The 115,343-nt window shown below is 42.0% G+C and carries 102 protein-coding genes, 1 tRNA gene, 1 other RNA gene, 3 pseudogenes and 1 other annotated feature (2 of these 108 cut by a window edge); of the genes and pseudogenes, 86 read left to right on the top strand and 21 right to left on the bottom strand.

The features are described 5' to 3' along the window. The 14 genes and pseudogenes from NQ550_RS10950 to NQ550_RS22855 all read left to right on the top strand — a co-directional run. Positions 1-532 carry the 3' portion of an adenosylcobinamide-GDP ribazoletransferase gene (locus NQ550_RS10950; protein WP_008703284.1) on the top strand. Its footprint begins 245 nt before the window's first position, so 532 of the gene's 777 nt are visible here — the last part of the coding sequence; its start codon lies off the left edge, out of view; it ends in the stop codon at positions 530-532. A gap of 10 nt (positions 533-542) precedes the next feature. Beyond that, positions 543-923: a bifunctional adenosylcobinamide kinase/adenosylcobinamide-phosphate guanylyltransferase gene (locus tag NQ550_RS10945; RefSeq protein ID WP_025578679.1), complete on the top strand. Its 381-nt coding sequence runs from the start codon at positions 543-545 to the stop codon at positions 921-923. Next, positions 916-1,515, top strand: a complete 600-nt coding sequence (locus tag NQ550_RS10940) for a histidine phosphatase family protein (RefSeq protein ID WP_022381051.1) — start codon at positions 916-918, stop codon at positions 1,513-1,515. Before NQ550_RS10945 ends, NQ550_RS10940 begins: the two co-directional genes overlap by 8 nt. Before the next feature lie 307 nt (positions 1,516-1,822). After that, positions 1,823-3,154, top strand: coding sequence for a putative aminohydrolase SsnA (ssnA, locus tag NQ550_RS10935; protein WP_008703281.1), 1,332 nt, complete (start codon positions 1,823-1,825; stop codon positions 3,152-3,154). A 113-nt stretch (positions 3,155-3,267) separates the two neighbouring features. Then, positions 3,268-6,267, top strand: coding sequence for a putative selenate reductase subunit YgfK (gene ygfK, locus NQ550_RS10930; protein ID WP_025578682.1), 3,000 nt, complete (start codon positions 3,268-3,270; stop codon positions 6,265-6,267). 258 nt (positions 6,268-6,525) lie between these two features. Then, a complete protein-coding gene (gene xdh, locus NQ550_RS10925) occupies positions 6,526-9,108 on the top strand; it encodes a selenium-dependent xanthine dehydrogenase (RefSeq protein WP_025578683.1) in 2,583 nt (860 codons plus the stop codon). A gap of 2 nt (positions 9,109-9,110) precedes the next feature. Then, on the top strand, positions 9,111-9,602 hold the full coding sequence (locus tag NQ550_RS10920; RefSeq protein WP_025578684.1) for a 4Fe-4S binding protein: 492 nt from the start codon (positions 9,111-9,113) through the stop codon (positions 9,600-9,602). Between the two features lie 338 nt (positions 9,603-9,940). Further along, positions 9,941-12,214, top strand: coding sequence for a xanthine dehydrogenase subunit XdhA (xdhA, locus tag NQ550_RS10915; RefSeq protein ID WP_025578686.1), 2,274 nt, complete (start codon positions 9,941-9,943; stop codon positions 12,212-12,214). A 15-nt stretch (positions 12,215-12,229) separates the two neighbouring features. After that, positions 12,230-13,114 carry a xanthine dehydrogenase subunit XdhB gene (gene xdhB / locus NQ550_RS10910; protein WP_025578688.1) on the top strand — a complete coding sequence of 295 codons (885 nt, stop codon included), beginning with the start codon at positions 12,230-12,232 and terminating at the stop codon, positions 13,112-13,114. Next, entirely contained in the window at positions 13,111-13,611 is a 501-nt protein-coding gene (xdhC, locus tag NQ550_RS10905) for a xanthine dehydrogenase subunit XdhC (RefSeq protein WP_025578689.1), read from the top strand. The genes xdhB and xdhC overlap by 4 nt, the downstream gene beginning before the upstream one ends. After that, positions 13,608-14,486, top strand: a complete 879-nt coding sequence (gene yqeB / locus NQ550_RS10900; protein WP_025578691.1) for a selenium-dependent molybdenum cofactor biosynthesis protein YqeB — start codon at positions 13,608-13,610, stop codon at positions 14,484-14,486. The genes xdhC and yqeB overlap by 4 nt, the downstream gene beginning before the upstream one ends. Continuing rightward, positions 14,446-15,162, top strand: a complete 717-nt coding sequence (gene yqeC, locus NQ550_RS10895) for a selenium cofactor biosynthesis protein YqeC (RefSeq protein ID WP_025578692.1) — start codon at positions 14,446-14,448, stop codon at positions 15,160-15,162. Before yqeB ends, yqeC begins: the two co-directional genes overlap by 41 nt. 6 nt (positions 15,163-15,168) lie before the next feature. Then, positions 15,169-15,855, top strand: coding sequence for a nucleotidyltransferase family protein (locus NQ550_RS10890; RefSeq protein ID WP_025578694.1), 687 nt, complete (start codon positions 15,169-15,171; stop codon positions 15,853-15,855). 246 nt (positions 15,856-16,101) lie between these two features. After that, positions 16,102-16,865 (top strand): annotated as a pseudogene (locus NQ550_RS22855) (IS5 family transposase). On the opposite strand, the gene NQ550_RS22850 reads toward NQ550_RS22855, so the two are convergent. Further along, positions 16,857-16,997 (bottom strand): DUF6783 domain-containing protein, encoded by a 141-nt coding sequence (locus NQ550_RS22850; RefSeq protein WP_416386337.1) that lies wholly within the window; start codon positions 16,995-16,997, stop codon positions 16,857-16,859. The pseudogene NQ550_RS22855 and the gene NQ550_RS22850 overlap by 9 nt on opposite strands. Here NQ550_RS22850 and NQ550_RS22845 point away from each other — a divergent pair. Further along, positions 16,930-17,205, top strand: a complete 276-nt coding sequence (locus NQ550_RS22845; protein WP_368221856.1) for a DUF6783 domain-containing protein — start codon at positions 16,930-16,932, stop codon at positions 17,203-17,205. The genes NQ550_RS22850 and NQ550_RS22845 overlap by 68 nt on opposite strands. Here the strand turns inward: NQ550_RS22845 and arcC are convergent. The 4 genes from arcC to dpaL form a co-directional block, all read right to left on the bottom strand. Further along, positions 17,141-18,085: a carbamate kinase gene (gene arcC, locus NQ550_RS10875; protein WP_008703267.1), complete on the bottom strand. Its 945-nt coding sequence runs from the start codon at positions 18,083-18,085 to the stop codon at positions 17,141-17,143. The genes NQ550_RS22845 and arcC overlap by 65 nt on opposite strands. 201 nt (positions 18,086-18,286) lie before the next feature. Beyond that, positions 18,287-19,480 carry a knotted carbamoyltransferase YgeW gene (ygeW, locus tag NQ550_RS10870; protein WP_008703264.1) on the bottom strand — a complete coding sequence of 398 codons (1,194 nt, stop codon included), beginning with the start codon at positions 19,478-19,480 and terminating at the stop codon, positions 18,287-18,289. A gap of 206 nt (positions 19,481-19,686) precedes the next feature. Further along, the gene (locus tag NQ550_RS10865; protein ID WP_025581111.1) at positions 19,687-20,997 is read right to left on the bottom strand and encodes a YgeY family selenium metabolism-linked hydrolase; all 1,311 of its coding nucleotides are present in this window, start codon (positions 20,995-20,997) and stop codon (positions 19,687-19,689) included. A 145-nt stretch (positions 20,998-21,142) separates the two neighbouring features. Beyond that, complete coding sequence (dpaL, locus tag NQ550_RS10860) at positions 21,143-22,372, bottom strand: diaminopropionate ammonia-lyase (RefSeq protein ID WP_025581113.1); 1,230 nt, start codon at positions 22,370-22,372, stop codon at positions 21,143-21,145. A gap of 258 nt (positions 22,373-22,630) precedes the next feature. Here dpaL and NQ550_RS10855 point away from each other — a divergent pair, with 258 nt between their 5' ends. Further along, positions 22,631-23,872, top strand: a complete 1,242-nt coding sequence (locus NQ550_RS10855) for a DUF1015 domain-containing protein (protein WP_022381423.1) — start codon at positions 22,631-22,633, stop codon at positions 23,870-23,872. Positions 23,873-24,108: 236 nt separating this feature from the next. Here the strand turns inward: NQ550_RS10855 and NQ550_RS10850 are convergent, their stop codons facing one another. Then, the gene (locus NQ550_RS10850; RefSeq protein WP_025581337.1) at positions 24,109-25,323 is read right to left on the bottom strand and encodes an IS110 family RNA-guided transposase; all 1,215 of its coding nucleotides are present in this window, start codon (positions 25,321-25,323) and stop codon (positions 24,109-24,111) included. A 285-nt stretch (positions 25,324-25,608) separates the two neighbouring features. On the opposite strand from NQ550_RS10850, the gene NQ550_RS10845 reads away from it, so the two are divergent. The 38 genes from NQ550_RS10845 (at position 25,609) to NQ550_RS10660 (ending at position 67,557) form a co-directional block, all read left to right on the top strand. Beyond that, positions 25,609-25,977: a hypothetical protein gene (locus tag NQ550_RS10845; protein WP_025579022.1), complete on the top strand. Its 369-nt coding sequence runs from the start codon at positions 25,609-25,611 to the stop codon at positions 25,975-25,977. A 164-nt stretch (positions 25,978-26,141) separates the two neighbouring features. Next, positions 26,142-26,215, top strand: a tRNA-Pro gene (locus NQ550_RS10840). An 88-nt stretch (positions 26,216-26,303) separates the two neighbouring features. Continuing rightward, positions 26,304-26,567, top strand: a binding site (T-box leader). Between the two features lie 94 nt (positions 26,568-26,661). Then, the gene (locus NQ550_RS10835; RefSeq protein WP_025579023.1) at positions 26,662-28,317 is read left to right on the top strand and encodes a 2-isopropylmalate synthase; all 1,656 of its coding nucleotides are present in this window, start codon (positions 26,662-26,664) and stop codon (positions 28,315-28,317) included. A gap of 405 nt (positions 28,318-28,722) precedes the next feature. After that, positions 28,723-30,978, top strand: a complete 2,256-nt coding sequence (pflB, locus tag NQ550_RS10830; protein WP_020993932.1) for a formate C-acetyltransferase — start codon at positions 28,723-28,725, stop codon at positions 30,976-30,978. Positions 30,979-30,981: 3 nt separating this feature from the next. After that, positions 30,982-31,737 (top strand): pyruvate formate-lyase-activating protein, encoded by a 756-nt coding sequence (gene pflA / locus NQ550_RS10825; RefSeq protein ID WP_243099998.1) that lies wholly within the window; start codon positions 30,982-30,984, stop codon positions 31,735-31,737. Positions 31,738-32,197: 460 nt separating this feature from the next. Beyond that, positions 32,198-34,711: a methyltransferase domain-containing protein gene (locus tag NQ550_RS10820; RefSeq protein WP_172730326.1), complete on the top strand. Its 2,514-nt coding sequence runs from the start codon at positions 32,198-32,200 to the stop codon at positions 34,709-34,711. A 5-nt stretch (positions 34,712-34,716) separates the two neighbouring features. Then, complete coding sequence (locus tag NQ550_RS10815) at positions 34,717-34,845, top strand: hypothetical protein (RefSeq protein ID WP_259840116.1); 129 nt, start codon at positions 34,717-34,719, stop codon at positions 34,843-34,845. A 60-nt stretch (positions 34,846-34,905) separates the two neighbouring features. Then, positions 34,906-35,742 carry a cell wall hydrolase gene (locus NQ550_RS10810; protein WP_029677001.1) on the top strand — a complete coding sequence of 279 codons (837 nt, stop codon included), beginning with the start codon at positions 34,906-34,908 and terminating at the stop codon, positions 35,740-35,742. Positions 35,743-36,177: 435 nt separating this feature from the next. Continuing rightward, positions 36,178-37,668 (top strand): threonine synthase, encoded by a 1,491-nt coding sequence (gene thrC / locus NQ550_RS10805; RefSeq protein ID WP_022381416.1) that lies wholly within the window; start codon positions 36,178-36,180, stop codon positions 37,666-37,668. A gap of 242 nt (positions 37,669-37,910) precedes the next feature. Next, positions 37,911-38,092: non-coding RNA, 6S RNA (gene ssrS / locus NQ550_RS10800), on the top strand. 78 nt (positions 38,093-38,170) lie between these two features. Further along, a complete protein-coding gene (locus NQ550_RS10795; protein ID WP_025579028.1) occupies positions 38,171-39,232 on the top strand; it encodes an aldose epimerase family protein in 1,062 nt (353 codons plus the stop codon). A gap of 231 nt (positions 39,233-39,463) precedes the next feature. Then, positions 39,464-40,360 (top strand): YihY/virulence factor BrkB family protein, encoded by an 897-nt coding sequence (locus NQ550_RS10790; protein WP_025579029.1) that lies wholly within the window; start codon positions 39,464-39,466, stop codon positions 40,358-40,360. 235 nt (positions 40,361-40,595) lie between these two features. Next, entirely contained in the window at positions 40,596-41,501 is a 906-nt protein-coding gene (locus NQ550_RS10785) for an undecaprenyl-diphosphate phosphatase (protein ID WP_081026415.1), read from the top strand. A 42-nt stretch (positions 41,502-41,543) separates the two neighbouring features. Beyond that, complete coding sequence (locus tag NQ550_RS10780) at positions 41,544-44,243, top strand: FtsK/SpoIIIE family DNA translocase (RefSeq protein WP_025579032.1); 2,700 nt, start codon at positions 41,544-41,546, stop codon at positions 44,241-44,243. Positions 44,244-44,256: 13 nt separating this feature from the next. After that, positions 44,257-45,348, top strand: a complete 1,092-nt coding sequence (locus NQ550_RS10775) for a chitobiase/beta-hexosaminidase C-terminal domain-containing protein (protein ID WP_025579034.1) — start codon at positions 44,257-44,259, stop codon at positions 45,346-45,348. Positions 45,349-45,398: 50 nt separating this feature from the next. Beyond that, positions 45,399-45,878 carry a 23S rRNA (pseudouridine(1915)-N(3))-methyltransferase RlmH gene (rlmH, locus tag NQ550_RS10770; protein WP_022381411.1) on the top strand — a complete coding sequence of 160 codons (480 nt, stop codon included), beginning with the start codon at positions 45,399-45,401 and terminating at the stop codon, positions 45,876-45,878. A gap of 38 nt (positions 45,879-45,916) precedes the next feature. After that, entirely contained in the window at positions 45,917-46,453 is a 537-nt protein-coding gene (locus tag NQ550_RS10765) for a DUF2284 domain-containing protein (protein ID WP_022381410.1), read from the top strand. Positions 46,454-46,526: 73 nt separating this feature from the next. Next, positions 46,527-46,811, top strand: a complete 285-nt coding sequence (locus NQ550_RS10760; RefSeq protein WP_020993926.1) for a YabP/YqfC family sporulation protein — start codon at positions 46,527-46,529, stop codon at positions 46,809-46,811. Further along, positions 46,805-47,989: a sporulation protein YqfD gene (locus NQ550_RS10755; protein WP_025579036.1), complete on the top strand. Its 1,185-nt coding sequence runs from the start codon at positions 46,805-46,807 to the stop codon at positions 47,987-47,989. Before NQ550_RS10760 ends, NQ550_RS10755 begins: the two co-directional genes overlap by 7 nt. 140 nt (positions 47,990-48,129) lie before the next feature. Then, positions 48,130-49,140: a PhoH family protein gene (locus tag NQ550_RS10750; protein ID WP_008703224.1), complete on the top strand. Its 1,011-nt coding sequence runs from the start codon at positions 48,130-48,132 to the stop codon at positions 49,138-49,140. Beyond that, positions 49,137-49,631 (top strand): rRNA maturation RNase YbeY, encoded by a 495-nt coding sequence (gene ybeY / locus NQ550_RS10745; RefSeq protein ID WP_025579037.1) that lies wholly within the window; start codon positions 49,137-49,139, stop codon positions 49,629-49,631. Before NQ550_RS10750 ends, ybeY begins: the two co-directional genes overlap by 4 nt. A gap of 103 nt (positions 49,632-49,734) precedes the next feature. After that, positions 49,735-50,592 carry a glutamate 5-kinase gene (gene proB / locus NQ550_RS10740; protein WP_022381406.1) on the top strand — a complete coding sequence of 286 codons (858 nt, stop codon included), beginning with the start codon at positions 49,735-49,737 and terminating at the stop codon, positions 50,590-50,592. Between the two features lie 93 nt (positions 50,593-50,685). Beyond that, positions 50,686-50,907 carry a DUF896 domain-containing protein gene (locus tag NQ550_RS10735; protein WP_008703220.1) on the top strand — a complete coding sequence of 74 codons (222 nt, stop codon included), beginning with the start codon at positions 50,686-50,688 and terminating at the stop codon, positions 50,905-50,907. Next, on the top strand, positions 50,885-51,442 hold the full coding sequence (locus tag NQ550_RS10730; RefSeq protein ID WP_008703219.1) for a 5-formyltetrahydrofolate cyclo-ligase: 558 nt from the start codon (positions 50,885-50,887) through the stop codon (positions 51,440-51,442). Before NQ550_RS10735 ends, NQ550_RS10730 begins: the two co-directional genes overlap by 23 nt. A gap of 14 nt (positions 51,443-51,456) precedes the next feature. Then, positions 51,457-52,707, top strand: a complete 1,251-nt coding sequence (locus tag NQ550_RS10725) for a glutamate-5-semialdehyde dehydrogenase (protein WP_022381405.1) — start codon at positions 51,457-51,459, stop codon at positions 52,705-52,707. A gap of 137 nt (positions 52,708-52,844) precedes the next feature. Then, positions 52,845-54,965 (top strand): LPXTG cell wall anchor domain-containing protein, encoded by a 2,121-nt coding sequence (locus NQ550_RS10720; protein ID WP_025579038.1) that lies wholly within the window; start codon positions 52,845-52,847, stop codon positions 54,963-54,965. A 151-nt stretch (positions 54,966-55,116) separates the two neighbouring features. Next, entirely contained in the window at positions 55,117-56,016 is a 900-nt protein-coding gene (locus NQ550_RS10715; RefSeq protein ID WP_008703215.1) for a M14 family zinc carboxypeptidase, read from the top strand. A gap of 143 nt (positions 56,017-56,159) precedes the next feature. Next, positions 56,160-57,560, top strand: coding sequence for a tRNA (N6-isopentenyl adenosine(37)-C2)-methylthiotransferase MiaB (miaB, locus tag NQ550_RS10710; RefSeq protein WP_022381402.1), 1,401 nt, complete (start codon positions 56,160-56,162; stop codon positions 57,558-57,560). 121 nt (positions 57,561-57,681) lie between these two features. Next, on the top strand, positions 57,682-59,001 hold the full coding sequence (locus NQ550_RS10705) for an MATE family efflux transporter (protein ID WP_044996468.1): 1,320 nt from the start codon (positions 57,682-57,684) through the stop codon (positions 58,999-59,001). A gap of 273 nt (positions 59,002-59,274) precedes the next feature. Continuing rightward, positions 59,275-59,592: a metal-sensing transcriptional repressor gene (locus NQ550_RS10700; protein WP_022381400.1), complete on the top strand. Its 318-nt coding sequence runs from the start codon at positions 59,275-59,277 to the stop codon at positions 59,590-59,592. Positions 59,593-59,711: 119 nt separating this feature from the next. Beyond that, positions 59,712-62,378, top strand: a complete 2,667-nt coding sequence (locus NQ550_RS10695; RefSeq protein ID WP_025579041.1) for a heavy metal translocating P-type ATPase — start codon at positions 59,712-59,714, stop codon at positions 62,376-62,378. Positions 62,379-62,398: 20 nt separating this feature from the next. Next, positions 62,399-63,454 carry a 16S rRNA (cytosine(1402)-N(4))-methyltransferase RsmH gene (gene rsmH / locus NQ550_RS10690; RefSeq protein WP_025579043.1) on the top strand — a complete coding sequence of 352 codons (1,056 nt, stop codon included), beginning with the start codon at positions 62,399-62,401 and terminating at the stop codon, positions 63,452-63,454. Positions 63,455-63,733: 279 nt separating this feature from the next. Continuing rightward, positions 63,734-64,366, top strand: a complete 633-nt coding sequence (locus tag NQ550_RS10685; protein ID WP_029677005.1) for an RNA polymerase sigma factor — start codon at positions 63,734-63,736, stop codon at positions 64,364-64,366. Continuing rightward, positions 64,353-64,721 (top strand): ABC transporter, encoded by a 369-nt coding sequence (locus NQ550_RS10680; RefSeq protein ID WP_025579047.1) that lies wholly within the window; start codon positions 64,353-64,355, stop codon positions 64,719-64,721. The genes NQ550_RS10685 and NQ550_RS10680 overlap by 14 nt, the downstream gene beginning before the upstream one ends. After that, the gene (locus NQ550_RS10675; protein ID WP_025579049.1) at positions 64,705-65,331 is read left to right on the top strand and encodes a hypothetical protein; all 627 of its coding nucleotides are present in this window, start codon (positions 64,705-64,707) and stop codon (positions 65,329-65,331) included. The genes NQ550_RS10680 and NQ550_RS10675 overlap by 17 nt, the downstream gene beginning before the upstream one ends. After that, complete coding sequence (locus NQ550_RS10670) at positions 65,328-65,942, top strand: PrsW family glutamic-type intramembrane protease (RefSeq protein WP_025579050.1); 615 nt, start codon at positions 65,328-65,330, stop codon at positions 65,940-65,942. Before NQ550_RS10675 ends, NQ550_RS10670 begins: the two co-directional genes overlap by 4 nt. 152 nt (positions 65,943-66,094) lie before the next feature. Then, on the top strand, positions 66,095-66,403 hold the full coding sequence (locus NQ550_RS10665) for a hypothetical protein (RefSeq protein WP_025579052.1): 309 nt from the start codon (positions 66,095-66,097) through the stop codon (positions 66,401-66,403). A 32-nt stretch (positions 66,404-66,435) separates the two neighbouring features. After that, the gene (locus tag NQ550_RS10660) at positions 66,436-67,557 is read left to right on the top strand and encodes a hypothetical protein (protein ID WP_259840091.1); all 1,122 of its coding nucleotides are present in this window, start codon (positions 66,436-66,438) and stop codon (positions 67,555-67,557) included. On the opposite strand, the pseudogene NQ550_RS10655 reads toward NQ550_RS10660, so the two are convergent. Then, positions 67,549-68,313: pseudogene (locus NQ550_RS10655) on the bottom strand (IS5 family transposase). The gene NQ550_RS10660 and the pseudogene NQ550_RS10655 overlap by 9 nt on opposite strands. A 399-nt stretch (positions 68,314-68,712) precedes the next feature. Between NQ550_RS10655 and NQ550_RS10650 the strand changes: the two are divergent. The 4 genes from NQ550_RS10650 (at position 68,713) to NQ550_RS10635 (ending at position 75,306) form a co-directional block, all read left to right on the top strand. Further along, positions 68,713-70,599, top strand: a complete 1,887-nt coding sequence (locus tag NQ550_RS10650) for a hypothetical protein (protein WP_259840089.1) — start codon at positions 68,713-68,715, stop codon at positions 70,597-70,599. A gap of 276 nt (positions 70,600-70,875) precedes the next feature. Further along, entirely contained in the window at positions 70,876-72,189 is a 1,314-nt protein-coding gene (locus tag NQ550_RS10645; protein WP_173702612.1) for an IS30 family transposase, read from the top strand. A gap of 291 nt (positions 72,190-72,480) precedes the next feature. Further along, the gene (locus NQ550_RS10640) at positions 72,481-73,809 is read left to right on the top strand and encodes a transposase (RefSeq protein WP_055154010.1); all 1,329 of its coding nucleotides are present in this window, start codon (positions 72,481-72,483) and stop codon (positions 73,807-73,809) included. A gap of 252 nt (positions 73,810-74,061) precedes the next feature. Next, positions 74,062-75,306 carry a serpin family protein gene (locus tag NQ550_RS10635; RefSeq protein WP_022379967.1) on the top strand — a complete coding sequence of 415 codons (1,245 nt, stop codon included), beginning with the start codon at positions 74,062-74,064 and terminating at the stop codon, positions 75,304-75,306. A 168-nt stretch (positions 75,307-75,474) separates the two neighbouring features. Here the strand turns inward: NQ550_RS10635 and NQ550_RS10630 are convergent. Next, positions 75,475-75,756: pseudogene (locus NQ550_RS10630) on the bottom strand (transposase); the annotation flags it as partial. A gap of 139 nt (positions 75,757-75,895) precedes the next feature. Between NQ550_RS10630 and mutS the strand changes: the two are divergent. The 27 genes from mutS to NQ550_RS10495 all read left to right on the top strand — a co-directional run bounded on the left by mutS (position 75,896) and on the right by NQ550_RS10495 (position 102,121). After that, positions 75,896-78,526, top strand: a complete 2,631-nt coding sequence (mutS, locus tag NQ550_RS10625) for a DNA mismatch repair protein MutS (RefSeq protein ID WP_029676924.1) — start codon at positions 75,896-75,898, stop codon at positions 78,524-78,526. 6 nt (positions 78,527-78,532) lie between these two features. Then, on the top strand, positions 78,533-80,584 hold the full coding sequence (mutL, locus tag NQ550_RS10620) for a DNA mismatch repair endonuclease MutL (RefSeq protein ID WP_025578402.1): 2,052 nt from the start codon (positions 78,533-78,535) through the stop codon (positions 80,582-80,584). Positions 80,585-80,604: 20 nt separating this feature from the next. Next, complete coding sequence (gene miaA / locus NQ550_RS10615) at positions 80,605-81,549, top strand: tRNA (adenosine(37)-N6)-dimethylallyltransferase MiaA (RefSeq protein WP_025578404.1); 945 nt, start codon at positions 80,605-80,607, stop codon at positions 81,547-81,549. 95 nt (positions 81,550-81,644) lie between these two features. Beyond that, positions 81,645-82,919 carry a methionine gamma-lyase family protein gene (locus tag NQ550_RS10610; protein ID WP_008703188.1) on the top strand — a complete coding sequence of 425 codons (1,275 nt, stop codon included), beginning with the start codon at positions 81,645-81,647 and terminating at the stop codon, positions 82,917-82,919. Further along, positions 82,916-84,106, top strand: a complete 1,191-nt coding sequence (locus tag NQ550_RS10605; protein ID WP_025578406.1) for a BaiN/RdsA family NAD(P)/FAD-dependent oxidoreductase — start codon at positions 82,916-82,918, stop codon at positions 84,104-84,106. Before NQ550_RS10610 ends, NQ550_RS10605 begins: the two co-directional genes overlap by 4 nt. Then, positions 84,103-85,698 carry an NAD(P)/FAD-dependent oxidoreductase gene (locus tag NQ550_RS10600; RefSeq protein ID WP_025578408.1) on the top strand — a complete coding sequence of 532 codons (1,596 nt, stop codon included), beginning with the start codon at positions 84,103-84,105 and terminating at the stop codon, positions 85,696-85,698. Before NQ550_RS10605 ends, NQ550_RS10600 begins: the two co-directional genes overlap by 4 nt. Before the next feature lie 134 nt (positions 85,699-85,832). Beyond that, positions 85,833-86,552 (top strand): RadC family protein, encoded by a 720-nt coding sequence (gene radC, locus NQ550_RS10595; protein ID WP_008703183.1) that lies wholly within the window; start codon positions 85,833-85,835, stop codon positions 86,550-86,552. Between the two features lie 22 nt (positions 86,553-86,574). Beyond that, positions 86,575-87,588, top strand: a complete 1,014-nt coding sequence (locus NQ550_RS10590) for a rod shape-determining protein (RefSeq protein ID WP_008703181.1) — start codon at positions 86,575-86,577, stop codon at positions 87,586-87,588. 17 nt (positions 87,589-87,605) lie between these two features. Further along, positions 87,606-88,517 carry a rod shape-determining protein MreC gene (gene mreC, locus NQ550_RS10585; RefSeq protein WP_020993912.1) on the top strand — a complete coding sequence of 304 codons (912 nt, stop codon included), beginning with the start codon at positions 87,606-87,608 and terminating at the stop codon, positions 88,515-88,517. After that, positions 88,507-89,037 carry a rod shape-determining protein MreD gene (mreD, locus tag NQ550_RS10580; RefSeq protein WP_008703177.1) on the top strand — a complete coding sequence of 177 codons (531 nt, stop codon included), beginning with the start codon at positions 88,507-88,509 and terminating at the stop codon, positions 89,035-89,037. The genes mreC and mreD overlap by 11 nt, the downstream gene beginning before the upstream one ends. Then, entirely contained in the window at positions 89,022-91,916 is a 2,895-nt protein-coding gene (locus NQ550_RS10575; protein WP_025578410.1) for a penicillin-binding transpeptidase domain-containing protein, read from the top strand. The genes mreD and NQ550_RS10575 overlap by 16 nt, the downstream gene beginning before the upstream one ends. A 60-nt stretch (positions 91,917-91,976) precedes the next feature. Continuing rightward, positions 91,977-92,765 carry a septum site-determining protein MinD gene (gene minD, locus NQ550_RS10570; RefSeq protein WP_008703173.1) on the top strand — a complete coding sequence of 263 codons (789 nt, stop codon included), beginning with the start codon at positions 91,977-91,979 and terminating at the stop codon, positions 92,763-92,765. Positions 92,766-92,790: 25 nt separating this feature from the next. Next, positions 92,791-93,078: a cell division topological specificity factor MinE gene (minE, locus tag NQ550_RS10565; protein ID WP_020993911.1), complete on the top strand. Its 288-nt coding sequence runs from the start codon at positions 92,791-92,793 to the stop codon at positions 93,076-93,078. After that, positions 93,072-94,232, top strand: coding sequence for an FtsW/RodA/SpoVE family cell cycle protein (locus NQ550_RS10560; RefSeq protein WP_025578412.1), 1,161 nt, complete (start codon positions 93,072-93,074; stop codon positions 94,230-94,232). Before minE ends, NQ550_RS10560 begins: the two co-directional genes overlap by 7 nt. Next, the gene (locus NQ550_RS10555) at positions 94,229-95,428 is read left to right on the top strand and encodes a D-alanyl-D-alanine carboxypeptidase family protein (RefSeq protein WP_025578414.1); all 1,200 of its coding nucleotides are present in this window, start codon (positions 94,229-94,231) and stop codon (positions 95,426-95,428) included. Before NQ550_RS10560 ends, NQ550_RS10555 begins: the two co-directional genes overlap by 4 nt. A gap of 176 nt (positions 95,429-95,604) precedes the next feature. Continuing rightward, a complete protein-coding gene (locus NQ550_RS10550) occupies positions 95,605-96,144 on the top strand; it encodes a hypothetical protein (protein WP_025578415.1) in 540 nt (179 codons plus the stop codon). 380 nt (positions 96,145-96,524) lie between these two features. Further along, entirely contained in the window at positions 96,525-96,938 is a 414-nt protein-coding gene (locus tag NQ550_RS10545; protein ID WP_029676927.1) for an HU family DNA-binding protein, read from the top strand. Continuing rightward, positions 96,938-97,135, top strand: a complete 198-nt coding sequence (locus tag NQ550_RS10540) for a hypothetical protein (protein WP_008703164.1) — start codon at positions 96,938-96,940, stop codon at positions 97,133-97,135. The genes NQ550_RS10545 and NQ550_RS10540 overlap by 1 nt, the downstream gene beginning before the upstream one ends. Before the next feature lie 614 nt (positions 97,136-97,749). Then, positions 97,750-98,019: a type II toxin-antitoxin system RelB/DinJ family antitoxin gene (locus tag NQ550_RS10535; RefSeq protein WP_008703163.1), complete on the top strand. Its 270-nt coding sequence runs from the start codon at positions 97,750-97,752 to the stop codon at positions 98,017-98,019. Continuing rightward, on the top strand, positions 98,016-98,291 hold the full coding sequence (locus tag NQ550_RS10530) for a type II toxin-antitoxin system YafQ family toxin (RefSeq protein WP_008703161.1): 276 nt from the start codon (positions 98,016-98,018) through the stop codon (positions 98,289-98,291). Before NQ550_RS10535 ends, NQ550_RS10530 begins: the two co-directional genes overlap by 4 nt. A 24-nt stretch (positions 98,292-98,315) precedes the next feature. Next, complete coding sequence (locus NQ550_RS10525; protein WP_025578417.1) at positions 98,316-98,600, top strand: DUF2442 domain-containing protein; 285 nt, start codon at positions 98,316-98,318, stop codon at positions 98,598-98,600. Positions 98,601-98,750: 150 nt separating this feature from the next. Then, on the top strand, positions 98,751-99,029 hold the full coding sequence (locus NQ550_RS10520; RefSeq protein WP_025578419.1) for a hypothetical protein: 279 nt from the start codon (positions 98,751-98,753) through the stop codon (positions 99,027-99,029). Between the two features lie 77 nt (positions 99,030-99,106). After that, on the top strand, positions 99,107-99,751 hold the full coding sequence (locus NQ550_RS10515; RefSeq protein ID WP_025578420.1) for a hypothetical protein: 645 nt from the start codon (positions 99,107-99,109) through the stop codon (positions 99,749-99,751). A 17-nt stretch (positions 99,752-99,768) separates the two neighbouring features. Beyond that, positions 99,769-100,266 carry a hypothetical protein gene (locus NQ550_RS10510; RefSeq protein WP_008703156.1) on the top strand — a complete coding sequence of 166 codons (498 nt, stop codon included), beginning with the start codon at positions 99,769-99,771 and terminating at the stop codon, positions 100,264-100,266. Beyond that, complete coding sequence (locus NQ550_RS10505; RefSeq protein WP_008703154.1) at positions 100,232-100,912, top strand: site-specific integrase; 681 nt, start codon at positions 100,232-100,234, stop codon at positions 100,910-100,912. The genes NQ550_RS10510 and NQ550_RS10505 overlap by 35 nt, the downstream gene beginning before the upstream one ends. Before the next feature lie 383 nt (positions 100,913-101,295). After that, positions 101,296-101,715, top strand: coding sequence for a hypothetical protein (locus tag NQ550_RS10500; RefSeq protein WP_008703153.1), 420 nt, complete (start codon positions 101,296-101,298; stop codon positions 101,713-101,715). A 148-nt stretch (positions 101,716-101,863) separates the two neighbouring features. Further along, on the top strand, positions 101,864-102,121 hold the full coding sequence (locus tag NQ550_RS10495) for a hypothetical protein (RefSeq protein WP_008703150.1): 258 nt from the start codon (positions 101,864-101,866) through the stop codon (positions 102,119-102,121). 165 nt (positions 102,122-102,286) lie between these two features. Here the strand turns inward: NQ550_RS10495 and NQ550_RS10490 are convergent, their stop codons facing one another. From NQ550_RS10490 to NQ550_RS10430, 13 genes are all read right to left on the bottom strand, one after another. Then, complete coding sequence (locus tag NQ550_RS10490; RefSeq protein WP_025578424.1) at positions 102,287-103,369, bottom strand: tyrosine-type recombinase/integrase; 1,083 nt, start codon at positions 103,367-103,369, stop codon at positions 102,287-102,289. 387 nt (positions 103,370-103,756) lie between these two features. Beyond that, on the bottom strand, positions 103,757-103,921 hold the full coding sequence (locus NQ550_RS22560; protein ID WP_242833570.1) for a DUF5052 family protein: 165 nt from the start codon (positions 103,919-103,921) through the stop codon (positions 103,757-103,759). A 31-nt stretch (positions 103,922-103,952) separates the two neighbouring features. After that, positions 103,953-104,378 carry an acyl-CoA thioesterase gene (locus NQ550_RS10480; protein WP_008703146.1) on the bottom strand — a complete coding sequence of 142 codons (426 nt, stop codon included), beginning with the start codon at positions 104,376-104,378 and terminating at the stop codon, positions 103,953-103,955. A gap of 99 nt (positions 104,379-104,477) precedes the next feature. Then, positions 104,478-106,031 (bottom strand): peptidoglycan DD-metalloendopeptidase family protein, encoded by a 1,554-nt coding sequence (locus NQ550_RS10475; protein ID WP_025578427.1) that lies wholly within the window; start codon positions 106,029-106,031, stop codon positions 104,478-104,480. 39 nt (positions 106,032-106,070) lie between these two features. After that, a complete protein-coding gene (locus NQ550_RS10470) occupies positions 106,071-107,528 on the bottom strand; it encodes an AI-2E family transporter (RefSeq protein ID WP_025578428.1) in 1,458 nt (485 codons plus the stop codon). Positions 107,529-107,773: 245 nt separating this feature from the next. Next, positions 107,774-108,412, bottom strand: a complete 639-nt coding sequence (locus NQ550_RS10465; protein ID WP_020993906.1) for a cytidylate kinase-like family protein — start codon at positions 108,410-108,412, stop codon at positions 107,774-107,776. A 66-nt stretch (positions 108,413-108,478) separates the two neighbouring features. Then, positions 108,479-109,393 (bottom strand): RluA family pseudouridine synthase, encoded by a 915-nt coding sequence (locus NQ550_RS10460; RefSeq protein WP_025578430.1) that lies wholly within the window; start codon positions 109,391-109,393, stop codon positions 108,479-108,481. 4 nt (positions 109,394-109,397) lie between these two features. Further along, positions 109,398-109,922 carry a signal peptidase II gene (gene lspA / locus NQ550_RS10455; RefSeq protein WP_025578432.1) on the bottom strand — a complete coding sequence of 175 codons (525 nt, stop codon included), beginning with the start codon at positions 109,920-109,922 and terminating at the stop codon, positions 109,398-109,400. Then, the gene (gene aroB / locus NQ550_RS10450) at positions 109,919-111,010 is read right to left on the bottom strand and encodes a 3-dehydroquinate synthase (RefSeq protein ID WP_025578434.1); all 1,092 of its coding nucleotides are present in this window, start codon (positions 111,008-111,010) and stop codon (positions 109,919-109,921) included. Before aroB ends, lspA begins: the two co-directional genes overlap by 4 nt. A 27-nt stretch (positions 111,011-111,037) precedes the next feature. Next, positions 111,038-111,790, bottom strand: a complete 753-nt coding sequence (locus tag NQ550_RS10445; protein ID WP_025578436.1) for a YlmH family RNA-binding protein — start codon at positions 111,788-111,790, stop codon at positions 111,038-111,040. Between the two features lie 6 nt (positions 111,791-111,796). Further along, the gene (locus NQ550_RS10440; RefSeq protein WP_008703136.1) at positions 111,797-112,456 is read right to left on the bottom strand and encodes a cell division protein SepF; all 660 of its coding nucleotides are present in this window, start codon (positions 112,454-112,456) and stop codon (positions 111,797-111,799) included. A gap of 19 nt (positions 112,457-112,475) precedes the next feature. Further along, positions 112,476-113,177, bottom strand: coding sequence for a YggS family pyridoxal phosphate-dependent enzyme (locus NQ550_RS10435; RefSeq protein WP_025578438.1), 702 nt, complete (start codon positions 113,175-113,177; stop codon positions 112,476-112,478). 15 nt (positions 113,178-113,192) lie between these two features. After that, the gene (locus tag NQ550_RS10430) at positions 113,193-114,644 is read right to left on the bottom strand and encodes a biotin/lipoyl attachment domain-containing protein (RefSeq protein ID WP_020993904.1); all 1,452 of its coding nucleotides are present in this window, start codon (positions 114,642-114,644) and stop codon (positions 113,193-113,195) included. 499 nt (positions 114,645-115,143) lie between these two features. Between NQ550_RS10430 and lexA the strand changes: the two genes are divergently transcribed. Continuing rightward, positions 115,144-115,343: the 5' portion of a transcriptional repressor LexA gene (gene lexA / locus NQ550_RS10425; RefSeq protein WP_008703132.1), read on the top strand. Its footprint extends 421 nt past the window's final position; only the first 200 of its 621 coding nucleotides appear in the window; its start codon is at positions 115,144-115,146; its stop codon lies off the right edge, out of view.

Here is a 115,343-nt window from a genome sequence, read left to right as displayed (position 1 = left end):
GGATGGTCTTTTGGATACTTCGGATGCCCTGAGTTCCTGGCAGGAGAGAAGCAGAAGGCTGGAGATTCTTAAGGATTCCCATGCAGGTGCTTTTGCCGTTATTACTGCGGCGGTATATTTCATTGCCTGGTACGGCGCGTACAGTCAGTTGTTTAACAGTGCAGAGAATATGAGGGCGATCGGAATTCTGAGCCTTGGATTTATGGTTTCCAGATGTCTGTCAGGAATCGGAGTTATTACCTTTCCGAAAGCAAAGGCAGACGGTACAGTTGCTGAGTTTTCCAGAAATTCTTCAGATGTGCTCTCGAGAAATGTGCTGATCGTCTATCTGGTGCTTCTGGCTGCGGGAATGATCTTGATCCGGCCTGTATGGGGAAGTCTGGCTTTTGTGGGAGCTTTGTTGATTTTCTGGTATTATCATCATATTGCGATGAAGTACTTTGGCGGGACAACCGGGGATATTTCGGGATTCTTTCTTTGTATCTGTGAAGTTGGGATGGCATTGATCCTGGCGGTGGTTTCTAATTTTTGAGGAGAAGAGTATGGAAATGATAATCGGCGGTGCATATCAGGGAAAGACTGAATATGCCAGGAAACAGTATCCACAGTTAAGGTGGAGTGACGGCGGTTCTGTCACAGAGGAGGAACTGATGAATGCTCAGGGTGTGATTGGTTTTCAGCAGTATATCCGCAGTGAACTGGAGAATGGAAAGGATGTGTCAGATCTTGCGGAAAAAATCATCTGTAAGAATCCGGATATTGTCCTTGTCTCTCAGGAAGTAGGGTACGGGGTTGTACCTGTGGATGCTTTTGACAGAAAATACAGAGAGGCTGTAGGGCGTGTATGTACGAAGCTGGCAGCATACAGCCATAAGGTGACGCGCGTGATCTGCGGGATTGGAACGGTGATCAAAGATGATTAAATTATGGCTGATCAGACATGGAAAAACAGAAGGGAATAAACTTTCCAGATATATCGGCACAACGGATGAGCCGTTATGTCAGGAGGGAACAGAGTTTCTGCATAAGATGGATTATCCAAAGGTTCAGGCGGTTTATGTAAGTCCTCTGAAACGCTGCGTGCAGACAGCAGAGATCCTTTTTCCGGGAGAGCCGGTACATATTATTGAAGAACTGGCAGAATGCGATTTCGGAGAATTTGAAAATAAGAACTATAAAGAGCTGGAAGGTAATCCGCACTATCAGGAATGGATTGACAGCAACGGTACTCTGCCTTTTCCGGGAGGAGAAAGCAGGGAAGGGTTTAAAAGCAGAAACCTGAGAGGATTTGACAGGGTTGTGTCCGGATGTATCCGCAGCCATGTGGCAGAGGCGGCACTTGTCATCCATGGCGGTACGATCATGAATATCATGGAAGAGTATGCAGATATACAGAAACCATTTTATGAGTGGCATGTGAGAAATGGCGGCGGCTATGAGGTGGAGCTGGATGAGAATCTCTGGAAGAATGGACGAAAACAGCTCAGGGTTAATTCTGCGATTATGGAAGGATAACTCTCCTATCTTACAAAAATTGTTGACAAACCTGAAAATTTGTCATAAAATCAGCTTCATCAGAAAACAGGAAAATCAAAAAAAGAACGAGGTTGTTCATTGTCATCAATGACTGCCCCGTTCTTTTTTTATCTGTTCACCGGAGATAGTATAAAGCCTAAAAAAAATTTGAAAAACCAAAAAGTTTTTGTAAATTCTACTTGCATTATCCGGAGAAGTATGTTACAGTATTAGTACATAATTCCTAAACAAAAGGTAAAAAGCAGTAGCGAATTGGTAGTTTTTAACAAGTAAAAGGAGGAACTATATGCTGGTAATTGGTAATGGAAGAATGATCACACAGGACGCATCCAACCCATTCCTGGAGAATGGTGCTGTAGCAATGGATGGTAACACCATAGTAATGGTGGGGGTAACTGAAGAGGTAAAGAAAGTTTATCCGGATGCTGAATTTGTTGATGCGAAGGGTGGGGTTATCATGCCGGCATTTATTAATGCCCATGAGCATATCTACAGCTCCTTTGCAAGAGGCTTAAGCATTAACGGATATAATCCTCAGGGATTTCTGGATATTCTGGATGGCTTATGGTGGACAGTTGACCGTCATCTGACACTGGAGCAGACAAAGCTTTCTGCATATGCTACATACATTGATTCTATCAAGAATGGTGTAACCACAGTGTTTGACCACCATGCAAGCTTTGGCCATATTACAGGTTCCCTCAATGCGATCGAGGAAGCTGCGAAGGATTTAGGTGTGCGTACCTGCCTCTGCTATGAGATTTCTGACCGTGACGGAATGGAGAAATCCAGAGAATCTGTAATGGAGAACGTGAATTTTATCAAGCATGCACTTGCAGACGACAGTGATATGATCGCCGGAATGATGGGTATGCATGCATCCTTTACAATCTCTGATGAGACAATGGCTCTCTGCAATGAACTGAAGCCGGAAGGTGTTGGATATCACATCCATGTAGCAGAAGGCATTTACGATCTCCATCAGTGTCTGAAAGAGCATGGCAAACGTATTGTTGACCGTCTTCATGACTGGAACATCCTTGGACCGAAGACTTTGCTCGGTCATTGTATCTATGTGAATGAACATGAGATGGATCTGATCAAAGATACAGATACCATGGTTGTACATAACCCGGAATCTAACATGGGTAATGCCTGTGGATGTCCTCCGACCATGAGAATGGTACAGAAGGGAATCCTCACAGGTCTTGGTACAGACGGATATACTCATGATATGATGGAATCCTGGAAGGTTGCAAATGTTTTACACAAACACAGCCTCTGCGACCCGAACGCAGCCTGGGGAGAAGTTCCACAGATGCTTTTTGAAGGAAATGCAAAGATTGCAAACAGATACTTTAAGAAACAGCTCGGTGTCCTGAAAGAGGGTGCGGCAGCAGACGTGATCGTGATCGATTATGATCCGCTGACACCAATGAATGAAAGCAACATTAACGGACATCTGATGTTCGGTGTAAACGGAAGCATGGTCCAGACTACTGTATGTAACGGTAAAGTCCTGATGAAAGACCGCGAAGTCCTTGTATGCGACGAGGCAAAAGTTATGGCAGACTGCCGTCAGGCTGCAAAAGAACTTGCAGATGATATTAATGGTTAATCTGTAAAGAATTGTAAAGAAGATAAGTTTTCTGCCTGGCAAAAATAAATGTAAACAAAATATAGAACGGATGGAGAGAAGCCATACCGTATGAAATAATGGAGGATCGGATTATGAGTGAAGTCATGACCTGTATGCCCTTTGAACAGTTAATGAACTGGGTATTAGAAGAAAAGAAAACAAAAGGAACAGTTTTCGGACAGCACAGAGCTTATGCAGCGGAAACTGACAGGAAGCTGAATATATTTGAGAGAAATCTGGAAACACCGATCGGACCTGCTGCAGGACCGCATACACAGTTAACACAGAATATTGTTGCTTCTTACTATGCAGGCGCACGTTTCTTTGAGCTGAAAACAGTTCAGAAGATGGACGGTGCAGAGCTTGCAGCCTGTATCAACAGACCATGTATCCTTGCAGATGATGAAGGATATAACTGTGAATGGTCTACAGAGCTTTATGTTCCTCAGGCAATGGGAGAATATATTAAAGCATGGTTTATCCTGCATGTGATCGCCAAAGAATTTGATCTGGGTGCACAGGACGGATTCCAGTTCAATATTTCCGTTGGATATGATCTTGCAGGGATCAAAGAGCCAAAGGTTAATACTTTCATTGACAGTATGATGGAAGCAAAAGATACAGAAATCTTTAAAGAATGTAAACAGTGGTTATTGGACAATGTAGATAAATTTGAAAAAGTTACAAAAGAGGATATTGAGGCGATTCCGTCTGATATCTGTAATTCCGCAACAATCTCTACTCTCCATGGATGTCCTCCAAACGAGATTGAGAGCATTGCAAATCATCTGTTTAAAGAGAAACACCTGAACACATTTATCAAATGTAACCCGACTCTTCTGGGATATGAATTTGCCAGAAAGACCATGGATGACATGGGATATGATTATATGGTATTCGGTGATTTCCATTTCAAAGATGACTTACAGTATGAAGATGCGATCCCGATGTTTAAGAGACTGCAGGCACTTGCAGATGAACTGAACCTTGCATTTGGTGTGAAGATCACCAATACATTCCCTGTAGATGTTACAAGAAATGAACTTCCAAGCGAAGAAATGTATATGTCCGGAAAATCTCTTTTCCCGTTATCTATTTCTCTTGCAGCCAGACTTTCCCGGGAATTTGACGGAAAACTCCGTATCGCTTATTCAGGCGGTGCTGATTACTATAATATCGACCGTATCGTCGGATGTGGTGTATGGCCTGTAACAGTGGCAACTACACTTCTGAAGCCGGGCGGATATCAGAGATTTACCCAGATGGCAGAGAAAGTAATGGCTGACGGTGTAAAAGAATGGAAAGGTATTGATGTAGCTGCACTTGAGCAGTTGGCCGAGGATGCGAAAAAAGATGCTCACCATGTAAAGAGCATCAAACCGCTTCCTAAGAGAAAAACAGATTCAGAGGTTCCGCTCCTTGACTGTTTCTTTGCTCCATGCGAAGAAGGATGTCCGATCCACCAGGATATCACAACCTATGTGAAGCTGGCAGGAGAAGGCGATTATGTACAGGCATTAAGAGTTATCCTTGAGAAAAATGCACTTCCATTTATCACAGGTACTCTCTGTGCGCACAACTGTATGTACAAATGTACACGTAACTTCTATGAAGAACCTGTAAATATCCGCAACACTAAGCTCATCGCAGCACAAAACGGATATGATACAGTGATCGGTGAGATCAAAGCAGGCACAGCAGACGGTAAGAAAGTAGCTGTTGTAGGTGCAGGTCCTGCAGGTATTGCTTCTGCATACTTCCTTGCAAGAGCAGGTGCTTCTGTAACAGTATTTGAGAAAGAAGAGAAAGCCGGCGGCGTGATCCGTTATGTGATCCCGGGATTCCGTATCTCTGATGATGCAATCGATAAAGATGTTTCCTTCATCCAGAAGATGGGTGTGGAGATCAAAACAGGTACAGAAGTGAAATCTGTACAGGAATTAAAAGCACAGGGTTATGACGCAGTGATCGTTGCAACAGGTGCAAATAAACCGGGTACTCTGAAGCTTGAAAAGGGTGAAACCATCAACGCTCTGAAATTCTTAAGAGATTTCAAAGCAACTGACGGTAAGGTTGCGCTGGGTAAAAACGTAGTTGTGATCGGTGGCGGTAACACTGCCATGGATACTGCAAGAGCTGCGAAACGTACAGAAGGTGTAGAACATGTTTACCTGGTATACAGAAGAACCAAACGCTATATGCCAGCAGCAGAAGATGAGTTACTAGAAGTACTGGAAGAGGGCGTAGAGTTCAAAGAACTTCTTTCTCCTGTATCTCTGGAAAACGGCAAACTGCTCTGTAAGAAGATGGAACTTGGCAGCATGGATGCTTCCGGACGTGCAGGTGTAACAGAAACGGGCGAAACAGAAGAAGTTTTGGCTGATACAGTGATTGTTGCAGTTGGCGAGAAAGTTCCGACTGAGTTCTATGAAGCAAATGGTATTGCGGTCAATGAGCGTGGAAAAGCCCGCATCAATGATAAGACAATGGAGACAAGTGCAGAAGGCGTTTACGTTGTCGGTGACGGTGCAAGGGGAGCTGCTACGATCGTAGAAGCGATCCGCGACGCACAGGTTGCTGCAAAAGCAATCCTTGGACATGATATTGTAAAAGGACAGCCTGTACCGGGAACAGAAAAAGACTGTTACTCCAAAAAAGCAATACTCAAAGAAAGCAAGGACGCTGCGAACGAAAGTGAGCGCTGTCTGACCTGTAATAAAGTCTGTGAGAATTGTGTAGATGTATGTCCAAACAGAGCAAACATCTCCATCAAAGTTCCGGGAATGGCAATGAATCAGGTGATCCATGTAGATTATATGTGTAACGAATGCGGCAACTGCAAGAGCTTCTGTCCATATGCAAGTGCACCGTACAAGGATAAATTCACATTATTTGCTTCTGAGGCAGATATGGCAGACAGCACAAATGATGGATTTGCAGTGATCAATCCGGAGACAAAAGAGTGCAAGGTTCGTCTCCTTGGTCGGATTTCCGACTGCAAGGCAGATGATGCAAATGATAAGTTGTACGAAGGTCTTCGCAGACTGATCTGTGCAGTGATCGATGATTACAGCTATCTGATCATGAAATAATAATCATAGTGACAACAGGAATCAAGAGCTGGAAAAAAATTTAATTTTGTAATATCAGATAACTTATAAAGAAATATTTAACGCTGTCCACAGCAAAAAAAGGCTGTGGACAGCGTTGCATATCAGGCTGAATCGCGGCCGCATGTTACTTTTGTAATAAATTCATGCGGTATCACAGGCAGATAAAAAACAGAAAGAGGTAAACTCTGGCTGACTGCCCTAATTGGCAGACGTGCGAAAAAGAAAGGAGAGTCCGATATGGCAGTATTTACAGTCAATGGACAAAAAGTCGAACCGACCGGAAATCAGAAACTACTGCGCTTTTTGAGGGATGAACTTCATCTGACTTCAGTGAAGGACGGCTGCAGTGAAGGAGCCTGCGGAGCCTGTACAGTTATAATTGACGGAAAAACATGCAAGGCATGTGTGCCGGACACAGATTTACTGGATGGCAGGACAGTGATCACAGTAGAAGGACTGACTGAATGGGAGAGGGAAGTCTATACCTACGCTTATGGAAAAGCAGGTGCTGTTCAGTGTGGATTCTGTATTCCGGGTATGGTAATGTGTACAAAGGCTCTTCTGGACGTGAACAAAGAGCCCACAGATGATGAGATTAAATATGCACTGCGCAATAACTATTGCCGCTGCACGGGCTATGTAAAAATTATGGATGCAGTAAGGCTGGCTGCGAAAGTTTTAAAGACGGGTGTGATCCCGGATGATCTGGATCCGGACTGGAATATAGGACACAGAGTATCCAGAGTGGATGTGGAGGAGAAAGTACTGGGAACCGGCAAATATCCGGATGATTTTTACTTTGACGGAATGCTGTATGGGGTGGCACTCAGAAGTAAATATCCACGTGCACGTGTACTTGAGATCGATACAGCAGCAGCAAAGGCACTTTTCGGGGTAGAAGCGGTATTAACAGCAGAGGACATTCCGGGAGAGAATAAGATCGGACATCTGAAACATGATCAGTATTCACTGATACCTGTAGGGGGTCTGACACATTATCTTGGAGATGCCATTGCCGTTATTGCTGCAAAAGACAGAGAAACAGCTGAGAAAGCTAAGAAACTGATCAAAGTAAAATATGAAGTGCTGCCTCATATTCGTACAATTGAGGAAGCAGCGGCAGAGGATGCACCGAAGGTATTTGATGAAGAAGAAAATAATATCTGTGCACATAAACATATCAGCAGAGGAAATGCAGATGAAGCAATCCGTAATTCCAAATATGTGATCAGTCATCATTTTGAAACCCCATGGACAGAACATGCATTTCTTGAGCCTGAGTGCGCAGTGGCTTTGTATGATGAGGACGGAGATATTTTCGTATATTCCACAGATCAGTCTGCACACCAGACATTACATGAGTGTTCCCTGTTACTTGGAACGGACAGAGTAAAGGTACAGAATGCACTTGTAGGCGGCGGATTCGGCGGAAAGGAAGATATGACAGTACAGCATCTGGCTGCGCTGCTCACTTATGCTACTAAGAAACCGGTGAAGATGAAACTGACCAGAGCAGAATCCCTGCTGGTTCATCCGAAGCGTCATCCGTTTTATATGGATATGACCATGGGCTGCGATGAGAACGGCAATATCATGGGGGTAAAAGCGAAAGTAGCATCAGATACAGGTGCATTTGCCTCACTTGGCGGTCCTGTGCTGGAACGTGCATGTACTCATGCGGCAGGTCCCTATCATTATGAGAATTTCGAGATTGAAGGAACTGCTTATTATACCAACAATCCGCCTGCCGGAGCGTTTCGCGGGTTTGGTGTAACCCAGACCTGTTTTGCAACAGAAACCCTGCTGAATATGATGGCAGACAAAGTAGGTATCACTCCATGGGAAATCCGTTACCGCAATGCGATCCGTCCCGGTGAGACGCTTCCGAATGGTCAGATCGTAGATAATTCCACAGGTCTTGTGGAGACACTGGAAGCTGTAAAGAAGAAGTATGATGCTGCTCTGGAAGAAGGAAAACCGGTGGGAATCGGCTGCGCCATGAAGAATGCCGGTGTCGGTGTCGGTATCCCGGATACAGGCCGCGTGAAACTCGTATTTGAGAAAGATAAAAAGCTGCACATCTATTCCGGTGCTTCCTGTATCGGCCAGGGACTTGGTACAGTCCTGACACAGATGGTAGTTACCAATACAGATCTGAAGCATGAAGATATTGTATATGAGAGAAGTAATACCTGGTTCGCACCGGATTCAGGTACAACTTCCGGCTCCAGACAGACTCTGGTAACAGGGGAAGCCTGCCGCAGAGCCTGCGATAAGGTTATGGAGGACCGCAATGCAGGTAAGACCATTGATGATGTGATCGGTAAAATTTATTATGGGGAATATCTTGCAAAGACAGATCCTCTTGGCGCAAATGTGCCGAATCCTGTTTCCCATGTAGCCTACGGCTATGCGACGCAGATGTGTATCCTGGATAAAAAAACAGGTAAGATTGAGGAAATGGTTGCTGCACATGATGTGGGCAAGGCAGTCAATCCACTGTCCTGCGAAGGTCAGATTGAGGGCGGCGTAGTGATGTCCATAGGATTTGCACTGAGAGAGCATTATCCGATTGATGAGAACTGTAAACCAATTGACAAGTATGGATCTCTTGGCCTGTTCCGCTCTCATGAGATTCCGAAAATCGATGCCATCGTTGTTGACAAACCGGGACTGAATGTAGCCTGTGGTGCCATTGGAATCGGTGAGATCACCTCTATCCCAACTGCACCTGCAATTGCAGATGCATATTTCAGATGGAATGGTGAAAGACAGTATAGTCTTCCTCTGACCGGAACACCATATGAAAGGAAGTGCTGAATATGGCAGTAAAGAAGAAATTTCCATATCGCGCGGCTGTAGTTGCATGTAATGGGGGGTGCAGATCAGCCGAAGGTGAGGCCGGCTGTGCAGATGGATGTATCGGATGTAAAGCCTGTATAGATAAATGTAAATTCGGAGCCATTTCCATCAATGAGTATGGTGTGGCGGAAGTGGATGAGGAGAAATGCATTGGCTGTGGTGCCTGCGCGAAAGTCTGCCCACAGAAAGTGATCCATGTTCATGAGTGTGCAAACTACATTGTGGTAAAATGTTCCAATAAGAAAAAAGGTGCAGAAGCAAAGAAACAGTGTGACGTCAGCTGTATCGGCTGCAGAATCTGCGAGAAGACCTGTACAGCCGGTGCGATAAAAGTAAAAGACAACTGTGCTGTGATCGAGGAATCCATATGTCTGAGCTGTGGTATGTGCGCAGTGAAATGCCCAAGACACGTTATCCATGACCTGTATGGAATATTGACAGAAATACGTTAAGTAAATCAGGTTACTGTTCACTTTGTTCTTAGTAATACATTACAAAGGATATTCTCAGTGAACAGTAACCCAATCAGACAACTTCGTTAATAGGAAAATAATACGTAAAAATTGAATAAAAGATTGCAATTTCATATCCAAATATGCTATACTCAAATCAGAAAACAGATAACAATTATGCAAATAAAAAGTAAATTCGCCTGATGTCAGAAAAAAGCGAAGGAAAGTAGCATGGTTCGGAGCCGGACATAAGTCCTGAGGGGAACAGACAGATACCTTGGGGTGTGTCCGGCTCCTTCTATATAATAACCAAAAATAAATACAGAGAAGGTGAAAACATGATTGGAAAGAGTGTTCCAAGAGTAGATGCCTATGACAAAGTTACAGGACGTGCAAAATTTACTGATGACCTGGTTCCTGCCAACTGTCTGGTGGCAAAAATCTATCACGCAAAGATCGGAAACGGTATCGTAAAATCAATCGATACCAGTAAAGCAGAGGCTCTGGACGGCGTAGTAAAAGTGATTACTTTTAAAGACGTACCGAATCATTGTTATCCTACGCCGGGACATCCCTGGTCTGTGGAGCTGGCACATCAGGATGTTGCAGACCGCAATATCCTTACCGGAAGAGTCCGTTATTACGGAGATGATATTGCTGCTGTAGTGGCAGAAGATGAAATCACAGCCCAGAGGGCATTGCGCCTGATCGAAGTTGAATATGAAGAATATCCGGTAGAAATCCATCCGCGTAAATCCATGTATGGAAGCAAACCGCCAATCCATTTTGATAAAAAGGACAATGTACTTGTCCGTTCCAATTACTTTATCGGAAATGTGGAAGAAGGGCTGAAGGAATCCGAAACAGTTATAAAACGCAGTTATAAAACCCCGATCGTGCAGCACTGCCACATTGAGAATCCGATTTCCTGTGCATACATGGAAAATGGCAGGATCATAGTTGTGACTTCCACTCAGATTCCGCATATTGTCCGGCGTGTGATCGGGCAGGCTCTTGGAATCCCATGGGGAAAGATCAGAGTCATTAAGCCATACATAGGTGGAGGATTCGGAAATAAGCAGGATGTGCTGTATGAACCGTTAAATGCGTTTCTTACCACGCAGGTTGGCGGCAGACCGGTCAAACTCGATATAACCAGAGAGGAAACTTTCTGCAACACCAGAACCCGTCATTCTATTGAATATGATCTGACGGCAGGTGTTGACAGTGAGGGGCATCTTCTTGCAAAGGATATGCTGGCTATTTCCAATCAGGGAGCATATGCCTCCCATGGACACGCCATAGCAGCTAATGGCCTGACTGCCTGGAGGCTGCAGTATGCATGTCCGAATATCAAAGGAGAGGCATATACTGTCTATACGAATACACCGGTAGGCGGAGCGATGCGTGGATACGGGATTCCGCAGGTATGTTTTGCAATTGAGTGCTTTATGGATGATATTGCAAAAGAGATCGGGATGGATCCTCTGGAGTTCAGAAAGAAAAATCTTATCAAAGGATATTATGAGGATGCTTACCTGAAGCCGATCGCAGCAAACACCAACGGGATTTTTGAATGTCTGGAAAAAGGTGCAGATTATATCCACTGGAAAGAAAAACGAAAAGAATATACAAAACAGACAGGTAATATCCGCAGAGGTGTCGGAATGTCACTTTTCTCCTATAAGACAGGTGTATGGCCGATTTCACTGGAAATTGCAGGTGCAAGAATGACTCTGAATCAAGATGGAAGTGTTGGCCTGATGCTGGGAGCTACTGAAATCGGTCAGGGTGCTGATACGGTATTTTCCCAGATGGCGGCTGAGATTTTAAATATGGATATCAGTGATGTTCATATCCAGACGGTCCAGGATACTGATGTAACACCATTTGATACCGGTGCCTATGCATCCAGACAGTCGTTTGTAACAGGAACAGTTGTTAAAGACTGCGCAAATCTTCTGAAGGAAAAGATTCTGGCTTATGCAAAAGAGCTGCTGCCTGAAGAGACAAGGAAACTGAGGCTTGATCATGGATGGATCATGGCAGGAAAGGATCCTGCAATATCTCTTGGAAATCTTGCATTGGAGAGTTATTACAGTCTTGGCAATTCTTCTGTTATTACAGCAGAGGTTTCCGAGCAGGTAAAGAAAAATACGATTGCCACAGGATGCTGCTTTGCTGAAGTAGAAGTTGATATAAAGCTTGGTAAGATCAAAATCCTTCATATCATTAATGTGCATGACAGCGGTAAGCTTATTAATCCGAAACTGGCTGAAATGCAGGTACAGGGCGGTATGTCTATGGGAATGGGATACGGTCTGTCGGAGCAGCTCATTCTGGATGAGAAAACAGGAAGACCACTGAACGGAACCCTGCTGGACTATAAACTGATGACAATGATGGATACTCCTGATATCAAGGCGGATTTTGTGGAACTTGATGATCCGATTGGACCTTTCGGAAACAAAGCACTGGGTGAACCGCCGGCAATTCCGGGTGCACCGGCAATCCGTAATGCAGTACTTCATGCAACAGGTGTAGCCTTTAATGAAAATCCTCTGACACCACAGAGACTGATTGATGGCTTTATGAGGGCCGGACTTATTTAGAGGGGAGGGGATTTTATGTACGATATTGAGAACTATTATCAGGCTGAAAGTGTAAAAGATGCTGTGAGATTACTGAATGAACATCCGGATGCCAGGATCATTTCCGGAGGAAGTGATGTGCTGATCAAAATCCGGGAGGGAAAATTTGCCGGAACTTCTCTGGTGAGCATCCATGGGATCAAAGAAATCCAGGGTGTAAAAATGGCGGATAACGGAGATATTTATATTGGTGCCGGAACTGTCTTCTCACATATAACAAGTGATGCAATTATCAGGAAATATATTCCGGTTCTTGGCGAGGCTGTAGATCAGGTAGGAGGACCACAGGTACGAAATATTGGTACTATCGGTGGAAACATCTGCAACGGAGCAGTCAGTGCGGACAGTGCACCGACCGTATTTTCCCTGAACGCACTGCTGAGGCTGGAAGATGGAAAGGAAGGCCGTCTTGTACCTGTAAAAGATTTCTATCTTGGACCCGGCAGGGTGGATCTGCGGCAGGGAGAAATCCTGACCTATGTGATCATTCCTGCAAAAGAATATGAAGGGTATCATGGTCATTATATTAAGTATTCCATGCGAAATGCCATGGATATCGCAACGATCAGCTGTAGTGTGGTGAGCAAGGTAGATCAACAGGCAGGAGTGATAGAAGATGTGCGCATTACCTTTGGAGTTGCAGCTCCGGTTCCGTACCGCTGCACAAAGGCAGAAGAGGCTTTGAAGGGCATGAAGATAGAAGAAAGCCTGTATGAAAAGACAGCACAGCTGATCCGGGAGGAAATCAATCCGAGAGATTCCTGGAGAGCATCCAGGGCATTTCGTCTTCAGATCGGCGGAGAAATTGCGGCACGGGCATTGAGACGTACCGTAGAACTTGCAGGAGGTGACCGCATATGAAAAAGCAGATGCAGCTTGTACGATGTACAGTAAACGGAAGAGAAGTTGAAGAATATGTAGATGTAAGGGAGTCACTGCTTGATATGCTTCGCAACCGCCTTGGACTGACTTCTGTAAAAAATGGCTGTGAAGTAGGAGAATGTGGTGCCTGTACAGTAATCATAGACGGAGAGACTATTGACTCCTGTATTTATCTGGCAGTCTGGGCGGAGGGTAAAAATATCCGTACACTGGAAGGTCTGGAGAAAAACGGAGAACTTACCAGGATTCAGGAGGCATTTATCGAAGAAGGTGCCATACAGTGCGGTTTCTGCACTCCCGGATTTATCATGTCTGCCACTGTTTTACTGGAACATGGAGAGAAATTATCAAGAGATGCGATCCGGAAACATATGGCAGGAAATCTCTGCCGCTGCACAGGTTATGAGAACATTGTAAATGCGGTGGAAAAAGTAATGGATGAAAATGAGACAAGAAGAGGAAAGACAGTAAGATGACAAACAGATACACAAATGTCCCAAAATCTGACAATAAACCGGAAAATGTTGTAATAATAAGAGGTGGCGGTGATCTGGCCAGCGGTACGATCCACAGATTATACCGATGCGGCTACCGTCTTCTGGTACTGGAATGTGAGAAACCCACTGCGATCAGGCGAATGGTTTCTTTTTGCGAGGCTGTTTACGACGGGCAGTCTTCTGTGGAAGGAGTTCTCTGCAGAAAAGTTGACAGTGTAGAGGAATGCGAGGCAGTTTGGAAAGCCGGGGAGATTCCTCTTATGGCAGACACAGAAGGAACTGTCCTTAAGAAATACAGACCTGCAGCACTGATAGATGCAATTCTTGCAAAAAAGAATCTTGGAACCACCAGAGAGATGGCAGATCTAACCGTTGGTCTTGGACCGGGATTTGTGGCAGGTGAGGATGTGGATTATGTAGTGGAGACTATGAGAGGCCACAATCTTGCCAGGATCATCACAAAAGGCGCTGCTATGCCAAACACAGGAGTTCCGGGTATCATTGGAGGATTTGGAAAAGAGCGCGTGCTCCATGCTCCTGTTTCAGGGGAAATCCATTGTATCTCAAAGATTGCAGATATCGTGGAGAAGGATCAGGTCCTTGCCTGGATCGGAGATACACCTGTCAGGGCTTCTCTTACAGGAGTTTTGCGTGGCATGATCAGAGATGGATTTACAGTGCCGAAGGGGATGAAAATTGCAGATATTGATCCGCGCAAAGAACAAAAGAAAAACTGTTTCACGATTTCCGACAAAGCCCGCTGTATTGCCGGCAGTGTATTGGAAATCCTGCTTTCAGAAGGAGTGATGCCATATGAAGCACCAGGTCGATTTTCTGGAATTGCTGCAGATTGATTATGAAAAATACCCTGTGATTGCTGTAGTTGGCGGCGGCGGCAAGACCAGCCTGATCTACCGTCTTACAGATGAACTGATCGATAAGGGAAAGAGAGTGATCATTACCACGACCACCCATATGGCAGGAGAGTCTGAACTTCCGTTTGCCAGGGGCGGAGATGCAGTCAGGGTAAAAGAACTTCTGGACAAAGAAAGATATGTGATTGCTGCGGAATATGAGGAGGACACCGGTAAATATGCGTCTCTGACAGAAGAAAAACTGGAAGAACTGAGAGAATTGTGCGATGTAATGCTTGTGGAAGCGGACGGAGCAAAGCATCATCCGGTAAAAGTCCCAGAGAAATGGGAGCCTGTAATCCCAAGATGTGCGGACATTGTGATCAGTGTGATCGGGCTGGACTGTCTGGGGCAGCCAATCAGTCAGAGTGCTTACCGTATGGAACGTACCTCGGAATTTCTCAGGAAAAGTCTGGAAGCTCCGATCACTGAAGAAGATATTGTAAAGATTGCGACTTCTATCTGCGGACTTTTTAAGGATGTGGAAGAAAGAGTATACAGAGTGTATCTGAACAAGTCAGATATACTCAGAGAGAAAGAACCTGCAGAGTACATTGTTGAGAAACTGGAAATGAAGAATACAGTAGCGGCTTACGGAAGCCTTTTGGAGGAATAAATTATTTTGAAAATTGCAATGATCATGCTGGCGGCTGGAAACAGCCGCCGTTTTGGGGCAAATAAACTGTTATATGAAATAGACGGAATACCTATGTATCGACATGTGCTGGAACAACTGGATGATACAAAGAAGAAAATAGAAAATATCTATTCGGAATATTCAGATATTACAGAGGATAATAATAATGATAATAATTCAGATATTGTTCAGTTAAATAACCTGTACAGAAATAATATTACAGCAAAAATAATCTGTAATATTATTGTTATTACTCAATATGATGCCATTGCAGAAGCAGTGAAAACAAAGGAAATACAGGTTTTGTATAATCCCCATCCGGAAGATGGAATTTCTTCCTCTGTAAAAATCGGTCTGAATGCCAGCCTGGATGCAGATGCAGTGCTTTTTACTGTGTCTGATCAGCCCTGGCTTACCAGTGAGACAATCTGTGAACTGATCCATGTGTTTTTAAACACTCCCAAAGGAATCGCCTGTGTTTCCTGTCAGGGGAAAATGGGAAATCCATGTATTTTTGACAGGAAATATTACAATGAGCTGCTTTCTCTGGAAGGGGATAAAGGCGGTAAAAAAGTGATCATGAAACATCTGGATGATACGCAGATTTATGAGATTGCAGCAGGCAGGGAACTGGAAGATATTGATTATTATGAATCTATAGCAGTCCACTAGTACATCGTTTCGTAAATAACTATACCAATCGCGTAGGATGCGGATTCGAGTGTGCTGGTATAAAAACGCAGGCGTAGCGGGCTACGCTGAGGCTTTTAGACCTGTGCAATCGGATTCGCAGACAAGTGAGTGGTATAGTTATTTCGAAAACGATGTACTAGAGCGTGTCTGAAAAATAAAAATTGCACAAAACGCATGTTTTATTTCCCTTTTTCATGATAAAATAAAGAAAAAGGGGTGTTCACTATGTTGAGACGATATGAGTTGACTGATGAAGAATGGCTTCGCATTGAACCTTTATTACCTCCTGAAAATACTGGAAAACAAGGACGTCCAAGGAAAGACAATCGTATCATTATGAATGGAATTGTATGGCTTGCACGTAGTGGGGCACCTTGGCGCGATCTTCCTGAACGTTATGGTTCATGGAAAACTGTCTATAGCCGATTCCGAAAATGGATCGATGATGGTATCCTTGATAATATTTTCCGTATTTTAAGTCTTGAAGCAGAATTGGAAGAATTATCCATTGATGCTTCTATTATCCAGGCGCACCAAATAGTGCCGGTGCAAAAAAAGGGGGCCTTCAAATGAAATCGGGCATAGTCGTGGAGGAGCCAAAGACCAAAATCCATGCGGTAGTAGATGCCTATGGATATCCAGTTTATTTAATGATCAGTGAGGGACAGCGTAATGATATCAATTATGCAATCCCTTTGCTCGATCAAATTGAAATAAACGGAAGCAATGTGTTAGCTGACCGAGGATATGACAGTAATAAATTGCTTGATTATGTGTACGCACGCGGTGGAGAGCCAACCATTCCATCCCGAAAGGGAGCTAAATTTGAACGTCATTGTGATTGGTGGTTATACAAAGAACGCCATTTAGTAGAAAAGTATTTTCTGAAATTAAAAGCATTCCGACGAATCGCTACACGTTATGACAAATTAGCTGCAACCTACTTGGGATTTATTTGTATCGCCTCAATATTAATTTGGTTAAAATAAACAATTTAAAATGTTTTTCAGACACGCTCTAGAGCGTGTCTGAAAAATGCTTTCCGCAAGATGTATGTCAAAATATACCGAAAAGTGGGGCGTGCAGATTGCAGGAATGATTTTCCAGACACTCTGGTCCACTCATCACAAAAAAAGTTCCGGGCGAGGTCACCGGAACTTTTTTTGCGCAATTATTTCGCTATATAGCAGATATCCTGAATATGTGGCAGTTATATATATCAGTATTAAACAGCTGATATATAATAAGATATCTGCTGAACAGATTAAAGATGGATTTTGGTTCCGGTTTTTCCCTGGATACCGTCTTTGGCTTTCTGAAGTAAAGTGATCATGGCAGTTCTTCCTTCTTTGGAGCTTGCAAAATCAACGGCAGCCTGAACTTTCGGGAGCATGGAACCTGGGGCAAACTGTCCCTCATTAATATATTTCTTAGCGTCATCTACAGTGATGTCATCCAGCCATTCTTCGTTTTCCTTGCCGAAGTTTACAGCAACCTTCTCCACTGCTGTAAGAATGATAAGCATATCTGCATCCAGCTCTTTGGCCAGGAGACAGCTTGCATAATCCTTATCAATAACTGCTGATGCACCTTTGAGATGATGTCCGTTAAGAACAACGGGAATTCCGCCGCCACCGCAGCAGATAACGATTTTATTTGCATCCACAAGACTGTTGATCGCATCCTGTTCAACGATTTCAACAGGCTTTGGAGATGCAACTACACGACGATAACCACGCCCTGCATCTTCTTTCATGATATGTCCATATGCCTTGGCCTGATGGTCTGCTTCCTCTTTTGTCAGGAATTTGCCAATGGGTTTGGATGGATTTTCAAAAGCAGGATCATTAGGATCTACACGAACCTGAGTGACAACAGTGACAACAGGTGTGCGGACAAATCCTCTGATACGAAGTTCCTCTCTCAAAGCATTCTGCAGATCATATCCGATGTAAGCCTGGCTCATGGCAACACAGACAGAGAGAGGAGTGTTTGGCTGATTCTCATCTTCTCTGGAGAGAGCAGACATGGCATTGTTGATCATGCCAACCTGTGGCCCGTTTCCATGTACAACAACAACCTGATGACCTTCTTCGATCAGATCGCATAATGCTTTTGCAGTAGTTTTTACAGCTACCATCTGTTCCGGGAGAGTATTTCCCAGAGCGTTCCCACCGAGCGCAATAACGATTCTTTTTCTTGTAAACATTTGTAAAAACCTCCTGATTTTAAAGGCAAAGAGGGCCGCCGCAATAAAGATTGTGTGCTTTCTGCGACAGCCCCGCCTGCTATACAATATGATGAGTGTTATTTTTCAATATATTTAAATTCTGAAACTGCTTTCAAAATTAAATATCTGTTTGAAAGCAGCTGGAATATTACTGCAATCCAACTGTTAATCTGCGCCTGATTATTTCAGGATTCTTGGAGCTGCTTTGACTTCAAGTTTCTTCAGGATATCCTGTGGATTTTCAAATTTGGAAAGCATGATCATAGCAGCGATGATGTATGGTTTGAAGCTTGCTTCTTTGTATAACGGGATTCTGTAACGATCGAATACAGAAGCGTCAACCTCACCTGTTTCGCAGCTTACACCTGTAATATCAGCCGGCAGGCAGTGCAGGTAAAGAGCTTTTCCGTCTTTTGTTGTTTTCATAAGTTCTTCTGTGCAGGCCCAGTCTTTGTGCTGTGCATTCTGTGCAAGAAGTTCTTTCTCTAATTTATCGATTCCGTCGAAGTCGCCTTCTGCATAAAGGTCTGTACGTTTTTCCATAGCTGCAAATGGAGCCCAGCTCTTTGGATATACGATATCAGCATCTTTGAAAGCTTCAGCCATATCGTTTGTCTTTGTGAAGGATCCGCCGTTTTTCTCAGCATTCTTTTTGGCGATCTCTTCAACTTCCGGCATTACATCATATCCTTCCGGATGAGCAAGAACAACGTCCATGCCGAAACGTGTCATCAGACCGATAACGCCCTGCGGAACGGAGAGTGGTTTACCATAGGATGGAGAGTAAGCCCATGTCATAGCGATCTTTTTGCCTTTCAGATTCTCAACACCGCCGAATTCATGGATGATGTGCAGCATATCTGCCATACACTGTGTCGGATGGTCAACGTCGCACTGAAGGTTTACAAGAGTAGGTCTCTGCTCAAGGATACCGTCTTTGTTTCCTTCTGTAACAGCTTCCATGAATTCTTTCTGGTAAGCATGTCCTTTTCCGATGTACATATCATCACGGATACCGATCACATCAGCCATGAAAGACACCATGTTTGCTGTTTCACGAACAGTTTCACCATGAGCGATCTGAGATTTCTTTTCATCAAGATCCTGTACTTCCAGACCAAGAAGGTTACATGCGGAAGCAAAAGAGAAACGTGTACGTGTGGAGTTATCGCGGAAGATAGAGATTCCAAGACCACTCTCGAATACTTTTGTGGAGATATTGTTCTCTCTCATGAAACGGAGAGCATCAGCAACTGTGAAAACAGCTTCCAGTTCATCATCTGTTTTGTCCCATGTCCAAAAGAAATCGTTGTTGTACATTTCTTTGAAGTTTAAGCTGTTTAATTTATCAATGTAATCCTGTAATGTTTTCATAAAATCAATACCTGCTATGCTTTGATAGCTTATCCTTTCCTGATATGAAATAATTGAATCTCTGCGTTTGGCAGAACACCGGTTATCCGGCTGTATCTGTTTATCTTGTGTCCCTGCCTGTTACAGCAGGGATTCTGTCCGGACACATATTAAGCCTTTAGGATGATAGGAAATCCGTCGCCTAAAAAAATTTGAAAATTTATTTATTATTTGCAGTATGCAGTTGGAAGAGCAGCGTATACAGCAGCGCATCTTACAAGGTCGATCTTCCATGTTTTTTCGTTCGGAGCATGAGCCTGTGCTTCTGCACCAGGTCCGAATCCGATACAAGGAATGCTGTTACGTCCCATGATTGTTACACCGTTAGTAGAGAATGTCCATTTGTCTGTAAGCGGACGAGCTTTTCTCATGCCTTCTGTCTCAGCATTTCCGAGACGCTCTTCGCCGTACAGTCCTTTATATGCTTCTTCCAGAGCCTGTGTTACTTTGTGATCTTTCGGGATTACCCATGTCGGGAAGTAGCACTCGATCGGATATACAAGGTCTGTATAGGACGGACGGTTGTATTCATACATGGATACTGTTACGTCGTCGCCATATTTCTGTACAGCCGGAAGAGCACGGATCTCATCCAGGCAGCTTTCCCATGTTTCGCCTGCTGTCATACGACGGTCAAGAGATACAGAGCAGGAGTCAGCTACTGCACAGCGGCTTGGGGATGTGAAGAAGATTTCGGAAGTAGTAACAGTGCCACGTCCAAGGAAACGTGCTTCTTCCCATTCAGGGTTGTATTTCTCATCAAGCATTTTTACAAGACCTTTGATCTCTGTGGTATCAGCAGCATCGTTTTCGTTTAATGCGCGGATATCCTGGAGAATATCAGCCATTTTGTAGATTGCATTGTCACCACGTTCCGGAGCGGAACCATGGCAGGAAACACCCTTTACATCTACGCGGATTTCCATACGTCCACGCTGTCCTCTGTAGATACCGCCGTCTGTTGGTTCTGTGGAAACAACGAATTCAGGACGAACACCATCTTCATGGATGATGTACTGCCAGCAGAGACCGTCACAGTCTTCTTCCTGTACAGTACCTGTCACAAGTACCTGATATTTATCGTTTAAAAGACCAAGGTCTTTCATGATCTTAGCACCGTATACTGCAGAAACAATACCGCCCATCTGGTCAGATGTTCCACGTCCGCCGATTTCTTCATCAGATTCGAAACCTTCGTATGGATCAAATTCCCAGTTCTTGATATTACCGATACCGACTGTATCAATATGAGCGTCAAAACCAATGAGAGTTTTACCTGTTCCCATGTAGCCGAGGATATTGCCCATCGGATCGATCTGAACTTTGTCGAATCCGACTTTTTCCATTTCCTCTTTGATTCTCATGATATGTCCTTTTTCTCCGCAGCTTTCGCCAGGAATGCGAACCAGATCGCGAAGGAACTTAGTCATATCATCCTTATAACCCATTGCAGCTTCGTTAATTTTTGCGTAATCCATTTTTTTACCCTCCCAATATGTATAAAATATTATGATGTTAGGGTCAAAAGGTATTTTGCCCCTAATCTGATATCATATTATTAGTTACTGGTATATCATTTTCGAGATAACCATACCACTTACCTGTCTGTGTTCACCAAAAACATCATTTGCTTAAAGATTCGTTTGTTCCGTATAATCCGTCCCATACGATCTCGCGGTAGCGAACAGGATCAGTGTCACCTTCTGTGGAAATAACAAGTACTACGGAATTCTCATCCAGTTTCAGCGCTTCTTTTAAGTCTTTTGCATCTTCATCGTGAAGAGCAGTGAAGCAGAAACCAAGCGGAACGGAACCGGATTCACCGGAGACAACGTGTGGATCATCTCCCAGTGGATTAGCGTAGATACGTGTTGCCTTTGCGCTCATCCAGTCAGGACAGGATGCAAATACATCTACGTGATTTTTCAGGATATCCCATCCGATCGTATTTCCCTCACCGCATGCAAGACCGGCCATAATTGTCTGAAGATCACCTGTAACATTTACCAGATTTCCTGTCTTTGCAACAGCGGAGCGGTACAGACAGTCAGCAGCACTTGCTTCACAGACAGCCATAACCGGCGGGTTATCTTTATATTTATGAGCGAAATAACCGACTACGGCACCTGCTAAAGAACCAACACCGGCCTGAACAAATACATGTGTCGGACGTTCAACACCCATTTCTTTTAACTGCTGGTCAGCCTCAAGAACCAGTGTTCCGTATCCCTGCATGATCCAGGATGGAATTTCTTCATATCCGTCCCATGCGGTATCCTGAACGATGATACCATGTTCTGTTTTGGCAGCTTCTGCTGCAGCCATTCTTACGCAGTCATCATAGTTTACTTCTTCGATCGTAACAGTAGCACCTTCTTTGGCAATGTTATCGAAACGGGTCTTTGTTGTTCCCTTAGGCATTCTTACAACTGCTTTCTGTCCAAGGCGGTTAGCTGCCCATGCAACTCCACGTCCATGATTACCGTCTGTTGCAGTAAAGAATGTAGCCTGTCCGAATTCTTCTCTTAATTTATCAGAAGAGAGAACATTGTATGGCAGCTCGCTGATATCACGTCCAAGTTCTTTTGCGATATAGCGGCCCATTGCATAAGAACCTCCAAGTACTTTGAAAGCATTTAAGCCAAAGCGATAGGATTCATCCTTACAGAAAATATTTTTTACTCCTAAATATTTCGCAAGGGATGAAAGGTTCTGAAGAGGCGTCACACTGTACTGTGGGAAACTTCTGTGGAACTCATTTGCTTTCTTTACATTTTCTTCGGACATCAGTTCCAGGTGTTTATCATCTGATTTCGGAACCTCGTTTACAGTCCATTTTAATCCTTCTGTCATAAAATGACCTCCCTTAAAAATTATCATTTGGTTTCCTTAACTTGTGATTCTATCATACCATATATTTTAAAAATTGCAATAGAAAAATACAAAAATTTTTAGGTTTTTCAAAAAAAAATTAGGTTTCATAATTTGTACATTGATATAAGGATTTGGATATGATAAAATAATGAGTAATGTTCGTTTTATTTTTACAGGATAGACAGTAAAGTGGGTATAAAAGAGCAATACAAAAGATACAGAAGAGGAGAAAATATTATGGCAGTATTTCATGCATTCCGGGCACTTCGACCTACACCGGAAAAGGCTGCTGATGTGGCAGCACTTCCATATGATGTGGTAAACCGGGAAGAAGCAAAATCAATCGGAGATGAGAATCCCCTGTCCTTTCTTCATATTGACAGACCGGAAATGGATCTGGAACCTGAGACGGATCTGTATGATGATCGGGTTTATGAAAAAGCAAAAGAAAATCTTGACAATATGGAAGAAAAGGGAATTCTTGTTCAGGATCAGAAGGCCTGTTACTATATATATGAACTTGTAAGAAAAGGAAAGACACAGACCGGTATCGTAGGATGCAGTTCCATTGATGATTATATGAATGGTGTAGTGAAGAAACATGAGCTTACCAGAGAAGATAAGGAACAGGACAGGATCCACCATGTAGATTCCTGTAATGCAAATACCGGTCCTATTTTTCTGGCATGCAGATATCCGGATTCTCTGCTTACACTGATGAATAACTGGAAAGATCATCATGAAGCAGCATATGATTTTACAGAAGAGGATCAGATCACACACAGAGTATGGGTGATTGATGAAGATGAGGTCATTTCTGAAATAAATAAGGAATTTGCAGGGATTGATTCTCTGTACATCGCAGATGGACATCACCGCGCAGCTTCCGCTGTAAAAGTAGGTTTAAAGAGAAGAGAACAGAATCCGGGATATACAGGGGAGGAAGAGTTTAATTATTTCCTGTCTGTTGTATTTCCCTATGACCAGCTCTGCATTCTTCCTTATAACAGGATTGTAAAAGATTTGAACGGCCTGACTGTAAAGGCATTTCTGGGCGCCCTGAAGTTCAACTTTGAACTGATGCTGATGCCGGGATTTCCATGCAAGCCTGTAGAGAAGCATTGTATGGGAATGTATGTGGACGGACAGTGGTATCACCTGAAAGCATGGCCGGATATCTATGAAAAGAAGGACGTGGTCGGACAGCTGGATGTATCCATTCTTCAGGAAAAAGTCCTCAGACCAGTCCTGGGAATCGAAGATCCGCGCACAGACCAGAGAATCTCCTTTGTGGGCGGAAGCCATAAGGCAGCAGAGCTGGCAGAGATTGCGGACAGAACCGGCGGTGTAGCCTTTGTCATGTACCCGACATCTATGGAAGACCTGATGAAGATTGCAGACGAAAACAAATTAATGCCTCCAAAATCCACCTGGTTTGAGCCAAAGCTTCGGAGTGGGCTGTTTATACATAAGTTATAATTTGCCGAAGATGTCTTATAAAAATATTATAATAATTTCGCTGTAGACTTTTTCTTCCTTCAATGGTACAATTGGTTCCATACAAAAGAGAACGAGACGTACTATAACGAAAGCCTGCTAATAAAAAGTCAAGTGTTTTTTTGAAGAAAATTTCAAAAATCCGATTTGATATTTTGTGCATAACTTTTAAGCCGCCAGAAATGCCGGCTTTGAAAGTGGTGATATAGAAAAGGGTGTTATTCTGTCTGTTCTAAGTTCCGCAGACATTCTTTGACTTTACCATAGTAAATGCGTAAGAACTTATTCGCTCCGGCTGTCATGTAGACATAGTAAGGCTTTCCCTGAGACCGTTTTTTGTCAAGAAAACGGTACACCGGATCGGCTTCAGGAGCATTTTGCAACAAGGTTGTCATGATCTGAAACAATGTTTTGCGCAGCCTTGCGGATCCGACCTTTGAAGCCCTGTTGCTCTTTGACTTGTGCTGGCCGGATTCATCAACACCGGGGTCTACGCCCGCAAAGGCGGTCAGTGCTTCCCTGTGGGTAAACCGGGATACATCGCCGATCTCAGCGATGAGCTGGGGACCATAGGTTTTCCCAACGCCATAGATGCCCATTACGGTGCTGTATTCTGGAAGTGTGGATGCCAGTTCGTTCATTTCCCTGCGGAGTCGTTCTACATGTTCGGAGGCAAGATTTAACTGCTGGATGCTTTGCTGGATCAACAGCTTATAAGTCTTCTCCTTTGGAAAGACGGCAACCAACTCCTTCGAGGCATTAAACAGTTTTTCTGGCTTGTCCTGCTGAAAGATATAGTGGTGCTTCTTACAGAAAGACATGTAGCGTTCTGTAAATGCCTTTAACCCAATCTTGCGGACACAATCCGCATGCCAGAAAGAATAAGCATAGTCAACCCATTTTTCACTCCCGTCCTCACGGGTGGGGCTGTCAAAGAGTTTGTTTACACCAGGATAAGTATTATCCAACAGTGCAATCAGATTTGCTTTTGCGGCAACCTTTTGTTTCATAAAGAAGCTGAATTGAGAGTTTAAAGTTTTTAACTGAGTACGTGTATTGTCCATACCTGAATATTGGCGCAGTTCCGTCCAGTTGTCAAGCGTATAGCGGGCAATTTTGCGGGCATCCGCCGGATCCGATTTCACCTTGCGCAGGGAGTTGTTGCCAAAGTTTTTAATCAGGTGAGGATTTACAATGGAAATAAACAATCCAGCCTCGGATAGAGCCTTTATCATAGGCTCATGATATCTACCCGTACACTCCATAACGATCTTTGTGGTGCCGTCTAATGAACTCAAATAATCTGCCAGTTCATTGAGGTTTTGGGATGTGTGGGAGACATCAAAGGGCTTGCGGATCACAGTGCCGCCAGGCTGCAGGACTGCAACGGTGCTTTTACCCTTTGAAACATCAATACCTACTGCGTTGTACATTCTACGTACCTCCAAAAGTGAATTTGCATGGATTCCAGCATTTCTCATTGCCTATTCAATCTCCTGGGGTATCAAACGAACGTGAAGTAGTAGTTCAACCTGCATAAATCGAACGGCTGCAATGACAGGCTGGCTGACAGGCTTTCGTACGGACGCCAATGGTCCTAGGAGGTGTCGTCAGACCGATGCCTAATCATTATACAGCTTAAACAATGAGAGGATTAAGTCCCAACTGGCTGTTGGGTACTGAAACCCTACACTTATATATTAGGAGGAGGGAAGAATGTGGAAGATGCGGAATTGAGAAATATCCTTTTTTCTATACAGGGAAGCATTGCCGGTTTTCAAAATGATATGTCCGATGTAAAGAACGATATCGCAGATATGAAGACAGATATTGCAAACATGAAGACGGATATCACGAACATGAAGGCAGATATCACGAACATGAAATCAGATATTGTGCAACTCAAGGGAAGCGTAAAAACTATAGAACTCAAACTGGAAAATGAAATTGACAGAAAAATATCTGCCCTATTTGATGCACGTATGGATGAGCTTCGCTATAGAAAGGAGAATAAGGAAACTCGAGAGAAAGTTTTTGAACTGGATATGCGTGTAGACAATTTGGAAAAAGCCATCATGCCAGCGTAACTGTAACAGATGATTGTAAGGCTTGTACATAGGATAAACAGGAAGAAATTTTATAACATAAAAAAGTACATGAAATTTCTTCCTGCTAAATTTGTATAATTTTTGTAAATTTTTCAAAAAACAGTTGAAATCACAGAAATAATTTGTTATACTAACTTGCGTTACGGGGTATGGCGTAGCTTGGTAGCGCGCACGGCTGGGGGCCGTGAGGTCGCAGGTTCAAATCCTGTTGCCCCGACTGACATATGGTTAAATCGTTTGTAGTATATTTACAATGAATGATTCAGACGTATGTTCATTTTAAAAAAGCCAAATAAAGTTATAAGTAAAATGCAATGATAAGGAATAGTACACCCGGACCGGAGCACAGAGAACTGCTGGTTGCTGAGAAGCAGTGGAAGGAAATTGTGGAACTCGCCTTTGAGCAGCTGCCTGAAATTATACAAGAGTAGGTGCAGACGGTTTCCACCGTTATATGGAGAGGATATAAGAATACCGGATATCCGGAGATTCCGTATCCCATGAGTGTATGACATTGTTCATAAATAAGAGTGGTACCGCGTAAGATGATAATATCTTTCGTCTCTTGCAGATAAGTCTGTGGAGATGGAAGATTTTTTTATGTCTTTTTACAGTCAATCCCCACAGTCCAAACATAATATTTACATAACGGAGGAAGAAAAAATGATGAATCCAAGCAAATATCAGAGACAGTATTTTATGCCGCCTGTTAAATGCATGAAATGGGCAGAAAAAGAATATGTGGACAAAGCACCTGTCTGGTGTTCTGTAGACCTTCGTGACGGTAATCAGGCACTGGTGATTCCGATGAGTCTGGAACAGAAAATTGAATTCTTTAAACTTCTTGTAAAAATCGGTTTCAAAGAAATTGAAGTAGGTTTCCCGGCTGCTTCTGAAACAGAATATGAATTTCTGCGTACCCTGATCGAGCAGAATTTGATTCCACAGGATGTAACTATTCAGGTTCTGACTCAAGCCAGAGAGCATATCATCCGCAAAACTTTTGAAGCTGTCAAAGGCGCACCAAAGGCAATTGTACATGTGTACAATTCCACTTCTGTAGCTCAGAGAGAACAGGTGTTTAAGAAATCCAAAGAAGAAATCTTAAAGATTGCAGTGGATGGTGCCGCATTATTAAAGAAACTGGCTGATGAAACAGAAGGAAATTTCCAGTTTGAGTACAGCCCTGAAAGCTTTACAGGCACAGAACCGGAATACGCTCTGGAAGTATGCAATGCAGTTCTTGATGTATGGCAGCCTACAGCAGATAACAAATGCATCATCAATCTGCCTGTAACTGTACAGCATTCCATGCCGCATGTATATGCAAGCCAGGTAGAATATATGTGTGAAAATCTGAAATACCGCGAGAATGTAATCGTATCTCTCCATCCGCACAATGACAGAGGATGCGGTGTTGCAGATTCTGAAATGGGATTACTTGCAGGTGCAGACAGAATCGAGGGTACTCTGTTCGGAAACGGTGAGCGTACCGGAAATGTAGATATTGTTACACTTGGTATGAATATGTATTCTCAGGGTGTAGATCCAAAACTTGACTTCTCTGATATGCCGCATATTTGTGAAATATATGAAGAATGTACCGGAATGAAAGTAGGCGAAAGAAGTCCGTACAGTGGTGCACTTGTATTTGCCGCATTTTCCGGCTCTCATCAGGATGCAATTGCCAAGGGTATGCACTGGAGAGATGACAAGGATCCGGATCACTGGAATGTTCCGTATCTTCCGATCGATCCGACAGATGTGGGAAGAAATTATGACGCAGATGTTATCCGCATCAACAGCCAGTCTGGTAAAGGTGGCGTGGGATATATCCTTGAGACCAAATTCGGTCTTAACCTTCCTCCGAAAATGCGTGAGGCAATGGGATATGCCACAAAAGCTGTTTCAGACCACAAACATAAAGAGCTTCATCCTGACGAAATTTTCAATCTGTTTAAACAGACCTTTGAGAATATCACAGAACCGTACAGCATCAATGAAGTACATTTCCAGCAGAAAGATGGCGGTATTGTAACAAAAGTTACCTCTACTTTCCGCGGAAAGACAATCACTACAGAGGCATCCGGTAACGGACGTCTTGATGCAGTCAGCAATGCACTGAAGAAGGCATATGAGCTGAAATATTCCCTGGAAACATATCAGGAGCATGCGCTGGAGCGCAGTTCAAGTTCCAAAGCTATTGCTTATGTCGGTATCAAAAAGCCGGATGGAACCCTTGCCTGGGGTGCAGGCGTAGACGCGGATATCATTCGCGCATCTATTGATGCACTTGTAACAGCGATCAATAACCGTTAGATTGTTCCGACACGCCCGATTTTTTCCTGCTGTTTTTTGACTTCTGCAGGTCAGGCTAATATCCGCTTGGCAGGGAATAATATAGTTTACATAAAATATCAAAAATCAGATACCGGTCAGATTGTCCAGAGGACTTCCTGATCGGTATTTTTTTGTATTTATAAAAATACAAGAAAGTCTTAATGTACGCGATAAAGTACAATAAAGAAGCAAACTCCGATGAAAAGCTATCAGAATTGTATTTAATTAAAATCATAAAGGAAATTAATTGACATAACACTCATGTTTACGTATACTGACAGCGTGGACAGAAAAGTGTCCTAAATAAGTACAATTTACATTTTATTATCTCACTCCAGGCCAGTGAGAAATGCGCGGAAATATTTTAGAGAAAGAGGTAAAAGAATGAAAAATTTCGAACAGTGGAATGGCTTTAAGGGCAACCGTTGGAAAGAAAAAATCGATGTACGTAACTTTATTGGAATGAACTATACACCATATGACGGTGATGCTTCTTTCCTGGAAGGACCTACAGAAGCTACAAACAAACTGTGGGGCAAGCTCCAGGCACTTCAGAAAGAAGAACGTGCCAAAGGCGGAGTTCTTGATATGGAGACAGAGGTAGTTACATCTCTGACAGCATATGGTCCCGGATATATTGATGAAGAAACAAAAGACCTTGAAAAAGTTGTTGGTCTTCAGACAGATAAACCTCTGAAACGTGCTTTCATGCCATACGGCGGTATCAAAATGGCAGAGCAGGCTTGTGAAACTTACGGATATAAAGTAAGTGACAAGATTAAAGATGTTTTCCACAACTATGAATTTAAAACTCACAACCAGGGTGTATTTGATATCTACACACCTGAGATGAAAGTAGCACGTCACAACAAGATCCTTACAGGTCTTCCGGATACTTACGGACGTGGACGTATCGTTGGCGACTACAGACGTGTGGCTCTGTACGGAATCGACGCTCTGATCGAAGGAAAACAGAAAGACTTCGCAGCATGCGACCGTCAGGGTATGAGACGTTATGACTTCCAGCTTCGTGAAGAGATCGCTGATCAGATCCGTGCTCTGAAAGGCATGAAAGTTATGGCTGAATCTTATGGATATGATATCTCCAAACCGGCCAAAGATGCAAGAGAAGCTTTCCAGTGGCTGTACTTCGGATATCTTGCAGCCATCAAAACTCAGAACGGTGCTGCAATGAGTGTCGGACGTATTTCCACATTCCTTGATATTTATATTGAAAGAGATCTTCAGAACGGAACTCTTACAGAGAAAGAAGCTCAGGAGCTTGTTGACCACATGGTAATGAAATTCCGTATGGTTAAATTTGCACGTATCCCTTCTTACAACCAGTTATTCTCCGGTGACCCGGTATGGGCAACTCTGGAAGTAGCAGGTATGGGACAGGACGGACGTTCCATGGTAACAAAGAACGACTATCGTTTCCTGCACACACTGGAAGATATGGGACCGGCTCCGGAACCAAACCTTACAGTACTTTATTCTTCAAGACTGCCTGAGAACTTCAAGAAATATGCTGCAAATATTTCTGTTACAACAAGTTCTGTTCAGTATGAGAATGATGATGTTATGCGTCCGGTATGGGGCGATGACTACAGCATCTGCTGCTGTGTATCTGCTACAGAGACAGGTAAAGAGATGCAGTTCTTCGGCGCTCGTGCAAACCTTGCAAAATGCCTTCTTTATGCGATCAACGGCGGTGTTGATGAGAAGACAAAACAGCAGGTAGGACCAAACTATCAGCCGATCACTTCTGAATATCTTGACTATGATGAAGTAATTGCAAAATATGACAAAATGATGGACTGGCTGGCTCATCTGTATGTCGGAACACTGAACATGATCCACTACATGCATGACAAATACTACTACGAAGCAGCAGAGATGGCTCTGATCGATACAAAGGTTGAGCGTTCTTTCGCAACAGGTATCGCAGGATTCTCTCATGTAGTAGACTCCCTGTCCGCTATCAAATATGCAAAAGTTAAAGCTATCCGTGATGAAGACGGTATTACAACAGATTTCCAGGTTGAGGGTGACTTCCCACGTTATGGTAATGATGATGACAGAGCAGACGAGATTGCAACAACTCTTCTGTCTACATTCCTTGAGAAACTGAAACACATCCATACTTACCGTGATTCCAAGCCAACCACATCTATCCTTACTATTACTTCCAACGTTGTTTATGGTAAGGCTACAGGATCTCTTCCGGATGGAAGAAAAGCAGGGGAACCTCTTGCACCTGGCGCAAACCCATCTTACGGTGCAGAGCAGAACGGTCTTCTTGCTTCCCTGAACTCTGTTGCCAAGCTTGACTATGAAGATGCTCTTGACGGTATCTCCAATACTCAGACAATCAATCCTGATGCTCTGGGACACAGTGATGACGAGCGTTCAGAGAATCTGGTACATGTACTTGACGGATACTTTGATCAGGGTGCTCATCACCTCAATGTAAACGTATTTGGTAAAGAGAAACTGATCGACGCTATGGAACATCCGGAAAAAGAAGAGTATGCAAACTTCACAATCCGTGTATCCGGATATGCTGTTAAGTTCATCGACCTTACAAGAGAGCAGCAGTTAGACGTTATTGCCAGAACCTGCCACGACAGAATGTAATTAATGGATGATGATATAATGGATAATAAACAGATAAAAGGCTATGTTCATTCTTTAGAAAGCTTCGGGTCCGTTGACGGACCCGGAGTAAGATATGTGATTTTTTTAAGCGGCTGTGCCATGAGATGTCAGTTCTGTCATAATCCGGATACCTGGAAGATGAAGCAGGGAGAGCTTTATACGGCAGATGAGCTTCTTAAGAAAGCTTTACGTTATAAGGGCTACTGGGGCAGCAAAGGCGGTATCACTGTAAGCGGTGGTGAGCCATTGCTTCAGATGGATTTTCTTACAGAATTTTTTAAGAAGGCAAAGGCAGAGGGTGTGCATACGAATCTTGATACCAGTGGAAATCCCTTCACTGATCAGGAACCATGGCATTCCGGATGGCTGGAGCTTATGAAGTATACAGATCTTGTAATGCTTGATATCAAGCAGATTGACGAGCAGGAGCATATTAAGCTTACCGGTCATTCCAATAAGAATATTCTTGCGATGGCGCGGGAACTTTCTGATATGAAAAAACCTGTATGGATCCGTCATGTGCTTGTGCCGGGCGGAAGTGATAAGGATGAATATCTGCACCGGTTAGCTGATTTTATCCATACTCTTTCCAATGTGGAGAGAGTGGAGGTGCTCCCTTATCATACGCTTGGTAAGTTTAAATGGGAGAATCTGGGGCTTTCTTATCCACTGGAGGGGGTTAATCCTCCGACGCAGGAAAGGATTGATAATGCCCGGAAGATTCTTGGAGCTATCTGAGTAAAAATATATAGCTGTCATATCCTCTTTTTGGGGGTGTGGCAGCTTTATTTGTTTAAAAAAGGGGACGCGAAGCAGGCGTATAGTTGTACCGGATACGGTTTCGGCATCTAAGAGATTCTAAGCCCTCGAAAATCCGCTAAAAGCATGAGACGAAAAGTCCGGAATTACTCGCTGTCGCTCAGACAAGGGACTTTTCGTCTCATAACGCAGATTTCCGAGGACTAAGAATCTCTAAGATGCCTGCAAATGCATCCGGTACAACTATACGCCTGCTTCGCTGGTTTTGGTTAAGATATAATACAAGGTGGAGTGTGAATTATAAGAAGGACTTTGTTTATATAAAAATGAATTGAGACGTGAAATATATCCCCCGGGAGGGCTTGTTGGGGGGAGGGTGGATTTGATATAATTTTGGTCATATATGATTATAAATTGCATGCATGGAGGTTGGCATAAGGTGAAGGATTTATTATCGGAGATTGAGAGTTACTGGACTACCCGGGCTGAGGGGTATTCTGAAGTTAATCATAAGGAATTGAATGGGATGCAGAAGGGGGCATGGCTTGAGGTGTTGAAAGGGCAGTTCCCGGAGAAAGCGAAGGATGAGATTAAGATTTTGGATATCGGAACAGGACCTGGATTTTTTCCTGTTATTCTGGCTGAGGCGGGATATAAGGTGACTGCTGTTGATTATACACAGGAGATGTTGGATACTGCGAAGAGGAATGCCGGTAATCTTTGTGAGCGGATTTCTTTTTATAAGATGGATGCTCAGAATCTGGAATTTGAGGATGATGTGTTTGATGTTGTGATCAGCAGGAATCTGACATGGAATCTGAAGGATCCCAAGAGAGCTTATGAAGAGTGGTGTCGTGTACTGAAACCCGGCGGAAAGCTTCTTAATTTCGATGCAAACTGGTACGGTTATCTTTATGATGAGGAGAAACGCCTGTCTTATGAGGAAGACCGAAAGAGTGTGGAGAGTGAGCATCTGGATGATCATTATCTCTGTACGGATATTGACAGAATGGAGAAGATTGCACTGCAGATGCCTCTTTCTTCTATTAACAGACCGTCCTGGGACAGGAAGTTTCTGAAGGAGAACGGGTTTGAATCTGTTGCAGTGGATACCGGGATCTGGCAGCGGGTGTGGAGTCAGGAAGAGAAGCTGAATTATCATTCTACGCCGATGTTTATGATCAGCGCTGTGAAGGAAGAGAAAAACGTCTGGTCCGAGAATGATGGAATGGGTGATTCTGATGGCGGATATGACAGGAAAAGAGATTTGGAGGATGCCATGCTGTGTGCTGCTCCGGGTATGAAAAAGAGTGGATTTCTGAGACTGGGCGGAGGTGAGTTTTCGCTTCCTTATACAGTAATCTGCGGTTCTCATCCCGGAAAGACAGTTCTGATCACCGCTGCGGTCCACGGAGGAGAATATGTGGGAATCCAGGCTGCTGTTGAGCTTGCGGATAAGCTGAAACCGGAGAAGATCCATGGAAGAGTGATTTTGGTCAAGACTGTGTGCAGGAAGGAATTTGAGGAGAGGAGCGGCAGTGTCTGCCTGGAGGATGAAAAGAATCTGAATCGTGTATTTCCGGGAAATCCGAATGGAACCAGGATGGACCGTCTGGCATATGAGGTGGTTCAGAAGCTTCACAGTGCAGCAGATTATTATATTGATCTTCACAGCGGGGATGATTATGAGCAGCTTACGCCTTATATTTACTATGCCGGATGTGCAGATGAAGATGTGGTTCAGATGTCAAGGAAGATGGCAGAGCAGGCAGATGTTCCCTATATGGTAAAGTCTAATGTGGCATCCGGTGGTTCTTACAATTATGCTGCCGCATGTGGCATTCCCAGTGTTCTGATCGAACGTGGCCAGATGGGAGGCTGGAGTCCGGAGGAGGTTCATTCTACAAGAAAAGATGTGCGTAATATTCTGTGTGCGCTGGGTGTTTACGATGGCATGAGAAGTTACAGTAATTATTATCCCATGGAAATTGAAGATGTGCGTTATCAGTCTGCCAGTGTATCCGGGCTGTGGTATCCTGCCAAAAAACCGGGAGATATCATTAAGGTTGGAGAGTATCTTGGCTGTGTTAAGGATTATGAGGGAAATATTCTGGAGACAAGTTTATCCGATTTAAATGGAGTGGTTCTATATCAGGCGGGAAGTCTTCAGGTTATTAAGGATGGTCCGATGATCGCATATGGCAGTTTCAGCAGAAGAAAGGATGAACGCAAGGAAAAGATCACAAATTACTGGGCGAAAAGAAGCGACAGTTTTATGGAACAGAGAAGAGCTGAGCTTCACAGTGATATGGCTGATAAATGGCTGAAAGAGATCGGGACTTTTCTTCCTGATGGAAAATTAAGGATCCTGGATGTGGGATGCGGTGCTGGCTTCTTTTCCATTCTTTTAGCAAAACTGGGACATGAAGTTACAGGAATCGATCTGACACCGGATATGATCATTCATTCCAGGGAACTGGCAAAAGAAGAGAATGCCTCCTGTACGTTTGAAGTAATGGATGCGGAAAATCCGGATTTTCCTGATGGTACCTTTGATGTGATCGTGTCCAGAAATCTTACCTGGACACTTCCGGATGCAGCAAGAGCATATAAAGAATGGATTCGTGTGCTGAAAATGGGAGGAATCCTGATCAACGCAGATGCCAATTATGGTGCAGATGATTTCTCAGATACTGCTGATCTGCCTGCCAATCATGCTCATTTTACAGTAGGCGATGCCATGATGCAGGAATGCGAGGAAATTAAACGCCAGCTTCCTATCAGTTCCTATGTACGCCCTGCCTGGGATCTGGAGACACTGGGAAAACTGGGTATCAACAGATTCTCCATTGATCTGGGTATCAGCAGCAGAATTTATACAAAGAAAGATGAGTTTTATAATCCAACCCCTATGTTCCTGATCTGCGGCGAAAAAAATAAATGTAATAATTGAGAAAAATGAAGCATATATTAAAGGGAGATTTCATTGATGGAACCTTCCTTTTTTCTTTTTTGCAAGCCAAAATGTTACAAAAATATGAAAAAAGCTTGACAAAATCAATTATATTAAATATAATTTTCTTATAAGTTACAGAAATGTTACAGCCATAAAAACCTGTAATTAAAAAAACTCAAGGAATGATAAGTATGAAAGTTCAGAAAAAAGAGTCAAAACAGTCCGGCAATCCGGCGCGGAGTCTGATACTGGTTACAGTGTGTACCTGTACGGCGATTGCGTTTGCAGCAGGCGGCAGAATAGCAGATTTTAATGGAAAAAACAAAGTATATGCAGCTTCTGAAAATAGGGGGAAAACTTTTTCCTCTGATGCTGACGAAACAGATGTATTGCCAACAGGAATTGCAGGAGTAGTATCCGGAATGAATGATACAGCTTCTCCCAAAAAATCAGTCACACGTATCGGAACTTCCTGTGAACAGGTAATGGTCGGTCAGAGAATCAAAGTTATTGAAGATAATATGGCAGAATTCGATGTCAGCTCTTCTATGGAGAGCAGCATCAATGAGTTGGATGCAAGGACAGCGGCTCTTGCAGAGAGTGCCCGGATGATGTCGGATGAGGACTATGATACATTGCTTCATATTGTAGAAGCTGAAGCAGGTACTGAGGATGTCAAGGGACGTATTCTGGTTGCCAATGTGATCATGAACCGTATAAAGAATAAGGAATTTCCCGATACAGTCACAGAAGTGGTATGGCAGAATACCAATGGTGTTCCGCAGTTTTCACCGACTTATGACGGACGTATCAATGAAGTAACTGTTACAGATGAGACAAGAGAAGCCGTCAGACAGGCTCTTGAAGGTGTGGATTATTCAGAAGGAGCACTGTTTTTTATTCAGAAATCTGAAGCTGAAAGCCAGAATGTCTCCTGGTTTGAGAAAGATCTGAAAAGGCTGTTTAAATACGGCGTACATGAATTTTATACCTATCCGGATTCAGCAGAAAGTTCCACAGGATCGTAATAAACGATACTCTTCATATAACTCATTTAACAGGATTGCGGTAATACTGCTCAAAATATGGACATATTCTTCGGGAACAAAAGAATATGTCCATATTTTTGATTTATAGTAATCGATCATAGATACTGTTCACTGGAAATATCCCGCGAGGTGTTTTTTGTGAGCGAAGGTCACAGAAAAACCAAGACATACTGCGCGAATTTATGCGATTAGCATAAATTCTGTGCATCGCGAAGCGTGTTGCTGTGAACAGAGTGAACAGTAATCAATCATAAAAAGATAGAAAAAGAGAAATAATTTAGGATAGTATTTTGCTAAAGTATATGCTATAATGTGCTCAATTGGCGAAATGAATAACTGTAACTGTTCAGCGGTTTATTATTACTGCCAATATACTGAACAGTTACGAATAACTTTGGAAAGGCAGGAAATATCATGCAGGTATTATACAAAAGCACAAGAGGAAAAGAAGAAACCGTAACAGCTTCTATGGCTATTTTAAAGGGGCTTTCTGAGGATGGCGGCTTATTTGTGCCGACAGAGATTCCGAAGCTGGATGTCCCAATGGATGAGCTGGCAAAGATGAGCTATCAGGAGACAGCATATGAAGTAATGAAATGTTTCCTTACTGATTTTACAGAAGAAGAATTAAAGAACTGCATCAACAATGCCTATGATGAAAAATTTGATACAAAAGAGATTGCACCGCTTCATGAAGCAGACGGAGCTTATTTCCTTGAGCTGTATCATGGTGCGACCATTGCGTTTAAGGATATGGCATTATCAATTCTTCCACATCTTATGACTACAGCTGCTAAGAAGAATCAGGTAAAAAATGAGATTGTTATTCTTACCGCTACTTCCGGAGATACAGGTAAAGCGGCAATGGCCGGATTTGCAGATGTTCCGGGAACCAAGATCATCGTTTTCTATCCGAAACATGGTGTAAGTCCTATCCAGGAGAAACAGATGGTAACTCAGAAAGGCAACAATACATATGTTGTGGGAATTACCGGAAACTTTGACGATGCACAGACTGCCGTAAAGAAAATGTTCAATGATAAGGAACTGGAAGCAGAACTTGATGCTGCAGGATATCAGTTCTCATCTGCGAACTCTATCAATATCGGACGTCTGGTACCGCAGATCGTTTATTATGTATATGCATATGCATCACTTGTACGTCAGGGCAAGATCAAAGACGGTCAGGAGATCAATGTGGTAGTACCTACCGGAAACTTTGGAAATATCCTGGCTGCTTATTATGCAAAACAGATGGGACTTCCGGTTCACAAACTTATCTGTGCCTCCAATGATAACAAGGTTCTGTATGATTTCTTCCGTACAGGAACTTATGACAGAAAGCGTGACTTTATCCTTACAACCTCACCGTCCATGGATATTCTGATCTCCAGCAATCTGGAACGTCTGATCTACCGTATCGCAGGCGGTGATGCAAAAAAATGTGCAGAGCTGATGCAGTCTCTTACTGCAGGCGGCGAGTATACCATCACAGAAGACATGAAGGCACAGCTTGCAGACTTCTATGGCAATTACTGTACAGAAGACGAAACAGCAAAAACAATCGCAGAAATCTTCAAAGACAGTCATTATGTGATAGATACCCATACTGCAGTTGCAGCAGGTGTTTATGACAAATATGTAAAAGATACCAATGATACCACACCAACTGTCATTGCATCCACAGCAAGCCCATATAAATTTACAAGAAGTGTAATGGAAGCACTTGGAGCAGATACAGACGGTAAGGATGATTTTGCATTGGCTGATGAACTGAGTGCGCTTTCCGGAGTGAAACTTCCACAGGCAGTTGAGACGATCCGCACAGCACCGGTGCTTCATAACCGGGTGGTAGATGCGCCGGATATGCCAAAGGCAGTAAAAGATATCCTTGGAATCCGATAATCGTTACTGTTCACTCCGTTCACAGTAACGTAGCCAAAATTCATTCCAGATTGCCTGCGGCAATGGAATTTTGGCTTGTATGTCTCGGGATTTTGGCATATTCATGCCAAAACACCTCGCGGGATAGTGGTGTGTGAACATTAACCGATAATCTCCATATTATAAAAAATATAATTAATTCTACATTTTATGTTGAAAAAGAACATATACTGGAGTATAATAAAAATCAGTTAAAAACAGTGAATATCCTGAAATGTACGAGGCCCCTTCTTTTTTTGAACCTACATCGACTTTAACGGGAACCCAACATCGCAGGCCGGATGTCAGGCCGTCATTATGCAGCGGAAGACAGAAGGTCTGTTGAGGATACCCACCTAGCTATGGCTAGGCGTCAATGGGAAGGGAACGGCATTTCGGGAACTGTAAAAATGAGCCGTAGAGAGGCTCTTTTTTATTATCTTTTGGATTTAATATTATTTTATGATACGGGAGGTTGGAAACAATGGGTGTTTCTGAAAGAAAGTTCGGTGTATTACAGACTGGGGAAACAGTAAAAATTTTTCATCTGGAAAACAAATCCGGGGCATATGCGGAAGTGACAGATTTTGGAGCAATCCTGGTTAAGGTCTGCGTACCTGATAAAGATGGTACTTTAACAGACGTAGTACTTGGATATGATGATCTGGCATCTTATGAAGTAAATGGATGCTTTTTCGGTTCAACCATCGGCAGAAACGGAAACCGCATCGGCGGTGCGAAATTCTCTGTCAATGGCAAAGAAGTAGTTCTTGCTCAGAATGAGAATGACAATAATCTTCACAGCGGTCCTGACGGATTTGAAAAAAAGCTCTGGAAAGTGGCTGAGATTTCCGATGATAAAAACAGTGTTATATTTAACCGTATAAGTCCGGATGGCGAGAATGGTTTCCCGGGAGAATTTGATGTGTCTGTAAAATATGAGTTTACGGAAGACAACGAACTGAGGATCCATTATCAGGGAATCTGCGATGAGCCGACAGTTGCCAATATGACAAATCATTCTTATTTCAATCTGAATGGTGAGGGAAGCGGAACCGCCATGGATCAGTATCTTACAATCCATGCAAAATATTATACACCTGTAGCCGACAGTCATTCCATTCCTACAGGAGTGTATGAGGAAGTTGCAGGGACTCCCATGGATTTCAGAACTGCCAAACAGATCGGGCAGGATATTGAAGCAGAATTTGAGCAGCTGAAATTCACAGGCGGATATGACCACAATTATGTGACAGACAATTATGCAAAAGGAAACAGAAGACTAATCGCAACCGCATACAGTGATAAAACCGGAATTGCCATGGATGTCACTTCCGACTGTCCATGTGTACAGTTTTACGCAGCAAATTTTGTCGAAAATGAACATGGTAAAAATGGTCATACTTACAATAAGCGGGATGCTTTCTGTCTGGAAACGCAGGTTGAACCGAATGCGGTCAATGTTGAAGATTTCCACTCCCCGATTCTTAATGCAGGTGAACAGTATGATTCTGTGACTGCTTATCATTTCTACATCAGAAAGTAAAAATCTGACCATAAAACTAATTACATATTGATCCGGTTTTTTTCATATCTACAGCGTTCCAGCATGAAAAGAACCGGATTTTATTATCCATAATTCATGTTTGTCATAACGGCAGTTTCATGGTATGATAGTAAACAGAGATATTCGAAACAGTTATCTTTATAATTACAGCAATCACCATAAATGCATTATCTAAAATGACTGCTGTAAAATAACAGAATGGAGACATATATGAAAAAGAAAAATAAAACCCGGTCTGTTACAGGGCTTTTATTCGGGTTTATGGAACGTGTATCCGGAGATCACGTAGGAGCTTATGCGACACAGGCAGCGTATTTTCTGATCATGTCTTTTATTCCCTGTATTCTGTTTCTGACTACACTGGTACGGTATACACCTCTGACCTATAATGTAGTCAGGGATGCGATTGTTGCTTTTATTCCGGAGAATCTGCAGAGTTTTGTTCTGGGAATCGTGGTAGATGTATACAAAAGAAGTACTGCAATTGTCCCTTTGTCAGCAATTGTGGCACTGTGGTCTGCCGGAAAAGGAATGCAGTCTATCATCAATGGATTAAATACCATTTATCACGTAAAAGAAACCCGTAACTGGCTGTTAACCAGAATTTATGCAGTATTCTATACTTTATCACTGGTGATTGCGGTAATCGTGTCTCTGCTTATGCTTGTACTCGGAAACGAAATACAGAAAGCTGTATCAAGATATATTCCTTTTCTTGGAAGAGTTCTGGGAAAAATACTGGGGGCAAGAGCACTGTTGGTATTTGGTGTGTTGTTTCTGGTTTTTCTTATGTTGTATAAGGTTCTTCCGAACAGAAAAGCCACATTCAAAAGCCAGATTCCCGGAGCCTTGATCATAGCAGTTGCATGGTCGATATTTTCATACGGATTCTCTTTTTATTTTGAGATTTTTCCGGGGTTCAGTAATATGTACGGAAACCTTGCGACGATCATCATGGTCATGGTGTGGTTGTATATCTGTATGAATCTTCTGTTATACGGTGCAGAGATCAATGCTTATTTTGAAAAAGAATTCCGGATTGCACATAAATCGGTACAGGAACTGCTGGCACATGAAAAAGAAAAAAAACAGCAGGAAAATGAATGAAATTTGGCTGTTACTGTTCACTGGTAATATCCCGCGAGGTGTTTTTTGTGAGCGAAGGTCACAGAAAACCCGAGACATACTGCGCGAATTTATGCGATTAGCATAAATTCTGTGCATCGCGAAGCGTGTTGCTGGGAACGGAGTGAACAGTAACTTTTGGCTACGTTGTGAACATGACAGTCAGGGGGCTTTTTATTGTAAAGCCTTTCTGAGTGTGCTATAATAAACCACAATTTTGGAGAAACAAAAAGGAATCAGTTCTATGATCGTTGTATATTTGATATTTTTGGCTGTCATTCAGGCTGTGACGGAATTTCTTCCTGTCAGCAGCCTGGGACATTTATGCATATTGGAACAATATATGGGAATCGGTCACGAAACCGGATTGCTGTCAGAAACGATGCTCCATCTTGGAAGTGCGGCAGCAATTATATTTTTGTTCCGCAAAGATTTAAAAAAAATCGGACTGGGACTTCTGGGGATGTTTATGGATATGATCGGTAATCTGAATCTATATATCCATAACAAGAAGACAGGGGAAAGTTTGGGCTATGCCAGAATAGTCACCGGAACATATCGGAAAACAGGTGCACTTCTTGTGATTTCCATGATCCCAACAGCACTTCTGGGACTTACAGGAAAACGGCTGGCTCTTCTGGCCGCGGACTCTCAGATTGTTCCGGGAATCGGATTTTTACTTACAGGCGTATTTCTTCTGGTAACAGATCTGAATAAATCCGGTGGAAAAAAGGGACCGAGAGAGGCTTCTTATGACAGCGCCATGTGGATTGGAATTTGTCAGGGGCTTGCTGTCTTTCCGGGGATTTCCAGAATGGGATTTACGTTATGTGCTGCACTGTTATGCGGATATAACCGCAAATTTGCGGTTCGTTTTTCTGTTTTTATGAGTCTGCCTGCTATCATAGGTGCTTTTTTTACGGAAATCGGAAATTTTGGTGCTTCTGAAATGACGGCAGGACTTGGGTTTACCTATGTATTTGCAATGATCATCGCCGGTTTTGCGGGATGTCTTGTTATCCGAAATACAATAGCCATGACTCAGAATGTAAAATTACGCTATTTTGCATATTATTCATTTATAGTCGGTATTATTACACTGGCATTAAATTTTGCCCTGTAAAGGGAAGATATTTACGAGAAGATCAAGGAGGGGAGCCTTAGAATGGCAGCATCAAAGAGTAAGAATACCGGGCATTCGGGAAGAAATACAAAAAAGAAGACAGCAATGGAACAGGAAGTCGGCAGATTTCAGACAGAAATCATATTATTTGTGATTTTGGCCGCATGTGTGATCCTGATGGCAAGCAATTTTGGAGCAGGTGGTTTTGTGGGAGATGCGATCAGTAATTTCTGTTTCGGACTGATGGGATTGATGGCATATCTGTTTCCAATCGTATTTTTCCTTGAATCAGCATTTATTCTGATCAATAAAACAAACCGGCTGGCATATAAGAAACTTGCAGCGGCGTTTGTGATGTTTCTGTTTCTGTGTGGGGCAGCGCAGCTTCTCACAGACGGATATATGCAGAGTACAACTTTGCTGGATTATTATGCTTTAAGCGCAGATTATAAAACAGGCGGTGGTCTGATCGGAGGAGCGATCTGTATTTCTGTCACATCTGCTTTTGGAACTATCGGCGGATATGTGATCATTATACTGGCATTTGTTGTATGTATGATCATTATCACACAGCGCTCTCTGCTTGATTTTGTAACGCGGCTGGTTATAAAGGTGTGTGATTTTGTAAAAGACAGACATATGCGCTATATGCAGGGGCAGCCTGAACGTGAGCGATATAGAGAAGAACGTGCCAGAGAACGTCAGCTTATAAGAGAACAGCGGTGTGAAGAAAGAGTCCGCAGACTGGAGGAAGAAATTGGCGATGATGAATTTTCAGATGATGACTTTCTCATGGATCCTTCGGAAGCAAAAAAAATGAAAAAAGGCGGCTTTCTGGAAGGAACCAAGCTGGCAGGCTATTCTGAACAGAAGCCAAAGAAAAAGGGGAAACTTCTGAAAAAAGCAGCAGATACAGATAAAGCAGCAGCAGAAACAGCCGAAGCTGCGGAGAATACCGAGAACACAGGGATTAAATCCTCTGATGATGCGGATAATAAACCATACATCGATGCTCCGATGAATTTTGAGATTCACAGAGCGGATACATCCCCGGATACATACGAGGCAGATAATGAATCACAACAGCAGGAAGACCTTCCATTTGAAGATGCTGTCACTGACCGGAAGAAATCTGTGGTTTCAGAACCGGAGGAAGATCTGCCCCCTTTTCAGGATGAGAAGGCAGTGCGGCCGCCTTCGAAAAACCCCAAATCTTCTGAAAAGGAGATACAGAGCGGAATTGTAAACATTCAGCATGAGATCACCCGACAGGAAGCAGCCGTAAAAAAAGAATATAAATTTCCAGCCTTAAATCTGCTGAAGAAAGGAAGCAGCAAAGCTCAGGGGGATTCTGATGCCTATCTGCGTAAGACTGCAAAAAAACTCCAGGAAGTACTTCACAATTTCGGCGTGAACGTGACTGTCACTAATGTGAGCTGCGGACCAACAGTTACCCGTTATGAACTTCAGCCCGAGATGGGAGTGAAGGTCAGCAAAATTGTAGGTCTTGCAGATGACATCAAACTGAATCTTGCCACTCCTGATATCCGTATTGAAGCACCGATCCCCGGCAAAGCAGCAGTGGGCATTGAGGTTCCCAATAAAGAGAACAGTACGGTTATGCTCAGAGATCTGCTCCAGTCAGAAGAATTTCAGAAGGCAAAATCCAAACTTTCTTTTGCAGTAGGAAAGGATATTGCAGGTAAGACTGTAGTTGCGGATATTGCCAAAATGCCACATCTTCTCATCGCAGGTGCAACCGGTTCAGGCAAATCAGTATGTATCAATACACTTATTATCAGTATCCTGTACAAGGCAAATCCGGATGAAGTAAAGCTTATCATGATCGATCCTAAAGTAGTAGAGCTCAGTGTGTATAATGGAATTCCACATTTGTTTATTCCGGTTGTGACAGATCCGAAGAAAGCAGCAGGCGCATTAAACTGGGCAGTACAGGAGATGACAAACCGTTACAATACATTTGCGGAGTACGGTGTCCGTAATCTGGATGAATATAATAGAAAAGCAGAGCAGATCAAGGCGGCAGGAGCTGAAGAAGAACCTGTAAAAATGCCGCAGATCGTGATCATCGTGGATGAGCTTGCAGACCTTATGATGGTTGCGCCCGGAGAGGTGGAGGATGCTATCTGTCGCCTGGCCCAGCTTGCACGTGCGGCAGGTATCCATCTGATCATTGCCACACAGAGACCGTCTGTAAATGTTATCACCGGTCTGATCAAGGCGAATATGCCTTCCAGAATTGCTTTCTCTGTATCTTCCGGTGTGGATTCCAGGACAATTCTGGATATGAACGGAGCCGAGAAGCTTCTTGGAAAAGGTGATATGCTCTTTTATCCTCAGGGATATCAGAAGCCTGCAAGACTTCAGGGTGCATTTGTATCTGATGATGAGGTAAGTGCTGTGGTTGAATTTCTTGCAGATAAAAATCCGGGTGTCCAGTATAACCAACAGATCGAGCAGCAGGTAAATTCTCCTGTAACAACAGGTATGTCCGGAGATGAAAGGGACATCCATTTTGAAGAAGCAGGTAAGTTTATCATAGAGAAAGAGAAAGCTTCTATTGGCATGCTGCAGAGAATGTTTAAGATTGGTTTCAACAGAGCGGCAAGAATCATGGATCAGCTCTGCGACGCAGGTGTAGTGGGACCGGAAGAGGGAACAAAACCGAGAAAAGTTCTTATGTCTATGGAGGAGTTTCAGAATTATCTGGAAAATCAGTAAGTGAGGACTGTCTATGAAATGTCCTAAATGTCATAAAGAGGTGGAAAAAGGCTCTCTGTACTGCCCCTACTGCCTTGCGGAGATACCCTGGGTAAGAGAATTCAGCACAGTGGAAACTCTGATGAAAAAGGAGCAGCAGAACCGCCCATCCGAAAAAAAACAGAAAACAGAAATTATAAAATATTTCAAACATCCAAAAAGAAGAAAGCTGAAATTCAGCAGAAAACAGCTTCTATGTCTGCTTCTGTGTGCGGCGACACTGCTGGGGTTCTTTTGTTATCGACAGTTAAATACTTTTTCTGCCTTATATTCCAGAGCAAAAAAACAATATGCACAGCAAAACTATGAAGAAGCACAGCGGATTGCAGAAAATGCTCTGGATAAAAATCCCAAAAATGAAGCCGCCAATCTTCTTCTGGCCAAAAGTATGGAGAAATCAGGCGATAAACGATCTGCACTTCTTGTTTTGCGCCCGTTTATCCAGAACAAAACTGCGGGAACAGGAATATATAAAGAGTATGTGAAGCTTCTTACACAGGAGGGAAAGACCAACGAAGTCAGACTGATCCTGAAATCTGCTGACAGAGAGGTGCAGAATGCCTGCGCAGAATATATCTGCGAAACACCTGTATCAAATCCTGCCCCCGGAACCTATACTACAACGCAGACTCTGAAACTGGAAGGTAACTGCCAAAAGATTTATTACACATTAGATGGAAGCACACCTACCAGAAAGAGTAAAGTATATACAGAACCTATTATTCTGAGGGAAGGCACAAGTGAATTAAAAGCCTTTGGTGTAAATGATAAAAACATCGAAAGTGATGTGATCAGCAGAAAGTATGTGATTGTTTTAAATGCACCGAAAGCCCCTAAGGTAACACCTAAATCAGGGGATTACAATAAAAAAACAGAGATTAAGATCACTGTTCCGGATGGATGTAAGGCATATTATGCATTTGATTCTGAACCGGATCTTAACAGTACTGTTTATGAACAGCCAATCTCCATGCCTGTGGGTTACCATAGGCTGAATGTTATTCTTGTTGCAGCAAATGGCAAGACCAGTAAAATGACTGCTATGGAATATTATCTGCAGTACTAAAAATACTGTGATTTTATCGCTGATTTTATTAAAATAGAAGGAAGAAGATCATGGAAATCCGTATTGTTACAGTTGGAAAGATCAAAGAAAAATATCTATGTGACGGAATCGCAGAATATGCCAAACGGCTGAGCAGATACTGCAAGCTGACTTTCTGTCAGGTAGCAGATGAAAAAACACCGGATAAAGCGTCAGAAGCACTGAACACACAGATTAAAAATACAGAAGGCGAACGTCTGATGAAACATATACGCGAACAGGATTATGTTATCGCACTGGCAATTGACGGAAAAACGCCGGATTCTGTAGAACTCTCTCAAAAAATTGAGAAACTGGGAGTTTCCGGTATCAGTTCCATTGCATTTGTGATCGGAGGTTCCTTAGGACTGAGTGAGAGTGTTCTGAAACGTGCAGATTATAAACTCAGCTTTTCCAGAATGACTTTTCCGCATCAGCTGATGCAGATGATCCTTTTGGAACAGATATACAGAAGCTACCGCATTATGAATCACGAACCCTACCATAAATGAACGAATGTACCAACAAGTCCAAAAGAAAGAAGAAAACTATGAACACAGAAAAATTTGAAGAATTCATTTCACAGTACCCGATTTTTGAATACCGCATACTGGACACAAAAGATATTACAATTCAGGAACGCGTACGCACGATCTGCCAAGAAGAATGCGAACGTTATGATTCTACTTGGGCCTGTCCCCCCGCAGTAGGAACCCTGCAGGAATGTGAAAAAAAAATAAAAAGTTATCCTCAGGCTGTTTTCTTTTCCAGTGTAGCGGAAGTTTCGGATATCATGAACATGGAAGAAATGCTTTCTACAAGACGGGCACACGAGGACCTGACTACAGAGGTGGGAAAATATCTGAATAAAGAAGGGTATGAAACTTATATCCTGTCTACAGAATCCTGTGATATCTGTGAAAAATGTGCCTATAAAGAGGGAAAGCCATGCAGATATCCTGATCGGATGCATCCATGTCTGGAAAGTCATGGTGTAGTAGTAAATGAGATTGTAGAGCGTGAATCTATGGAATATAATCTGGGTGGAAATACAATTCTGTGGTTTTCTATGGTTTTGTTTCGATGATTGCTGCTGAAACGTGTTTTAAAGAAAGTTCTTCCGGCATAGACTGATAGTAAAAGCCGGGGGAGCTTTTTTTATGAAAAAAGCAGGACAATGGAAAAACCGGATGGTGCTGGCATTAGAACTTCCGCCTGATCTGGCATATAATGAAACGATCGTCACACTGACAGGTCAGACGGAAGCTGTTATCGAAAATTATAAATCTGTTTTTAAATATACACCTTCTGAAATTGTGATACAGTCTTTTTGCGGAAAAGTGACCATATCCGGGAAAAATCTTGAAATCCGCTGGTACAATTCCAGTGCAATGAAAGTGACGGGAAGTATTTATGATATAAAAGCGGGTGACAGCGAATGTTGAAATTTTTGAAATTAATATATGGTTATGTGATCATCCTTGTAAGAGGAGAAAATCTGGAACGCTTTCTGAATCTCTGCAAAAGCAGAAAAGTTTATATGGAAAAGATCCGGTACAGAGAGGACGGCCAGCTTATGGCACAAATGCAGGCCGCTGATTTCTTTCGCCTGAGACCTCTCCGGAATAAAACAGGTGTACATATTCAGATCATACAGAGACGGGGAATGCCCTTCTTTTTTTTAAGGAATAAAAAAAGAAAGGCTTTTTTTACAGGCATGATTCTGGGAGGTATCCTGATATTTTTTTTGACAGGGAGAATCTGGAATATCCACATTGAAGGAAATGTCAGAAACAGTACCGGAGAAATCCTCGATTTTCTGGATAAGCAGGATATAAACCATGGGATGTCCAAAAAAAAGATCAACTGTTCAGAAGTTGCAGCAACTGTACGGAAAAATTTTCCGGAGATTACCTGGGTATCTGCCAGAATAGAAGGAACCCGTCTGATTCTTAATATCCAGGAAGGAATTATCCCCCAAAAAACCAACAGTAATACCTCACCCTGTAATCTGCTCGCAGACAAGGACGGAGTGATCACAGATATGATCGTCCGAAGGGGCATACCGGTAAAAAAGCCCGGGGATTCCTGCAAAAAAGGGGAACTTCTGGTATCCGGGGAACTTCATATCATGAATGACAGTCAGGAAGTCCTGCGAAAGGAATACGTTCATGCAGATGCGGATATTTTTATTTCCAGACAAATTTCCTATTATCAGGAATTTCCATTAAAATACCGTACAGAAATCCCTGCCGGCAAAAAGAAAAAAGAAATGTACTTCCGGTTTGGGCACTGGTATCTGGGATTGTATCCGACATTACATACAGGTCAGAAACGTATCACAGAGGAAATTCCTCTGCGTATCACAGAAAATTTTATACTTCCTGTATGGATCGGATGGACCGAAACTACTGATTATACAGTAAAAGAAGAAACCTATACCAGGAAAGGAGCCGAGAAGGAAGCTGTGCGAAGATTTCATCAATATGAAAAGAAGCTGCTTCAAAATGGCATTAAGATCAGTGAAAATCATATTACTACCAGGCTGACAGAATCTCTGTGCATTACCGGAGGAACCCTGCTTATCATCGAACAGACAGGCGAAAAAAGCCGGATAACATAAAATTCCATAAAAATTTGTATTTAAAAAGTTGCAGGGAGGTGTTACAATGGATGCATCTGGTTTTAACCGGACTTTGATTATCGTCCATAAACGAGGCAATAATCCATTATTAACTTATCAACAGGAAAGGACATCACAGGATGGCTGGCAATATTATTGAATTACACACAGAAGTCCCCGCAGAACTGGAAGCAAATGTATTTGGCCAGTTTGATGAGCATCTTAAGCTAATTGAAAGAACACTGAATGTGACAGTGATCTCCAGAGACGGAATCCTTAAGATACTTGGCAATGAACAGAATGCGGCTTCTGCGAAGAAACTGATAGAAGAACTGACAGTACTTGCAAAAAGAGGCAACACGATCACGAAACAGAATGTCAATTATGCTCTTTCTCTGGCAATGGAGCAGAGAAATGAAGTTCTCACAGAAATAGACAAAGATTTTATCTGTAACACCATACAGGGCAGACCTATCAAGCCCAAAACACTGGGGCAGAAAGATTATGTAGAACAGATACGCAAAAAAATGATCGTGTTCGGTGTAGGTCCTGCCGGTACCGGCAAAACCTATCTGGCGATGGCAATGGCTGTCACAGCCTTCCGAAATGAGGAGGTCAGCAGGATCATCCTGACACGTCCTGCTATTGAGGCCGGTGAGAAGCTGGGATTTCTTCCGGGAGATCTGCAGAGCAAGGTAGATCCTTATCTGAGACCACTCTATGATGCACTGTACCAGATCATGGGAGCGGACAGCTTTGCGAAAAATATGGAGCGCGGCCTGATCGAGGTTGCACCGCTTGCATATATGCGCGGACGTACACTGGATAATGCATTTATCATTCTCGATGAAGCACAGAATACTACTCCGGCACAGATGAAGATGTTCCTGACACGTATCGGATTTGGTTCAAAGGTTATCATCACCGGAGATGCCTCACAGAAAGATCTTCCAAGAGATACCACATCCGGACTTGACGTGGCAATGAAAGTACTGAAAAAAATAGATGACATTGGCTTCTGCCAGCTTACCAGCAAGGATGTTGTCCGTCATCCTCTGGTACAGCAGATCGTACAGGCTTATGATGCCTACGAGAAGAAACAAAAACCTGAAAGACCGGCAAGACGCAGAAACGGGGTAAATGAACGATGAACATGCAGATTGATTATGAGACAGAGCGTGAACTGGGGATCGACTATGAGACACTGGCAGTAAAGGTAGCTGACAAGGTTCTTGAAATGGAAAAATGTCCCTATGATGCACAGGTGAATCTTGTACTTACAGATAACGAAGAGATTGAGAGAGTTAATACTGAGTTTCGCGATATCGCAAGACCTACGGATGTTTTATCCTTCCCTATGATTCCTTTTGAGACACCGGCAGGATATGATATTGTGGAGGAAGATGAATCTTACTTTGATCTGGATACAGACGAACTTCTTCTTGGAGATATCATGATCTCAGTTGACAAGGTATTTGCGCAGGCAGAGGAATACGGACACAGTGTGACAAGAGAATTCTGTTTTCTGGTTGCACACAGTATGCTGCATCTGCTGGGATATGACCATATGACTCCCGGGGAAGCGGCAGTCATGGAGGCAAAACAGGCGAAAGCCCTGGGGGAGCTTGGGATTACACGCTGATCTTCAAATTCTGTTATTGCAGGCAATTTCTGATGGATTTTGTCTCGTAACTGTAAAGACACTGAACAGTTACAAAAATATATTTATATGGAGTAACAAAAAGATGAATTACCGGGAACGACTTAAAGATAAAAAACGTATTGTAATTAAGATCGGTTCTTCTTCCCTGACTCATTCGGAGACAGGAAGACTGAACCTTCGCAAACTGGAAGTGCTGGCAAGAGAGCTCAGTGACCTTCGCAATCAGGGAAAAGATGTCATACTGGTTTCTTCAGGAGCTATAGCAACAGGTGTGGCAGCTCTTGGAATGCATGAGAAACCCACAGAACTGAAAGGAAAACAGGCATGTGCAGCAGTAGGACAGGCCAGACTGATGATGATTTATCAGAAACTTTTTTCTGAATATAATCAGCTTTCCGCTCAGATCCTTATGACCAAAAATACTATGGTTAATAATGTTAACCGAAAGAATGCTCAGAATACTTTCGATGAACTGCTCAGCCTGGGAGTGATTCCCATTGTAAACGAGAATGACTCCATTTCCACCTATGAGCTTCAGAATCTGGAGAAATTCGGAGATAATGATACATTGTCTGCAATGGTTGCTGCACTTGTACGGGCAGATCTGCTGATCCTGTTATCAGATATTGATGGTCTTTTTACAGATGATCCCAATACTAATCCTGATGCAAAATTCATTGATGTGGTAGAAAATCTGGATGATAATCTGCTTAACATGGGAAAAGGTACTTCCGGAAGTAAGGTAGGAACCGGCGGAATGGCTACTAAGCTGACAGCAGCACAGATCGCTTCTGCAGCAGGCGTAGATATGGTAATCGCAAACGGAGCCGATTTCCATATTATCCATAAGATCACAGAGGGCCGCAAGTACGGTACGCTGTTTGTAAGCCAGTCCAAAAAAGAAGTTTATCTGATCGATATTATTGACAGACTGTTATAATACCGGAAATTTACCGGTGCCAAATGACATTCACAGAGTAAATGGCAGTGTTTACAGACAGACTGCCGCAGACAAAAAACAGGAGGAAGAACTATGGAAGTTGAGAAAATCGACCGCATTAATGCACTTGCACATAAAGCCAAAAGTGTGGGGCTTACTGAAGAAGAGAAAAAAGAAAGAGAACTGCTGCGCAAGGAATATATTGCATCTGTCCGCATGAACCTTCGCGCTCAGCTGGACAATGTGGATGTTCAGCAGGAAGACGGAACAATCATTAATCTGGGTGAAAAATATGGAATCAAAAAAAGACATTAGAAAGAAGATTTTCGCAGAAAGAAAGCTGCACACAGATGAACAGATAGAGGCAATGAGCCGCACGATCACTGACAAAGTGACCGCACTTCCTGCATTTAAGAATGCGGACCGCATTCTGGTATATGCAGATTACAACCATGAAGTTGTCACAGAGTATCTTATAAAAGAAGCATGGAAGGCCGGCAAGGAGGTTGCAGTTCCCAAGGTTGTGGGAAAGGATATGGTATTTTATAAGCTGACAGACTTTGCCCGGCTGGAACCCGGATATTTTGGGATTCCTGAGCCTGTATCGGGGGAAATCGTCAACTGGTCAAAGGCTCTTATGATCATGCCGGGAGTGGCTTTTGACAGAGCAAATCACAGAGTCGGATACGGCGGTGGCTTCTATGACCGTTATCTTGAGAAACATCCGCAGCTTGAAAGAGTTGCCATTGCATTTTCTTTTCAGATGTTGCCGGAGGTTCCCACAGAACCTACTGATATCTGTCCGCAGATCATAGTAACAGAAGAGGAGATATGCTATCTTACTGACTGAAAGGGGACCTGAACATGAATGAAATGCTGAACCGCCTTGGCATGAATGCGAAGGCAGCTGAAACAGAAATGAGAAATCTTTCTACAAACAAAAAGAATGAAGTACTTCTTGCAGTAGCAGACAAACTGGTAAAGGATGCACAGACTCTGATCAATGCCAACAGGCTGGATGTGGAAACCGGAAAAAGGAATCATATGCCTGATGGGCTGATCGACAGGCTTCTTCTCACAGAGAGCAGGATTGAAGGAATGGCAGAGGGCCTGCGCCAGGTATCAGCCCTGGATGATCCTGTCGGGGAAGTAACCGGGATGAAAAAACGCCCAAACGGACTGCTGATCGGGCAGAAGAGAGTACCTCTTGGCGTGATTGGAATTATCTATGAAGCAAGACCGAATGTAACTGCGGATGCATTTGCACTCTGCTTTAAGACCGGTAATGTAGTAATCCTAAAGGGTGGAAGTGATGCGATCCATTCCAACGAGGCCATTGTAAACTGTATCAGGGAAACTTTGAATGAACAGGGCGTGACAGAGGATGCGATTCAGCTGATTTCTGATACATCCAGAGAGACAGCAGCAGAATTCATGAAGATGAACCAGTATGTGGATGTACTCATCCCGCGAGGCGGCAGAGGCCTGATCAAAGCCGTAGTGGAGCAGAGCACCATCCCTGTGATTGAGACCGGTACTGGAAACTGCCATATTTATGTGGATGAAACCGCAGACCTTGAGATGGCAGCAGACATTATCATGAATGCCAAGACTCAGAGAGTAGGCGTCTGCAATGCCTGCGAATCTGTTCTTGTACATAAAGATGTAAAGGATGCCCTGCTTCCAGTCCTTGCAAAGCGTCTGCAGGAGAAACATGTGGAGATCCGCGCAGATGAAGCGGCTTATGCGTTGATCCCGGGAGCTGTACACGCAACAGAAGAAGACTGGGGCAAAGAATATCTGGATTATATTCTTTCTATTAAAGTGGTTTCTTCTGTAGAAGAGGCGATTGCTCACATCAATAAATATAATACAAAACATTCAGAGGCAATTATTACCAATAATTATGAACATGCACAGAAGTTTCTGGATGAAGTGGATGCTGCGGCAGTTTATGTCAATGCCTCCACACGTTTTACAGATGGATTTGAATTCGGTTTCGGGGCAGAGATCGGTATCAGCACACAGAAGCTTCATGCGAGGGGACCTATGGGACTTCTGGCTCTGACCACAACGAAATATATCATCTATGGAAACGGACAGGTACGCCCATAGACAGCACATTGATTTTTTCTGAGGGATGTGCTATACTTCAATTCAGATTTGGGATTACTGACTGCTTCGTGGGGAATAAGAAATCGGATGGTGTCAGTAGTGATTTTAACTAAAACTCATCTATGGGAGGACATACAATGAGAAAAAAACAACTTTTTGCATTATTAATGGCAGGTGCCCTGTCTGTAGGAATGGCACCGACAGCCACATTTGCAGCAGATACTGCTGCTGAGACATCAGCCGAAGGCGAACTGGAAGGTGAACTTGACTCTGCAGATACAGAAGAACCTTCTGAAGATCCGGCTGAAACTCCTGAGGAACCAGCCGAAGATCCAGCCGAGACACCGGAAGATCCGGCTGAAACTCCTGCCGAAACAACAGCTGATCCTACAGAGGCACCGGCTGCTGAAGAAACTGATGAGCAGGCTGCTGAGGCAGGATCTGCTATTATAGTTAATGGACATTCTTATTCAACACTTGCTGAAGCATTTGAGGCAGTACCTGAAAGTGCAGATATGACCGATGAGACAAAGTACGTCAAAGTAAAAGGTGATATTGAAATCAGTGCTACGGTTGATGTTCCTTCTAATAAAAATATTATGCTGGTTGCAGCAGAAGATGCGACTATTAAACGTGCGGCAGGATTTATCGGAAGCATGTTTACTGTAAATGGTGGTAATCTTCAGATGGCAGGTTCGGCAGAAGATGCGGCAACAGGCGCTGTTGACAGTACTTTAATTGTTGATGGAACTGGTGAAGGGGTTACTGGTTCTATTGTTGAAGTGATAAGTGGTAACTATGCTTTATCTGATGGAGCAACTCTGACAGGTAATACTACAACAGGAGATGGCAGTGCAATCAACAACAGTGCGAATGCATATCTTTTAGGAGGTACAATCACAGCAAACAGCACGACAGGAAATGGTGGTGCGATTAATAATGCTGCCGGTGCAAACGTATATCTTCAGAATGGCACGATTACAGCCAACTCCGCTGCAGCAGGTGGTGCAATTTACAGTGAAGGAACTGTAAATATTCAGGGAACCTTAAGTGTTACAGGAAATACCGTTACAAATTCTTTTGAAGCTGCAAGTAACCTTGTGCTTGCCAAAGACGGTGTAATCAATGTAAGCGGTGCTGTTACAGGTTCTGCCATTGGTGTTGCTGTTCAGGAGGCTAACGCCGGAAGAACAGTCGTAAAGCTGGGTGACGCTGTTACTGATGTGAAACTGGCGGATGTTCTTTCTCAGATTACATATGAGGGAGATTCTAGCCTTAAAATCGGAGAAGACGGAACTTTAGTCAGTACAACAGAACCGTCCCCTACCCCAACTCCTGCAGAAGAAAAACTGAAAGTAACAGGAAAAGAATGCAAATGGTCCGGAAGTGGTACTGTTAAAATTAAGTTCCAGTCAAATGTAAAAGGTACCTATTATATTGACTGGGTAAAACGTGGTGAGAAAGCACCGACAATCGATACTTCCAGAGTAGGTGCTCCTATTGAGGCTGATACAAATGTAACAGCAAAAGTTACTGATCTTCCTGACTATGATGTTGATATTTATGTATGTGTGATCAGTGATAAGGATAAGAGTAATTATGGCTCTGTAATGTTCCAGCCTGATTCAAAAGAACGTCCTGTTACACCTACACCATCTCATACTCCGGTAGTACCCGATGTAAAAGAGAGTGTTGTACAGGGATTTGAGAAAGCACTTGTGTTCTATCCGAATACTTTCTATGACTTCAAGGTAATCGGTGCAGGTACACAGAACAATAATCCGGGAGAAGGTGATGTCAGATGGGTACCTGTAGGATGGAGTATGTCTTCTAACCCGTCAACCTGGAACACATCCTGGAAAATTGGTGCCAAGAGCGGTATTTATACAGATGCCGAAAAAGCATATACTATTTACATTAAATATGCAAAACAGGTATACAGTGGAAATGACTGGCAGGAAACAGATGCTTCCGAAGTTCTGCCCTATCAGTTCAAGGCAGCTCCTCTGACACAGGCCACTACCACACCAGGTGCAAACGGAACAAACGGAGACGGAACCGGATCCGGCGACGGAACTACAGATGGAGGAACTACAGATGTAACTCCGACAACCTATGCAGACGGAACAAACGGAACAGCGAAATCAGCAGTATCCACAGGTGATGAATCACCGGTCGGAACTATGCTGGCTCTTGCTGCAGCTTCTGTTCTTGCAGGTGGTTACGTACTGATAAGAAGACGTAAAAAAGAAATGTAAATATAATCCAATTATTTTTAAGAGACAGGTCTTATGGCCTGTCTCTTTTCATATATATAATAATAAGGCAGCCATTCAGCCGTCCATACAGGTCAGAATCCGGAATCTGATCCAGGCTGCTGAACATTTGCCAAAAAGGAGGAGAGAATGTATGTCAACAGAACAGATGGGAACTTATGAAAAAATATACTTCGCATTGTGGGAACTCGGACAGAGATATGGAAATTTTGTCCAGTTCAGAGTGATCGGAAGAAGTCATGATGACAGAATGATCCCCATGCTTGAGATTGGAAAGGGTGATACCTGCATTATCTGTCTGAGCGGAGTGGAAAGCGGAGACAGAAATCTCCCGGAATATCTTTTGTCCATTGCAAAAGATTACTGCAGATCCTATGAAAGCAACTGGACTATCGGAGAAAGTTATGAAGTTCGTAAACTTCTGGATAAGGTTCGTATCTGTATGATCCCCATGCTGAATCCTGACAGCTATGAGATATGTGAATACGGATATGGTGCCATACATAATCCCATCCACAGACAGATGCTGAAAATGCAGGACAGGCCTGTGGAAGAGTATGAATGTAATGCCAGGGGAATTGATCTGCGCAGAAATTTTCCGACTAATTATTATCAGCGGAAAAGAGTGAATCAGGAGCCTGCCAGTGAGAATGAGACTCGTGCCCTGATCAGCATTTTTCAGGAATATTCAAGCCTTGGCCTGCTTACATTCAGTTATTCCAGAGGGAAGATCGTTTACTGCAGACAGGAGAAAGGCTTTGCCTACAATCAGAAAAATTACAGACTGGCAAGGCATTTACAGAAATGTTCCGGCTATCGTCTGGAAAAAGGGATTGCAGGTGGTGCGAGAGTCAAAAAAGCCGGAGCAAAACCTGAGATGGGATCTCCGGAACAGTTTTATGCGGAAGTGATCCGTCAGCCCTCTCTGGCAATTGAGATTCCGGAATACCGCAAGGACGATATGGAAGAACTGCGTCTGATTCCACTTGAATATCTTTATTCTCTAAACAGCGGCATATTGGCAAACGCATAAATCCGTCACATAGTCAAAGAAAAACTGTATCCGAAAATAAAAAGTAATAAAAACAGAGATTAGCGTTTGACATAAAGCCATAGATTCTGTATGATAAAAAGAGTGCCCCGAAATGTTGTAAACAGAAAGATGAGGAATCAATAGTGAATAATAATACACAGGAAAGTAAAATACAGTTAGAATATATCAATAAATGTACAGAGCTTGTGAAGGAAAAATATGAAAATGCGCCAGCTTTCTTTATCCAGAATGCAGGCTGCCAGATGAATTCCCTGCAGACGGATACAGTGGCCGGTATCGTGAAACGTATGGGCTATACAGAAGTATCCAGAGAAGAAGATGCAGATGTTGTCATCTATAACACCTGCACAGTCCGGGAGAATGCAAACCTGAAGATTTACGGTCATCTTGGCCATCTGAAAAGTATTAAGAAAAAGAATCCTGAACTGAAGATTATATTGTTTGGCTGCATGATGCAGGAGCCGGAAGTAATTGAGAAGATCCACAAAGAATATTCTTTTGTTGATCTGGTTTTCGGTACCCATAACTTCCATAAGTTTCCGGAGCTTTTCTACAGAAGCTTAAATACGGAGGGACAGATCATTGATGTCTGGAAGGAATCTGATGAAATCGTGGAGGGTATGCCTTCTGACCGTAAATATTCCTTTAAAACGGGTGTCAATATTATGTTTGGCTGCAATAATTTCTGCAGTTACTGTATTGTACCATATGTAAGAGGAAGAGAGAAGAGTCGCGAACCGGAGGCGATCATAGAAGAGATCAAGGGTCTGGTAGCTGACGGTGTGACAGAAGTTATGCTTCTGGGACAGAACGTTAATTCCTATGGAAAGACACTGGAACATCCGGTTACTTTTGCACAGCTTCTGAAACAGGTGGAAGCAATTGAAGGATTAAAGAGAATCCGTTTCATGACTTCCCATCCGAAGGATCTGTCTGATGAACTGATCCGGACAATGGCAGAGAGCAAAAAAGTGTGCCATCACCTCCACCTTCCCATGCAGTCCGGAAGCAGCCGAATCTTAAAGATCATGAACCGCCGTTATGACAAAGAAAAGTATCTGGAGCTTGTAGCCAAAATCCGTAATGCCGTACCGGATATTTCCCTTACTACAGATATTATCGTTGGTTTCCCGGGAGAAACGGAAGAGGATTTCCAGGATACTCTGGATGTTGTGGAGAAATGTGATTTTGATTCTGCATTTACCTTTATCTATTCCAAAAGAAGCGGCACACCTGCTGCCAAAATGGAGAATCAGGTACCTGAGGATGTGGTAAAAGACCGTTTTGACCGTCTTCTTGCTCTGGTTCAGGAAAAAGGCCGAAAGGCTTCTTCTCGTTTCGAGGGAACTGTTCAGGAGATCCTTGTAGAGGAAGAAAGCAGAGAAAAAGGTATCTTTACAGGAAGAACAGAATATAACCTTCTGGTCCATTTCCCGGGATGTCAGGATCTGATCGGTAAATATGTAAAAGTAAAACTGGATACCTGCAAGGGATTCTATTATTTCGGAAGCCTTGCAGAATAAAAACATTGAAAAATACTAACTGTTTACGAACAGTAATATAAAGGACTTCTACAGAAGCCCATATCAATTTAGATATAAAGGGTGGAAGATAAAAGTGAAACAAAATAAATACGAAATAGATATGTGTAACGGAACCATCATGGACAAGCTGATTTCCTTTTCACTGCCGCTGATGCTGTCCGGAATCCTGCAGCTGATGTTTAATGCTGTGGATATCATAGTGGTGGGAAGATTTAGCGGAAGTCAGGCACTTGCAGCCGTAGGCTCAACCACAGCACTGATCAATGTGTTTACTAATCTGTTTATTGGTATCTCACTTGGTGCGAATGTACTTGCTGCCCGGTTCTATGCGGCAGGAAAAGACCGGGAAATGTCAGATACCGTTCATACAGCTGTAACTCTTGCACTGGTAAGCGGTATCGTCATGGCATTTGTGGGACTGATTTTTTCCAGATGGGCTCTGGAATTGATGGGTACTCCGGATGATGTGATCGGACAGTCTGCACTGTATATGAAAATCTATTTTCTGGGTATGCCGTTTTTTATGCTTTATAATTATGGAGCTGCGATTCTGCGGGCTGTAGGAGATACGAAACGTCCACTGATCTTTCTGGTTATTTCCGGTGTTGTAAATGCAGTACTGAATCTGATCCTCGTGATCATGTTTCATATGGATGTGGCGGGCGTAGCCATTGCTACTGTGATCTCCCAGTTAATTTCCTGCATTCTGGTACTCAGATGTCTGCGTACATCGAAAACCAGCTACCAGCTTCATTTTGGAAAATTAAGGATCAATACTGTTTACTTAAAACAGATTTTCCAGGTTGGGATTCCGGCCGGGATCCAGAGCACAGTCATTAATCTGTCAAATGCTCTGCTTCAGTCCTCGGTTAACTCCTTTGGATCGACCGCCATGGCAGGGTATACGGCGGCCAATAATATTTTCGGTTTTCTGTATGTGGCGGTGAACTCTGTCACACAGGCATGTATGAGCTTTACCAGTCAGAACTATGGTGTGCATAAATTTAGACGTATGGATAAGGTTCTGGTCGACTGTCTTATTATTTCCGTAGTTACCTCCTTTTCCCTTGGATGCGGTGCATATTTCTTCGGTTCTGAGATTCTTAAGATTTATACTGCCGATCCGGAAGTAATCCGCTGCGGACTGGAAATCCTGTCTTACACTACCGTACCTTATTTTCTCTGCGGGATTATGGATCTATTTCCGGGTGCCCTGCGTGGAATGGGACATTCCGGCGTTCCAATGATCCTGTCAGTGATCGGAACAGTAGGAACCAGGATCGTATGGATATTTGGAATATTCCCGCATCACAGATCACTGGCTGTTCTGTTTATTTCCTATCCTGCATCCTGGATGCTGACGATCATTATGCAGGTCACCTGTTTTTATTTTGTCAGAAGAAAAGTGCATAGAGTATAGGTCTTGGAGCTTTCGCGAAAAATAATTACCGGCAGAATATTGCCGGCGGTTATTTTCTGTGAGAGCTCTTTTTTGTTACTGTTTACCCGTTCACAGCAACCACAGTAATCTTTTTGTTTCCGATATGAAAAAACAGTATTGACAAATACCCCATAAGGGTATATAGTGACTATTGTAAAGATACCCCATAAGGGTATTTTGAAATCGTTATATATTTCAGAAATTTATATAAAACAGAATCTATTCATAAAAATCAGAAGGAGGATTTCCTATATGGCAGAAACACAGGAGAAAAAAGTCTGTTCCTGTTGCACTAAACATACAATGCGTTCTGAGGAGGAGAGAAAAAAGCTGATCAACCGTCTTAAACGTGTGGAAGGACAGATCCGAGGAATTATTGGTATGCTGGAGAATGATGCATACTGTAACGATATCCTGATCCAGTCTGCAGCAGTCAACGCAGCAGTGAATGCATTTAACAAAGAACTGCTTGCCAGCCACATCCGCAACTGTGTGGCAAGAGATATCCGCGAGGGCAAGGATGATACAATCGATGAGCTGGTGGCTACTTTGCAGAAACTGATGAAGTGAAAGCTGTGTGTCCAGATTATTATAGAATCAGAGTACAGCAGAACAAAGATCCGGGAACTGCAAAGCAGCAGAGCAGGGGATATCAGGTAAGGGACAACAAGTCGTAAGGAGGAATAGAAATGGAACAATACAATGTAACCGGAATGAGTTGTGCGGCCTGTAGCAGCAGAGTGGAGAAGGCCGTATCCAAGGTTCCGGGTGTGACATCCTGTTCGGTCAGTCTGCTGACTAACTCCATGGGAGTAGAAGGAACTGCCGGTGCAGGTGAGATCATCAAGGCTGTACAGGATGCAGGATACGGAGCGTCCTTAAAGGGGGTATCCGGGGAGCAGATATCTGCTTCTGCGGCAGAGGAGGCACTGGAAGACCATGAAACACCGGCACTGAAACGAAGGCTGATCGCATCTGTAGGCTTTCTGCTTGTGCTGATGTATTTTTCCATGGGACATATGATGTGGGGCTGGCCTCTTCCGGCATGGTTTAATGATAATCATATTGCCATGGGACTGGTGCAGCTTCTTCTCGCCGGAATCATAATGGTCATTAACCAGAAATTTTTTATCAGCGGCTTTAAGAGTCTGTGGCATCGTGCACCAAATATGGATACCCTTGTAGCACTTGGTTCCATGGCATCCTTTTTGTGGAGTGTTTATGTACTTTTTGCAATGACAAGAGCACAGGTGGACGGAGATTCTGCAGCAGTTATGAATTACATGATGGAGTTCTATTTTGAATCTGCAGCCATGATCCTTACCCTGATCACAGTTGGAAAAATGCTGGAAGCCCGATCTAAGGGAAAGACAACGGATGCGCTGAAAGGTCTGATGAAGCTGGCACCTAAGACAGCAGTTGTTGTCCGGGATGGACAGGAAGCTACAGTGCCCATCGAACAGGTCCGAAAAGGTGATGTTTTTGTGGTACGTCCCGGTGAGAACATTCCGGTGGACGGAGTGGTCCTTGAGGGAAACAGTGCTGTCAATGAGGCGGCACTTACAGGGGAGAGTATTCCTGTTGACAAGAATCCGGGAGATGCAGTCTCTGCTGCAACCGTAAACCAGTCCGGATTTATCAGATGCGAAGCTACCAGGGTAGGCGAGGACACTACTCTTTCCCAGATTATTAAGATGGTCAGTGATGCGGCTGCAACAAAAGCACCTATTGCCAAAATCGCAGACAGGGTTTCCGGAGTTTTTGTTCCGACAGTTATCAGTATTGCGGTTGTCACCACCATTGTCTGGCTGCTGGCAGGAAAAGAGTTCGGATATGCACTTGCCAGAGGTATTTCTGTTCTGGTCATCAGCTGTCCCTGTGCCCTTGGGCTTGCCACACCGGTTGCCATTATGGTAGGAAACGGAATGGGGGCCAAAAACGGAATCCTGTTTAAAACAGCAGTATCCCTGGAGGAAGCAGGTAAAATCCAGATCGTTGCATTAGATAAGACAGGAACTATCACAAAGGGTGAACCGCAGGTGACAGATATGGTTCCTGCAAAGGGAATCTCAGAGGAAGAGCTTTTAGGCTATGCCTATGCACTTGAGAAGAAGAGTGAACATCCTCTTGCAAAAGCCATTATTGCCAGAGCAGAAGAGAAAAAGATTGTTTTGCAGAAGGTTTCTGATTTTCAGGCTCTTCCTGGAAACGGTCTTCGTGCAGCATTAAACAGTGAAGTGCTTACAGGCGGAAATATGAAATTTATCAGCAATGAAACCTCTGTATCACCGGAACTGATGAAGCAGGCAGAAAAACTTGCAGGAGAAGGAAAAACACCACTTCTTTTTGCAAAAGGCGGGAAGCTTCTCGGCATGATCGCAGTGGCAGATGTTATAAAAGAGGACAGTCCTCAGGCAATAAAAGAACTGCAGAACATGGGAATCCGGGTAGTAATGCTTACCGGTGATAATGAACGCACAGCAAAAGCGATCGGAGCACAGGCAGGAGTGGACGATGTAATTGCAGGTGTTCTTCCGGATGGCAAGGAAAGCGTGATCCGTTCTCTGAAGGAACAGGGAAAGGTTGCCATGGTAGGAGACGGAATCAATGATGCCCCTGCACTTACCAGGGCAGACATCGGTATCGCGATCGGTGCAGGAACAGATGTTGCCATTGATGCCGCAGATGTGGTATTAATGAAGAGCCGGCTCAGTGATGTACCTGCTGCCATACGTTTAAGCCGGGCGACACTGAGAAATATCCATGAGAATCTTTTCTGGGCATTCTTCTACAATGTGATCGGTATTCCACTGGCAGCCGGTGTATGGATTCCGATTTTCGGATGGACACTGAACCCCATGTTTGGTGCAGCTGCCATGAGCCTTTCCAGTTTCTGTGTGGTAACCAATGCACTGAGACTGAATCTCTTTAAGGTACATGATGCTTCCAGAGACAAAAAAATAAAACAGAATGTGGAAGAAATCCATTATATTTCAGATAATGTTTCAGATAATGCAAAAATGAAAAATGTAACAGAAAACAGAAGTCTGAAAGCAGAGAATACAGATTTTTGCAACAGTGAAATTCATGATCCAAAAGATCAGGAAAATATAAAAGAAAACAAGGAGAACAAAGAAATGACAACAATCACAGTAAACGTAACAGGAATGATGTGTGGACATTGTGAAGCACATGTGACAAAGGCAGTAAAAGAGGCATTTGGAGTGGAAGATGTAGTTTCCTTCCATGAAAAAGGAACCACAGTGATCCATGCTCCGGAGAAACTGGACGAGGATAAGATCCGCGAAGTGATCAAAGAAGCCGGCTATGAAGTAACCGGTATTACACAGGAATAAAAAAACAAAAAGGGGATTTTATGGAAAACCAGAACCAGACACCACATAAAAGACGTGTCCGTTATAAAGGAAAATATCCGAAGAAATTCGAAGAGAAATACAAGGAATTACAGCCTGAGAAATATAAAGATACCATTGAACACGTGATTCAGAAAGGAAATACCCCGGCGGGAATGCATATCTCCATTATGGTTAAGGAAATCCTTGATTTTCTTAATATCCAGCCGGGCGAAACCGGATTTGATGCCACATTGGGCTATGGCGGCCATACGAAAGCGATGCTTCAGTGTCTGAATGGCAAGGGCCATATTTATGCAACAGATGTAGACCCTGAGGAATCCGCCAAAACAAAGAAACGTCTGGCAGAGCAGGGATTCGGGGAAGAACTGCTGACAGTAAAGCTTCAGAACTTCTGCACCATTGATGAGATTGCCAAAGAGGTTGGAGGATTTGACTTTATTCTGGCAGATCTCGGCGTTTCCTCCATGCAGATTGATAATCCCAAAAGAGGTTTCTCATTTAAAACAGACGGACCTCTGGATCTGCGCCTGAATCAGGAAACCGGCATCAGTGCAGCCCGGCGTCTGGATACCATTTCCAGAGAGGAGCTTGCGGGAATGCTCTGTGAAAATTCTGATGAACCATACTGTGAGGAACTCGCCAAAGCCATTACCGATGAGATCCGCAGAGGCAATCATATTGATACTACCACAAAACTGCGTCAGGTAATCGAAAAAACTCTTGATTTCCTTCCTGAAAAAGAAAAGAAAGAGACAATTAAGAAGACCTGTCAGCGAACCTTCCAGGCATTGCGTATTGATGTTAACCATGAGTTCGAAGTACTGTATGAATTTATGGAGAAGCTTCCGGATGCTTTGCGTCCGGGCGGACGTGTGGCAATCCTTACCTTTCATTCCGGTGAAGACAAACTGGTAAAGAAAGCGCTTAAAGCAGGATACAAGGAGGGAATCTACTCAGACTATGCAAAAGATGTGATCCGCCCTTCAGCCAAAGAGTGCACACAGAACCCAAGAGCCCGTTCCACAAAGATGCGCTGGGCTATAAAGGCTGAATAAAGTTTTAACCGAATCAAGTAAGTCCCACTCACTGCTTCTATTGCGAAGAGCAATAAGCAGTGAGTGGGACTTGCTTGTAAGGGGCGATGTGATGAATCAGCATTCAAGCTATGCCGGATCATATTCATCTGCTCATGAACTGAAGACCGCAGTTTTATATTTCCGGTTATGATCAGGAGAGCCACGTCTTGTATTCTGAATCAGAGTGCAGACCGTGGCTCTCATTATTTTGTAGAATTGCTATAAACAATTGACGTATTTTGTAAACAAAAGTATACTATGCTTATCAAAAGAACGAAGGAAAGAAGCCCGGAGATTACACCTGACAACAGAGGAGTAATATGGGGAAAGGAATTGAACGGTATGGCTACTGATGAAGAGCTTTATGGGCAATATCTGAGCGGTGACGAGACAGGACTTGAACTATTGATAAAAAAATACGGCGACCCATTGACCTTATACATTGATGGTTATCTGCATGACGTCCACGAAGCGGAGGACTTAATGATGGAAACCTTTTCCTGGCTGTTTACGAAAAAGCCCCGCATCCGGGATGGATGTTTTAAGGCTTATCTCTATAAAGCGGCGCGGCACAAGGCATTACGCCACAAAAGCAGACGGCGGATTATCTTCAGTCTTGACGACCTGACCAGAGAACCGGAGGCGCAGACACTGGTGGAGGAGGTCATCCGCACAAAGGAACGAAATCAGATCCTGCATCTCTGCATGGACGAGTTAAATTCAGATTATCGGGAAGCTCTTTATCTGACCTATTTTGAGGGTATGAGCTACCAACAGGCTGCTAAGGTCATGGGAAAAAGCGTGAAGCAGATTACAAATATGGTGTACCGGGGAAAAGAGCGTTTACGCGGATTATTGCAACGGGAGGGTATTACAGATGTTGAAAAATGAGGAACGAATTGCTGAGGTAAAACGGCGTATTGGGGAAAAAGAACGACAGCAGAGACTGCGGCACAGACGGATTGTCTCCGCATTCTGCATAGCGGCATGCCTTGCAGTAATCGTTGGGGTTTCCTTTGTTATGCCAGGTATTGTCGGACAGATTACGCCCGGTACTTCTTCCGGCTTTGAAACGGCAGCAACAATTTTAGGCGGCGGTACTGCGCTGGGATATATGGTGATCGGACTGTTGGCTTTTGTCCTCGGCGTTTGCGTGACTATTCTGTGCTTCCGCATCCGCCAGCTGAACAAAGAGGAGCAGACGGAGGAACAAAAGGAGGACAATGAGGATGGAGCTGTTCAGTAACCTTTTTCAATTTGCTGTTACCCTGGTGGGCTTTTGTCTGAGTGGTATCTGGTATCTGAAAGATCGAAAACAGACCTGTTTCCTGCTGACCTGCTTTTACGGATGCTTTGCCCTTGGCTCTCTTTACTGGACGCTGTATCTGCTTCTGTTTTCTGAAACACCGCAGGTCTTTTATGTGTCAGAGTTCGGCTGGGTAGCCAGTGTGATTTTCCTTTATCTTCTGCAATACACCCTTTCTTCTGCCGGGGAAAGAAGATTTTCGACAGGAAAAGCCCTGATTGCCCCTTTGATTGGCATTCCGCTTTGTGTGTTTTACTGCACCTTTGGGGATGTTCTCTCCAATCTGCTCTGGTGTGGCATGATGATCGTTGTTTCTTATCATTCCATCCGGGGTCTTGCTTATGCACAGATACAGACGGGAACAGCATGTAAGATGCGGTATTTCCACATTGGGGTACTGTGCTATGTGGCGGTGGAGTATGTTCTTTGGATCTCTGGCTGCCTGTGGCCGGGCTATTCCATTTCCGCTCCCTATTGCTGGTTTGATCTTCTGCTTACAGGCAGCCTGTTTGCGCTGCTGCCAGCCACAGGAAAGGCGGTGCAGGCATGACATATGTATTTCTCTGCATGGCTTCGCCCCTGCTGATTGCCGCGCTGTGTATGGGAAAGCGGCAGAGAAAATTCTTTCTGTTCTGCTTTGCCGGGATGGGTGCATGTCTGCTTTCCGCATACATCAACACCTTTTTCGCTGCACTTTACAGAGCGGACACCTTTGCAGCTACCACAGAGATCGCCCCGGTGGTGGAGGAAGTGATGAAACTTCTGCCATTGCTCTTTTATCTGCTGATATTTGAGCCAAAAGCGGAGCGAATCAAAAATGCCGCTGTGATCACAGCTCTTTCCTTTGCCACATTTGAGAATGTCTGCTATCTGATCCAAAACGGAGCCGGACATTTTTCTTTTATTTTCTTCCGTGGTATTGGGACTGGAGCCATGCATGTGATCTGTGGAGCCATTGTCGGCGGCGGCCTTGCATATGTGTGGCAGAGAACATGGCTGAAGATTGCCGGAACCTGCGGCCTGCTGGGAGCGGCAATCACCTTTCATGCAATTTATAATCTCCTGATCGCCTACGGCGGTGCAGCACAGTATATTGCTTATCTGCTGCCTGTACTGATCCTGACAGCGGGAAAACTGATTTTCCGCAGTTCGATACAATAATATAACCTGATTTTCCGCTTTTGGGAGCTGTTTCGGCAGCTCTCAAATTTTTTTGAAAAAATTTGATTTTCAGGTGAGAGTTTTTCGCTTTTTTTGTACCTATATAAGTGAAAGACTTTTTAGGACTTTTTTGTGAAAGGAGGTTGGAAGGTATGTACGATACCAAAACCCGTATCGAATTGGTAAAAAAGCGAATGCATGAATACCACCGCCGCCAGGAGCGGCGCGCAGTCTGCCGGCTGTCTGTTCTGTGTACCCTGTTATTCCTGTCTCTTGTGGGAGCAACGGGGATAATGCAAAGCCAGCCAATAAACGTTACGGGAATGTACGGCACAATTCTGCTGCATGAGGACGCAGGCGGCTATGTGTTGGTGGCTGTCATTTCCTTTAATGTGGCAGTCGTGATTACCGCATTATGTATCAAATTCAGAAAAAGAGGACAAAAGAGTCAAGACGCATAAGATCATGTATAAAGAAAGGAAAGGTGGAAAGCATGAGGAAAAAGTTATTAGCCGGGATTCTGGCACTTGCATTGTGTTCTACAAATATGCCCCCCCAGACCATATTTGCGGAAGAATTTACTTCCGGAAATCAGGATGTAGTGTCTGAGGAAGAAACTCCGGAGATTTTTACCAATGAGGAGCTGGAAGCGGCAGGAGAGACAGATGAGGAACTGTCTGTATTCAGTTCAGACGAGGTTCCTGAATTTAATGATGCCCCCGATGAGGCAATGGCTGCTGCGGAAAATGAACAAGCTGGAGAAATTGATTTAACTACGAGCAATAAAGTTGTGAATGGAGTTTATACTATAAGTTCGGCAGGAGATCACAAATTCATATGTAGCCAGGAAACAGGAAATAGAATTGTGGTTGATGGAGCAAATATTTCGGCGAAAGACAAAATCAACATTTATCTTATTAACGTAAGTATCAATACAAGTGTTGATTCGGCACTGCGAATAATGAGAAATGTGGAGGCTGCAGTCACTATCCATTTAACAGGCACAAATAGTCTTATAACAAAGGATAACAGGTGTGCCGGTTTACAGAAAGATAACAAAGCTCAGCTTATAATAAAAACCAATAATTCAGACGCTACTGCAGGAATCTTAAATGCTCGTAGTATCGATGGGGATGGCGCCGGAATTGGTGGCGGCTATTACGGCACCGGCTCTTGCAGTAATATTATTATTGATAGTTGTTCTGTAATTGCTAGTTCTAAGTATGGTGCTGGAATTGGTGGCAGCAAGCAACGCGCTGGCAGTGATATTACCATTAAGAGTAGTTCTGTAACTGCTAGTTCTACGGATGGTGCCGGAATTGGTGGCGGCGGTTACGGCGGCAGTGGCAGTGATATTACCATTAAGAGTAGTTCTGTAACTGCTAGTTCTACGGATGGTGCCGGAATTGGTGGCGGCAGTTACGGCGGCAGTGGCAGTGATATTACCATTAATGGCGGCTCGGTAAAAGCCTCTTCTGTATCCGGTTCCCCAACAAACGAAGGGAAAGAGGTTTACTGTTGTACTATTGAAAATCCCGAAAATGCGAACGTAACAATCAAAACTGGAACAGGTTCTAGAGCGTGTCTGAAAAACATTTTAAATTGTTTATTTTAACCAAATTAATATTGAGGCGATACAAATAAATCCCAAGTAGGTTGCAGCTAATTTGTCATAACGTGTAGCGATTCGTCGGAATGCTTTTAATTTCAGAAAATACTTTTCTACTAAATGGCGTTCTTTGTATAACCACCAATCACAATGACGTTCAAATTTAGCTCCCTTTCGGGATGGAATGGTTGGCTCTCCACCGCGTGCGTACACATAATCAAGCAATTTATTACTGTCATATCCTCGGTCAGCTAACACATTGCTTCCGTTTATTTCAATTTGATCGAGCAAAGGGATTGCATAATTGATATCATTACGCTGTCCCTCACTGATCATTAAATAAACTGGATATCCATAGGCATCTACTACCGCATGGATTTTGGTCTTGGCTCCTCCACGACTATGCCCGATTTCATTTGAAGGCCCCCTTTTTTTGCACCGGCACTATCTTTGGTGCGCCTGGATAATAGAAGCATCAATGGATAATTCTTCCAATTCTGCTTCAAGACTTAAAATACGGAAAATATTATCAAGGATACCATCATCGATCCATTTTCGGAATCGGCTATAGACAGTTTTCCATGAACCATAACGTTCAGGAAGATCGCGCCAAGGTGCCCCACTACGTGCAAGCCATACAATTCCATTCATAATGATACGATTGTCTTTCCTTGGACGTCCTTGTTTTCCAGTATTTTCAGGAGGTAATAAAGGTTCAATGCGAAGCCATTCTTCATCAGTCAACTCATATCGTCTCAACATAGTGAACACCCCTTTTTCTTTATTTTATCATGAAAAAGGGAAATAAAACATGCGTTTTGTGCAATTTTTATTTTTCAGACACGCTCTAGGGTATGGAATTGGAAGCCTGTAAACCATTCCTCTCTCGACCCTGATGACACTAATCTGTATGTTTGGCTACCCAAGCTCGAAAGCAATTCTACAAACAGCTATTTGATTATACTTGCCCCAGAAAACAGTTCAGAATTTCGAACACGGAATTATTCATTCGACACCGTTACCAACACATTTAAAGCTGCTCAAGTTGTTAATGATTTTATATTTAAGTCCCCTGTAAATCTTATTTACGATGGTCAGCCTAAAGAAGCCTCATTGAAGTTTAAATTTAAACCTACACATGAAAATAACAGAAAAATCTCATTGGTATATTATAAAGGTAACTACAATGATATCAATGAGAACACTCAACCACTCCAAGGTGTTCCTGTAAATGCAGGCACATATACCGTAAAGGCTGAGATAGAGGCAAGTAAATCCTATTTTGCACATAAAGGATTAGTAAGTCCAAAATGGACATTTACTATTGAAAAAGCCCCTGTAGCACCAGGAGCAGATTCTAATGAAACTCCTATATTCGTTCTATGGTCCTGTAAAAAGATCAGAGACATTACCAATCCTTTTTCGGCTGACTGGAAATGGGATAACAATGTTAATCCTGATCAGGAATTACAAGTTGGAAAACCCATTACAGCTACCGCAATTTACAATGGCGACGATAAGGGGAATTACGAAAAAGAATCTATTACTTACACAATCATCAGAAGTCAATGCACGCACGAACACACCGCCGGACGTTATTACTCCTCTCCATCCTGTACTTCCAGCGGGTATAGCGGAGATACCTACTGCACAGACTGTAATGAAACACTTTCCTATGGTTATACCATTTCCGCATACGGCCATGACTATGACAACGGCGTTATCACTACAGAACCAACTACAGAAACTGACGGAATCATAACTTACACCTGTAAACGATGCAAACATCAGGATACAAAAAATCTCGGAAAACTTGGTGACGGGGAACCTTACATTGAGGGAAGTTTCCAGAAGAAAAGCTGGGATACTGTTAATGATCTGATCAAGACATCCAAAGAAAAAGATACCATCTCCATTATCATGAATGGTGCCAGGACACTTCCTGCTTCTGTTTTATCCGGGATAAAAGGAAAAGATATTTCCCTGAACCTTGATATGGAAAATGGTTTCATCTGGAAAATCAACGGTACTTCCATTACATCAGAAACACCTGCGGATATAGATCTTTCTGTTACAAACACAGCAGAATATATCCCGGCAGCATTATACAGCCTGATCTCCACAAACCAGAATGATTTCGGTTTCCATCTTGGAAGAAGCGGAGCTTTCGATTTCCCGGCTGTGCTTTCCGTAAAGGCAGATGCCTCCTGTGCAGGACTTATGGCAAATCTGTTCTGGTATGATGTTGAGAATGGGGTTCTGCAGTGTATCCAGACTGTAACTGTAGGCGGTGCATTTGAGCGCAGTATTCCATATGCCGACTTTACGCTTTCCAAAGGACAGGATTATTTCATAGCATTTGGTACAGAATCTCTCAATGGCAGAGTCATTCACACAGACGGAAGTATCACAGATGAAAACGGTGCATACCTGCGACCTGCAAACACAAAGATTTCCAGCTATTCCATTGACAGAAACAAGCTCACTGTCAGACTTTCCAAAGGATGTGCCGGCGCTCAGGGTTATGACTTCGTGATCAGCAAGAAATCAGATATGCTCAAAACCGGAAAGTTCAGCAAAACAGTTTCCTCATCCGGCAAGCCACAGGCATCTTTCAGATATCTTTCAAAAGGTACCTGGTATGTGGCAGCCCGAAGCTGGGTTCTGGATGCACAGGGCAATAAGGTCTATGGTTCCTGGACAAAGATCAAGAAGATCAAGATCACTGTTGTCACACCACAGCAGCCAAAGATCAAGAATATTACTGTAGAAGGAAACACTGTGACTGTTACTTACACAAAATGCAAAAATGCCACAGGTTACGAAATCCTGCTTGGAAACAAATATAAGACTTCCGCAGGTGAGAAATATCCGGTTAAGAAATATCTGAAACGTACAGAAGGCAAAAATACCGTAACTGTAACCTTTAAAAATGTAAAGAAAGGCACCTGGTATGTGACGGTACGTTCCTGGAATAGAACCTCCAAGAACAAGTCCAGAGTTTACAGTCCATATTCCACAATGAAGAAATTCAAGACAAAGAAATAGGTTCTCTTTCTTAGGATAAAAAGCGGGAATCCTCGGCAATTCAATTTAAAAAGAAAATATGTTCGATATTTTGTTGCTGAATCCACAGCTGGAATTTAGTTTTTCATTTAAACTTAAATGAAAAACTAAATTCCGGTTTTGGACCAAATGCAAGAGTAAATTCCATATAGGTCGAAGTTACTTTTGCACACATATTTGCCATATTGTCTTTGATAATCATTACTCCGTATAATGTACTTGCAGCTGATTGCCTGCCTGTGCAGATTGGAGATAATTATGAAAAATAAAGGCAATCAGAAACATTTAACATTTGAACAGCGTGTTGATATCGAGAAAGGTCTTACTGAGAATAAAAGCTTCACTGAAATTGGACGGATTATTGGTAAAAATCCATCTACCATATCAAAGGAAGTACGTCTCCACGCACATACAAAAGAACGTCCGGATTCAGGTTACACTCACCCGCCATGTATTCATCGCAAGAACTGTAAGGTGACATGCTTGTGTGATAAGATGTGTGGCATTCATTGTAAGCTTTGCAGAAAACCATCCTTTCGCTGCACTGATATATGTCCCGCATATGAGACAGCTGAATGTGAGAAACTGAATAAACCTCCCTACGTATGTAATGGCTGTGGTAAAAAGACCCATTGTCTTATGCCCAGAAAGTTTTATTCATCCAAATATGCCCATGATGAGTACCGTAGCGTGCTGGTCGATTGCAGAGTCGGCATTAACCAGACTCCGGAAAGCATTCAATCCATGAATGATTTATTGGTTCCATTGATCAAGGAGAAGCATCAGTCCATCGGTCATATTTATGCTACTCATGCAGAAGAATTGGGTTGCTCCAGAAGAACACTTTACTCCTACATCAATGATTGTGTATTCGATGTCCGCAATGGTGACTTAAGACGTTCTGTACGTTATAAGAAACGCAAGAAACCTACACAGACCAGTGCAAAAGATCGTTCTTATCGTCAAGGTCATAACTACGAAAATTTCCAGAATTATATGAAAGATCATCCAGATATAAATGTTGTGGAAATGGACTGCGTGGAAGGAATGAAAGGCGAAAGCTGCGCCCTCTTGACCTTTACATTCCGCAACTGCAATCTTATGCTTATGTTCCTGTTGGAATATCAAGACCAGGAATGCGTGTTAGAGGTCTTTGTATGGCTTGAAACAGTGTTAGGACAGGATGCATTCAAAAAGCTTTTTCCGGTGATCCTCACGGATGGAGGTTCAGAATTCTCAGCTCGTGAAGAGATGGAGAAATTCTGTGACGGAAGTAAAAGCACGACGGTCTTTTACTGTGATCCATACAGCTTTTGGCAAAAAGGTGCCTGCGAAAAGAACCACGAGTATATCCGCTACATCCGTCCGAAAGGGAGTTCATTCGCTGATTTAAATGACGAGAAAGTCAGACTTATGATGAATCACATAAACAACGAAAAAAGAGACAGTCTTAATGGACATAGCCCATATGAACTCTCTCTTTTACTCTTGGACAACAAACTGCACAAAGCATTAGGATTAAAGGCAATCGCACCTGATGATGTTATGCTTAGTCCAAAACTTATAAAATAAAATAGTAAAGCACAGGCAGATTTCACTGCACCAGAATTTAGTCTTGCACATAAGGCATGTGGAATTTAGTCTCGCACACTATTTTCAGATGCCCGGTTAGTATGCATAAAAACATAAATCATGAGTGCTTACAGGTTTATTATAAGACAAAAAAATAGAATTGTTAAGGTGCATTACAGAATTTAATCCCGCATAGTTACTGAGATAATCCACAGCTGGAATTTAGTTTTTCATTTAAGTGTTTTTCATTTAAGTAGCACAAAATAAAAAAACAGTTCAGAGGAGAAGAAAATGCAGACGGTATCCAGTTATGGTGTGGAAATACGAAAACAGAATATCCCAATCCGCCAGACACTGGAAATCTATCGTCAGGCGGTCAGCTATCTGACGGAAATCTATGAACAGGTGTGGGCAGAACTGAAAATGATCCCGGAAGCAAAAAAACGCTTTAATGCAGCAGAACATCTGATTCACACAACGAAAAAGAACCATGCCCACTTTGATTTTGACATCCGTTTTCCGAAGATGCCTTCTTATCTCAGGAGAGCTGCCATCCAGCATGCACTGGGAAGTGTATCGTCCTATGAAAGCCGGATGGAACAGTGGGAGGCAGCGGGAGAACTCTCCGGGAAACCGAATTTTACCTGTGAAAACCATGCCATGCCGGTCTTTTACCGGGATGTGATGTACCGCGAAGGGACAGAGGGAAAAGATGAGGCATACCTGAAACTGTATGACGGGCATGACTGGAGATGGTTCCGTGTGTGTTTGAGTCATACGGATATGGAATACCTGCGAAGGAACTGGTATGGAAAAAAAGCATCAGCCCCGACACTGGAAAAAAGACACCATAAATATTTCCTGCGTTTTTCCTATACAGAAGAAGTGGCACTTACTCAGACACCTGTAAGGGAACAGATCATCTGCAGCGTGGATCTGGGAATCAATACGGATGCAGTCTGTACCATCATGCGGGCAGACGGAACTGTCCTGGGGAGAAAGTTTATTGACTTCCCCAGTGAAAAAGACCGTATGTACCGCACACTGGGACGAATCCGGAGATTCCAGAGGGAACATGGATCTGCGCAGGCAGGAGAAAGGTGGGCATACACCAGACGTCTGAATATAGAATTAAGCAGAAAGATCGCAGGGGCAGTTGCAGAATATGCATGGGAGAATCATGCAGATGTGATCGTATTTGAGTATCTGGAAATGAACGGAAAGATATCGGGAAGTAAGAGGCAGAAACTGCAGCTTTGGAGAAAACGGGATATCCAGAAACGGTGTGAACATCAGGCACACAGGAAAGGGATGCGCATATCCAGGATCTGTGCATGGAATACGAGCAGGCTTGCGTATGATGGATCAGGGATAGTCCTGCGTGACTGGAGAAATCACAGCCTCTGCGCATTTCAGACGGGAAAAAGATATAACTGTGACCTGTCAGCTTCTTATAATATCGGGGCCAGATATTTTATCCGTGAACTTTTAAAACCCCTTCCGGCAACGGAAAGGTCTTTGCTGGAGGCAAAAGTCCCTGCAGTAAAGCGTAGAACCTCATGTGTTTATGCAGATCTAAGAGAACTCAGTTCTGAGATGGGACTCTTAATGGCTGCATAGATGCAGGCAGATATACAGCGGACTACCTGTAATGTGGGGACCTGCCATATCTGGCATGGGAAAAAGCGCATATCTGCGCAAATCTAAGTTACAGGCGTATCCGCCGATATTTAGTCTGACGCCTAAAGCGTCTGGAAGCACGTGACTTCAGTCATGTGAGGACATAATTCACGGTATTCTATTTTCCACAGATTACAAAACCGAAAGAAAAATATGTTAAACTAAAGAAAATGCCAGAGGAGGAAACGCCTTATGATAAGAAAACAACTCTTAATCGGAATACTGGCAGCTATGACTGTCGCACTGCCAGCTGTCGGCATATATGCCGGTTCCGCAGAAGCCAGTGAAATCCAAAGCAGCAATGAAGACACGGTGTCCGGTAATAAAGGAGCCAGTATCGACAAAGCCGTGACATTACAGAATTCCGTAAAAATGACAGACCAAATCTCTGCGGCAGTCAATGGAGAAAATATTATGTTCAGTCCCACAAGCCTTAATTTTGCGCTGGGCATGATCGCAGAAGGTGCAAAAGGAGAGACAAAAGAAGTTCTATGTAATTACCTGGGAACCGATGATTTTGTATCTTATGCAAAGGAATATCTGAACAAGATTAAAGAATATAATACTGAAGATGAGAGTTACGGATATAAGTCAAAATTAAAGATTGCAGATGCAGTCTGGGTGGATAATAATCTGACATTACAGGAAGAATTTAAAAATTCAGTAACGAACGGTTTTGGGGCTGAAGTGGAAAATGTAGATTTTTCCGCTGCAGAGAAAACATGCGGTATCATTAATTCCTGGTGTGACAAAAATACGGAAGGGCTGATCCCGAAAATCATAACCCCGGATCTGATCAATGATACTACCGGACTGTGCTTAACTAATTCACTATATTTTGAGTCCGGATGGAGTGGAGAACCCTGGAATGTTTCTGATACAGAAGAGAAGTTTGGAAACAATGAAAAGACAAAATACATGACCTGTGCCGGAGACAGGTATTATGAAAATGATAAGGCAACAGCATTTGGCAGAGAGTATGCAAACGGACTGAGTTTTGTCGGAATCCTGCCTGTCGATGAAGGCGATTTTACACTTGAGGATCTGGATATTGGTGGACTTCTGAAATCTCAGCCAGAGTATGACGAAGTACAATGTAAGATGCCAAAACTTGATTTTGAGACTACCGCCATCCTAAATGACATACTCTCAAGCCTGGGGCTTGATAATATATTTTCCAGCAACGCTGATTTCTCCGGTATTGCAGACAAAAATGTAAATGTAGATACGATACTGCAGAAAACAAAACTGGAACTGGATGAAAACGGCACGAAAGCAGCAGCAGTGACAGCAGTTATCATGGAATGTATGTCAGCTGTAGAGGAGAAAGAACCAGTTATCAAAAATGTGGAACTCACTCGTCCTTTTGCCTTCCTGATCTATGACAGGAGCAATGACGAAATACTGTTTATGGGAAAAGTAATGACAGTTTCCTGATGAAAAGGGAGACTGTGAGAAAAAGTCTGTAAATAAGATTCTTCTATGATATGCAAGGGTGGCAAGCCTGAAAATCAGGCTTCTCACTCTTGTTTTATATATAACAGTTGTTGAATGGCATGTCAAGAGCAGGCGGTTTTCCGCCCGTCTTATTCGCCCGTTTATTCGTTACTCTGGGAGGCGTCCTTCGTACATAATACTCAGTTCACCATACACCTGTGCCCAGTTGCGGATCGTACTGGTCCATTTCTTTGTAGCTTCAAATGTAGCAAGATACAGTGCCTTTAATAGAGCTGTATCGCTTGGAAATACGCTTCTCTGGCAATTCAGTTTCCGGTAGGTAGAATTCAGGGATTCAATAGCATTTGTAGTATAAATCACCGTTCTGACCGTCGTTGAAAATTTAAAGATCGGCGAGATTGCGTCCCAGTTATCCTTCCAGCGCTTCATTTTAGGGATAGAATAAATGTTTATACTCTATCTTGCATCTTCTATTTATTCATGTTAAAATCTTAAGATGTCAAAAATACAATATATACGAGATAAAAAACAGCAGTGAGCTGTTATGAAGATAGGAGATAACAATTAAATGGCAATGAGTCCGATGATGCAGGAATACTGCAAGACAAAGGAACAATATAAAGACTGCATTTTATTCTACCGTCTGGGAGATTTTTATGAAATGTTTTTTGATGATGCATTACTTGTCACCAGGGAACTGGAGATTACCCTTACAGGAAAGGACTGCGGATTAGAGGAGAGGGCACCCATGTGTGGTGTCCCTTATCATGCTGCGGAGACTTATATTAATCGTCTGATCGAGAGAGGACATAAGGTAGCGATCTGTGAGCAGGTAGAGGATCCTAAAAAAGCCAAAGGACTGGTAAAGCGTGAGGTTGTAAGGATCGTAACCCCAGGAACCACACTGGATGCTGCTGCTCTTGATGAGACAAAGAATAATTACCTGATGTCTATTGTGTCTATGGAAGAACATTTCGGATGCGCTATTGCAGACATTACAACAGGTGACTGTTTCCTTACTGAGGTGGACAAACCTCAGAAACTTCTTGATGAGATCAATAAATTTGTTCCTGCAGAGATTATCTGTAATGATTCTTTTTATATGTCTAATATAGATACAGATGACTTGCAGAACCGTCTTGGGATTTGTGTTTTTTCATTGGATTCCTGGTATTTCGATGACGAGTTGTGCCGCCGCACACTAAAAGATCATTTTCATGTAGGTTCTCTGGATGGACTGGGCGTTGGTGATTATGACTGCGGGATCATTGCAGCAGGAGCACTTTTCCTTTATCTGAAGGAAACACAGAAAACCGCGCTGTCCCATATGGCGACGATCCGTCCGTATGCAGCAGAAAAGTATATGCTGATCGACAGCTCCAGCCGCAGGAATCTTGAACTTGTAGAAACATTACGTGAAAAACAGAAAAGAGGTTCTCTTCTCTGGGTACTGGATAAGACAAAGACTGCCATGGGTGCCAGAACACTTCGCAGTTATGTAGAACAGCCATTGATCGACAGAGATGAGATCGAGGAACGTCTTGAGGCGTTGGAAGAGTTAAATAAAAATGGAATGCTTCGCGACGAGATCAGGGAATATCTGGGACCTGTCTATGATCTGGAACGACTGATCAGCCGTATCAGTTATAAGTCAGCTAATCCGCGGGATCTGATCGCTTTTGCTTCTTCACTGGAAATGCTTCCATATATAAAACAGGTATTAAAAGAATTTAAGACTCCCCTGCTTCAGAAAATTTATGAAGATATGGACTCTCTGGAAGATGTAACAGATCTGATTAAACGTGCCATCGTGGAAGATCCGCCTCTTGCACAGAAGGATGGCGGTATTATCAAAGAAGGTTATAATGAAGATGTAGATAAATTCCGCCGCTCCAGAACAGATGGCAAAAAATGGCTTTCCGAACTGGAAGCAAGGGAACGTGAGCGTACAGGTATCAAGACAATGAAGATTAAATATAATCGTGTATTTGGTTATTCACTGGAGGTTACCAATACATTTAAAGACCAGGTACCTGACAACTATATTCGTAAGCAGACACTTTCTAATGTAGAACGTTACATTACACAGGAATTGAAGGAATTGGAAGATTTAATTCTTGGTGCAGAGGACAAGCTTTATGCGCTGGAATATGAACTGTTCTGTGATGTGAGAGATACAGTCGGGAAAGAAGTTATGCGGATCCAGAAGACTGCCAAGGCAGTGGCTGCACTGGATGTGTTTGCTTCTCTTGCCCTGGTTGCGGAAAGAAATCATTTTGTACGTCCGAAGACAAATACAACAGGTGTGATAGATATTAAAAACGGCCGTCATCCTGTTGTGGAACAGATGATAGAGAACGATATGTTTATTGCGAATGATACATATCTGGATAACCATAAAAAAAGGGTATCCATTATCACAGGTCCGAACATGGCGGGTAAGTCTACCTACATGAGACAGACTGCCCTGATCGTACTGATGGCACAGATTGGAAGTTTTGTCCCTGCTGAAAAAGCAAACATCGGAATTGTTGACAGGATTTTTACCCGTGTAGGTGCGTCGGATGATCTGGCAAGTGGTCAGAGTACCTTTATGGTAGAGATGACAGAGGTTGCAAATATTCTGAGAAATGCAACTGCAAGAAGCCTTCTGATTCTTGATGAGATCGGACGTGGCACCAGTACCTTTGACGGGCTTGCCATTGCCTGGGCTGTGATCGAGCACATCAGCAATACAAAGCTTTGTGGTGCAAAGACATTATTTGCCACCCATTATCATGAGCTTACTGAACTGGAGGGCAAGATTCCGGGAGTTAATAACTACTGTATTGCTGTCAAGGAAAAAGGGGACGATATTGTATTTCTGCGTAAGATCGTTCAGGGCGGCGCAGACAAAAGTTATGGTATCCAGGTTGCCAAGCTTGCCGGTGTTCCGGATTCTGTTATCCAGAGAGCAAAGGAACTGGTGGAGGAACTAAGTGATGCGGATATTACGGCAGCAGTAAAAGACCTGACATCTGCGAAAAAGAAAAAGCCTGTATACGATCAGATGGATATGGCACAGATGTCTCTGTTCGATACAGTTAAGGATAACGATATCATTAATGAGATAAAAGGTCTTGATATGGGGAATATGACTCCTATCGAGGCAATGAATACACTTTATAACCTGCAGAACAAGATTAAGAACAGATGGTGATAAAAGTTGAGAAAAATTGCAGTATTAGACCAGCAGACCATAGATAAGATCGCTGCCGGTGAGGTAGTGGAACGTCCGTCCTCCATTGTGAAGGAGCTTGTGGAAAATGCAATTGATGCAGGAGCAACTGCTGTAACAGTGGAGATCACAGACGGCGGCAAAAAGATGATACGTATCACAGATAATGGCGGGGGTATGGAAAGAGATCAGGTACCCCTGGCATTTTTGCGTCATGCCACCAGTAAGATTGAGAAGGTTGAGGATCTGGAACACATTGCGTCTCTTGGATTTCGCGGTGAGGCTTTGTCCAGTATTGCTGCTGTTGCACAGGTGGAACTGATCACAAAAACCCCATCTGCATTAAGCGGCGTCCGTTATGTGATCAACGGTGGTGTACAGGAGTCTTTAGAGGATATGGGAGCACCGGAAGGAACTACTTTCCTGGTGAGAAATCTTTTTTACAATACACCTGCTAGAAGCAAGTTCCTGAAATCAGATACTACGGAGGGAAATTATGTCAGCACTTTGATGGAGCAGCTGGCATTGTCCCATCCTGAGATTTCTTTTAAATATATCCAGAATAAACAGGTGAAGCTTCATACTTCCGGAAATTACAATGTGAAAGATGTGATCTATAATATATATGGAAGAGATATCACCAAAGCACTTCTTGAGGTATCCTACGAGAATGATTTCATGAAGATTGAGGGTTTTGTGGGAAAACCGGAGATTTCCAGAGGTAACCGTACCTTTGAGAATTATTATATTAACGGACGTTTTGTAAAGAACCAGATCATTGCAAAGGGGATAGAGGACGCCTATAAGGGTTTTCTCATGCAGCATAAGTTTCCTTTTGTTTCTCTTCATATTCAGATGGAGGGAAATGATCTGGATGTAAATGTGCATCCAAGCAAGATGGAAGTGCGGTTTGCAAGAGGAACAGAAGTTTATGATGCAGTTTACGAGACAGTCCACAAGGCTCTTACCACAAGAGAAATGATCCAGACAGTGCCTTTTGGAAAAGAAGAACCGATAAAAAAACAGCAGCCTGTGGTAAAACCGGGAGATGTACCGGAGCCATTTGAAACCAGACGTCGGGCTGAAATTCCGGAGTATCGTCCAAAGACTGTAAATACAGCTTCCAGGGTTTCTGAGCATACCGCACTACCACGAGGAACTGTTACAATGGCAGAACAGGCAGTGCGTGAACAGCAGATCTATCAGACCAGGGATCCTCTTACCAAGGCAGAGGAACAGCTTTTTGAGGGAACACTAAGCGAGAAAAAGAATGAAGAACAACCGGTATTTTCAGAGACAAAGCAGGAAATTGCAGAACAGAGAACTGCAGAATATCTGAAGACTGCTGTGGATTCAGAAGGAAACAGAAAACAGATAGAACAAAACAAAAATGTAATATCAGAAGAAATCAGACCACAGCAGCTGGAATTATTTGAGGAGAAACTTCTTGCTCCTGAATCCCGAAGCCGTCATCAGCTGATCGGACAGATTTTTGATACTTACTGGCTTGTTCAGTTTGAGGATAAATTTTTTATTATCGACCAGCATGCGGCACATGAAAAGGTTTATTATGAACGTTTCGTAAAAAGGTTTCGTGAGCAGACAGTAGAATCCCAGTACCTCAGCCCGCCGCTGATCGTATCCCTGAATCTTCAGGAAGAAGCTCTTCTTAAGGTTAACCGTAAGTATTTCGAGGATTTTGGATTTGAGATTGAACCATTTGGCGGTAAGGAATACTGTATCAATGCAGTCCCGGCCAATCTGTACGGTCTTACGGAGGAAGAACTTTTTCTGGAAATGCTTGACAATCTTGCTTCTGAGAAGGATAAGGATCCCCTTGGAATCTTTGCTTCCAGACTGGCCACCATGGCATGTAAGGCTGCGGTAAAGGGAAATCATCAGATGTCCGACCGGGAGGCAAATGCATTGATCGATGAACTGCTCACACTGGAGAATCCCTATCACTGTCCTCATGGAAGACCGACGATTATTTCCATGACTAAAACAGAACTGGAAAAGAAGTTTAAACGTATTGTATAGTTTATATATAAGGAGCTATTATGAAAAAGCCACTGATCGTTCTTACAGGACCGACGGCAGCAGGAAAAACCCATCTATCCATTGCTCTTGCGAAAGCAGTAAACGGAGAGATCATTTCTGCTGATTCCATGCAGGTCTACAAATATATGGATATTGGATCAGCTAAGATCCGGCCGGAGGAGATGCAGGGAGTAAAGCATTATCTGGTAGATGAACTGCTGCCTCAGGAAGAATTTCATATCGTGAAATTCCAGCAGATGGCAAAAGCTGCCATGGAAGAAATTTATGCCAAGGGGAAAATTCCTGTTCTGGTAGGAGGAACCGGATTTTATATACAGGCTATTACAAAGGATATTGATTTTACTCAGGCAGAGCAGGAAGACGGATACCGTCAGGAGCTGGAACAGCTTGCTGCAGAAAAGGGAAATGAATATCTGCATCAGATGCTTTTGGATGTTGATCCTGTCAGTGCCGGGGAAATCCACGCCAATAATGTAAAACGTGTGATCAGGGCACTGGAGTTTTATCATCAGAACCAGTCGCCGATCTCCGCACATAATCAGGAGCAGAAGGAACACGAAACCCCTTATAATCTGGCATATTTTGTGCTGAATGTACCAAGGGAACTTCTTTATAAACGGATTGATGACCGTATTGATGAGATGTTAAAAGAGGGACTCCTTGAGGAAGTGCAGAAGTTAAAAGATATGGGATACCACAGGGGGATGGTTTCCATGCAGGGACTTGGATATAAAGAAATCCTTGCATATCTGGATGGCGAGTATCCGTTAGAGGAAGCGGTCAGGATCCTGAAAAGAGATACCAGACATTTTGCAAAACGCCAGCTGACCTGGTTCCGCAGGGAGAAGGATACCACCTGGATGAATAAGGATGAATTTGACTATAATGAAGACAGAATCCTTGATGAAATGCTGAAGGTATGCAGGAACAGAGGAATTTTATAACCGAATTTTTCTTAAAAATCACTGATACAGAATAAGTGAAATTCAGAGATAAAATAAAGATAATAATGCAAACAGAAATGAGGACGAAACAAATTATGAAAGAAATGTATGCACAGCTTGGGATTTCTTCAGAGGTTTATGACTTTGGTCATAAGATTGAGGAATCTTTAAAAGAAAGATTTGAAAAATTTGATAAAACGGCAGAATATAACCAGATGAAGGTGCTTCTTGCCATGCAGAAAAATAAAGTAAGCGCAGAATGCTTCGGAAGTTCTTCCGGTTATGGATATGACGATATTGGCAGGGAAACACTTGAAAAGGTTTATGCAGATACTTTCCATACGGAAGCCTGTCTGGTACGCCCGCAGATCACATGCGGAACTCACGCGCTGGCCATTGCCTTATTCGGTAATCTCCGTCCGGGTGATGAACTTCTGGCACCTGCCGGAAAGCCTTACGATACTCTGGAAGAGGTAATCGGCATCCGCCCGTCAAAAGGTTCTCTCGCAGAATATGGAGTAAGTTACCGTCAGGTGGAACTGTTAGAAGACGGAACCTTTGATTATGACAGCATCCGTAAAGCAATCAATGAAAAAACACGTCTTGTGGAGATCCAGCGTTCCAAAGGATACCAGACACGTCCGTCTTTCTCTGTAAAGCAGATTGGAGAACTGATCTCTTTTGTAAAGAGTATTAAACCGGATGTGATCTGTATGGTGGATAACTGCTACGGTGAGTTTGTAGATACCATTGAGCCAAGTGATGTGGGAGCTGATATGATCGTTGGTTCTCTGATCAAAAATCCGGGCGGCGGACTTGCGCCTATCGGCGGTTATATTGCAGGTACTAAGGAGTGCGTGGAGAATGCTTCTTACAGAATGACCTGTCCCGGACTTGGCAGTGAGGTAGGCGCAACTCTGGGAGTCAACCGTTCTTTCTTCCAGGGATTTTTCCTTGCACCAATGGTTACCAAGGGTGCGTTAAAGGGAGCTGTGTTTGCGGCAAATATTTATGAGAAACTTGGATTCCCGGTAATCCCGGATTCCACAGAGCCACGTCAGGACATCATTCAGGCGGTAAGTCTTGGCACACCGGAAGGTCTGATCGCATTCTGTAAGGGTATTCAGGCAGCAGCACCGGTTGACAGTTATGTAGATCCGGAGCCATGGGATATGCCCGGATATGACAGTCAGGTTATCATGGCAGCAGGTGCTTTTGTACAGGGCTCTTCCATCGAGCTTTCTGCAGATGGTCCGATGAAGCCTCCATATGCAGTGTATTTTCAGGGAGGACTTACCTGGGAACATGCAAAACTGGGTGTTCTGATGTCCCTGCAGAAAATGGTTGATAAAGGACTTGTAACTTTATGAAAAAAAGACAGGTAGTGATCACAGGAGCAGGAGCCTGTGGACTGATGGCAGCGATCATGGCGGCCCGAAACGGGGCAGCAGTCACTGTTCTGGAACAGAACGAGAAACCCGGAAAGAAAATCTGTGCTACAGGAAACGGCAGATGTAATTTTTCCAATCTTGCAAGACCGGATGATGCATACAGAGGCGAACATCCGGAATTTGTCGAAGATGCACTCAGAGAGTTTTCTGTCGAGAATACCATTGAGTTTTTCAAAGAGATAGGAATCTATCCTTTAAACAGGAACGGCTATCTTTATCCGAGAAGCAATCAGGCGCAGAGTGTTGTAGATGTACTGTGTATGGAGGCTGCCAGTCTGGGTGTGAAAATAAAGACAAACGAACAGGTTACAGAAATAAAAACCGGGACAAATGGAAAGAATTTCCAAATCCTGACAAAAGGATGGCACTATGATGCAGATGCACTGATACTTGCCAATGGATCCCAGGCATCTTCTGTTTCAGGTTCAGACGGCAGCGGATATGTGCTGGCAGAGAGCTTTCATCACCGCATTGTCCCGGTTTATCCGGCACTTACTGCCCTGAAATGTAAGGGCTCTTCTTTTAAGGCATGGGCTGGTGTGCGTACAGAAGGAGAAATTTCCCTTTTTACAGATGGGAAATTCTGTAAATCTGAACGTGGCGAGCTACAGCTTACAGAATACGGAATCTCCGGAATCCCAGTGTTTCAGCTCAGCACTTATGCAGTACGTGCAGTCAGAGAAGGACATAAAGCAGAGCTCCGCATTAATTTCATGCCGGAGCTGTCAGAAGAAGAATTAAAGAAACTTCTGTATGCACGAAAGAAGGCATGTCCCTATAAAAAAGAAAAAGAACTCCTGGTGGGACTTTTCCCGGAAAAGCTTATCAAAATCCTTATATCACAAAAACAACTGGTTTCTGCCATAAGGGAATTTCCTCTTGAAGTGCAGGATGGTATGTCATTTTCACAGGCACAGGTCTGCTCCGGGGGAGTAGATACCTCACAGGTAAATTCTCAAACCATGGAGTCAAAGCTCTGTAAGGGTCTGTATTTTGCAGGGGAGCTTCTAGATATTGACGGTACATGCGGCGGATATAATCTGCAATGGGCATGGAGCAGCGGCGCAGTGGCCGGCAAAAATGCCGCAAAGGAGGAGAAAAATTGATTCGAATTTCACAGCTGAAACTTCCGATCACACATACAAAGACACAGCTCGAAAAAAAGATTGCAAAAACATTAAAAAATCCCGGAAACAGTTTTACTTACGAAATAAGAAAGCAATCTCTGGACTGCAGACACAAAAATGACAAAATCTTTGTATATACTGTAGATGTAACGATCAGAGATGAACAGAAACTCGCCAAAAAAGTTAACAATAACAATATTATGTTGATCAAAGAGAAACCATATGAATTTCCCTCTCCGGGTGAGACACCTCTTTTACATTCTCCCGTTATTGTGGGAAGCGGTCCTGCAGGACTTTTCTGCGGATGGTATCTTGCGAAAGCCGGATATTGTCCAATAATACTTGAACGCGGAGAAGAGGCTGAGAAACGTCAGAAAACAGTAGAGAATTTCTGGAAAAATGGTGTTCTTGACCCTGAGTCCAATGTACAGTTCGGAGAGGGCGGCGCCGGCACCTTTTCCGACGGAAAGCTGAACACGCTGGTAAAAGATCCTTACGGACGTAATCATGAGGTACTGAAGCGTTTCGTAGCTGCCGGCGCACCGGAAGAAATTATTTATCAGCAGAAGCCACATCTGGGAACGGATGTACTGGTTGGTATTGTTGAAAAAATGCGTCATGAAATCGAAGAAATGGGAGGAAAATTCTGCTTCCGTTCCAAGGTAACAGATCTGATTTTTGAGAACAATACATTAAAAGAAATTGAGATCAACAATGATAAGAGAATCCCTGCACAAGTCTGTGTACTGGCACCAGGACACAGTGCAAAAGATACTTTTGAAATGTTACAGAAACGTGGTGTTTATATGGAGCCAAAGTCATTTGCAGTGGGGCTGCGTATTGAACATCCTCAGGAAATGATCAATATGGATCTTTATGGAGAGCCTGAGAATGAATTACTTGGTGCAGCCAGCTATAAAGTAACCCATAAGTGTGCAAATGGCAGAGGTGTTTATTCTTTTTGTATGTGTCCGGGCGGATATGTTGTAAATGCATCCTCTGAACCCGGCCGTCTCGCAGTGAACGGAATGAGCTATCAGGCACGTGATTCCAGAAATGCAAACAGTGCCATGATCGTCACAGTCACACCAGAAGATTTCCCGGATAAAGGAGTTCTTGGCGGCGTAGAATTTCAGCGTGATCTGGAGAAAAAAGCATGGGAACTCGGAGAAGGAAAAATTCCTGTTCAGCTGTTTGGTGATTTTTGCAAAAATCAGGCAAGTGAAGCATTAGGAGAGGTTACTCCCTGTATGAAGGGAGAATATATACTGACAAATGTACGCTCTGTTCTGCCAAAAGCAGTAGGCGATTCTATTGAAGAAGGTGTCAGAGCCTTCGGAAAACGAATTTCCGGATTTGACAGAGAGGATGCACTGCTCAGTGGCATTGAAAGCCGTACTTCTTCTCCTGTAAGAATCGTACGTGATCAGGAGCTCACAGCAAATATGGCAGGAATTTATCCATGTGGCGAAGGTGCAGGTTACGCAGGCGGAATCACAAGTGCTGCCATGGATGGAATCAAAGTTGCTGAGACTGTATGCCGAAAATATGCGGCTATAAAAAACAATTGATCTCTTAAGCGGGATATTACCGGTAAACATAAAGTTCACATAAAAATCAGAGAGGAGAGTGTACATCTCTCCTCTTTTATGCTAGAATATAATTTGCAATTTGCCCAGAGGCTTTAGAGAGCACAGGCAGACTTATGAATAATGCAAATAATATTATGAAGCAGCTTCCCAGGGAACAGCGGCCGTATGAGAAATGCTTTATGCAGGGTGAGGGTTCATTAAATGACACTGAACTGCTGGCAGTAATCCTGCGCAGCGGCACTTCAGGAAAGAATTCACTGGCACTTGCACAGGAGATCCTGAAATTTATGGAGTCGTCCTCCTATCCCGGCCTTATGGGGCTTATGCATGTATCTGTACAGGATCTTATGAAGATTCATGGAATCGGACAGGTAAAAGCAGTACAGTTAAAATGCATTGGAGAACTTTCCAAAAGAATTGCCAAGGCTGCTGCCAGACCGCAGATAGTTATGAACAATCCCTCCTCCATAGCAGCTTATTATATGGAAGAACTCCGCCATGAAGAGCAAGAACTGGTGATCTGTATGATGTCAGATGTGAAAGGACATTTTCTGGGAGATAAGATACTGACCCGGGGAACTGCAACCGGTTCGCTGGTAACACCAAGGGAAATCTTCATGGAAGCTCTGCGCCGCCATGCAGTCAGTCTGATATTGATACACAATCATCCAAGTGGTGATCCTACACCAAGTCCGGATGACTTACAGATCACAGCCAGGATTTATCAGGCGGGGGAACTGCTGGGAATACATCTGCTGGATCATATTGTGATCGGGGATCAGAGATACTGCAGCTTCAGAGAAGAAGGATTATGGAATACATGTACAGAATAAGGCAACAACAAAGGGGCAGAATATGCTATTTGAGAAAACATATGGAATAGATTTGGGAAGCAGTTCCGTAAAAGTCTATTCTTTTTTCAGAAACAAAACTTATATCGAGAAAAATATGATCGCGTCCAAGGGACACACGATCATTGCAATGGGAAATGAAGCATACGATATGTTTGAGAAATCCCCCACAGATATTACGGTTACTTCGCCAATGACATTTGGCATGATCGCTAATCTGGAACTTCAGGAGATTGTTCTTTACAGTATGATCCGAAAGATCGATCATATCCTGGGATTTGGCGCAACAATGTATTTTACTGTTCCTCTGGATATGACTGCGGTTGAGAAACGGGCATATTTTCATGTGGCGAATGGTCACTGGTTAAAGAAAAATCGCGTATTTATGGTAGAGGCACCCATTGCAGATGCCATTGCCATGGGTGTCAATCTGAAAGATCCGGAAGGAAATATGATCGTAAATATCGGTGCACAGAGTACAGAAGTATCGATCATCACCGGAGGAAAGATCATTATCAGCAGGAAAATACCGCTGGGAGGCAGACAGATGAATGAATCTGTCTGCAGTGAAATACGTAAAAGATATAATCTGCAGATTGGCACAAGGACTGCCAAGAGGCTTAAGATGGTCATGGGACGTCTCAGTGATCCGAAAAAGGAAGTACGTAAGGTTGTAGGAATTGACTGTATTTCCGGACTGCCAAGAGAAGAAATCATTTCTTCTTATGTGGTAAATGACGGTATCATGAACTGTCTGAATGAGATTGCAGCAGAGATGAAAACATTTCTGGAGCGAATTCCTCCCCAGATTTCCTACCATATTGCGAAACAGGGGATTTACATAACCGGAGGCAGTACCAGACTTCCTTATATTGATAAATACCTTGCCAGTTATACGGGATTCACCTTTAATCTGTCAGATTTTTATGAAACCTCGGCAGTTACAGGTCTGGAGAAAATAATCAGAAATAAAGAACTGCGTGAATGGGCAGTACCGGTTACGCAGAGAAAACTATAATTTTTAGGGGTGCATCAATGAAAAACCTGAAAAAGAAAGTACATTTTAGGATTAAATTAAAAAGTAAACATCTTCTGGTCATTATGTCGATTTTCTGCGTCAGCTGTATTGCTGCCACTTTTTCATCCGGCGTAACCACTGCACCGCTGCAGGATGCCGCCGGGATACTGATCGTTCCATTTGAAAACAGCATCAATCGGATCAGTTCAGTTCTGAAAGGAATGCAGGACCGTATGCGTGATAAAGAAGAAATCCTCAGTGAGAACGAAAATTTAAAGGCACAGATAGACAGTCTCACAGAACAGAACAATAAACTGATCCAGGATCAGACAGAATATGTAAGATTACAGCAGATGTATAATCTTGACCAGCAGTATACCGAATATCCAAAGATTGCTGCAGAAATCATATCCAAAGATCCGGGCAACTGGTATGATACCTTTATGATCAACCGGGGATCTGCAGACGGCATTCGTGTGGATAATAATGTACTTGCAGATAAAGGTCTGGTCGGGATCGTGACAGAGGTCGGAACTCACTGGGCGACTGTACGTTCCATTATCGATGACAGCAGCAATGTCAGTGCCATGACTGTCAGCACACAGGATAACTGTGTGGTGGAAGGAGATCTGGAACTCATCGATGAGGGTAAATTAAGCTTCAGCCAGTTGTATGACCAGAATAATAAAGTAACAGTGGGGGAACGCATCGTTACCTCCAATATCAGTGAGAAATATGTAGAGGGACTATTTATCGGATACGTCAGTGAGGTGGAACAAAACAGCAACAATCTGACCAAAACAGGTACCATTGTCACACCTGTAGATTTCCAGCATCTGAAAAATGTACTTGTCATTACAGTAAATAAACAGGATTCTGTTAATGACAATGCTCAGGCAGCTCAGGAGGCGACTGCAAATGAAGAGTAAGATAGCGTTATTTTTTATGATCCTGATCAGTTTTCTTCTTCAGTGTACTCTTCTTCATGTGATATCCATCGGTTCTATTACGCCGAATCTGATCCTGATCCTGTGTATATCCATGGGGCTGATGCGCGGAAGAAAAAGTGGACTGTGGACAGGATTTTTCTGTGGATTTCTGGTAGACATGTTCTATGGCTCTGTGTTTGGTTTCTACGCTCTGATCTATATGTATATTGGCTTTTTAAGCGGATATGCCCACAGGATCTGCTATGATGATGACATAAAGGTTCCGGTTATGCTTGCAGGTATCGGGGATTTACTGTACGGACTTTCTGTCTATGCATTGCAGTTTCTGCTCAGGGGACGTCTGGGGCTCGGAACCTATTTATACCGGATTATTTTACCGGAGATTTTTTATACAGTGATCCTTACACTGATTGTTTACCGGGTATTTCATTATATTAATTATCATTTCATGAAGAATCCATCAATGAAGGAAAGTGAGTCTATTTGGGTACTAAAATAAAAAGATTTTTTAAAAAGATACGAATAAAACGTACCACAGTACTGGTACTGGTTTTTGTATTTATGTCAGCCACTCTGGTCCGTCAGCTTTTTGAACTGCAGATCATCCAGGGAGAGGCTTATATCAGCAAATTTGAATCAAGAACAACAAAAAAACGTGTGATCAAAAGTACGCGTGGCAATATCTATGACAGAAATGGTGAGGAGCTGGCAACAAATGTGCTGGCTTATTCTGTTACCTTTGAGGATAATGGAACTTATGATTCTACCAGAGAAAAGAATCTTACACTGAACGGGATTGCCTATAAAGTCCTGAAAATCCTTGAGTCCAACGGGGATTCCATCAGTACCGGCTTCCATATTGTTTTGGATGAGAGCGGGAATTATGCTTTTGATGTTGATGAGGGATTTACTCTGAACCGTTTTCGTGCGGATATTTACGGAGAACCGTTGATTGATAACCTGACAAAAAAACAGAAAAATGCCACTGCAGATCAGATGATCGAGTTTATGAGCGGAAAAGAGGGATTTTCCATTGTTCTTTACGGCGATAATGCTTATACCAAAGAAGAACTGACATCCCATGGACTTCCGGAGAGCCTGTCAAAGCAGGATATACTTGAGCTTTCCAAAATCCGCTATGCACTGAGCACTAACAGTTTCAAGAAGTACATGGCCGTTACGATTGCTTCAAATATAAGCGAAAAATCTGTAGCTGCAATCAGGGAAAATCAGCCGGAGCTTCAGGGAATTGACATTGTAGAGGATTCTGTCCGCAAATACATTGATGATGCAAGCATGGGACCAATTCTTGGTTATACGGGACAGGCTTCTTCAGAAGAGCTTGAAGAACTGAGACAGAAGAATCCTGATTATTCAAATGATGCGATCATCGGTAAATCGGGAATTGAGAAATATATGGAAACATCTCTTCAGGGAACAGACGGTGAAGAAACTGTCACTGTCGATAACCTTGGCAAAGTACTTAAGATTGACGACAGCACGAGAGTAGAACCTGTCGCAGGTAATGACACCTATCTTACCATAGACAGCAGCTGGCAGTCCGCTATCTACCAGATCCTGAAACAGAGAGTTGCCGGAATCCTTTTATCCAAGATTGAAGCATCCAAAACCTATGATTTCAGTGTAAATGATGCTGCACAGATTAAAATACCGATCTATGATGTATATAATGCCCTGATTGCCAACAGTGTCATCGATATCAATAAATTCAGTGATGCCAACGCTTCCGATACAGAAAAAAAATTATATGCCAAATTTCAACAGAAACAGCAACAGGTTTTTGATACAATAACTAACAGGTTGACAGCTGAGAATCCACCGGCCGTAAAAGATGAAGATGATCAGATCCAGGAATACCTTACTTATATCTGTGATGATCTTCTCAGAGATACGCTGGGGGTTATCTCAAAGAATGCCATTGATACCTCTGACAGTACTTATCAGAAATGGACAACCGATAAAGATATCAGTCTGAAAGATTATCTGACATATGCGGCAAGTCAGAACTGGATCGATATTTCCAAATTTTCTACAGAAGGAGATTATCTGGATTCCGATGAAGTATATCAGGCTCTTACAGATTATCTGATCGATTATCTTAAAAAAGACACCAATTTCTCAAAACTTCTATATAAGTATATGCTTCAGGAGGACACCATTTCCGGAAGCGAGATCTGTCTGGTGCTGTATGAACAGGGAGTTTTATCAAAAGATGATGGCAGTTACGAGGCACTGGCCTCCGGCTCCATGACAGCTTATGACTTTATGATCAATAAAATTTATACTCTCGAAATAGAACCTGCACAGCTTGCGCTGGAGCCATGTTCTGCTTCTGCAGTAATCACAGATGTCAAAACAGGGGATGTTCTTGCATGCGTATCCTACCCGGGATATGACAATAACCGTCTGGTAAATAACATGGATACGGATTATTATGCGAAATTATCTACAGATAAATCCAGTCCGTTTTTCAATAAAGCAACCCAGCAGACAGCAGCACCGGGTTCTACATTTAAGATTCTGTCTACAATTGCCGGAATGTCTGAAGGAGTGATCGATGACGGAACATACATTAACTGTACCGGCTCCTTTGATCTTGTAACACCTCCGATCAACTGCTGGAACAAACAGGGACATGGAGAGATCGAGATCAGGGAGGCGATTGAGCAGTCCTGTAACTCTTATTTCAACATGGTTGGTTTTAAACTTGGTCAGGATGCAGACGGAAACTTTTCAGAAAACCGAAGCCTGAGTGTACTGCAAAAATATGCTTCAGAGATTGGTCTGGATAAGAAAACAGGTATCGAGATCACAGAATCCGCACCTCATGTGTCAGATTCCTACGCAGTCCCGTCTTATATCGGACATGGTACCAATGATTATACCACCAGTCAGCTGGCACGTTATGCAACAGCGATCGCTACCAGTGGAAATGTTTATGATCTGACTTTACTTGACAGACAGACAGATTCCAAGGGTAATACTTTAAAAAAATATGAGCCGGATATCATTAATACAGTTGATGTATCACAGAATGTGTGGGATGATATTCACGACGGAATGTACCGGGTAGTACAGACTCACAGACAGTTTGACGGACTTGGCGTGGATGTGGCAGGTAAAACCGGTACAGCCGAGGTAACTATTTATCATCCAAACCATGGTATGTTTGTGGGATATGCCCCGGCTTCAGATCCTGAATATGCGATTGCAGTGCGTATTGAGAATGGATATACTTCCGGTAATGCGTGTCTTGCAGCTGATGATATTTTTAAATATATCTTTGAATTAACTGATGAAAAGTCTATTCTTACCGGTGTTGCGGCAAGTGATACCAGTGATACTTCGAATGACTGAAACTACCATACAGGAGAATACCAGAAGAATGGAAATTTTTTCAGGGAGGAAATTGTAACTATGAGTGAAGTCATTGTGATTACTTCCGGCAAAGGCGGAGTAGGAAAAACCACAACTGTCGCCAATATCGGAACAGGTCTGGCTATGCTGGGCAAAAAAGTTGTTGTGGTTGATACAGATATCGGTCTGCGGAATCTGGATGTTGTTCTGGGCCTGGAGAACAGGATTGTCTATAATCTGGTGGATGTCATTAACGGAAGCTGCCGTCTGCGACAGGCTCTGATCAAGGATAAAAGACATCCGGAATTATGTCTTCTGCCATCTGCGCAGACAAAAGACAAATCCGCTGTGTCTCCGGAACAGATGATAAAACTGACCGACGATCTGAGAGAACAGTTTGATTATATTCTTCTGGACTGTCCGGCAGGAATTGAACAGGGATTTAAAAATGCGATCGCAGGTGCTGATAAAGCCCTGGTAGTTACCACGCCGGAGGTTTCTGCGATACGTGATGCAGATCGGATCATCGGACTCCTGGAAGCCAACGAGATCAGAGATATCAGCCTGATCATCAATCGCCTGCGGCCGGATATGATTGCAAGAGGTGATATGATGTCCGTAGATGATGTAACGGATATCCTTGCTGTTGATTTGATCGGAACAATTCTGGATGATGAACAGATTGTGATTGCCACAAATCAGGGGGAGCCTCTTTCCGGGAAATCTTCTCAGGCAGAAGAAGAATACATGAATATCTGTAAACGCCTCTTAGGTGAAGAGATTCCGTTTGCAGACATTAACAGGAAGCAGGGGTTATTAAGAAAAATAGGTAGTTTTTTCAAAAAGTAGCCTGTATTTATAAGGGGGAATCTGTGTGAAAGCTTTTTTTAAAGAAAAGAAGCGTTCAGCCGGATATGCAAGAGACCGCATGAAGCTTCTGCTGATCTCGGAACGTATCGACTGCTCTCCACAGATGATGAAAATGTTGCGGAATGATATGATACATACCGTAAAAAAATACCTTACTATTGATGAAGAACAGGTAAAAATCCAGATTACGCAGGAACCTGCAGTACTCCATGCGTATATTCCTGTTTTAAACAAAAAGGATAACCGTTTGGTATCTTCACAGTTACTAAAAAGGACAGATAAATTATGTTAAAGCAATATAAATTAAGATTTTACAATTTCAGACTGATCATTTTCCTGCTGGCGATCAGCCTGATAGGAGTTACACTGGTAGGCACAGCAGCATCGGACCTGCGATCAAAGCAGTTTGCCGGAGTAATACTTGGACTTATTGTCATGCTGATCCTTTCTTTGCTGGATTACTCATGGATCATGAACTTTCAGTGGATCATGTATGGATTTAATATTATCATGCTGATCGTTGTGCGTATTGCGGGTGACAGTGCTAACGGTGCCGCCAGATGGATCGGTATCGGATCTTTCCGATTTCAGCCGACAGAATTATCAAAAATTATCCTGATCGTATTCTTTGCAAAATTTTTTATGGATCATGAGGAAACACTGAATACACTTAAAACGCTGGCATTATCCGGCGTGTTACTGGCAGTACCTCTGTTCCTGATCCTGGAACAGCCGGACCTGAAAAATACAATTACTGTTGTAGTAATTTTCTGTATTATGATCTATATTGCAGGTTTAAGCTATAAGATCATCGGAGGAGCACTGCTTATTGCTGTTCCATTGACCATTATTTTTTTATCAATTGTTGTCCAGCCGGATCAGAAACTGCTCAAGGATTACCAGAGAAGTCGTATCATGTCTTTTTTGTATCCGGAAAACGAAGAATACTCGGATGATATTGAACAGCAGAATAACTCTAAAACTGCAATTGCTTCAGGGGAACTGGTTGGTAAGAAATTAAGCGGTGATAACAGTACAACTTCTGTAAATCAGGGAAACTTCGTGGCAGAGAATCAGACAGACTTTATTTTTGCTGTTGCAGGTGAAGAGTACGGATTTATTGGATGCGTGATAATTGTATTGCTACTTTTGGCAATTGCCTTTGAATGTATCCGGATGAGTCTTCGGGCAAAAGATTTGTCAGGAAAGGTTCTTTGCTGTGGAATCGGCGGCCTGATCGCACTACAGAGCTTCATTAATATCTGTGTTGCAACAGGTCTTGCGCCTAATACGGGAACTCCCCTTCCTTTTGTAAGCTATGGACTGACTTCGCTGGTAAGTCTGTATATTGGTATGGGGCTTGTACTCAATGTAGGACTTCAGAGCAGCACATACAATAAAGAAATTATTCAAAAAGAAATTGACAGAAGAGAGGATTACTTATGAGAACAAAAAAGAAATCTTCCGGTAAAATACCGGAAAAGAAATCTGCTGTTCCATACAAATCTACAGCTCCGCACAGACACAAACCTTCCAGACCGCTTCAGACAGTCAAACTGCCGAAATCGCAGATGCCATCCAGACAAACAGAGGAGCATCAGGCTTTGCTACGTACAAAATATCATAAAAAGCGTCAGAGATTAAAACATATATTCAGGATTCTGGTTGGTGTATTTGTGATTCTTGCAGCTGCCGGCGGTGTTTTTTACGGATGGAATATATTAAGCGGAAATTATTTTGGTACTCTTGAACAGGCTTTTGATTCTTCTGAAGTTTTCACAAATGCCCTTGCAGCTAAGGAAAATATGAGAACAGAATCTTTTGCCCAGAAATTATGTGTTTCCTCCCAAGGAAATGTTGATTGTATTAAGAATGCCCAGCTGGAAGAAGGACAGAAAGGGCTGCTGTTCAGTCTGAGCAATCATAAAGTACTGTATGCAAACGGCATTTATGATAAGGTGTATCCTGCAAGTATTACCAAGATCATGACAGCAATGCTTGCATTACAAAGTGGAAAACTGAATGACACTGTCACGATCACTCAGGATAATGTTACACTGGAGGATGGATCACAGGTCTGCGGATTTGTGGCCGGCGATCAGGTTACCCTTGATCAGCTTCTCCACTGTCTGCTTGTATATTCCGGCAATGATGCAGCTTCTGCCATTGCGGAATATGTTGGAGGCAGTACAGAGAACTTCGTACAGATGATGAATGATTATGCCGCAAAGCTTGGATGTACAGGAACACATTTTTCCAATCCACATGGACTGCAGGATGAAAATCACTATACAACACCATATGATATTTATCTGATGCTGAATGAAGCATTCACCTACCCTGAATTTACAGAAATTACAGAGTTGCCGTCTTATACAGTAACCTATACAGGCTCAGACGGAACAGAAAAAAGCACCACGCTTACCGCAACAGACCATTATCTTACCGGAGAGGCAACAGCCCCAAAAGATGTTACAATTCTCGGTGGTAAAACCGGAACAACAGAAGTAGCCGGCAATTGTCTTGCAATCCTTACACAGAATGCATACGGAAAAACTTTTGTTTCAATTGTAATGGGAGCTGATACGAAAGAACTTCTGTATCAGGAGATGAATTCACTGCTTCAGAATATTAACAGTTAGTTAACATAAAACGGATACAGTTATCATTAATTGTATCCGTTTTATGTTATAGAAAATTCTCCGCAATGTTTTTATAACACCTATAACATAATAAAGCCTTCCGGCAGGGTCGTACAAGACTATCCACTTTTCTGTTACAAGAATTCCGGTTACACAAAAGAACGAGGTGAAAGATTATGAATAACAATTATATTACAACATACACAGGCAGACATATAGATCCATTACATCCAGACCCGGATATGATCTGTATCAAAGATATTGCACATGCCTTATCTTTGATCTGCCGCGGAAACGGACAGGTAAAAACTTTTTTTTCAGTAGGTCAGCATTGCATCAACTGTGCCAGAGAAGCCCTTGCGCGAGGATATTCCAGGCGTGTGGCATTTGCCTGCCTTCTGCACGATGCCAGCGAATGTTATTTATCTGATGTGCCAAGACCATTCAAGAAAACCCTCTCAGGATATAAAGAGCAGGAGAAAAATCTGCTGGATCTGATCTATCAGAAATATCTTGGGAGCCCATTAAACGCAAAAGAAGAACAATTATTAAAAGAAATCGATGATGATATGCTCTGGTTTGACCTTACACACCTGCTAAATGAACCCCAGGAAAGGGAAGCACCGGAGATTCATATTACAATAGATTATACGGTACGGGCTTTCGAGGAAACAGAAAAGGAATACCTGGAATTGTATAGCTTTTTTACCCATTGAAAAAAATAAATATCTCGGGATTTTGGCATGAATATGCCAAAACACCTCGCGGGACAGTGGTGTGTGAACAGTAACATATTTTCAACAAAATTTCACAAAAAAATATAAATACCACTTGTGTTTTTGAATAATATGCATATAATATCACATTTACGATTTTATCCCGTAAAATCAAGGGAAAACAGGTGTTAAACAGGTATAAATACACCAAATTTACACCACAGAATATAGCATTACATCTATAACAATACAAGAACATTTAAACATCTGAATAAGTCCATGTACTTTTATAACAATAGGTACGTGGGCTTATTTTAGTGCTTAAAAATATTATCAAAGAAATGGTGATTTCATAGAACAAAAGCAAGGAGGAAAAGACGATGAACAAAACAATATATGAAGCAGAATTTACCAAAATGGTACATGATAAAATGAGAGAAGCTAATAGATTCAAAGAATATGAGAGAATACCAAAAAATAGGATAGGTGGAGACTACTGGAATACATACTGGACAATCCGTTATATGCTTCACACTATAGAGGATATTTTGGCTAAGGGAGATAAACTGGTATTATTAGGATTTTTCACTGTAGAACCTAAATTTTATAAAGAAAAAAAAACATGTTCTGGAATGGAAAGAACAGGCAAGAATGTGTATGAGATTCCAGAAAGATATAAGGCAAAGTTTAAATCTGGTACTGTGTTAAATCGTGCTTGCGAAGCGTATGGAGATTATCTCAAAGAAGAAGCAAATAATAAAGATGACGAATACGAAGAAGGAGAAGAAGAGTAATGAGATGTAAAGATTGTGAATATGTAAAATGCTATGCTGTCAATAAGAAAATGTATTATTGTGATAATAGAAATAGAGTAAATTTGATGGGTAAACTGGGCGAGGATAATTTACCTGAGACAAGTCCAGAGTGGTGTCCAATGGCTGACAGGACAATTGATGAAAATAATATGGCTGAGAAAGGATTAGAGAAGTAATGGAATTAAATAATACAGAAATGAAGATGAAGCACCGATTGATAAGCTTCTGGAATCGTTGGGAGTCACAGCGGAACAATGGGAAGAACCTGATGTGATGGGATTTTAAGGGTAGGTTCAAATTTCTGTCGGTTTAGAAACGCATCAGACAACGGAAAAATGCGATAAATTCGTTGTTTAAAAACCGAAGTCAGTTGTTTAGAAACAGGAACGGAAGTAATATTTAGTTTACTTCTATAGACAGGACGGAGGGCTTTTTCATAAGACTTCCGTTATCCTGCTTATAATAACGGAAGGGAACTAATACAGTCATCCGTATAACCATAACCATCCCTCACAGAATCAATTCTATGCTGAAAATCCTTATATATAACCTTAAATTTCCAACGAAAACCATCTACCCTAACAACTTTACCCTTAAAGCATTATCGTTGAAATTTGATGGTTAGTTCATTAATATATTGTGTAGAAACGAGTATAAGATGTCTGCTGCCGATGCAGATATTTATATAAGGATGGAAAAGATATAATTCTTGAAATAATGCATAGTATTGACAATGCATTGCATAAGCTATATAATGATAATATAAATAGATTAGAAAGCAGGTGGATTTATGGCAAATGTATCAATTAGAATGGATGATAATTTAAAGAAACAAGCAGAAGATCTTTTCAATGATTTAGGTATGAATCTGACAACTGCATTCACAATTTTTGTAAAACAGGCAATCAGAGAACAGGGAATACCGTTTGAGATTACCAGAGAAATACCAAACAGTGAAACAATATCAGCAATTAATGAAGTGCAGCAGATGAAACAGAATCCTTCTCTTGGAAAAGCATATACAGATGTGGACAAGATGATGGAGGAATTATTAGCATGAAATATACGGTTAAGCCGACCAGTAAGTTTCAAAAAGACTTAAAACGTATTCAGAAACGTGGATACGATATGAGATTAATGACTGATATCATCAAAAAATTGGCAAATGGTGAAATATTACCGCCGAAGAATCGAGATCATAATCTTTCAGGAAATTATAGTAATTGCAGAGAATGTCATATTGCTCCTGATTGGTTGTTGATTTATGAAGTCTATGAAGATGAACTATTCCTATATTTGACAAGAACTGGAAGTCATAGTGATTTGTTTTGATTAAAATAATAGGACTATAACAATATGAACGAATATTTTCCAACAGTAGTACAGGTGATACCATTGGATAATTTTCATGTACAGGTATTCTTTGATGACGGTAAGATTGTAGACTATGATGCTACAGAAGATTTGAAAGCAGAAATATTTAAGCCATTAAGAGATATTGATGCATTTAAGGAAGCTTGTACCGTTATGAATGGTACTCTTGCATGGGATCTTTCTGGCAACAGAGATGAATCCAGTTGTATTGACATTGATCCATTTACTATATATGAGTTAGAATCCATTAATAATCTGATTGCTTGAATAATGTGATCACAATTTAATATGAGCAGTATGAAAGTCCTCGGGAGTTAATCCTGGGGGCTTTTCAAAATTAAGATTTAATAATCAGAAGAATTGCTATATTTTTCTAGCAATAATGAGAATTCTTTAAAAAATTTGCGCCTATTATAATTGGGTAAATCGTATAATGGCGCTGATAATATAGCCATCATTAGTCCAGAATCTTCTACTAATTTATGTAGCATTTTATCGATTACTTCACAAGAATATGCTGATTTTCTTGTAAAACATGCCAATGAACTTGATCCATATCTGATACTGATAAAGCCTTCTGAAATCAGAGGTGACGAAGAGTATGTTTGCAAAGTCCTCAGAATGATTGTGAATCAGTCAATTAAACTTGATAAAGAGATTGAGATTCCATCACGTAAATATGTAGTGGAACTTTAAGACACACAGAGAAATATATATCAATATCAGTGGATGGAGTTGCATCTGTCCACTGAGAGAAAGGAGAGCTATGTATTATGAATGATAATAAAATGATTACTCAGTCAAGAATTATTGAAGAGTATGGATGGACGAAAAGTTTAATCAGTAAATTTCTTCCAGATCCAGTATTGAAAGCGAATCCTCATTATAGAAAGGCTGCTCCTATGAGATTGTGGGATGAAGATACCGTTAAGCAGGTAATGACAACATCAGAATTTCAAGATGCTATGGAGAAAGCTAATAAGCGTAAGAAATCAGCAAGTAAAGCAGTCGAAACTAAGTATAGCAATATGAATCATAGTGTTCAGTTGTTTATAGATTCAATTACTATAAAAGTTTTATCGGATGAAGAATTAAAGACTAAGGCACTAAAAGCAAAACAAGAGTGGTATCAATGTCATCCATGTTCTTTAAATGGTGATTGGATTGATGAGCCATATATGAAAAATGCTTATACAGCCGATGAAGAAACTATCAATCGTTGGATTGTAAACTATATCAGACATAATTTGGTAAGTTATGATAATTTTCTTGGCAGTATTGATGGAAAAGTAGGATCAGTAGAAGCTTATCCAGAAGTTAAAATTGCGGTACTTGAAAAAATTGCTAATACATATCCGAAATATAAGGATGAATGTGAGAGACAGATATTTTTTGTTGATTTCAATGCGGATAGATAAAAGGAGAATCAATTCATATGAATGAAAAATTTCGGACAATTGGATTAGATACGGAAGATAAAATTACAGAGTTCATTGATTATATTGATGATTTGGAAGATACCGAAGAAATTAAAAGTGATGTTTATGGATTCTTTGAGGAAGAGTCATCGTACAATGAGAATCATATACCTGCTTATGTTGTAATGACAAAATATAAAGGCAAATATATCGTTTGGGTTGGAGATCAATGCTGCGATTTTGCTATAAGTTATCCACCATATAATTTGTGCGATATATTTTCAACCTATGATGAAGCTAACGAATATTATAAGTCATTGGCACATTCTGGAATTAAGCCTTTAAGTGAACAAGTAGAAGAGTGTAAGAGCCAACTCATAGATGAAGTTGATCTTAGAGTGTCAACAATGGTGCCGAATGTTCTTAATATTAAGGTGTGGTATAAAAACTGTTTAATCATTGAACATCTGACACAGTTTGATGTTCAGTATATCAACAATGGTGCAGCAGGATAATTTTCTTACATACATTAAAAATAGCAAGTATGCATATTATTATCCATTGTTTGTATTTATACTTGAAACTGCTCTGAGAGTTGGAGAGGTTTGTGGTTTGACATGGGATGATGTAGATTTAGAACATGGCTTTGTAAATATCACTCACCAGTTACAATACAACAATGTAGGAAAAGATGCTTGTCAATATCAAATACTTACTCCTAAATCTAAATCTGGTGTTCGTAATGTTCCATTATCAAATGCCGCAAGGGATGCTCTTATGGAACAGATGAAAAATCAGATTGAGATGGATAAGAAAACAGAGATCGAAATAGATGGATATAAGGATTTTGTATTTTCTAACAGGCAAAATAAACCATTTATCACACAAACTATTGGACGTATTCTGAATCGTATTGTAGATGATTATAATTCTGATATCAAAAAGTTTGGTGGAACAATAGAGCCATTACCACATATACATCCACATCTCCTGAGACATACATCATGCTCTCGTATGGCAGAAGCCGGAGTTGATCCAAGAACATTGCAGGATATCATGGGTCATGCTTCTATGAAAATGACGATGGAATTGTATAATCATGTTACAGATGAACGCTTGACAAACGAAATTCAGAAGCTAAATAATAGACGTATTTCGTAATGTAATAATCTTACACCATTTTTAGATAAAAAATAGCTAGCTTACATCAAAATTAACAGTTCTGTAACAATAAGCTTACACCAATTTGATTCTGAAACGGTCAAAAAGAGCTTTATTACACCAATTTTACACCAAACACATACCAAGATATAAGAAGATATAAGAAAATACAAAGAGTTCTGAAATCAAACAGAAGTATTCCATAGTGATAATTATCTCCAAAAATCCAGTAAAAACATATAATTTTTATATTTTCAACAAAATTTCACAAAAAAATATAAATACCACTTGTGTTTTTGAATAATATGCACTATAATATAAAACATATTAATTAAAGTTTTTAGTCTAAATTAATATTATATGTGTCTAAGGAGGAAAACAGCATGGTTGAACTGATTGTAGGAAAGAAAGGCAAGGGCAAAACAAAAGTACTGTTAGATAAGGTAAATGGTGCGGTAAAAGAGGCAAATGGAAGTATTGTCTACTTAGACAAGAGCACAAAACATATGTATGAACTCAACAATAAAGTACGTCTTATTGATGTATCCGGATTCCCTATTAAGAATGCAGATGAATTTGTAGGATTTATCTGTGGTATCCTTTCTCAGGATCACGATCTTGAGCAGATTTATCTTGACAGTTTCCTTAAGGTAGCAAAATTGGAAGATAAAGACATTACAGGTACTCTGGGACAGTTAGATGAGATTGGTAAACAATTTAATGTTACTTTTGTAATTAGCGTATCTTTAGACAAAGAAGAGATTCCTGAAGCGCTCCATGGTAAGATCAGTGTAGCTTTATAACCATCTTTTATTATTAATACTAAAAACTACATAACATAAATAAAAAGGATACCTGTTAAGATATTTTCAGCAGATATCCTTTTTATTGCATTTTGTAAGCATACCTGTTATCATGGAAAAACAATAAATATTAGGAGATGAGAGATATATGGAAGAATTATACAGAATAATTGAGCAAAAAATTAAAGATGCAGGATATCCAAGAGCAATTTCCGGTGAAATGGTTTACGGAGATATCTGCGACCAAATTGAAGGAAAAGAAAATGGCTCTTACGTTTTACTTTCCAAGGTTGAAGATGATGTTATTTTTGAATATCATATTACTGTAATGGATGATGAATTCAATCTTGGGTTACTGACAATACGTACTCCGGAAGGCGTATTTGAAACTGATTTTGATAAATAAAAATAGCTTTAACAGTTAGTAAATAGAATTCTGGAAAACATATCATAACCCAAACAGAATCAAGTATGTGACAGATATGTCTTATGTCTGTTATTTAAAGAGTCTATACAAAACTCCAGACATAAGACATATCTGTCATTTTTCATACTTTATCTTTTTATGTTTTTAATCTTCACGTAAATGCACCGCTGTGGCCGCCTTACGACGTCTTGCATCATCCATAGCTGCATAATGTTTCTTTGTGGTGTTTACATCTCTGTGACCTAATACATCGGCTACAAGGTAAATATCGCCTGTTTCCTGATACAAAGTAGTACCGTAAGTACTGCGAAGCTTGTGTGGTGTGATTTTTTTTGTAGTCGTAATGGCACCTGCGTATTTTTTTACCAGATTTTCAACAGCCTGGATGCCAATCCTTTTTCGCTGGGTAGAGTAGAAGAGAGCGTGTTCATGCCCTGCTACAGGAACGATATTCTTACGAACTTCTAAGTACTTTTTCAAAGCTTTTTCTACCTCATGTCCAAAATATACAACCATTTCATTTCCACCTTTTCGGGTGACTTTAATCCCATTATTTTTAAAATCAACATCTTCAACATCAAGTCCTACACATTCAGATACACGAATCCCGGTACCAAGCAGGAGAGTAACGATGGCAAGATCACGCTCCTTGGTTTTTTCATAATAAACACGTTTCTGTCCGGTAAGCTCATCACCGCAGTGCTCTATATGATCCAATAACATGGCAACTTCATCAGCATCAAGACGTATAATATTTTTTTCATGAGTTTTCGGAACATCTACAAGAACAGTTGGGTTCGTCTGGATAAATTCATGTTTATAATAATATGCATAAAAACTTCTCAATGCAGAAATTTTTCTTTTCAGGCCACGTTCACCATTGGTTTCTGTTTTATCACCATTTTTATATACTTTAAGATATTCCTGATATTCCTCGATATCTATAGCTTTAAGCTGATCCAGAACATCAACGGTAAAATCTTTCATGGAATAGTCCTTAAAGGCAGAATTTTCATCCAAGAGAAACTGAAAAAAGATTCGGATATCATACGCATAGGAAATTCGTGTTTTGGTAGTAGTAAGCGGATCCATAGCACGAAAATAATCCTTGCAGAAATCAGGCAGTGTTTTCAAAACAGCTCGAAGCTTCAAAATATTTGAAATATCGGTCTGTTCGTGGTAAGTGACTTTCTTGCTATCATTATAATAATCAATATATTTATCCATAAAAAATCTCCTTAAAAAAATTATTTTATAACTTCTTAATGTTAAGAATATTGTTGAGAATATTTAAGACATATAAATCATCAAAGTTGATAATGATTAATAATTGCAGAGAAAATGCCTTTGTCAATAAACGATTACAGCGCAAAGACAGCTGCAGCCTACATCTATATGAAAAACTCGCGTTTGTCGTATAGATGTAGATAACATAAAAACATACTACTTTCGTATGTTTTTATGTTATCTTATTGTTGCCAACCAGTACATCCATTTATTGTTTCCGGATTTATTTTTGCGTGCTAATTGTTTGTATTTATCAAATAATAACTTTTTTCTGCCTTCATATCAAAAACATTGATTGAATTACTTAGCGTTCAATTTAAATTCTTTCTACAGCAATTTTTTGTCAATAATCTGGTAGTTTGCCCGATGTATATACAAGGCTTTTCCGTCAACCATAAGTTTCGTCATTTGGGGAAGGTCTTCCGGAACTTCCCAGTACACGTCATCTCCCGAAAAAGCCGCTATAGGCTGTCCCAACCGGGATTTGATCACTACTATACGTGATTTTCCAAAGTCATTAGTTTTACAGACAATCTGTAATAATGCGATTCAATTCCGGAAGCTCTTTTTTGAGAGCGATCAGTTTCCCATCTTTTAGAAAACAATGTCTGGAATAAGCGGTTGTGCAGATTTCATTTCTGCTCGCATTAAAAAATTCATAATTAAATTCCAGAGAAATTCCATTATACTGCTTAATGCCAACGCGGATCCGGATTTCATCATCGAAGAAAACCTGCTTTCTATATGCAACTGAAATTTCCACAACAGGGGAGATCACTCCCAACTCTTCTACTTTCTTATAGCTGAAACCCATCCGGCTCATATATCCAATCCTGGCCTCTTCCATCCATTTTACATAATTAGAGTGATGGATAATGCCCATCTGGTCTGTTTCATGATATTGCGCTTTTCTGTAATAAGTGTATGTTTTTTCTGATTCTTCCTTCATATACCATATATCCTTTTTTATATATTTATAAAATGAAAATAACTATACCACTCGCTTGTCTGCGAAACGATATACTAGAGCGTGTCTGAAACCGGTTAATTATGACGGTCTCTTCACATAATTCAGAGGATTCTGATTTACCCCATTAACCATAACCCCAAAATGAAGATGAGGACCGGTGCTGTTCCCGGTGCTTCCTACATATCCGATGATATCACCTTTTTTGACCTTATCTCCTACACTCAGATTTGGGTTAAATTTAGACTGGTGCATATATTCTGTGATAAGTCCCTTTCCATCATGATTGATCTTGGTATAATATCCGGCACCGCCTGACGATGCCGGTGAAAGCATGGCAACAATGGTTCCTGATGCTGCCGCATAAATCGGTGTTCCTGTAGGAGCAGGAATGTCAATTCCTTTATGATTGGTAGAACCGATTCCTCCCGGAGATTCCCTGTTTCCAAAATAACTGCTGATATAGGAATAACCGGAGCTTAAAGGCCACCGAAAAGAAACTCCGTTCTGATAGTCAGGAATAAGAGAACCATCTTCTCCAACATAATGATTATCATCAATCCACTGATTTGTAACCAGAGCACCTGTGGAGGAACTCAGGTAATACTTCTCTCCATCTACAGTAACCCACCCACTTTCACGTTCACATGTAGAAGGATTCATATAATATTTCTTTCCGTCTACTGTCAGCCATCCAGAGGCCAGCACCCCATCTGATTTCGCATAATAATGAGCACTTTTTTTCGTGATCCACTTACTGCTGGCAAGTTTTCCGTCAGACTCAAAATAATATCTTTTCCCAGATGACGATTTCAGAATAATATCATCGTAACGGATTCCATTAGTTTTCTTAAAATAATACTTGTGTCCGTTGATCGTCTGCCATCCCGTAACCAGTTTACAATCTGATTTCCTGAAATACCGATAATAGGAATCCGGTTTATAGAAGCCTTTGACAAGTTTACCATTTGAAGCTGCATAATAATAAGAACCGTCTGTTTCTTTATACCATCCGCTTCTGACCAGCTGACCGGTATTTCTGTTAAAGGAATACCAGCTTCCCTTTACTTTCAGACGCCCTTTTGCCATAGTGCCATTGGCCTGAAGATAATAGGTGGAATTCCCGCTTTTGCGAAAACAGTTTTTATACATTTTTCCTTTTTCATTAAAGCAATAATATACATTATTTACTTTATGGAAACCGGATCGTATCACCCCGTCATTCCAGAAATAATATTTATTCCCTGCAGCTGTAGTAACCCATCCGGTATGCATATACCCTTTTTTTTCATCAAAGAAATACGTTTTTCCATTTACTGTCTGCCAGGTAGTAAGCATTTTACCTTTTTCATTAAAACAGTACTTTTTTCCACTGATGGTCAGAATTCCGGCTTTGGCTGCACCGGTCTTTCCGAAATAGTACTGATTTCCTGTAGCACTTTTGTACCAGCCAGTAGCTTTTTTTCCGTTCTTATCGTAATAGTACCAGCTTCCGTTTTTTTTCACAAATCCTGTCTGCTTTTTGGAAGTTGCTGCAGCCTGAACCGGTACAGAGAAACCGGAAAAGATTCCACCCTGCAGAGCCAGTGCCAGAACCAAAAGAAAAGCTGTCAAATATAACTTTTTTTTCTTCATAGTAACTCCTGTGTGTGTTTTTTTTGTAACTGTGAATGTTTACTTATTTTTCTCTCGTTTATTATTTAATTCAACATATCTGTTCTTCAGGAAAATCCCTGCTTTTTTGATATATCCCCATATTATGTTTAAAATCCGCAGGAGATATTTCCATATGGTTATGACCAGTCCGGAAAGCGGATTCCATATTTTCATAAAGAAATTATTTTTTCTCGCTTCCAGTTCTTCCGGTGAAACCTTGTGTTTTTCTTCCTTGCAAAGAGGAAGTACTTCACCTGTCTGTTCATCCAGACAGTCAATATTTATATATGTCTCCTCTTCTGCCGGCATTTTTTTGTCATTAAGAGAATGATTGATCAATCTCCAGATCAGAGCATAAAGTACGGCAAATACAGGAACTCCTGCAATCATTCCCGGAACCCCAAAGAGACCGCCCCCGATCATGATGGCAACAATAACCATAAAACTGGAAAGTCCGGTAGAGTCCCCGAGAATTTTCGGACCAAGGATATTTCCATCAAACTGCTGAAGAAGCAGGATAAAAATTGCAAAATACAGACCTTTTATGGGATCTACTACTAAAATAAGCAAAATACATGGAATGGCTCCGATGTAAGGACCAAAAAACGGAATGACATTTGTCACACCGATAATTACACTGATAAGAATTGGATACGGCAAATCCAAAAGCAACATTCCAAAATAACACAAAATTCCAATAATAGCAGAATCCAGAAGTTTTCCGTATATGAAACCACCAAAAGTCTTGTCTGTAAAACGCATAACGCGTATAAGCATATTTGCCCATTTATGAGGCAATATAGCATATACCATCATTTTGCTTTTGGCAACAAATTTCTCTTTGTCTGCAAGTACATACAAAGCTACAATGGCACCGATCAGAAAATTCTTCATAAAGATCAGGATATCAAAAATACCTGCTGAAACATTTTTGAGCATATCCTGCATCTGCGGAAGAATATCGGTAGTAAGATATTCCTGTGCTTTTACAGAGTACTGATTGATCATATCGAGCATTTCAGGATTCAGTTTCCATCCATGCTCAACAAATGAATTGAGCCACTTTTCAATAACTTTTATATAGTACGGAAAACTGTAAATAATACTCATGATACTTCGGATCAACTGAGGAAGCACCATCATCAGTAATGCGTAAATGATAATCCAGAACAGGAACATGGAAAAAAGGACACATCCCCATCGAATAGCCCGTTTTCCTTTTTTCTGTAACTTAATATTATGCTTTTCCAGCTGCGGATAGATCAGCTTCTGCTCAAAGAGATTGATCAGCGGACTGAGAATATAAGCAAGGATTACACCATAGATAATAGGCGCCATAATTCCCAGAAAAGTTTTGATTCCCACGATCAGGGTTTTCATGTGAAATATGCCATAATAAAACAGCATACTGGCGGCAATTACCAGAAAAGCGGTTACACCCCAGTGTAAATATCGGTTGTCCCAACGAAATTTCATAATGTCCTCCTTTTTAACATGGTATGATTATAGCATATATTTTGACAAATGTCATGAAAATTTAATATATATTAAAAAAAATTATAGCAGTCTTGTTACTGTTCATACACCACTATCCCGAGGCATACAAGCCAAAATTCCATTGCCGCAGGCAATCTGGAATGAATTGAAAAGACTGTTATAAATTCATCCAAAAAACAGATACTTTACCAAGGATGTGGTAAAGTATCTGTAAAAATATAATCCTATTTATTTTTTATGGAATCAAAAATCTCAATTGCCTGAATGATTGCTTTTGCTGCACCATCAATTCCAAGTTTGCTGCTGTCTACGCAGAGATTGTAGCTTGAAGCAGCACCCCATTTCTTATTGGTGTAGTAATTATAGTAACTGGAACGGCTCTTGTCTGTCTTATTGATCATGTCTTTTGCTTCTTTTGCAGTTTTATTATGTTTCTGTGAAAGACGGTTAATCCTCCAGTCTGTATCTGCATGTACAAATACACTGAAACAGTCTTTATACTCTGACAACGCATAATCTGCACATCTTCCGACCATAACGCATGGACCTTCGGAGGCCAGTTTCTTGATTGCGTCAAACTGTGCAAGAAATACTTTGTGGTTCATAGGCATATCTGTAAATCCTGAAGAAGAATAACCAAATGAGTAGGTATCCATGACCAGAGAATATAAAAAGCTGTTAGTTGGTCTTTCATCATGATTCTCAAAAAGTTCTTTGCAGATACCGCTTTCATTTGCTGCATGTTCGAGAAGTTCTTTATCATAACATTTAATACCAAAATATTTGGCAACTTCCTGACCTATCTGTCTTCCTCCACTGCCGTACTCACGACCAATTGTAATAATTGAACTCGTACTATTCATAGTCTGCACTCCCTTCTGTTACATATTCGATAGACATATTATACAATATTTCCAAAAAAATGCAAACTACTTTCGTAATTTTTCTAATAATTTAACGAAATATTCAGGTAAAGGAGCTGTAAACTCCATATATTCGCCCGTTGATGGATGAACAAAGCCAAGAATCATTGCATGAAGCGTCTGTCCCTGCAGATGATAAGGATTCTTACCGGAACCGTACACTTCATCACCCAGAAGTGGATGACCGATACTTGTCATATGCACACGAATCTGATGCGTTCTGCCTGTTTCCAGACGGCATTCCACATAAGTGGCATTTTTGAAACGTTCCAGAACTTTATAATGTGTGACAGCATCCTTGCCGTTTTTATAGTTGACAGCCATCTTTTTGCGGTCAATCGGATGGCGCCCGATGGGACCTTCGATCGTCCCTTCGTCTTCTTTCAGTACTCCTGCTACGATTGCCCGGTATCTACGCCTGATAGAATGCTCTTTTAACTGTTCTGCCAGGTTGCGGTGTGCATTATCATTCTTGCATACAAGAAGTGCACCTGTGGTATCCTTATCGATTCTGTGGACAATACCAGGACGCAGAACACCATTGATCCCCGACAGATTGTCCTTACAGTGAAACATAATAGCATTTACCAATGTTCCGGAAGTATGTCCGGCACTGGGATGAACCACCATCCCCTTTGGTTTATTTACAATAAGTACATCATCATCTTCATAAAGAATATCCAGAGGGATATCTTCCGGAAGTATATCCGGCTCTTTTATGTCAGGAACTGCTACGGAGATTTCATCTCCTTCCTGAACTTTGTAGTTGGCTTTTACAGTAGAACCATTGACGGTTATTTTCTGCTCTTTAAGCAGCTTTTGAATATAAGAACGTGACAGTTCTTCGTTCATTTCAGAAAGATAGCGGTCAATCCGGATACCGGACTGACCGTCAGAAACCTGATAATTAAGAATTTCCATAATACTAATCCTTTTTTATTCTTAAGAAGTCATAATCTTCATCATTTTTGTATCTGAAACACACCAGCATAACAAGTAATATGCCACTGCATACCACATACATATCCGCTATATTAAATACCGGAAAATCAATCAGTGAAAAATAGATAAAATCCACAACATAGCCTCTGCATACTCTGTCAATAAAATTTCCAAGAGCACCGGAAACCATTACCAGTGCAGTTACTGACAGCGGCAGATAATATCTGTTTTTCGGGATTCTGGCATATACATAGATAAATACACCAAAAAACAAAAGGCACAAAATCACAAACACCGGAATTTTACCTTCAAACAATCCAAAGGCCATTCCACGATTTTCGAGATACCGTAATTGAAGAACTCCTGGAATGAGAGAGATATCAGGCTGATCTTTCAGTTGTGCCAGAACAAGAGATTTACTTCCCTGATCCAGGATTGTCAGCAAAAGGATAATAATACAGCCTCTGATCCAGTGCATACATGAAGATACGGAGGAAACAGCTGTCATATCAGAATCTCCCGGATTGCCTGGAGCAGTTCTTCATCTGTGACAGTTTTGTCTATAAAACTTTTACCGATCCCGTCCATAAGGATAAATTTAATATGACCGGCTTCCATTTTTTTGTCTTTTTTTGTTGCTGCCAGGACATCCCCGGCATTCAGTGAATCAACAGAAAGAGGAAGATTATAAGAATGGCACCCTTTTCTGATCTCTTCGTATTCTTCTTCTGTTAATAATCCTCTCTGCATGGAAAGATAAGCGGCAGCGATCAGACCGACTCCAACACACTGTCCATGAAGCAGCTGAAAGTTTTTCATTTTTTCGACTGCATGTCCGACTGTGTGACCAAGATTTAAAAGTGCACGTTCTCCCTGCTCCTTCGGATCACGCTCTACCACACCTGCCTTGATCTCGCAGCATCTGCGGATCATTCTGGAAAGCATACTCAGATCCAATTTACTGATCTCAGGCTGATTCTTACATACAAAACGGAAGAACTCTTCATCGCAGATCAGTCCTGTCTTAAGAATTTCACCCATTCCACAGGTGAATTCCCGATTCGGAAGAGACTGCAGGGTACTCATATTCATATATACAAGGCGGGGCTGATGGAAAGCTCCTACCATGTTTTTGTACTGAAGGAAGTCAACACCTGTTTTACCTCCTACGCTGCTGTCAACCTGTGCCAGAAGCGTAGTAGGAACCTGGATAAAATCAATCCCTCTCAGGTAAGTGGAAGCTCCGAAACCTGTCAGATCACCTACAACACCGCCGCCCAGCGCAACCAGCAGACCTTTTCTGTCCATTTCATTCTCAATCAAAGTTTTATATAATTCCTGTACTGTATTCAGGTTTTTGTTCTTTTCACCAGCTTCAAATACAAAAGAGAATATTTCAGAGGAAATTTCCTGAAGAGCTGATTTAACTGCCTCATGATAAAGAGGTGCAACATGACTGTCTGTCACAATACAGATTTTCCGGTTTTCAAGTCCTTCTTCTCTGACCGCACCGGCAAGATCCTGAAAGTCATTTTTAAAATAAATAGGATAATGGAAATCTCCTTCCCGTTTTACAAGTAATTTCTGTTCTGCCATTTTCCTGTTCTCCTTTTATTACAAGATTTACACATAGCGCAAAATGCGCACACTGCAGCGTCCTTTTTTTGTCTGGTGAGAAACACCGTCAAAAATGAACCGTCCTTTCCCACGTACAGATATAATATCACCCTCTTTCGGCTCATATCCGTTGCTGGTGATCAGTTTTCCGTTGACAAAAACCTGCCCGCCTTCAATATAAGATACCATACTGCTTCTGGATGTCTTAAAAGCAAGCGAGATCAATGAATCCAGACGTACCGAAGCGCAAGTACCGCTGACAGATTCAAGGACAGGGCGTGGAAATTCATCAGAATCCTCCATTTTTGTGATCAGAATATTGGTATGACGGACCCGACACAGATTTTCAAGAAAGAATTCCGTCATTTTGTTATGGCAGAAAAACCAGGCAGCTTTTTTCTGAACAACAATATCACCGATCACACTTCTGTCTACTCCAAGATTGAGAAGTGCACCAAGATAATCACGATGAGAAAGCTCTTCAGAGAATTTAAGAGCTTTTGGTTCAATCCTCAGACAGTCGATGGGATATTCCCATGTAAAAGCAAGAGCATCAGGATGAAATGCAACCATCTGACGCTCCGCATTCTCATAGCCTCCGGACGTCTCCATAACAATCTGGGGAAACTGATGTTTCAGGCTACTGACTATATTCTGTTCATTTAAATTAAGAAAATCCGAAAATGTAACGATATCTCTCTGCCAGGAGAGATTTGCCAATTCCCGGATTCTCTTAAGAAAAAATTCGTCTTTTTCCATCCTGGATCAATATCCTGCTCTTACAGACGGAGCAGAGCCTCCCAGAATATTCTGAAGGTCACCGGTAATATCTACATTGTACGGTCCAAGTACAAAGATATAGCTGGATACTTTCTGAAGACTGCCGCCTAAAGAATAGCATGCACCGGACGTGAAATCGATGATTCTCTGTGCCAGTTCCACATCAATTCCCTCCAGATTCAAAATAACAGTAGAATTATCTACTAAAGTGTCAGCAATCTCACGCGTATCTTCCATAGAAGAAGGTTTGATCACACAGACTTCCATATTTGGGCCCTGATTTGATTTGCGGCTGCTTCTCATTGGAGTAATCTTGGAAGATGCTGCAGGACGTGTCTGGCGTTCGGCGCGTTCCTGTTTAACCGTAACCTTAGACGGAGCCGAAGCGGTCTGTTTTGGAGCAGATGCCTGTTTAGGAGCTGTCTTTACTGCTTTCTCTTCTACATCATCGAAGTCATCATTATCGTCGGATTCTTTTTTCTTAGAGAATTTATCAAAAAATTTCTTCTTTGGTTTCTCATCGAAATCGTCATCGAGAAAGTCATCATCTTCTTCCTCATCTAACAGATCATCATCTAAGAATCCATCATCATCGTAATCATCGTTTAATTTGATGGCATCTAAAAATTTATCTAAAACGCCCATTTTAATCTCCAATCTTATTTTAATCTTCTTTTATTGAGTAATCTCTTTCGCCAAAGATACCCGTTCCCACGCGCACCATAGTGGCCCCTTCCTCAACTGCGACCTGATAATCATTTGTCATTCCCATACTCAGGACGCTCATATTAACATTATTAATGTTTTTGGCCGCAATGTCAACACTTAATTTCTTTAATTTTTGAAAAACTTCTCTGTTTTCTTCAGGATTTGCTACAAATGGTGCAATTGTCATAAGTCCTTTTACCTGAAGATGCTCATAAGAAGAAATTTCTTCCAGAAATGGTAATACCTCTTCGACTGAAAGGCCAAACTTACTTTCCTCTCCTGCTACATTTACTTCGATCAGAACCGGCATGCAGATATCTTTTTTTGCTGCCTCTTTTTCGATGGCCTCTGCCAGGCGAACAGAATCTACAGAGTGTATCATAGATACTTTATCAATAATATATTTCACTTTATTTCTCTGTAAATGTCCGATCATGTGCCACTGTACATCTGATGGCATCTGATCGTATTTATCTACGATCTCCTGAACCTTATTCTCCCCAAACACTCTTGCACCCGCATCATATGCTTCTTTCAGCATTTCCACCGGTTTGGTCTTACTGACCGCAATAAGAGTTACCTCTTGGGGAGAACGCCCTGCAGTATCGCAGGCCTCTTCAATATTCTTTTTCACAAGGTTTAGTTTATCAGCTAACATATTAAGCCTCCTTAATTAGTATAAAATGTCTTCTTCCTTTACTTTATCAGCGTTTCGAACAATGTGATCATATCTGGAAAGACCGTAGGTGGTGTTTTTAGATACAATAGCATATTCTTCGTTCTCATCAAGTATTTCAATACGGCGAAAAACCGCATAGCCTTTATTAATACAGTATACTCCCTCCAGGGTATCTGTCTCTCCGATCACATATTTTTCACCGGTATCCGTATTGATCAGGGCATCCCCTTCCTTAAATGAACTCTTGTCAACATAATAAATCTGAGGTTGTTCTGCTTCGTCCACTGCCAATTTGGAGACAGATGAATCATCAATGCTTGCGTAAATGCTCACATTTTTAAATGTTGTTTTATTTTTCCCCTCATAAAGGGTAAAACCTGTCTGATTATCCTGTGTAGTGGCCATTCTGGATGGAATCACATAAAAATCCTTGGTTACAATAGAGGTAAGAGGGATTTTCAGACCTACAACTGTGTTGGTTACAAGTTCAATGTCCAAAAAACGGTCAGATGCATAACGAATCAGACCTTTATTGAAATCAATCTGTCCATATTTGTCACCATCTATGGTAATAATGGAAAAATCTCCGTTTTGTGTCATATCGTCTTTTAAAAATTTGACACGTATTGTAGAACGGTCTTTCAGTTTTTCAACCTGTCTGTCGCTCAAAGGAATCAGAAGGCTCCAGCGTTCATCTGTGATAATGGTATAAATATCATCTCCTGCTTTTACCTTGTCGGAAGTTTTCAAATCTGTTTCATGGTAAGAATTCTGATCGAAATCTTCTGCCTTTACAGCATCTACTGTTTTTCCTTCATAATTATCCATGGAATATAAAACGATACCATCAGATTGGGACTGGCAGATAGTTTGATTTCCGGGATAAATATCTGCTGTTTTGTCATTGTCACCACTGTCATTTCCTTCACCGTCCTCATCTGAAGTAAGAGGAGCAGATGAAGTATTGCCAGACTCTGCATATTGAAGGATATTTCCCTTCAGTTCATATTTAAAGCTGTAGGTGCTGTTAAATTTACTTGAACTGAATCCTTTGGAAAAACTCATCATATCAGTCCGTACCTTTGAAAGTTCTTCCGGGGCAAGAGATGCCGGAGCAGAAGCTGTTTTTGTATCACTAAGTCCGTACACCGCTCCGGAAGCATTGATCTTACTGCCCTCCCTTGCATAATAAGTAATATAGCCTGATGAATCTGCCTTGCATAAACTTTCTTCACGTATGGCAAGACCGGTATATGTTTCGTTGCGGGATAAAGGTCCTGATGTAACCTGATAGGATTCAATATGAGTAGTTGTAAAATATAATATGGCACTGAATGCCATATATATGAATAAGATGCCAAACATGATCGTTCCGATATTCAGCCCCACGACCATGCGAAGCCTTGCCAGGATTCCCGGCATTTTTTTTGATTTATTATCAGACAATGGGATGTCTCCTTTTTGTGCAGTTCATAATCATTCTATAACTGTTCAGCGATTTCACAGTGACTGCTGAATAGTTACACCATTTTCCAAAATATTGTAACACTTTGCACATTTAAAAACAAGTTTATTCATAAAGAATTCATAATAATCGTTACTGTTCACTCCGTTCACAGTAACGTAGCCAAAATTCATTCCAGATTGCCTGCGGCAATGGAATTTTGGCTTGTATGTCTCGGGATTTTGGCATATTCATGCCAAAACACCTCGCGGGATAGTGGTGTGTTAACTGTAACCAATAATCCCGTTAATGAGAATGGAGTAAACAGTAACGGGAGCACATAAGTAAGAACACATTTTCAGAATATAAGTTTGCTTTTTGTCAGGAATTATGATATGATAAAAAAATCAGAAACTGTTCAGTATCTCATAGAATAGCAGACTGCTGAATGGTTATGAAGAGTGTACGAACAAAAAATAACTTTAAAAGGAGGGTATAATTATGCCATATGGAAGAATCACGCCAAAGCAGCAGGAGATTCTTGATTACATAAAGAATGAGATTTTGAACCGGGGATTTCCGCCGGCAGTTCGTGAAATCTGCGAGGCAGTCAACCTGAAATCTACTTCTTCCGTTCATTCACATCTGGAAGCACTGGAGAAAAATGGATATATCCGCAGAGATGCAACGAAACCACGTGC

The sequence above is a fragment of the Blautia wexlerae DSM 19850 genome, assembly GCF_025148125.1.
Taxonomy (GTDB): Bacteria; Bacillota; Clostridia; order Lachnospirales; family Lachnospiraceae; genus Blautia_A; species Blautia_A wexlerae.
Note: the sequence above shows the minus strand (reverse complement) of the source record. Positions and strands in the feature narration are given on the sequence as shown.

Bases quoted from the DNA above. Each gene is read 5' to 3' on its own strand.
- NQ550_RS10945 (WP_025578679.1), top strand. From the start codon at position 543: ATGGAAATGATAATCGGCGGTGCATATCAGGGAAAGACTGAATATGCC.
- NQ550_RS10940 (WP_022381051.1), top strand. From the start codon at position 916: ATGATTAAATTATGGCTGATCAGACATGGAAAAACAGAAGGGAATAAA.
- ssnA (WP_008703281.1), top strand. From the start codon at position 1,823: ATGCTGGTAATTGGTAATGGAAGAATGATCACACAGGACGCATCCAAC.
- ygfK (WP_025578682.1), top strand. From the start codon at position 3,268: ATGAGTGAAGTCATGACCTGTATGCCCTTTGAACAGTTAATGAACTGG.
- xdh (WP_025578683.1), top strand. From the start codon at position 6,526: ATGGCAGTATTTACAGTCAATGGACAAAAAGTCGAACCGACCGGAAAT.
- NQ550_RS10920 (WP_025578684.1), top strand. From the start codon at position 9,111: ATGGCAGTAAAGAAGAAATTTCCATATCGCGCGGCTGTAGTTGCATGT.
- xdhA (WP_025578686.1), top strand. From the start codon at position 9,941: ATGATTGGAAAGAGTGTTCCAAGAGTAGATGCCTATGACAAAGTTACA.
- xdhB (WP_025578688.1), top strand. From the start codon at position 12,230: ATGTACGATATTGAGAACTATTATCAGGCTGAAAGTGTAAAAGATGCT.
- xdhC (WP_025578689.1), top strand. From the start codon at position 13,111: ATGAAAAAGCAGATGCAGCTTGTACGATGTACAGTAAACGGAAGAGAA.
- yqeB (WP_025578691.1), top strand. From the start codon at position 13,608: ATGACAAACAGATACACAAATGTCCCAAAATCTGACAATAAACCGGAA.
- yqeC (WP_025578692.1), top strand. From the start codon at position 14,446: ATGAAGCACCAGGTCGATTTTCTGGAATTGCTGCAGATTGATTATGAA.
- NQ550_RS22845 (WP_368221856.1), top strand. From the start codon at position 16,930: ATGTCAAAATATACCGAAAAGTGGGGCGTGCAGATTGCAGGAATGATT.
- arcC (WP_008703267.1), bottom strand. From the start codon at position 18,085: ATGTTTACAAGAAAAAGAATCGTTATTGCGCTCGGTGGGAACGCTCTG.
- ygeW (WP_008703264.1), bottom strand. From the start codon at position 19,480: ATGAAAACATTACAGGATTACATTGATAAATTAAACAGCTTAAACTTC.
- NQ550_RS10865 (WP_025581111.1), bottom strand. From the start codon at position 20,997: ATGGATTACGCAAAAATTAACGAAGCTGCAATGGGTTATAAGGATGAT.
- dpaL (WP_025581113.1), bottom strand. From the start codon at position 22,372: ATGACAGAAGGATTAAAATGGACTGTAAACGAGGTTCCGAAATCAGAT.
- NQ550_RS10855 (WP_022381423.1), top strand. From the start codon at position 22,631: ATGGCAGTATTTCATGCATTCCGGGCACTTCGACCTACACCGGAAAAG.
- NQ550_RS10850 (WP_025581337.1), bottom strand. From the start codon at position 25,323: ATGTACAACGCAGTAGGTATTGATGTTTCAAAGGGTAAAAGCACCGTT.
- NQ550_RS10835 (WP_025579023.1), top strand. From the start codon at position 26,662: ATGATGAATCCAAGCAAATATCAGAGACAGTATTTTATGCCGCCTGTT.
- pflB (WP_020993932.1), top strand. From the start codon at position 28,723: ATGAAAAATTTCGAACAGTGGAATGGCTTTAAGGGCAACCGTTGGAAA.
- pflA (WP_243099998.1), top strand. From the start codon at position 30,982: ATGGATGATGATATAATGGATAATAAACAGATAAAAGGCTATGTTCAT.
- NQ550_RS10815 (WP_259840116.1), top strand. From the start codon at position 34,717: ATGAAGCATATATTAAAGGGAGATTTCATTGATGGAACCTTCCTTTTT.
- NQ550_RS10810 (WP_029677001.1), top strand. From the start codon at position 34,906: ATGAAAGTTCAGAAAAAAGAGTCAAAACAGTCCGGCAATCCGGCGCGG.
- thrC (WP_022381416.1), top strand. From the start codon at position 36,178: ATGCAGGTATTATACAAAAGCACAAGAGGAAAAGAAGAAACCGTAACA.
- NQ550_RS10795 (WP_025579028.1), top strand. From the start codon at position 38,171: ATGGGTGTTTCTGAAAGAAAGTTCGGTGTATTACAGACTGGGGAAACA.
- NQ550_RS10790 (WP_025579029.1), top strand. From the start codon at position 39,464: ATGAAAAAGAAAAATAAAACCCGGTCTGTTACAGGGCTTTTATTCGGG.
- NQ550_RS10780 (WP_025579032.1), top strand. From the start codon at position 41,544: ATGGCAGCATCAAAGAGTAAGAATACCGGGCATTCGGGAAGAAATACA.
- NQ550_RS10775 (WP_025579034.1), top strand. From the start codon at position 44,257: ATGAAATGTCCTAAATGTCATAAAGAGGTGGAAAAAGGCTCTCTGTAC.
- rlmH (WP_022381411.1), top strand. From the start codon at position 45,399: ATGGAAATCCGTATTGTTACAGTTGGAAAGATCAAAGAAAAATATCTA.
- NQ550_RS10765 (WP_022381410.1), top strand. From the start codon at position 45,917: ATGAACACAGAAAAATTTGAAGAATTCATTTCACAGTACCCGATTTTT.
- NQ550_RS10760 (WP_020993926.1), top strand. From the start codon at position 46,527: ATGAAAAAAGCAGGACAATGGAAAAACCGGATGGTGCTGGCATTAGAA.
- NQ550_RS10755 (WP_025579036.1), top strand. From the start codon at position 46,805: ATGTTGAAATTTTTGAAATTAATATATGGTTATGTGATCATCCTTGTA.
- NQ550_RS10750 (WP_008703224.1), top strand. From the start codon at position 48,130: ATGGCTGGCAATATTATTGAATTACACACAGAAGTCCCCGCAGAACTG.
- ybeY (WP_025579037.1), top strand. From the start codon at position 49,137: ATGAACATGCAGATTGATTATGAGACAGAGCGTGAACTGGGGATCGAC.
- proB (WP_022381406.1), top strand. From the start codon at position 49,735: ATGAATTACCGGGAACGACTTAAAGATAAAAAACGTATTGTAATTAAG.
- NQ550_RS10735 (WP_008703220.1), top strand. From the start codon at position 50,686: ATGGAAGTTGAGAAAATCGACCGCATTAATGCACTTGCACATAAAGCC.
- NQ550_RS10730 (WP_008703219.1), top strand. From the start codon at position 50,885: ATGGAATCAAAAAAAGACATTAGAAAGAAGATTTTCGCAGAAAGAAAG.
- NQ550_RS10725 (WP_022381405.1), top strand. From the start codon at position 51,457: ATGAATGAAATGCTGAACCGCCTTGGCATGAATGCGAAGGCAGCTGAA.
- NQ550_RS10720 (WP_025579038.1), top strand. From the start codon at position 52,845: ATGAGAAAAAAACAACTTTTTGCATTATTAATGGCAGGTGCCCTGTCT.
- NQ550_RS10715 (WP_008703215.1), top strand. From the start codon at position 55,117: ATGTCAACAGAACAGATGGGAACTTATGAAAAAATATACTTCGCATTG.
- NQ550_RS10705 (WP_044996468.1), top strand. From the start codon at position 57,682: ATGTGTAACGGAACCATCATGGACAAGCTGATTTCCTTTTCACTGCCG.
- NQ550_RS10700 (WP_022381400.1), top strand. From the start codon at position 59,275: ATGGCAGAAACACAGGAGAAAAAAGTCTGTTCCTGTTGCACTAAACAT.
- NQ550_RS10695 (WP_025579041.1), top strand. From the start codon at position 59,712: ATGGAACAATACAATGTAACCGGAATGAGTTGTGCGGCCTGTAGCAGC.
- rsmH (WP_025579043.1), top strand. From the start codon at position 62,399: ATGGAAAACCAGAACCAGACACCACATAAAAGACGTGTCCGTTATAAA.
- NQ550_RS10685 (WP_029677005.1), top strand. From the start codon at position 63,734: ATGCTTATCAAAAGAACGAAGGAAAGAAGCCCGGAGATTACACCTGAC.
- NQ550_RS10680 (WP_025579047.1), top strand. From the start codon at position 64,353: ATGTTGAAAAATGAGGAACGAATTGCTGAGGTAAAACGGCGTATTGGG.
- NQ550_RS10675 (WP_025579049.1), top strand. From the start codon at position 64,705: ATGGAGCTGTTCAGTAACCTTTTTCAATTTGCTGTTACCCTGGTGGGC.
- NQ550_RS10670 (WP_025579050.1), top strand. From the start codon at position 65,328: ATGACATATGTATTTCTCTGCATGGCTTCGCCCCTGCTGATTGCCGCG.
- NQ550_RS10665 (WP_025579052.1), top strand. From the start codon at position 66,095: ATGTACGATACCAAAACCCGTATCGAATTGGTAAAAAAGCGAATGCAT.
- NQ550_RS10660 (WP_259840091.1), top strand. From the start codon at position 66,436: ATGAGGAAAAAGTTATTAGCCGGGATTCTGGCACTTGCATTGTGTTCT.
- NQ550_RS10645 (WP_173702612.1), top strand. From the start codon at position 70,876: ATGAAAAATAAAGGCAATCAGAAACATTTAACATTTGAACAGCGTGTT.
- NQ550_RS10640 (WP_055154010.1), top strand. From the start codon at position 72,481: ATGCAGACGGTATCCAGTTATGGTGTGGAAATACGAAAACAGAATATC.
- NQ550_RS10635 (WP_022379967.1), top strand. From the start codon at position 74,062: ATGATAAGAAAACAACTCTTAATCGGAATACTGGCAGCTATGACTGTC.
- mutS (WP_029676924.1), top strand. From the start codon at position 75,896: ATGGCAATGAGTCCGATGATGCAGGAATACTGCAAGACAAAGGAACAA.
- miaA (WP_025578404.1), top strand. From the start codon at position 80,605: ATGAAAAAGCCACTGATCGTTCTTACAGGACCGACGGCAGCAGGAAAA.
- NQ550_RS10610 (WP_008703188.1), top strand. From the start codon at position 81,645: ATGAAAGAAATGTATGCACAGCTTGGGATTTCTTCAGAGGTTTATGAC.
- NQ550_RS10605 (WP_025578406.1), top strand. From the start codon at position 82,916: ATGAAAAAAAGACAGGTAGTGATCACAGGAGCAGGAGCCTGTGGACTG.
- radC (WP_008703183.1), top strand. From the start codon at position 85,833: ATGAATAATGCAAATAATATTATGAAGCAGCTTCCCAGGGAACAGCGG.
- NQ550_RS10590 (WP_008703181.1), top strand. From the start codon at position 86,575: ATGCTATTTGAGAAAACATATGGAATAGATTTGGGAAGCAGTTCCGTA.
- mreC (WP_020993912.1), top strand. From the start codon at position 87,606: ATGAAAAACCTGAAAAAGAAAGTACATTTTAGGATTAAATTAAAAAGT.
- mreD (WP_008703177.1), top strand. From the start codon at position 88,507: ATGAAGAGTAAGATAGCGTTATTTTTTATGATCCTGATCAGTTTTCTT.
- minD (WP_008703173.1), top strand. From the start codon at position 91,977: ATGAGTGAAGTCATTGTGATTACTTCCGGCAAAGGCGGAGTAGGAAAA.
- NQ550_RS10560 (WP_025578412.1), top strand. From the start codon at position 93,072: ATGTTAAAGCAATATAAATTAAGATTTTACAATTTCAGACTGATCATT.
- NQ550_RS10555 (WP_025578414.1), top strand. From the start codon at position 94,229: ATGAGAACAAAAAAGAAATCTTCCGGTAAAATACCGGAAAAGAAATCT.
- NQ550_RS10550 (WP_025578415.1), top strand. From the start codon at position 95,605: ATGAATAACAATTATATTACAACATACACAGGCAGACATATAGATCCA.
- NQ550_RS10545 (WP_029676927.1), top strand. From the start codon at position 96,525: ATGAACAAAACAATATATGAAGCAGAATTTACCAAAATGGTACATGAT.
- NQ550_RS10540 (WP_008703164.1), top strand. From the start codon at position 96,938: ATGAGATGTAAAGATTGTGAATATGTAAAATGCTATGCTGTCAATAAG.
- NQ550_RS10535 (WP_008703163.1), top strand. From the start codon at position 97,750: ATGGCAAATGTATCAATTAGAATGGATGATAATTTAAAGAAACAAGCA.
- NQ550_RS10530 (WP_008703161.1), top strand. From the start codon at position 98,016: ATGAAATATACGGTTAAGCCGACCAGTAAGTTTCAAAAAGACTTAAAA.
- NQ550_RS10525 (WP_025578417.1), top strand. From the start codon at position 98,316: ATGAACGAATATTTTCCAACAGTAGTACAGGTGATACCATTGGATAAT.
- NQ550_RS10515 (WP_025578420.1), top strand. From the start codon at position 99,107: ATGAATGATAATAAAATGATTACTCAGTCAAGAATTATTGAAGAGTAT.
- NQ550_RS10510 (WP_008703156.1), top strand. From the start codon at position 99,769: ATGAATGAAAAATTTCGGACAATTGGATTAGATACGGAAGATAAAATT.
- NQ550_RS10505 (WP_008703154.1), top strand. From the start codon at position 100,232: ATGTTCAGTATATCAACAATGGTGCAGCAGGATAATTTTCTTACATAC.
- NQ550_RS10500 (WP_008703153.1), top strand. From the start codon at position 101,296: ATGGTTGAACTGATTGTAGGAAAGAAAGGCAAGGGCAAAACAAAAGTA.
- NQ550_RS10495 (WP_008703150.1), top strand. From the start codon at position 101,864: ATGGAAGAATTATACAGAATAATTGAGCAAAAAATTAAAGATGCAGGA.
- NQ550_RS10490 (WP_025578424.1), bottom strand. From the start codon at position 103,369: ATGGATAAATATATTGATTATTATAATGATAGCAAGAAAGTCACTTAC.
- NQ550_RS10480 (WP_008703146.1), bottom strand. From the start codon at position 104,378: ATGAAGGAAGAATCAGAAAAAACATACACTTATTACAGAAAAGCGCAA.
- NQ550_RS10475 (WP_025578427.1), bottom strand. From the start codon at position 106,031: ATGAAGAAAAAAAAGTTATATTTGACAGCTTTTCTTTTGGTTCTGGCA.
- NQ550_RS10470 (WP_025578428.1), bottom strand. From the start codon at position 107,528: ATGAAATTTCGTTGGGACAACCGATATTTACACTGGGGTGTAACCGCT.
- NQ550_RS10465 (WP_020993906.1), bottom strand. From the start codon at position 108,412: ATGAATAGTACGAGTTCAATTATTACAATTGGTCGTGAGTACGGCAGT.
- NQ550_RS10460 (WP_025578430.1), bottom strand. From the start codon at position 109,393: ATGGAAATTCTTAATTATCAGGTTTCTGACGGTCAGTCCGGTATCCGG.
- lspA (WP_025578432.1), bottom strand. From the start codon at position 109,922: ATGACAGCTGTTTCCTCCGTATCTTCATGTATGCACTGGATCAGAGGC.
- aroB (WP_025578434.1), bottom strand. From the start codon at position 111,010: ATGGCAGAACAGAAATTACTTGTAAAACGGGAAGGAGATTTCCATTAT.
- NQ550_RS10445 (WP_025578436.1), bottom strand. From the start codon at position 111,790: ATGGAAAAAGACGAATTTTTTCTTAAGAGAATCCGGGAATTGGCAAAT.
- NQ550_RS10440 (WP_008703136.1), bottom strand. From the start codon at position 112,456: ATGGGCGTTTTAGATAAATTTTTAGATGCCATCAAATTAAACGATGAT.
- NQ550_RS10435 (WP_025578438.1), bottom strand. From the start codon at position 113,177: ATGTTAGCTGATAAACTAAACCTTGTGAAAAAGAATATTGAAGAGGCC.